The 115343-nt window shown below is 64.2% G+C and carries 95 protein-coding genes, 10 pseudogenes and 1 other annotated feature (2 of these 106 only partly in view); of the genes and pseudogenes, 48 read left to right on the forward strand and 57 right to left on the reverse strand.

The annotated features are described in order from the left end of the window. From LIN44_RS09370 to LIN44_RS09400, 7 genes are all read left to right on the forward strand, one after another. A protein-coding gene (locus LIN44_RS09370) for an autotransporter domain-containing protein (RefSeq protein ID WP_227311929.1) crosses the window boundary here: on the forward strand, positions 1-1846 show its 3' end. It extends 1940 nt beyond the left edge of the window; only the last 1846 of its 3786 coding nucleotides appear in the window; the start codon falls outside the window, past its left edge; the stop codon is at positions 1844-1846. A gap of 1 nt (position 1847) precedes the next feature. Then, positions 1848-2495, forward strand: a complete 648-nt coding sequence (locus LIN44_RS09375) for a GNAT family N-acetyltransferase (RefSeq protein ID WP_227311930.1) — start codon at positions 1848-1850, stop codon at positions 2493-2495. A 9-nt stretch (positions 2496-2504) separates the two neighbouring features. Then, positions 2505-4214 (forward strand): AMP-binding protein, encoded by a 1710-nt coding sequence (locus LIN44_RS09380; protein WP_227311931.1) that lies wholly within the window; start codon positions 2505-2507, stop codon positions 4212-4214. A gap of 18 nt (positions 4215-4232) precedes the next feature. Continuing rightward, positions 4233-4463 carry an acyl carrier protein gene (locus tag LIN44_RS09385; RefSeq protein WP_227311932.1) on the forward strand — a complete coding sequence of 77 codons (231 nt, stop codon included), beginning with the start codon at positions 4233-4235 and terminating at the stop codon, positions 4461-4463. Next, complete coding sequence (locus tag LIN44_RS09390) at positions 4460-5764, forward strand: cytochrome P450 (RefSeq protein WP_227311933.1); 1305 nt, start codon at positions 4460-4462, stop codon at positions 5762-5764. Before LIN44_RS09385 ends, LIN44_RS09390 begins: the two co-directional genes overlap by 4 nt. Continuing rightward, entirely contained in the window at positions 5761-6654 is an 894-nt protein-coding gene (locus tag LIN44_RS09395) for an SDR family oxidoreductase (RefSeq protein WP_227311934.1), read from the forward strand. Before LIN44_RS09390 ends, LIN44_RS09395 begins: the two co-directional genes overlap by 4 nt. A gap of 88 nt (positions 6655-6742) precedes the next feature. Further along, positions 6743-8071, forward strand: coding sequence for a mechanosensitive ion channel family protein (locus LIN44_RS09400; RefSeq protein WP_227311935.1), 1329 nt, complete (start codon positions 6743-6745; stop codon positions 8069-8071). Between the two features lie 32 nt (positions 8072-8103). Here LIN44_RS09400 and purT read toward each other — a convergent pair whose 3' ends face one another. The 7 genes from purT to LIN44_RS09435 form a co-directional block, all read right to left on the reverse strand. Then, the gene (gene purT / locus LIN44_RS09405; RefSeq protein ID WP_227311936.1) at positions 8104-9309 is read right to left on the reverse strand and encodes a formate-dependent phosphoribosylglycinamide formyltransferase; all 1206 of its coding nucleotides are present in this window, start codon (positions 9307-9309) and stop codon (positions 8104-8106) included. A 72-nt stretch (positions 9310-9381) separates the two neighbouring features. Further along, positions 9382-9861 carry a hypothetical protein gene (locus tag LIN44_RS09410; protein WP_227311937.1) on the reverse strand — a complete coding sequence of 160 codons (480 nt, stop codon included), beginning with the start codon at positions 9859-9861 and terminating at the stop codon, positions 9382-9384. Between the two features lie 144 nt (positions 9862-10005). After that, on the reverse strand, positions 10006-11175 hold the full coding sequence (locus LIN44_RS09415; protein WP_227314371.1) for an MFS transporter: 1170 nt from the start codon (positions 11173-11175) through the stop codon (positions 10006-10008). Positions 11176-11462: 287 nt separating this feature from the next. After that, complete coding sequence (locus LIN44_RS09420) at positions 11463-12452, reverse strand: tripartite tricarboxylate transporter substrate binding protein (RefSeq protein WP_227311938.1); 990 nt, start codon at positions 12450-12452, stop codon at positions 11463-11465. 114 nt (positions 12453-12566) lie between these two features. Then, positions 12567-13331: a crotonase/enoyl-CoA hydratase family protein gene (locus LIN44_RS09425; RefSeq protein WP_227311939.1), complete on the reverse strand. Its 765-nt coding sequence runs from the start codon at positions 13329-13331 to the stop codon at positions 12567-12569. 27 nt (positions 13332-13358) lie between these two features. Continuing rightward, positions 13359-14123, reverse strand: coding sequence for an SDR family NAD(P)-dependent oxidoreductase (locus LIN44_RS09430; RefSeq protein WP_227311940.1), 765 nt, complete (start codon positions 14121-14123; stop codon positions 13359-13361). A 44-nt stretch (positions 14124-14167) separates the two neighbouring features. Next, the gene (locus LIN44_RS09435) at positions 14168-15346 is read right to left on the reverse strand and encodes a thiolase family protein (RefSeq protein WP_227311941.1); all 1179 of its coding nucleotides are present in this window, start codon (positions 15344-15346) and stop codon (positions 14168-14170) included. A 216-nt stretch (positions 15347-15562) separates the two neighbouring features. Between LIN44_RS09435 and LIN44_RS09440 the strand changes: the two genes are divergently transcribed. Beyond that, complete coding sequence (locus tag LIN44_RS09440; protein WP_227311942.1) at positions 15563-16378, forward strand: IclR family transcriptional regulator; 816 nt, start codon at positions 15563-15565, stop codon at positions 16376-16378. 56 nt (positions 16379-16434) lie between these two features. On the opposite strand, the gene LIN44_RS09445 is transcribed toward LIN44_RS09440, so the two are convergent. Further along, a complete protein-coding gene (locus LIN44_RS09445) occupies positions 16435-17232 on the reverse strand; it encodes a crotonase/enoyl-CoA hydratase family protein (RefSeq protein WP_227311943.1) in 798 nt (265 codons plus the stop codon). 402 nt (positions 17233-17634) lie between these two features. On the opposite strand from LIN44_RS09445, the gene LIN44_RS09450 reads away from it, so the two are divergent. The 6 genes from LIN44_RS09450 to LIN44_RS09475 are packed head-to-tail and all read left to right on the forward strand — an operon-like array spanning position 17635 to position 23483. Further along, complete coding sequence (locus LIN44_RS09450; protein WP_227311944.1) at positions 17635-20439, forward strand: monovalent cation/H+ antiporter subunit A; 2805 nt, start codon at positions 17635-17637, stop codon at positions 20437-20439. Next, a complete protein-coding gene (locus LIN44_RS09455) occupies positions 20439-20825 on the forward strand; it encodes a Na+/H+ antiporter subunit C (protein WP_227311945.1) in 387 nt (128 codons plus the stop codon). Before LIN44_RS09450 ends, LIN44_RS09455 begins: the two co-directional genes overlap by 1 nt. Then, positions 20822-22363 carry a monovalent cation/H+ antiporter subunit D gene (locus tag LIN44_RS09460; protein WP_227311946.1) on the forward strand — a complete coding sequence of 514 codons (1542 nt, stop codon included), beginning with the start codon at positions 20822-20824 and terminating at the stop codon, positions 22361-22363. The genes LIN44_RS09455 and LIN44_RS09460 overlap by 4 nt, the downstream gene beginning before the upstream one ends. A 3-nt stretch (positions 22364-22366) precedes the next feature. Next, positions 22367-22870: a Na+/H+ antiporter subunit E gene (locus LIN44_RS09465; RefSeq protein ID WP_227311947.1), complete on the forward strand. Its 504-nt coding sequence runs from the start codon at positions 22367-22369 to the stop codon at positions 22868-22870. Next, positions 22855-23127 carry a K+/H+ antiporter subunit F gene (locus LIN44_RS09470; RefSeq protein WP_227311948.1) on the forward strand — a complete coding sequence of 91 codons (273 nt, stop codon included), beginning with the start codon at positions 22855-22857 and terminating at the stop codon, positions 23125-23127. The genes LIN44_RS09465 and LIN44_RS09470 overlap by 16 nt, the downstream gene beginning before the upstream one ends. Before the next feature lie 11 nt (positions 23128-23138). After that, positions 23139-23483, forward strand: coding sequence for a Na+/H+ antiporter subunit G (locus LIN44_RS09475; RefSeq protein ID WP_062799472.1), 345 nt, complete (start codon positions 23139-23141; stop codon positions 23481-23483). A 158-nt stretch (positions 23484-23641) separates the two neighbouring features. On the opposite strand, the gene LIN44_RS09480 is transcribed toward LIN44_RS09475, so the two are convergent. Continuing rightward, the gene (locus LIN44_RS09480; RefSeq protein ID WP_227311949.1) at positions 23642-24511 is read right to left on the reverse strand and encodes a DUF72 domain-containing protein; all 870 of its coding nucleotides are present in this window, start codon (positions 24509-24511) and stop codon (positions 23642-23644) included. 89 nt (positions 24512-24600) lie between these two features. On the opposite strand from LIN44_RS09480, the gene LIN44_RS09485 reads away from it, so the two are divergent. The 5 genes from LIN44_RS09485 to LIN44_RS09505 all read left to right on the forward strand — a co-directional run bounded on the left by LIN44_RS09485 (position 24601) and on the right by LIN44_RS09505 (position 28606). Then, positions 24601-24843 (forward strand): hypothetical protein, encoded by a 243-nt coding sequence (locus LIN44_RS09485; protein WP_227311950.1) that lies wholly within the window; start codon positions 24601-24603, stop codon positions 24841-24843. Positions 24844-24960: 117 nt separating this feature from the next. Then, positions 24961-25755, forward strand: coding sequence for a TorF family putative porin (locus LIN44_RS09490; protein ID WP_227311951.1), 795 nt, complete (start codon positions 24961-24963; stop codon positions 25753-25755). A gap of 91 nt (positions 25756-25846) precedes the next feature. Beyond that, a complete protein-coding gene (locus LIN44_RS09495) occupies positions 25847-26668 on the forward strand; it encodes a class I SAM-dependent methyltransferase (RefSeq protein WP_227311952.1) in 822 nt (273 codons plus the stop codon). 117 nt (positions 26669-26785) lie between these two features. Continuing rightward, positions 26786-28033, forward strand: a complete 1248-nt coding sequence (locus tag LIN44_RS09500; protein WP_227311953.1) for a DUF4010 domain-containing protein — start codon at positions 26786-26788, stop codon at positions 28031-28033. 357 nt (positions 28034-28390) lie between these two features. Then, positions 28391-28606: a hypothetical protein gene (locus LIN44_RS09505; protein WP_227311954.1), complete on the forward strand. Its 216-nt coding sequence runs from the start codon at positions 28391-28393 to the stop codon at positions 28604-28606. Here the strand turns inward: LIN44_RS09505 and LIN44_RS09510 are convergent. Further along, positions 28603-29655, reverse strand: coding sequence for a glycosyltransferase family 4 protein (locus LIN44_RS09510; protein WP_227311955.1), 1053 nt, complete (start codon positions 29653-29655; stop codon positions 28603-28605). The genes LIN44_RS09505 and LIN44_RS09510 overlap by 4 nt on opposite strands. A 664-nt stretch (positions 29656-30319) precedes the next feature. Then, entirely contained in the window at positions 30320-31846 is a 1527-nt protein-coding gene (locus LIN44_RS09515; protein WP_227311956.1) for an ISNCY family transposase, read from the reverse strand. Between the two features lie 552 nt (positions 31847-32398). On the opposite strand from LIN44_RS09515, the gene LIN44_RS09520 reads away from it, so the two are divergent. Beyond that, positions 32399-32887: a hypothetical protein gene (locus LIN44_RS09520; RefSeq protein ID WP_012435765.1), complete on the forward strand. Its 489-nt coding sequence runs from the start codon at positions 32399-32401 to the stop codon at positions 32885-32887. Positions 32888-32973: 86 nt separating this feature from the next. Here LIN44_RS09520 and LIN44_RS09525 read toward each other — a convergent pair whose 3' ends face one another. From LIN44_RS09525 to LIN44_RS09535, 3 genes are all read right to left on the reverse strand, one after another. Then, on the reverse strand, positions 32974-34704 hold the full coding sequence (locus LIN44_RS09525; RefSeq protein WP_041672593.1) for a phage integrase family protein: 1731 nt from the start codon (positions 34702-34704) through the stop codon (positions 32974-32976). Between the two features lie 157 nt (positions 34705-34861). After that, a complete protein-coding gene (locus LIN44_RS09530) occupies positions 34862-36247 on the reverse strand; it encodes a heavy metal sensor histidine kinase (RefSeq protein ID WP_012435767.1) in 1386 nt (461 codons plus the stop codon). Next, positions 36244-36930 (reverse strand): heavy metal response regulator transcription factor, encoded by a 687-nt coding sequence (locus tag LIN44_RS09535; RefSeq protein ID WP_012435768.1) that lies wholly within the window; start codon positions 36928-36930, stop codon positions 36244-36246. Before LIN44_RS09535 ends, LIN44_RS09530 begins: the two co-directional genes overlap by 4 nt. 189 nt (positions 36931-37119) lie before the next feature. Between LIN44_RS09535 and LIN44_RS09540 the strand changes: the two are divergent. Further along, a pseudogene (locus tag LIN44_RS09540) lies at positions 37120-37245 on the forward strand (twin-arginine translocation signal domain-containing protein); the annotation flags it as partial. A gap of 426 nt (positions 37246-37671) precedes the next feature. Here LIN44_RS09540 and LIN44_RS09545 read toward each other — a convergent pair. After that, positions 37672-37962: a hypothetical protein gene (locus tag LIN44_RS09545; protein ID WP_162491053.1), complete on the reverse strand. Its 291-nt coding sequence runs from the start codon at positions 37960-37962 to the stop codon at positions 37672-37674. Continuing rightward, positions 37889-38215, reverse strand: a complete 327-nt coding sequence (locus LIN44_RS09550) for a four-helix bundle copper-binding protein (protein WP_012435770.1) — start codon at positions 38213-38215, stop codon at positions 37889-37891. Before LIN44_RS09550 ends, LIN44_RS09545 begins: the two co-directional genes overlap by 74 nt. A 625-nt stretch (positions 38216-38840) precedes the next feature. Between LIN44_RS09550 and LIN44_RS09555 the strand changes: the two genes are divergently transcribed. Further along, on the forward strand, positions 38841-40010 hold the full coding sequence (locus LIN44_RS09555; RefSeq protein WP_103519529.1) for an FAD-binding oxidoreductase: 1170 nt from the start codon (positions 38841-38843) through the stop codon (positions 40008-40010). Between the two features lie 21 nt (positions 40011-40031). Here the strand turns inward: LIN44_RS09555 and LIN44_RS09560 are convergent. Continuing rightward, positions 40032-40757 (reverse strand): annotated as a pseudogene (locus tag LIN44_RS09560) (tyrosine-type recombinase/integrase); the annotation flags it as partial. Between the two features lie 1063 nt (positions 40758-41820). Beyond that, positions 41821-42243 carry a flagellar basal body rod protein FlgB gene (flgB, locus tag LIN44_RS09565; RefSeq protein WP_008650726.1) on the reverse strand — a complete coding sequence of 141 codons (423 nt, stop codon included), beginning with the start codon at positions 42241-42243 and terminating at the stop codon, positions 41821-41823. Positions 42244-42539: 296 nt separating this feature from the next. Between flgB and LIN44_RS09570 the strand changes: the two genes are divergently transcribed. Both LIN44_RS09570 and LIN44_RS09575 read left to right on the forward strand, forming a co-directional pair. Beyond that, complete coding sequence (locus LIN44_RS09570; protein ID WP_011229350.1) at positions 42540-43607, forward strand: porin; 1068 nt, start codon at positions 42540-42542, stop codon at positions 43605-43607. Between the two features lie 182 nt (positions 43608-43789). Then, entirely contained in the window at positions 43790-44068 is a 279-nt protein-coding gene (locus LIN44_RS09575; protein ID WP_008646716.1) for a hypothetical protein, read from the forward strand. A 298-nt stretch (positions 44069-44366) separates the two neighbouring features. Here the strand turns inward: LIN44_RS09575 and czcE are convergent, their stop codons facing one another. The 8 genes from czcE to czcI all read right to left on the reverse strand — a co-directional run bounded on the left by czcE (position 44367) and on the right by czcI (position 54459). Continuing rightward, positions 44367-44768, reverse strand: a complete 402-nt coding sequence (gene czcE / locus LIN44_RS09580) for a copper-binding periplasmic protein CzcE (protein WP_011514820.1) — start codon at positions 44766-44768, stop codon at positions 44367-44369. A gap of 108 nt (positions 44769-44876) precedes the next feature. After that, positions 44877-46307 (reverse strand): sensor histidine kinase CzcS, encoded by a 1431-nt coding sequence (czcS, locus tag LIN44_RS09585; protein WP_011229349.1) that lies wholly within the window; start codon positions 46305-46307, stop codon positions 44877-44879. A 4-nt stretch (positions 46308-46311) separates the two neighbouring features. Further along, complete coding sequence (gene czcR, locus LIN44_RS09590) at positions 46312-46989, reverse strand: heavy metal homeostasis two-component system response regulator CzcR (protein ID WP_008646724.1); 678 nt, start codon at positions 46987-46989, stop codon at positions 46312-46314. Between the two features lies 1 nt (position 46990). Continuing rightward, positions 46991-47941 carry a cation diffusion facilitator family transporter gene (locus LIN44_RS09595; protein WP_004635344.1) on the reverse strand — a complete coding sequence of 317 codons (951 nt, stop codon included), beginning with the start codon at positions 47939-47941 and terminating at the stop codon, positions 46991-46993. Between the two features lie 50 nt (positions 47942-47991). Next, complete coding sequence (czcA, locus tag LIN44_RS09600) at positions 47992-51183, reverse strand: heavy metal efflux RND transporter CzcA (RefSeq protein WP_004635342.1); 3192 nt, start codon at positions 51181-51183, stop codon at positions 47992-47994. Between the two features lie 16 nt (positions 51184-51199). After that, positions 51200-52762 (reverse strand): heavy metal efflux RND transporter CzcB, encoded by a 1563-nt coding sequence (gene czcB, locus LIN44_RS09605; RefSeq protein WP_004635340.1) that lies wholly within the window; start codon positions 52760-52762, stop codon positions 51200-51202. A 17-nt stretch (positions 52763-52779) separates the two neighbouring features. After that, positions 52780-54036, reverse strand: a complete 1257-nt coding sequence (gene czcC, locus LIN44_RS09610; protein WP_004635338.1) for a heavy metal efflux RND transporter CzcC — start codon at positions 54034-54036, stop codon at positions 52780-52782. 75 nt (positions 54037-54111) lie between these two features. Beyond that, positions 54112-54459 (reverse strand): CDF family cobalt-zinc-cadmium transporter CzcI, encoded by a 348-nt coding sequence (gene czcI, locus LIN44_RS09615; RefSeq protein WP_137924345.1) that lies wholly within the window; start codon positions 54457-54459, stop codon positions 54112-54114. 230 nt (positions 54460-54689) lie between these two features. Here czcI and LIN44_RS09620 point away from each other — a divergent pair. Next, a protein-coding gene (locus tag LIN44_RS09620) for an IS3-like element ISButh1 family transposase (protein ID WP_163013128.1) occupies positions 54690-55888 on the forward strand; the annotation gives its coding sequence in 2 pieces (ribosomal slippage) (positions 54690-55005 and positions 55005-55888; 1200 coding nt in all). A gap of 220 nt (positions 55889-56108) precedes the next feature. Here LIN44_RS09620 and czcN read toward each other — a convergent pair. Continuing rightward, the gene (gene czcN / locus LIN44_RS09625; RefSeq protein WP_020206397.1) at positions 56109-56759 is read right to left on the reverse strand and encodes a heavy metal efflux RND transporter CzcN; all 651 of its coding nucleotides are present in this window, start codon (positions 56757-56759) and stop codon (positions 56109-56111) included. Positions 56760-57008: 249 nt separating this feature from the next. Here czcN and LIN44_RS09630 point away from each other — a divergent pair, with 249 nt between their 5' ends. Both LIN44_RS09630 and LIN44_RS09635 read left to right on the forward strand, forming a co-directional pair. Then, positions 57009-57467 carry an MgtC/SapB family protein gene (locus LIN44_RS09630; RefSeq protein ID WP_004635330.1) on the forward strand — a complete coding sequence of 153 codons (459 nt, stop codon included), beginning with the start codon at positions 57009-57011 and terminating at the stop codon, positions 57465-57467. 107 nt (positions 57468-57574) lie between these two features. Then, a complete protein-coding gene (locus tag LIN44_RS09635) occupies positions 57575-57982 on the forward strand; it encodes a hypothetical protein (protein ID WP_004635327.1) in 408 nt (135 codons plus the stop codon). 87 nt (positions 57983-58069) lie between these two features. Here LIN44_RS09635 and LIN44_RS09640 read toward each other — a convergent pair whose 3' ends face one another. Further along, a complete protein-coding gene (locus tag LIN44_RS09640; RefSeq protein ID WP_004635326.1) occupies positions 58070-58246 on the reverse strand; it encodes a hypothetical protein in 177 nt (58 codons plus the stop codon). A 598-nt stretch (positions 58247-58844) separates the two neighbouring features. Here LIN44_RS09640 and LIN44_RS09645 point away from each other — a divergent pair. Further along, positions 58845-59783 (forward strand): DNA-binding protein, encoded by a 939-nt coding sequence (locus LIN44_RS09645; RefSeq protein WP_004635320.1) that lies wholly within the window; start codon positions 58845-58847, stop codon positions 59781-59783. Further along, on the forward strand, positions 59780-61285 hold the full coding sequence (locus LIN44_RS09650; protein ID WP_004635319.1) for a tyrosine-type recombinase/integrase: 1506 nt from the start codon (positions 59780-59782) through the stop codon (positions 61283-61285). The genes LIN44_RS09645 and LIN44_RS09650 overlap by 4 nt, the downstream gene beginning before the upstream one ends. Positions 61286-61308: 23 nt before the next feature. On the opposite strand, the pseudogene LIN44_RS09655 reads toward LIN44_RS09650, so the two are convergent. Together LIN44_RS09655 and LIN44_RS09660 are read right to left on the reverse strand one after the other, a co-directional pair. Then, positions 61309-61485 (reverse strand): annotated as a pseudogene (locus LIN44_RS09655) (DoxX family membrane protein); the annotation flags it as partial. A 182-nt stretch (positions 61486-61667) separates the two neighbouring features. Beyond that, positions 61668-63593: a cytochrome c/FTR1 family iron permease gene (locus tag LIN44_RS09660; protein WP_053823089.1), complete on the reverse strand. Its 1926-nt coding sequence runs from the start codon at positions 63591-63593 to the stop codon at positions 61668-61670. Between the two features lie 564 nt (positions 63594-64157). Here LIN44_RS09660 and LIN44_RS09665 point away from each other — a divergent pair. Together LIN44_RS09665 and LIN44_RS09670 are read left to right on the forward strand one after the other, a co-directional pair. Further along, positions 64158-64583 (forward strand): phosphatase PAP2 family protein, encoded by a 426-nt coding sequence (locus LIN44_RS09665; protein WP_370641645.1) that lies wholly within the window; start codon positions 64158-64160, stop codon positions 64581-64583. Between the two features lie 46 nt (positions 64584-64629). Next, entirely contained in the window at positions 64630-65109 is a 480-nt protein-coding gene (locus LIN44_RS09670; RefSeq protein WP_115737192.1) for an MAPEG family protein, read from the forward strand. Between the two features lie 44 nt (positions 65110-65153). On the opposite strand, the gene LIN44_RS27635 is transcribed toward LIN44_RS09670, so the two are convergent. The 9 genes and pseudogenes from LIN44_RS27635 to LIN44_RS09710 all read right to left on the reverse strand — a co-directional run bounded on the left by LIN44_RS27635 (position 65154) and on the right by LIN44_RS09710 (position 73607). Beyond that, a complete protein-coding gene (locus LIN44_RS27635; protein WP_115737193.1) occupies positions 65154-65366 on the reverse strand; it encodes a heavy metal-associated domain-containing protein in 213 nt (70 codons plus the stop codon). Between the two features lie 235 nt (positions 65367-65601). After that, a complete protein-coding gene (locus LIN44_RS09675) occupies positions 65602-65742 on the reverse strand; it encodes an OmpH family outer membrane protein (RefSeq protein ID WP_370641555.1) in 141 nt (46 codons plus the stop codon). A 44-nt stretch (positions 65743-65786) separates the two neighbouring features. Next, positions 65787-67036, reverse strand: a protein-coding gene (locus tag LIN44_RS09680) for an IS3-like element ISRme15 family transposase (RefSeq protein ID WP_085960508.1) whose coding sequence is annotated in 2 segments (ribosomal slippage) — positions 65787-66742 and positions 66742-67036 — 1251 coding nt in all. Because the reading frame shifts where the segments join, the coding sequence is not laid out codon by codon here. After that, positions 66627-66743: a sequence feature (AL1L pseudoknot), on the reverse strand. Its footprint overlaps the gene before it by 117 nt. 40 nt (positions 67037-67076) lie before the next feature. Continuing rightward, positions 67077-67454: pseudogene (locus LIN44_RS09685) on the reverse strand (OmpH family outer membrane protein); the annotation flags it as partial. A 680-nt stretch (positions 67455-68134) separates the two neighbouring features. Beyond that, complete coding sequence (gene cadR / locus LIN44_RS09690) at positions 68135-68560, reverse strand: Cd(II)/Pb(II)-responsive transcriptional regulator (RefSeq protein WP_053821795.1); 426 nt, start codon at positions 68558-68560, stop codon at positions 68135-68137. Then, positions 68557-69420 (reverse strand): AraC family transcriptional regulator, encoded by an 864-nt coding sequence (locus tag LIN44_RS09695; protein ID WP_082371465.1) that lies wholly within the window; start codon positions 69418-69420, stop codon positions 68557-68559. Before LIN44_RS09695 ends, cadR begins: the two co-directional genes overlap by 4 nt. Continuing rightward, positions 69377-69871, reverse strand: coding sequence for a signal peptidase II (lspA, locus tag LIN44_RS09700; protein WP_053821794.1), 495 nt, complete (start codon positions 69869-69871; stop codon positions 69377-69379). Before lspA ends, LIN44_RS09695 begins: the two co-directional genes overlap by 44 nt. Beyond that, a complete protein-coding gene (locus LIN44_RS09705) occupies positions 69861-72788 on the reverse strand; it encodes a heavy metal translocating P-type ATPase (RefSeq protein WP_053821793.1) in 2928 nt (975 codons plus the stop codon). Before LIN44_RS09705 ends, lspA begins: the two co-directional genes overlap by 11 nt. Positions 72789-72974: 186 nt before the next feature. Beyond that, a complete protein-coding gene (locus tag LIN44_RS09710; RefSeq protein WP_053821792.1) occupies positions 72975-73607 on the reverse strand; it encodes a cation transporter in 633 nt (210 codons plus the stop codon). 160 nt (positions 73608-73767) lie between these two features. Between LIN44_RS09710 and LIN44_RS09715 the strand changes: the two genes are divergently transcribed. Continuing rightward, positions 73768-74664: a sterol desaturase family protein gene (locus tag LIN44_RS09715; protein WP_082371464.1), complete on the forward strand. Its 897-nt coding sequence runs from the start codon at positions 73768-73770 to the stop codon at positions 74662-74664. 399 nt (positions 74665-75063) lie between these two features. Here the strand turns inward: LIN44_RS09715 and LIN44_RS09720 are convergent, their stop codons facing one another. From LIN44_RS09720 to LIN44_RS09740, 5 genes are all read right to left on the reverse strand, one after another. After that, a complete protein-coding gene (locus LIN44_RS09720) occupies positions 75064-75417 on the reverse strand; it encodes a copper-binding protein (RefSeq protein ID WP_053821791.1) in 354 nt (117 codons plus the stop codon). Then, a complete protein-coding gene (locus tag LIN44_RS09725; protein WP_062799358.1) occupies positions 75414-78584 on the reverse strand; it encodes an efflux RND transporter permease subunit in 3171 nt (1056 codons plus the stop codon). Before LIN44_RS09725 ends, LIN44_RS09720 begins: the two co-directional genes overlap by 4 nt. Further along, positions 78581-80122 (reverse strand): efflux RND transporter periplasmic adaptor subunit, encoded by a 1542-nt coding sequence (locus tag LIN44_RS09730; protein ID WP_062799361.1) that lies wholly within the window; start codon positions 80120-80122, stop codon positions 78581-78583. Before LIN44_RS09730 ends, LIN44_RS09725 begins: the two co-directional genes overlap by 4 nt. After that, complete coding sequence (locus LIN44_RS09735) at positions 80119-81420, reverse strand: TolC family protein (protein ID WP_062799363.1); 1302 nt, start codon at positions 81418-81420, stop codon at positions 80119-80121. Before LIN44_RS09735 ends, LIN44_RS09730 begins: the two co-directional genes overlap by 4 nt. A gap of 70 nt (positions 81421-81490) precedes the next feature. Then, entirely contained in the window at positions 81491-81892 is a 402-nt protein-coding gene (locus LIN44_RS09740; RefSeq protein ID WP_062799365.1) for a hypothetical protein, read from the reverse strand. 238 nt (positions 81893-82130) lie between these two features. On the opposite strand from LIN44_RS09740, the gene cueR reads away from it, so the two are divergent. The 5 genes from cueR to LIN44_RS09765 all read left to right on the forward strand — a co-directional run bounded on the left by cueR (position 82131) and on the right by LIN44_RS09765 (position 86175). Beyond that, positions 82131-82559, forward strand: coding sequence for a Cu(I)-responsive transcriptional regulator (gene cueR / locus LIN44_RS09745; RefSeq protein WP_062799367.1), 429 nt, complete (start codon positions 82131-82133; stop codon positions 82557-82559). Between the two features lie 188 nt (positions 82560-82747). Then, positions 82748-85000 carry a heavy metal translocating P-type ATPase gene (locus LIN44_RS09750; RefSeq protein WP_062799369.1) on the forward strand — a complete coding sequence of 751 codons (2253 nt, stop codon included), beginning with the start codon at positions 82748-82750 and terminating at the stop codon, positions 84998-85000. 96 nt (positions 85001-85096) lie between these two features. Then, complete coding sequence (locus tag LIN44_RS09755; protein WP_062799371.1) at positions 85097-85354, forward strand: hypothetical protein; 258 nt, start codon at positions 85097-85099, stop codon at positions 85352-85354. Between the two features lie 120 nt (positions 85355-85474). Then, positions 85475-85717: a hypothetical protein gene (locus LIN44_RS09760; RefSeq protein ID WP_116359830.1), complete on the forward strand. Its 243-nt coding sequence runs from the start codon at positions 85475-85477 to the stop codon at positions 85715-85717. A gap of 155 nt (positions 85718-85872) precedes the next feature. Then, the gene (locus LIN44_RS09765) at positions 85873-86175 is read left to right on the forward strand and encodes a hypothetical protein (protein ID WP_062799373.1); all 303 of its coding nucleotides are present in this window, start codon (positions 85873-85875) and stop codon (positions 86173-86175) included. Between the two features lie 49 nt (positions 86176-86224). Here LIN44_RS09765 and LIN44_RS09770 read toward each other — a convergent pair. Continuing rightward, positions 86225-87423, reverse strand: a protein-coding gene (locus LIN44_RS09770) for an IS3-like element ISButh1 family transposase (protein WP_163013128.1) whose coding sequence is annotated in 2 segments (ribosomal slippage) — positions 86225-87108 and positions 87108-87423 — 1200 coding nt in all. Because the reading frame shifts where the segments join, the coding sequence is not laid out codon by codon here. Between the two features lie 93 nt (positions 87424-87516). Between LIN44_RS09770 and LIN44_RS09775 the strand changes: the two are divergent. The 3 genes and pseudogenes from LIN44_RS09775 to dsbD form a co-directional block, all read left to right on the forward strand. After that, a pseudogene (locus tag LIN44_RS09775) lies at positions 87517-87720 on the forward strand (ubiquinol-cytochrome c reductase iron-sulfur subunit); the annotation flags it as partial. Positions 87721-87933: 213 nt separating this feature from the next. Then, positions 87934-88110 carry a hypothetical protein gene (locus LIN44_RS09780; protein ID WP_227311957.1) on the forward strand — a complete coding sequence of 59 codons (177 nt, stop codon included), beginning with the start codon at positions 87934-87936 and terminating at the stop codon, positions 88108-88110. 190 nt (positions 88111-88300) lie between these two features. Then, a pseudogene (gene dsbD / locus LIN44_RS09785) lies at positions 88301-90237 on the forward strand (protein-disulfide reductase DsbD). 58 nt (positions 90238-90295) lie between these two features. Here dsbD and LIN44_RS09790 read toward each other — a convergent pair. The 6 genes and pseudogenes from LIN44_RS09790 to merT all read right to left on the reverse strand — a co-directional run bounded on the left by LIN44_RS09790 (position 90296) and on the right by merT (position 96485). Continuing rightward, positions 90296-93233: pseudogene (locus LIN44_RS09790) on the reverse strand (Tn3 family transposase). Positions 93234-93451: 218 nt separating this feature from the next. Then, positions 93452-93715, reverse strand: a pseudogene (locus LIN44_RS09795) (DoxX family membrane protein); the annotation flags it as partial. Then, positions 93675-95360: a mercury(II) reductase gene (gene merA, locus LIN44_RS09800; RefSeq protein WP_062799379.1), complete on the reverse strand. Its 1686-nt coding sequence runs from the start codon at positions 95358-95360 to the stop codon at positions 93675-93677. The gene merA and the pseudogene LIN44_RS09795, both read right to left, overlap by 41 nt. A gap of 40 nt (positions 95361-95400) precedes the next feature. Then, positions 95401-95820: an organomercurial transporter MerC gene (gene merC, locus LIN44_RS09805; protein ID WP_062799381.1), complete on the reverse strand. Its 420-nt coding sequence runs from the start codon at positions 95818-95820 to the stop codon at positions 95401-95403. A 28-nt stretch (positions 95821-95848) separates the two neighbouring features. Beyond that, positions 95849-96121: a mercury resistance system periplasmic binding protein MerP gene (gene merP / locus LIN44_RS09810; protein WP_062799383.1), complete on the reverse strand. Its 273-nt coding sequence runs from the start codon at positions 96119-96121 to the stop codon at positions 95849-95851. Between the two features lie 13 nt (positions 96122-96134). Beyond that, positions 96135-96485, reverse strand: a complete 351-nt coding sequence (gene merT / locus LIN44_RS09815; RefSeq protein ID WP_062799386.1) for a mercuric ion transporter MerT — start codon at positions 96483-96485, stop codon at positions 96135-96137. Positions 96486-96556: 71 nt separating this feature from the next. On the opposite strand from merT, the gene merR reads away from it, so the two are divergent. Further along, positions 96557-96964, forward strand: a complete 408-nt coding sequence (gene merR, locus LIN44_RS09820) for an Hg(II)-responsive transcriptional regulator (protein ID WP_062799388.1) — start codon at positions 96557-96559, stop codon at positions 96962-96964. 346 nt (positions 96965-97310) lie between these two features. On the opposite strand, the pseudogene LIN44_RS09825 reads toward merR, so the two are convergent. From LIN44_RS09825 to LIN44_RS09845, 5 genes and pseudogenes are all read right to left on the reverse strand, one after another. After that, a pseudogene (locus tag LIN44_RS09825) lies at positions 97311-99062 on the reverse strand (Tn3 family transposase); the annotation flags it as partial. A gap of 249 nt (positions 99063-99311) precedes the next feature. Beyond that, entirely contained in the window at positions 99312-102002 is a 2691-nt protein-coding gene (locus tag LIN44_RS27595; protein WP_116359820.1) for a vitamin K epoxide reductase family protein, read from the reverse strand. A 21-nt stretch (positions 102003-102023) separates the two neighbouring features. Continuing rightward, positions 102024-103019 carry an SDR family oxidoreductase gene (locus LIN44_RS09835; protein ID WP_053821783.1) on the reverse strand — a complete coding sequence of 332 codons (996 nt, stop codon included), beginning with the start codon at positions 103017-103019 and terminating at the stop codon, positions 102024-102026. Continuing rightward, a complete protein-coding gene (locus tag LIN44_RS09840; protein WP_053821782.1) occupies positions 103020-104834 on the reverse strand; it encodes a glycoside hydrolase family 15 protein in 1815 nt (604 codons plus the stop codon). Between the two features lie 197 nt (positions 104835-105031). Beyond that, the gene (locus tag LIN44_RS09845) at positions 105032-105358 is read right to left on the reverse strand and encodes a four-helix bundle copper-binding protein (protein ID WP_062799392.1); all 327 of its coding nucleotides are present in this window, start codon (positions 105356-105358) and stop codon (positions 105032-105034) included. Positions 105359-105489: 131 nt separating this feature from the next. Between LIN44_RS09845 and LIN44_RS09850 the strand changes: the two genes are divergently transcribed. The 7 genes and pseudogenes from LIN44_RS09850 (at position 105490) to LIN44_RS09880 (ending at position 113983) form a co-directional block, all read left to right on the forward strand. After that, positions 105490-106688 (forward strand): IS3-like element ISButh1 family transposase gene (locus tag LIN44_RS09850; protein WP_163013128.1). Its coding sequence is split into 2 segments (ribosomal slippage): positions 105490-105805 and positions 105805-106688, totalling 1200 coding nucleotides; the frame shifts between segments, so codons are not numbered across the junction. 270 nt (positions 106689-106958) lie between these two features. Next, entirely contained in the window at positions 106959-108896 is a 1938-nt protein-coding gene (locus LIN44_RS09855) for a copper resistance system multicopper oxidase (protein ID WP_053821781.1), read from the forward strand. Then, complete coding sequence (locus tag LIN44_RS09860) at positions 108893-109885, forward strand: copper resistance protein B (RefSeq protein WP_223819835.1); 993 nt, start codon at positions 108893-108895, stop codon at positions 109883-109885. Before LIN44_RS09855 ends, LIN44_RS09860 begins: the two co-directional genes overlap by 4 nt. 238 nt (positions 109886-110123) lie before the next feature. Further along, positions 110124-110510, forward strand: coding sequence for a hypothetical protein (locus LIN44_RS09865; RefSeq protein ID WP_144200242.1), 387 nt, complete (start codon positions 110124-110126; stop codon positions 110508-110510). A gap of 89 nt (positions 110511-110599) precedes the next feature. Continuing rightward, positions 110600-110884 carry a periplasmic Cu(I)/Cu(II)-binding protein CopK gene (gene copK / locus LIN44_RS09870; protein WP_053821780.1) on the forward strand — a complete coding sequence of 95 codons (285 nt, stop codon included), beginning with the start codon at positions 110600-110602 and terminating at the stop codon, positions 110882-110884. Between the two features lie 918 nt (positions 110885-111802). After that, entirely contained in the window at positions 111803-112876 is a 1074-nt protein-coding gene (locus LIN44_RS09875) for a porin (protein ID WP_053821779.1), read from the forward strand. 70 nt (positions 112877-112946) lie between these two features. Further along, a pseudogene (locus LIN44_RS09880) lies at positions 112947-113983 on the forward strand (IS630 family transposase). A gap of 118 nt (positions 113984-114101) precedes the next feature. Here LIN44_RS09880 and LIN44_RS09885 read toward each other — a convergent pair. Continuing rightward, positions 114102-115343 carry the 3' portion of a heavy metal sensor histidine kinase gene (locus tag LIN44_RS09885; RefSeq protein ID WP_053821778.1) on the reverse strand. 153 nt of this gene lie beyond the right edge of the window, so only the last 1242 of its 1395 coding nucleotides appear in the window; its start codon lies beyond the right edge, outside the window; it ends in the stop codon at positions 114102-114104.

The following is a 115343-nucleotide window of genomic DNA, read 5'->3' on the forward strand; positions in this document are numbered from 1 at the left end:
CATCCGCAGCCTGGCCGGCCGCGGCATGGTCAATATCGGCGCCGGCAGCCTCAACCTGACCAGCGCCGGCGATATCTATTCCGGCGTGCTCGCCGGCACCGGCGCATTCTCGCTGCTGGCCGGCACCGAATGGCTGAGCGGCGACAGCGGCGGATTCGCCGGCCGCACCGCGGTCAATGGCGGCACGCTTTACGTCACCGGCACGCTGGGCGGCCCGATCGACGTGGCCGCCGGCGGCACGCTGCGCGGCACCGGCACGGTGGGCCCGACCACCATTCGCGCGGGCGGCGCGATTGCCGCCGGCACCCCGGACCAGCGCATCGCCACCCTGGCTTCCCGCGGCAACCTGAACTTCGAGCCGGGCGCCGGCTATGTCGACGTCGACCTGGCCGCGACCTCGGTGGGCGGCCTGCTGCAGGCGCATCGTGGCCGCGGCCGGCGCGTCGCGACACCGGTCACGCAGTTGCTGCCGAGCGACCTGCTCAGTGCCACGGGCAGTGCCACGCTGAACGGCGCCACCGTCAGGCTGGCCGGCATCAACGGCGGCGTGTTCGTGCCGGGCAGCGAGTGGCGCATCCTCGCCGCCAGCGGCGGCGTGACGGGGACCTTCGGCGAGCTGGTGCAGAACCTGCCGTTCGTCACGCTTGCATATCGCTACGACGCCAACGACGCCTACCTCACCGTGGTGCGCAAGCCCGACGTCTCGTTCTGCCAGCCAGGCATGACCAGCAACCAGTGCAACACCGCGGGCGGCGTGGAAAGCCTCGGGATGGGCTCGATCCTGGCGGTGGAGCTGGCATCGCAACTCAGCCGCGGCGACGCCGCGCATGCGCTGGACCTGCTGTCCGGCGAGCAATATGCCTCCGCGCGCAGCGTAATGCTGGAAGACAGCCGCTTCCTGCGCGAGGCGATCAACCATCGCCTGCGCCAGGCGCGGCAGGCGCATCGCGACGGCGTGGAAGCGGAAAGCGGCGACGATGGCGAGCGCGGCGAAAGTGGCGAGGGCGGCGTCCAGGCCAGCGACCGCGGCGCCTGGATCCAGGTGTTCGGCTCCTGGGGCGGCATCAGCGGCAACGGCAATGCCGCGTCGGTCGACCGCAATCTGGGCGGCTTCTTCATCGGTGCCGACCAGCCGCTGGCCTCGGACTGGCGTGTGGGCGCGATGGCCGGCTACAGCCGGTCGGATTTCAAGGTCAAGGACCGCAACTCGTCCGGCAACAGCGACAACTATCACCTGGGCCTGTATGCGGGCAAGCAGTGGCATGAGGTCTCGCTGCGCACGGGTGCCGGCTATACCTGGCATGAGCTTTCGTCGTACCGCACCGTGGCCTTTCCGGGCCTGTATGACCAGACCACGGCTGACTACAGCGGCAGCACCGCCCAGGTGTTCGGCGAAATCAGCTACCAGGCCAAGGCCGGCCCGGTGGCGCTGGAGCCGTTCCTGAACCTGGCCTACGTGCACCTGCATACCGGCAGCTTCAGCGAGCGCGGCACCATCGCAGAACTGGCCGGAGCCAGCAGCAATGCCGACGTCGGCTTCTCCACTTTGGGCCTGCGCGCCTCGCATGGCTTCGTGCTGCGCAACGGCACCCGGCTGAGCGCGACCGGCATGCTGGGCTGGCGCTATGCCATGGGCGACGTCGGCCAGGCCGCCACGCTGTCGTTCCTTGGCGGCGATCCCTTCACCGTCTATGGCGTGCCGATTGCCCGCAATGCCGCGGTCATCGAGGCCGGACTGAAGAGCGCGCTGTCGCCGAACCTGGATGTCGGCCTGACCTATTCCGGCCAGTATGGCGGCGGGGTTCGTGACAGCGGCGTCAAGGCGTTTGTGCACTGGAGGTTCTGAATTGAGTCCAAGCCCGTCCCCCCTGCGCAGCGCGATGGCCCCCGGCGGGCAGGCAGCGGTGCCGCCGGCGCGGCGCCCGGCCACGCCCATCCCCGTCCCGCAATATGGCACGCCGGCCGGCGCCCCGCTGCTGGTCGAAACAGGCGATTTCCTGCTGCGCAGCCTGGTTCCGGCCGATGCCAACGAACGCTTCCTCGCCTGGCTCGGCAACGAAGAGATGCTGCGCGGGTTGAACCTGCCGCTGCTGAACTTCACCCTGCCGGAACTGGCGGATTTCATCGCGGGCTTCGACAACCAGCGCAACTACCTGGTCGGCATCTTTGACAAGCGCACCCGGCTGCTGATCGGCTTCTACACCGTCGACGTCAACCTTGCGCACAAGGTCGGCCATCTCACCACGGGCATCGGCGAGAACGCCTACTGGGGCAAGGGCGTGCTGTGGGCGACCATCGATGCGCTGCTCGATCATTTCTACCTGTACCGCGACGTCGACAAGATGGTGGCGCGGATCCTCGGCAATAACCGCCGCATGCTGTTCAACTTTATCGACAACACCCGCTTCGTCTTTGAAGCCAGGCTCCGCGGCGAGTGCCTGTCGCTGGACGGCAAGCGGCTGGATGTCCTGGTCTTTGCCTCGTTCCGCACCTGAGCGCCGTCGATGCCGTGTCCCCTCGAGCCCACACCCACCGGCAACCCGCTGCTGGCGCATGTTCCCGGACGCTTCGGCTCGATAGCCGAGGCGCTTGACTATGCCGGCCGCGGCGAGACCGGCGTCAACTTCTATGGCGCCTCGGGCGAGCTTCAGCAGGTCCTGAGCTACCGCACGCTGCGCGAGCGCGCGCGCGCGGCCGCCGCGTGCCTGGCCGGCATGGCCTTGCCGCCGGGCAGCGTGATGGCGATGATCGCCGACACCGGTCCCGACTTCCTGGTGTGCTTCTACGCGTGCCAGTACGCCGGGCTGGTGCCATGCCCGCTGCCTTACACGGTGTATGCCGGTGGCAAGGATGCCTACGTGGCGCAGTTGCGCGCGATGCTGGCAGGCAGCGGCGCAGCCGTGTTGCTGGCGCCCCGGGCCATTCTGCCGTGCGCCGTTGCCGCGGCACAGGCGCTGCCGCGCGTGCGCGTGCTGGCCTTCGAGGCGGTCGACGAACTTCCCATAGGCCCGTTGCCGCCGGCCTCCGGTCCGGCCGCATGCGCTTATATCCAGCACTCGTCCGGCACCACCTCGCATCCGCGCGCGATTGAAGTCAGCCAGCGCGCCCTGTGCGCCAACATCGAGGCGATGCTGGTGCATGGCCTGCGCCTGGGCCCGCGGGACCGGGCCTGCTCATGGCTGCCCCTGTTCCATGACATGGGCCTGGTGGGCTTCGCCATCGGCGCCATGTTCGGGCAATGCAGCGTCGATTTCCTGAGTCCCGCCGCATTCGCGCGCCGGCCGCTGGCGTGGCCCAGGCTGATGTCCGACAACCGCGCGACCATTACCTACGCGCCGGCGTTCGGCTATCGGCTTGCCGCGAGACGCATGCACGCAGCACCGACGCTGGACCTGTCGTCGCTGCGCGTGGCCGGCGTGGGCGCTGACATGGTGCCGCCTGAGGTGCTCGATGAATTCGCCGCCGCCTTCGGCCCGGCGGGTTTTCGCCGCCAGGCCTTCCTGCCCAGCTATGGCCTGGCCGAGGCAACGCTGGCGGTGTCGATCGCCGCCCCGGGCAGCGGCGCCCGCGTCGTGGCCTGCCCCGGCGATGCCAGCGCCGGCGGCAAGCCGCTGGTTTCCTGCGGCCAGCCATTGCCCGGGGTCGAGGTCATGGTGGCCGATGCCGCAGGCATGCCGGTGCCGGGCGGTCGGGTCGGCCATGTATGGGTGCGCGGCGACAGCATTGCCGCCGGCTATCGCAATGATGCCGCGGCGGCGGCCGCCATGCGGCGCCGCGACGGCTATATCGATACCGGTGACCTCGGCTTCCTGGCCGGCGCCGAACTGGTCATCACCGGCCGCGCCAAGGATGTGCTGGTGCTGCGCGGCAGGTCGCTGTCGGCGCAGGGCGTGGAGGCCGTCGTCGAAGCCGTGCCGCCGCTGCATGCGGGCGATGCCGCGGCATTCTGCGTGGCGCAGCAGGACGATGAAGACTGCCTGGTGGTGCTGGTCCAGTGTGGCATTGCCGAGGCGGCCGCGCGCGCGCGGCTGCGCCAGGACGTGCAGGCGGCGCTTGGCGAGGCCTTCGGGCTGGCGGGGCGTGTGGTGCTGGTCGCGCCGCGCGCGTTGCCGCGTACCTCGTCGGGCAAGCTGTCGCGCGCGCAGGCCAGGCGCGACTACCTGGCCGGCGCGCTGGTCGAGACGGCTGAGCCGGCTTGTCAGGAAACCGCTTGAATCGCGAAAGGTGGGGCTATGGACTATTTGCAGGAAGCCAGGGAGCTGCTGTCGGGCTGCCTGTTCGTGCCGGTGGAGAAGATCGATGCCGATGCCAGCATCCATACGCTGCACGACATGGACAGCCTGACCTTCGAAATGATCGTGATGGAAATCGAAAAGCGCACCATGAAGGAGGTCGATCCGGTGGCGCTGCTGGAGCTGCGCACGGTCAGTGACCTGGCGGGCCTGCTGGAGAGCGGGCGATGAGCCAGTCGTCGGAGTTCTGCAACGCGCTGTACCAGCTCAGCCGGAGCCACAATGCCGCCAACGTGGAGCTGGAACTGAACGGCGTGCCGGTACTGGTGATCCAGCGCCATGAGGACGCGGACCGCGTGCTGCGCGCCAACGCCTCCAACTATCGCAAGAACATGGCGTGGTTCCGGCAAGCGCTGGGCGCGTCGCGGTTTTCGGAGGACGGCGCGGCGTGGGAGATCCGGCGCGCGCTGACCCAGCATTACTTCACCAGGTTCGATCGCCAGCAGACCTTTGCGCTGGCCACGCAGTATGCGCACGCGGCCGTGGCGCGGCTGGCCGCGGCCAGCGCGGCCGGGGCCGCCACCATCGACGACGCGGTGCTGCGCGAGATGTCGGTGTCGGTGCTGGTCAGGAGTTTCCTGGGCGTGGAATTCGCGCAGACCGGGATAGACCTCGGCAACCTCGCCCAGTTGATGGAGTGCGGTTCCGAGTATTCGTTCGTGCCGCCCGGCCGGACCAGCGCCCTGTATCGCGAGACGCTGGCGCGCCTGCCGGACCTGCGCCGCCGCGTGCTGCAGGATTTCAAGCGGTTCCGCGCGCCGGGCGCGGCGGACAGCGCCTTGCTGGCGGACATGCTCGCCATCGACCGCGACCCCGCCAACGACGTCGTGCTTGAGCACGAATTGCTGACGTTCTTTGCCGCGGGCGCCGAAACCACCGCCGCCACCATGGGCTGGGCCTGCTACCTGCTGGCACGCTATCCGGCCGTGCAGCAGCAGCTGCGCGAGTCCTTGCTGGCCGCGACCCAGCGCGACGCCGACTGGGAGACGCTGCAGCGGCTGCAGCCGCTGCAGCGCTTTATTTCGGAAACGTTGCGCCTCTATCCCCCCACGCCCATCATCGCGCGCTTTGCCAACGGCCCGGACGTGATTGGCGGACGCAGTATTCCGGCCGGGCAGAACATCCTCGTTTCCTTCATCGGCATCCAGCATGATGCGCGGCAACGGCCGGACCCCTGGCAGCTCGACCTGGGCCAAGGCGGTGCTGGCCCAGGCGGCGGCACCGCGTTCAGCTTCGGGCCGCGCGTCTGTGGCGGCAAGCATTTCGCCCTGGTCGAGCTTGCCGCTTTCCTCGCGGTATTCCTGACGCAGGCGCGCTTCACGCTGACCTCCGAGGCGCCGCCGCGCTATCACTGGAAGGCGCAGATGCTGCGTGAAGGCGGCCAGCCCGTGCATGTCGGCCGGGCGGCAGCGCGGCCAGCGGTGGACGCGGCATCCCGCGTAGCCGGTACCGCGCAAGCCCCGGCACCATGAGCGCCCGCACCTGGTTCGTCACCGGGGCCAGCAGCGGCATCGGCCTGGCACTCATCCAGCAATTGCTGGCGCGCGGCGACCGTGTGGCAGCCACCGTGCGCGGTGCGTCGTGCACGCCGGAACTGGAGCGGCTGCGCGAACGGTTCGGCCATGCGCTATGCATCTTCGGGCTCGACCTCACCGATGGCGAACGGATTGCGCCGTGTGTGGATCAAGTCTTTGGCAGCATGGGGCGCATCGACGTCCTGGCGAGCAACGCGGGCGCCATGCTGGTGGGGGCCGCCGAGGAAGTCGAACCGGCGCAGATCCGGCGCCAGCTCGACACCAACCTGCTGGGCCCGATCCTGCTGATCCGCGCCGCGTTGCCGCATTTGCGCAGGCAGGGCGGCGGGCACATCGTGCAACTCAGCAGCGAGGCCGGGCAGACCGCCTTGCCTGGCACCAGCCTCTACAGTGCCTCGAAATGGGGGATTGAAGGCTTCTGCGAGTCGCTCGCGCTGGAGGTGGCCGGGTTCGGCATTGCCGTCACGCTGGTCGAGCCCGGGCGCGCGCCGACCCGCCTGGACGCAAACGCCGATACCGCGCGTCAATGGATCGACGCCTATCAGCGCGGCGCGGTGGGCAACCTGCGCCGGCTGGTTGCGATGGGCAGGTTCAGCGGCCGGGGCGACCCGCAGCGCTTCGCGCAAGCGATCATTGCCGCCGCCGGCAGCGCCGCGCCGCCGCGCCGGCTGGTCATCGGCAGCGACGCCTGGCGCAATATCACGCGTGCCCTGCGCGCGCGCCTGCGCGAAGTGGAAGCCCAACAAGCTAGTGCCGCGGCGGGGGACCGCGACCAGGCGGCGCAACCCGCACCCGAGCCGCCGCGACGCGTCGCGGGCCCGGCCTAGCCGGCACTGCGCCGCGGCGCGTTTTCGCCGCGGGACGGTCGCGTTGGGTACACTATCCGGCCACGTGACTGGCGCAACATTGCCCCCTATGAGTTTCGATGCCCTGCTGGATCTGTTCGAGCAACGTGTTCCGGCCCATCCGTCCGCGCAGATTGCCTTGTACCTGCTGGCGCTGGTGCTGATCGCGGTGCTGGCGCAATGGCTGTGCGGCCGTGTGTCGTCACGCCTTGCGCATCGCCTGCTGACGGTATGGGGCAAGGGGCAGTGGAGCAGGGCGCTGACGCGCCATCGTGCCTACCGCCGCTTCGGCTACGCGGTGGGCTTTGCCGTGATCACCATCGGCATCGGCGAAGTCCCGCACATGGGCCGCTATGCGCTGGCGATCGAGCGCCTGGCGCATGCCGGCCTGTGGATCTGCTTCTTCCTGATGCTGGGCGGCGTGCTGAGCGCCTGGCAGGACGTGTACGCCAGCAGCCGCCGGGCGCAGACGCGTTCGATCAAGGGCTATATCCAGGTCGGGCGGCTGGGCCTCGGACTGGTGTGCGCGGTGCTGGTGCTGTCGATCCTGATCAACCGCTCGCCGCTGTGGATGCTGTCCGGCCTGGGCGCGCTGTCGGCGGTGCTGCTGCTGGTGTTCAAGGACACGCTGCTGTCGCTGGTCGCGAGCACGCAACTGACTTCCAACGACATGCTGCGCATCGGCGACTGGATCGAGATGCCCCAGTGCAACGCCGACGGCTACGTCAAGGACATCGCGCTGCATACGGTCAAGGTGCAGAACTGGGACAACACCGTGACCACGGTGCCGACCTACAAGCTGTTCTCGGAGAGCTATCGCAACTACCGCCAGATGTTCGAGTCCGGCGCACGCCGGATCAAGCGCACGCTGCGGCTGGATGCGGGCAGCGTGCGTTTCCTCGAGGACCGCGAGGTCCACGCGCTGATGCGTTTCCGCCTGCTGCACGACTACCTGGAAGAGAAGCAGCGCGAGGTCGACGAGGCCAACCGGCTGCTGATCGCCGCCGGCAACGACCCGGTCAACCGGCGCCGGCTGACCAACATCGGCACTTTCCGCGCCTATGGCATTGCCTATCTGAGGGCCCACCCCGAGATCCACCACGACCTGCTGCTGAACGTGCGCATGATGGAGCCCGATTCGCAGGGCATCCCGGTCGAGATCTACTGCTTCACCGCGCTCACCGCTTGGATGGACTACGAGCGCATCCAGGGCGATGTGTTCGACCACCTGCTGGCGATCCTGCCGGAACTGGGGCTGCGGCTGTACCAGGCACCGTCGGGCGCCGACCTGAACGGCGTACGCATCGCGCCGGTGCTGGCCGCGGCGCAGGTGGCGGCCGCGCAGGCGGTCCAGCATGCCCCGGCCAACGGCGCCGCCGCCGGCAGCCATCCGATGTAGCGGGGATGTAGCGGCATGCAGGGAGGCGCGGCTCAGCCCACCGCGCGCGGGCGCACGCGGCTGGCGGCTTCCTTGGCGCGCGTGCGCGCGGTGTCGATATCGCCGGCATAGGCCAGCGCCACGCCCATGCGGCGCCGGGCGAAGCTCTCCGGCTTGCCGAACAGCCGCACCTCGGTCTGCGGCACGCGCAAGGCCTGGTCGACGCCGTCGAAGACCACCCCTTGGGCTTCCACGCCGCCGTAGATCACGGCGCTGGCGCCGGGGCTGCGCAGCGTGGTGTCGACCGGCAGGCCGAGGATGGCGCGGGCATGCAGCTCGAACTCGTTCTGCCATTGCGTGGCCATGGTGACCATGCCGGTGTCGTGCGGGCGCGGGCTGACTTCGCTGAACCAGACCTGCTCGCCCTTGACGAACAGCTCGACGCCGAACAGGCCCATGCCGCCGAGGTCGGCGGTGACCGCCTGCGCGATGCGCTGCGCGCTGGCCAGCGCGGCGGGGTGCATCGGCTGCGGCTGCCAGCTCTCGACATAGTCGCCGCTGACCTGCAGGTGGCCGATCGGCGCGCAGAACTGTGTTTCGACCTGGCCGCTGGCGCCGATCGCACGAACGGTCAGCAGCGTGATTTCGTAGTCGAAATCGATAAAGCCTTCGACGATCACGCGGCCGTGGCTGACGCGGCCGCCGGCCATGGCGTAGTCCCACGCCGCCTTCACGCCCTCGGGACCGTCGATCTTGCTCTGGCCCTTGCCGGAGCTGCTCATCACCGGCTTGACCACGCACGGGTAACCGATGCCGCCGTCGATGGCGGCCTGCAGTTCCTCGAGCGAGTCGCAGAACTGGTAGGGGCTGGTCGGCAGGCCGAGCGACTCGGCGGCGAGCCGGCGGATGCCTTCGCGGTCCATGGTCAGGCGCGCGGCGCGGGCGGTGGGGATCACGCGCACGGTGCCGGCGGCTTCCAGCGTTTCCAGCATCGCCGTGGCGATGGCCTCGATCTCGGGCACCACCAGGTGCGGCTTTTCGGCTTCGATCAGGGCCTTGAGCTGGTCCGGGTCGCTCATGGCGATGGTGCGCGCGTGATGCGCGACCTGCTGGCCGGGCGCATTGTCATAGCGGTCGACGGCGATGGTCTCCACGCCCAGGCGCTGCAATGCGATCAGCACCTCCTTGCCGAGCTCGCCGGAGCCGAGCAGCATCACTTTGGTGGCGGAGGGGGAAAGGGGCGTTCCGAGGGTGGTCATGGCGGCAGGTCCGGCGAGGCGAAAGGAAAACCCGGATTGTACGTGCTGCCGCGCGCCCTGGTGCCGCCTGGACTAGTCTTCGGCGTCGCGCGAGCCGGTGGGGCGACGCGCCGCCTGGTCCCTGCGGTCGGCGGCCTCGGCCTCGGCCGGGCTCGACGCGACGCCGTACATGCCATGACGCGGCGTGCCCGGGGGCAGATTGCCGAGATCGGTGGGCTGGTAGGGGTGCGGGCCGGGCGGGGGCTGCGAGGTATCGCTGGACGGATGCGCGCGGCCGGTCAGCTTCTCGTCCCGGGTCACGCTGTGGCCGCCGTAATGGTAGTCGGTCAGTGATCCCTCATGCGCGGGGGCCGATGGTGCCGGCGCGCCGGAGATGTCGGTCACGCGTACCGGAATCGACGGATAGACCTGCTGGGCGCCGGCGATCGCCATGTCGGGCGAGTCGAACTCGCCGTCGAGCCGTTCCGGGGCGCCCTTGCCGGTGCGTATTTCCAGATGCCAGCGGCCGTCTTCCGGGCCGCACACCAGGATTTCCTGTTCGGTCGAGGTCATGGGGGCCTCCTTGGGTCTGAGCGTTGCGTCTCTGCGCAGACAGGCACGAACCGTTCCAGCGCCGCCCCCGCGTCGTACCGGCCTGTGCGCAAGTCGCGTGACGCCAGATTTACAATGCGCGCCCGTTCTTACCGCCGCCCCCGCTCAGGACGTCGCCATCAACGGCGGCCGCGGCCGGGTCGCGACCGCGAAAGCGATCTGCGCGAGCCCCGCCGCCAGCCCCAGCGCCACCCCGGCCTGCCAGGCCACGGTATAGGAGCCCAGCGCGTCATAGACCAGCCCGCCGCCGAAGGCGCCGACAAAGCTGCCGATCTGGTGGCTGAAGAAGGCCACGCCGCCCAGCATCGCCTGCCAGCGCAGGCCGAAGGTCTCGGCGATCCAGCCCGACACCAGCGGCGCCACGCCGAGCCACAGGAAGCCCATCACCGCGGCGAACACCAGCGTGCTCTGCGGTGTCGGCGCCGACGAGAAATACCAGGTCAGCGCCAGCGAACGCAGCGTATAGATGCCGCCCAGCAGCATCAGCTTGTTGAAGCGGCCGCCGGCCCAGCCGAAAAAGATGCTGCCCAGCACGTTGAAGCCGCCGATCACGCCCAGCGCCTCGGCGCTGAGCATCGGGTCCATGCCGCACACGTCGAGATACGACGGCAGGTGCGTGGTCAGGAAGACCAGCTGCATGCCGCAGACGAAATAGGCCAGCGCCATCACCACAAAGGGGGCGTGGCGCAGCGCGGTGCCGAGCGCCTGGCGCGCGTTGTCCTGGCCGATTCCCGCCGGCGTGGCCAGCGGCAGCCGGTCAACGCGCCCGGCCGCCCACGCCGCCGGCAGCATCACCAGCGCCAGCAGCACGAAGGCGGCGAGGCCTGTGCGCCAGCCATAGGCCTGCGTCACCATCTGCCCGATCGGCGCCGCCAGCAGCGCGCCCAGCGAGCCCGCGCCCGACACCAGCCCCAGCACCGTGCTGCGCAGCGCCGCCGGCACCGGCCGCGCCGCCACCGCCATCGCCAGCGCGCTGCCGGTGCAGGCCATCGACGCGCCGATGGCCACGCCCGCGCCCAGGGTGACGCCGACCAGGCTGTGCGCGGTCGCCAGCAGCACCAGCCCGATCACATACAGCAGCGACCCCGCCATCATCAGCGGCCGGAAGCCGATGCGCGTGGCCCAGGCGCCGGCGAGCGGCTGCAGCAGGCCCCACGCCAGGTTCTGCACGGCGATGGCGACGGTGAAATCCGACACCGAGATGCCGATGTCGCGGGTCAGCGGCGGCATGAAGATGCCCAGGCTCTGGCGCAGGCCCATGGCCAGGCTGAGCATCACGGAAGCGCCGAGCAGGATCGGCAAGGCCGGGCGCAGGCCGGCATAGCGGGAAGGAGCGGGGACGGGGGAGAGGGAGGGAGGCACGCTGGAGTCTCGGTCGCTGGGTTTTCGTTGTCGTTGTGGCCCCGGGCGCCTGCCATGTCTGCAATGTCTTGGAATTTAAGCGGGCACTGAATATACCGCAGGGTAAGGCGAGGGTATGCCGCGGCGCGCGGCCGTGTCAATTTGGCTTTGGGCCGGGCCACCTTCCGATTTGGCAAAGGCGGCCCGGCAGGGCGGCGCACTCAGTCCAGGCTGACCTTCGATGCGCGGATGGTCTCGCCCCAGCGCTGGATCTCGCCGCGGACCAGCGCGGCAAACTTCGGCTGCGCCTCGCCGCCGGGGGTGCCGCCCATGTCGCGGAAGCGGGTCACCACCTCGGGATCGCGCAGCGCCTTGCCCAGCGCGTCCTGCAGCGCCGCGGCGACCGCCGGCGGGGTCTTGGCCGGGGCGAAGAACCCCAGCCAGCCCATCACCACGAAGTCTTTCACGCCGGCCTGCGCCATGGTGGGCACGTCAGGCAGCGCGGGCAGGCGCTCGGCGCTGGTCACCGCCAGCGCGCGCAGCTTGCCGGCGCGGATCTGCGGCAACGCCTGGGTCAGGTTGTCGAACATGAAGGTGGTTTCACCCGCCAGCACGGAGGTGGTGGCCGGCGTCGATCCCTTGTAGGGGACGTGGATCACCTCGGTGCCGGTGCGCAGGCGGAACAGTTCCGCGGTCAGGTGCGTGGTCTGGCCGATGCCGGCCGAGGCATAGGAATACTTGCCCGGCGACTGCTTGAGCTGCGCCACCAGCTCGGCCACGCTGCGCACCGGCGCCTGCGCGCCGACCACCAGCACATTGGCGAACGAGATCAAATCGGTCAGCGGCAGGAAATCCTGCGGCTGGTAGGACAACTGCTTGTAGGCGCTGTAGTTGATCGCGTGCGAACCGGTATTGCCGACCAGCAGCGTGTAGCCGTCCGGCGCCGCGCGCATGAAGGCCTGCGTGCCGATGATGCCGCCGCTGCCGGGCTTGTTGTCGACCACCACCGGCTGGCCGAGGATGGCCGACAGCTTCTGCGCCACCAGCCGGGTCGGGATATCGGTGGTGCCGCCGGGCGCGCCGGGCACGATGATGGTGATGGGCCGCTCGGGCCAGGCCGCGGCATGGGCGCCGCAGGGCAGCGCCGCGGCGGCGGCCAGCAGCAGGGCTGCGCTAGTATGGGACAGCGATGCGGGCAGCTTGGGTGTCATGGGTCTCCTCCATGTTGTAGTGGGTGTGCTGCTTGGTAACGCGAGAAAAAATGCGAGAAAAATGCGAGAACGGCCGGCTTGCGGCCGGCCGTCCTCAGGTCGGGGCGGAAGCTCTCACTTGCCCGTCCACACCGGCTTGCGCTTCTCGGCGAACGCGGCCGCGCCTTCGCGCGCGTCGGCGGAAGTGAAAACCGGATCGATCAGCGGCTTCTGCCGCGCGAACATTTCCTCGCGGGTCCAGTCGCCCGACTGCGCCACCACCTGCTTGCTGGCGGCGATGGCGAGCGGCCCGTTGGCGCCGACCGCATCGGCCAGTTGCAGCGCGGCGTCGAGCGCGCCGCCGGCATCGGTCAGGCGGTTGACCAGGCCCAGCTCGTAGGCGCGCTCGGCCGGCAGCATGTCGCCGGTCAACGCGTATTCCATCGCCACGTGGTACGGCACGCGGCGCGGCAGGCGGATCAGGCCGCCGGCGGCGGCGGCCAGGCCGCGCTTGACTTCAGGCAGGCCGAACTTCGCCGCGCGCGAGGCCACCACCAGGTCGCAGGCCAGCACCAGCTCGAAGCCGCCGGCCAGCGCATAGCCCTCGACCGCGGCAATCAGCACCTTGCGCGGCGGCCGTTCGGTCAGGCCGCCGAAGCCGCGGCCGGGAATGCTCGGGCGCTTGCCGGCCAGGAAGCCCTTCAGGTCCATGCCGGAGCAGAAGGTGCCGCCGGCGCCGGTCAGCACCGCCAGGCTCAGGTCATCGCGCGCATCGAGTTCATCCAGCGCGGCGGCAATTGCCGTGGCGGTCTCGAAGTCCATTGCATTGCGGGCCTCGGGACGGTTGATGGTCAGCACCATCACGTTGCCGCGGATTTCCTTCAGCAGGGTATCGCTCATGGGTCTCTCCTGTCTGGGTCGTCCGGCTCAGCGCGGCGCCATGCGGATGGCGCCGTCGAGGCGGATGGTCTCGCCGTTGAGCATCGGGTTCTCGAGGATGTGCAGCGCGGTCGAGGCGTATTCGTCGGGCGCGCCCAGGCGCGCCGGGTGCGGCACCATGGCGCCGAGCGAGGCGCGCACGTTCTCGGGCAGCTTGGCCAGCAGCGGGGTGTCGAACAGCCCCGGGGCGATGGTGCAGACGCGGATCGCGCGCTGCGCCAGGTCGCGTGCGGCGACCAGCGTCATGCCGACGATGCCGGCCTTGGCCGAGGCATAGGGAATCTGGCCGATCTGGCCTTCGTAGGCCGCCACCGAGGCCGTCAGCACGCAGGCGCCGCGTTCGCCGTCGACCAGCTCGTTCTTCGCCATGCGCGCGGCGCCCAAGCGCAGCGCGTTGAAGGTGCCGATCAGGTTGATGCGCACGATCGACTCGTACTTTCCCAGCGAGCCCGGCGAGCCGTCCTTCTCGACCACGCGCACCGGGCCGCCCAGGCCGGCGCAATGGATCAGCGCGCGCAGCGGGGCCACGGCCTCGGCGGCGTCGTAGACCGCGTTCATCTGCCCGGTGTCGGTCACGTCGGCCTTGACGAAGCGGACCTTGCCGCCGAACTCGTCGACCACGGCGTTGCCGCGCTCTTCCGACAGGTCGGCGATGACCACGTCGACGCCGCGTTCCACCAGGCGCCGCACGCAGGCCAGGCCCAGGCCGGAAGCGCCGCCGGTGACGACGGCGGACATATTGGTCAGTTTCATGGTGTGTCTCCTTGATGGGAAATCGGGATGGGGCAGGGCGTTGCTTACAGGCGCTCGATGATGGTGGCGTTGGCCATGCCGCCGGCTTCGCACATCGACTGCAGGCCATAGCGCTGGCCGCTGTCTTCCAGCGCATGCAGCATGGTGGTCATCAGCCGCACGCCCGAGGCGCCCAGCGGATGGCCCAGCGCAATCGCGCCGCCGCGCGGGTTCAGCCGCGCCGGGTCGGCGCCGAGCGCCTTTTGCCAGGCCAGCGGCACGCAGGCAAAGGCTTCGTTGATTTCGTAATGGTCGATCTGCTCCAGCGTCAGCCCGCTCTTCTTGATTGCGCGCTGGCTGGCGGGGATGGGCGCGGTCAGCATCGCGATCGGATCGTCGCCGCAGACGTCGAACGCGACAAAGCGCGCGCGCGGCTTCAAACCCAGGCGCTGCGCCATCGACTCGCTCATCAGCAGCATCGCGGCGGCGCCGTCGCTGATCTGCGAGGCATTGCCGGCGGTCACGTTCCAGCCGATCTGCGGGAAGCGCGCGCTGAGCTCGTCGTTGCGAAACGACGCCTGCAGCGTGCCCAGCTTCTCCACCGAGGTGCCGGGGCGGATGGTCTCGTCTTGCGCGACCACGCCGTTGGGCGTGCTGATGCCCAGGATCTCGCGGCGGAACGCACCGCTCGCGCGCGCGCCGGCGGCCAGTTCGTGCGAGCGGGCCGAGTAGGTGTCCATCTGCTCGCGCGACAGCTCGTATCTGGCCGCGACCAGCTCGGCCGCGACGCCTTGCGACACCAGGCCGGGCGCGTAGCGCGCTTCCATCGACGGGCCATACGGGTTCTGGCCGATGCGCGCCGAGCCCATCGGCACCCGGCTCATCGACTCGATGCCGCAGGCGATGACGATGTCATAGGCCCCGGCCATGATGCCCTGCGCGGCAAAGTGCACCGCCTGCTGGCTGGACCCGCACTTGCGGTCGATGGTGGTGGCCGGCACGTGCTCGGGGAAGCCTGCCGCCAGCCACGCGACCCGGCCGGGACCGGCGGATTGCTCGCCCGCCTGCGTCACGCAGCCGGTGATGACGTCGTCGACCAGGCCCGGGTCCAGCCGGTTGCGTTCGACCAGGCCCTTGAGCACCTGCGCCAGCAGTTCGGTGGCATGGAGTTCGGTAAAGGCCGAGCCCGGCTTGGAGCGGCCCATCGGGCTGCGGATGGCGTCGACGATGACGGCTTGTTGCATGCGGAGTCTCCTGAAAAAGCTGAGCGTTGCGAGTCGTGATGGGGATATTGAGACGTCTGTATCGAAAAGTGATCGTCGGATACGATGAATTGGGATTCTGGCGTCGGAATATCGCCATGTAAACGCAAAAGACCTGGTTTGACTTTCGAAAAGGCGAAGGGCAACATCCGGGTTTTGAGACACGCGTATCAAAAAACTTCAGATTCAGGCCCTGCGATGACTAATGCTCCACATGCCTCCGTGGCCCCGCCATCCGCCGACGCCGACGGCGAGGCCCGCCTTGTCAGCGCACTGGCGCGCGGCGTCTCGATCCTCAACTGCTTCTCGCCGACGGTGCAGGAACTCAGCAGCCGGGAACTGATGGAGCGCACCGGCCTGGCCAAGCCGACCCTGTTCCGGCTGCTCGACACGCTGTGCGGGCTGGGCCTGCTGCATTACTCGGAACGGCTGTCGCGCTATGTTCCCGGCGTCGGCCTGATCAACCTGGCCGCGCCGGCGCTGGCGCGCATGACGATCCGCCAGCTGGCGCGCCCGGCGATGCAGGAACTGGCCGACCATAGCGCCGGGCAGGTCGAGCTGATCGTCGGCAGCGGCCATGCGCTGACTTACGTCGAGATCGCGCAGGGCGTCGGCAGCCATGTGTTCCGGCCGGAGGTCGGCACGCGCGTATCGGTCTCGCGCACCGGCTCGGGCCGCGCATATCTGCTGCGGCTGGACCAGGCCGAGCGCGAGGCGTATCTGGCCCAGCTGCGCGCCGCCGATCCGCCGCGCGCCGACTGGCTGCAGGCACGCCTGGCCGATGCCGCGCGCGACCTGCAGGAGCACGGCTTCTGCCGCGGCCATCGCGACCTGCACCGCGAGGTGGAGTCGGTGGCCGTGCCGATGCGCGCGCGCCGCGACGGCGAGGCGTGGATCTTCGCCGCGTCGGTGCCGGTGTTCAGCCCGCAGAGCCAGTTGCTGGAGCAGGATATCGGCCCGCGCCTGGTCAGCCTGGTGCGCAATGTCGAAGGGGCGCTGGGCGTGGCAGGCTAGGGCCGCGCCAGCGAGATTGCGCCGGCCGCTTCAGTTGCCGGCTTCAGTTGCCGGCTTCAGTTGCCGGTAAAGACCGGCGTGCGTTTGTCGAGGAAGGCCTGCACCGCTTCGCGGTGGTCGGCGGTCTGGTGCGACAGCGCCTGGAAGCCGGCCGACAGTTCCAGCAGCGTATCCAGCCGGGTATGCATGGCTTCGCGCATCAGGCGCTTGGCCAGCCGCACCGCGTGCGGCGGATTGGCGGCGATGCGGCCGGCCAGCTCATACGCGGTGGGCAGCAGCGCGTCGGGCGCGACCACGCGCGACACCAGGTTCCATTCGAGCGCCAGCCTGGCATCGATCGGCTGGCCGGTAAAGGTCATCTCGGCGGCCCGCGACAGCCCGATCACGCGCGGCAGCAGCCACGCGCCGCCGTCGCCGGGAATGATGCCGAGCTTGACGAAGGACTCGGCGAACTGCGCGCGTTCCGAGGCAATGCGGATGTCGCACATGCAGGCCAGGTCCAGCCCCGCGCCCATGGCCGCGCCATTGACCGCGGCGATCACCGGCACCTCCAGGTTGAACAGCGCCAGCGGCAGCCGCTGGATGCCGCAGCGGTAGTCCTGGCGGATCTCCATGCCCGGCACCGCGCCCGAGGCCTGGCGCTCCATGTCCTTGATATTGCCGCCAGACGAGAACGCCGTGCCGGCGCCGGTGATCACCACCGCGCGCACGCTGCGGTCGCCGTGGATACGGTCGATCGCGGCCAGGAACTCCGCCACCGCGGTATTGCCGGTCAGCGGATTGCGCCGCTCGGGCTCGTTCATGGTCAGCGTGACGATGTGGTCCTGCTGTTCGTAGAGAAGGAACTGGCTCATGGTGATGGCTCCGGATGCGGGGGTGGGAGGGCATGTCCTGGCGCCAAGGCTAAGCCACGCGTGCGCCGGCGTCTAATATTCATTTCTTCATCACCGATATTCATTGGATATCATCCGCGCGAGCCGTCTGTCCCTGTGCCGCTGCGCTGGCGGTCGGCGGGCAGTCTTCAGTTTCTTGTGCAAGCCGATGATTTTTTTGCGAATCGTGGTGATTGGCTGGCACGGCTGGCGCAATGACGGCAGAATCCGGAAGGTAGCGGCCGGGACCGCCGGCCCAGAGAATCCAGACCATGACCACCGCCCCGACTATCCGACTCGCATCCATTTCCCGATCTGCCGCCCGGCACGTCGCCGGCGCGCGCACGCCGGCCGCAACCCCGGGCAATGGCTGAGGGCGCGCCCATGGCGCTGCCCCTGCTGATTGCGCTGCCGCTGCTGGCCGCGGCGCTGACGTGGTTGATCGGCACGCGTGCCCCGCGGCTGGTGGCGCCGGTCATCATCGGCTTGCCGCTGGCCGCGCTGATGCTGCTGATGAGCCTGCGCGGCGAGGTTTTTGCGCAGCCGGGGCACGCACTGGGCTGGCGCGCGGCATGGCTGCCCGCGCTCGGGCTGGACCTGTCGCTGCGCCTCGACGGGCTGGCCTTCCTGTTCGCGCTGCTGGTGCTGGGGGTGGGGCTGCTGGTGATCCTGTATGCGCGCTACTACCTGGCGCGCAATGAATCGGCGCTGCGCTTCTTCTGCCTGCTGCTGCTGTTCATGGCGGCGATGCTCGGCGTGGTGCTGGCCGGCAACCTGCTGTTGCTGGTGGTGTTCTGGGAGCTGACCAGCATCCTGTCGTTCCTGCTGATCGGCTTCTGGTCGTGGCGTGCCGATGCGCGCCAGGGCGCGCGCATGGCGCTGGCGGTCACCGGCGGCGGCGGGCTGGCGCTGCTGGCGGGGGTGCTGCTGCTGGGCCATATCTGCGGCAGCTTCGAGCTGTCGGTGGTGCTGGCGCAGGCCGGCAAGGTCCAGCACCACCCGCTGTACCTGCCGATGCTGGTGCTGGTGCTGCTGGCGGTGTTCACCAAGTCGGCGCAGTTTCCGTTCAGCTTCTGGCTGCCCCACGCCATGGCCGCGCCCACGCCGGTCTCGGCCTACCTGCACTCGGCCACCATGGTCAAGGCCGGCGTGTTCCTGCTGGCGCGGCTGTATCCGGTGCTGGACGGCACCAACAGCTGGTTCTACCTGGTCAGCATGACGGGGCTGGCCACGCTCATCGTCGGCGCCGGCCTGGCGCTGCTGCAGCGCGACCTGAAAGGCCTGCTGGCGTATTCCACCATCAGCCACCTGGGGCTGATCACGCTGCTGTTCGGGCTCGACACCCAGCTCAGCACGGTGGCGGCGATCTTCCACATCATCAACCACGCGGTGTTCAAGGCGTCGCTGTTCATGGCCGCCGGCATCATCGACCACGAAACCGGCACGCGCGACCTGGACCGCCTGCGCGGCCTGGCCCGCTATATGCCGCACACCGCGGTGCTGGCCATCGTGGCGTCGCTGTCGATGGCGGGCGTGCCGCTGTTCAACGGCTTCCTGAGCAAGGAAATGTTCTTCGGCGAGACCCTCGCGCAGGGGCTGCTGGGCGAGTTCAACTGGGTGATCCCGGCCGCGGCGATCATGGCCGGCGCGCTGACCATGGCCTATTCGCTGCGCTTCATCTACGGCGTGTTCTTCGGCAGGGGCCGGCCCGACCTGCCCAACTACCCGCCGCACGAGCCGCCGCGCTTCATGAAGGTGCCGGTGGAGTTCCTGGTGGTGATCTGCCTGGTGGTCGGGCTGGTGCCGGCCTACACCGTCGGCGACCTGCTCGCGGCCGCGTCGCTGGCGACGCTGCGCGCGCCGCTGCCCGCCTACAGCCTGAACCTGTGGCACGGGGTCAACCTGCCGCTGCTGATGAGCCTGGTGTCGATGGCGGGCGGCGCGACCCTGTTCTTCCTGCGCCGCGACGCACTGCGGCGCTGGCAGCAGGCTATCGAACACCTGAGCGCGCGGCGCTCGTTCGAGCATGGCATGCAGGCGCTGGAACGCTTTGCCGGGGCCGTCACGCGCTGGCTCGAGAGCGGCTCGCTGCCCACCTATATCGCCTGGATGCTGCTGGCGCTGCTGGCCGTGCCGGCGTACTACCTGGCTGACCTGGCCGCGCTCGCCGGCAGCCTGCCCGCCGGCGCCATCGATCCGGTCGGCGCCGCCACGCTGGCGCTGCTGGCGCTGTGCGCCATCGCCGTGGTGGCGGCGCACCGGCAGCGGCTGCTGGCGCTGGTGCTGCTGAGCGGCTGCGGGCTGATGGTGTCGCTGGCGTTCCTGCGCTTTTCGGCGCCAGACCTGGCGCTGACCCAGATCTCGGTCGAGGTGGTGACCATCCTGGTGCTGGTGCTGGCGCTGTTCTACCTGCCGCGCGAAGCGCACGACCGCCCCGGCGCCGGCCGCCGCGTGCGCGATGCGGTGCTGGCGCTGGGCGGCGGCACGCTGCTGGCGGTGGCGGCCTACGCGGTGATGACGCGTCCGTATGACCCGGTGTCGGCGTTCTATATCGAGCAGGCGGTGCCGGGCGGCGGCGGGCACAACGTGGTCAACGTGCTGCTGGTGGATTTCCGCGGCTTCGACACGCTGGGCGAGATCTGCGTGCTGCTGGTCGCCGGCCTGGCGGTGCAGGCCCTGCTCAAGGGCATGCGCCTGCCGACGCCGTCGGCCGCGCCGGACGGCCTGCCGTGGACCAGCCAGGCGCACCCGCTGCTGCTGGCGATGCTGGCGCGGCTGATGCTGCCGCTGACGCTGCTGGTGGCGGCCTTCATCCTGCTGCGCGGGCACAACCAGCCGGGCGGGGGCTTTATTGCTGCGCTGATCACGTCGGTGGCGCTGCTGCTGCAATACGTCGCCAACGGCGTGCGCTGGACCGAGGCGCGCATCGCGCCGGATTACCGCGTCATCGCCGGCGCCGGCATCCTGATCGCGGGGCTGACCGGGCTGGGCAGCCTGGCCTTCGGCTATCCGTTCCTGACCACCGCCTTCGGCCACTTCCACTTGCCCGGCATCGGCGAAGTGGAGCTGGCCACGGCGATGATTTTCGACCTGGGAGTGTTCTGTACCGTGACCGGAACCACGCTGGTGATCGTGTCTCACCTGGGCGTGCGCAACCTGCCGCCGGCACAAGCCGCGGAGGAGGACTGATGGCCGCGCTCTACGCCATTGCCATCGGCATCCTGACCGCCGCCGGCATCTACCTGCTGCTGCGCGAGCGCGTGTTCACGGTGGTGCTGGGGCTGACCCTGCTGTCGTATGCGGTCAGCCTGTTCCTGCTGGGCATGGGGCGGTTGTCGATCGGCCGGCCGCCGGTGATCGCGCCGGGGGCCAGCTATGCCGACCCGCTGCCGCAGGCGCTGGTGCTGACCGCCATCGTCATCGCCTTCGGCATGACCGCGTTCGCGGTGGTGCTGGCGCTGCGCTCGCTGGGCCTCACCGGCAGCGACCATGTCGACGCCGCCGGCCGGCCGCCGGCGCATGACGGCGATGCCGCCGCAGGCGGCAACGCTGGCGACAAGGAGCCGCGGCCATGATCCATGCCGTGCTGCTGCCCATCCTGATCCCGATGTTCGCGGGCGCGCTGCTGACGGCGATGCCGGCCCAGCGGCTGCACGCACAGCGCCTGGCCAGTGCGGTGGCGACGCTGCTGCTGGTGCCGGTGGCCGTGCTGCTGCTGCGCCATGCGGCCGGCGGCGAGATCGCGGTCTATGCCATGGGCAACTGGAGCGCGCCGTTCGGCATCGTGCTGCAGCTGGACCGCACCGGCGCGATGATGCTGGCCCTGACCGCGCTGCTTGCGGTGGCCGCGCTGGCCGCGGCGGGCGAGGGCACGGCGCGCCAGGGGCGGCACTTCCACGCGCTGTTCCAGTTCCAGCTGATGGGCCTGAACGGCGCGTTCCTGGCGGGCGACCTGTTCAACCTCTTCGTTTTTTTCGAGGTCCTGCTGATCGCGTCCTATGCGCTGCTGGTGCATGGGGCGGGGCGCGCGCGCGTCGGCGCCGGCCTGCATTACGTGATCCTGAACCTGGTGGCGTCGTCGTTCTTCCTGGTCGCGATCGGCGTGCTGTACGGGCTCTCCGGCACGCTCAACATGGCGCACCTGGGGCTGCGGCTGGCCGGGCTGCCGGAGCAGGACCTGCCGCTGGCGGTGGCCGCGGGCGCGATGCTGATGCTGGTGTTCGCACTCAAGGCGGCGCTGTTCCCGCTCTACTTCTGGCTGCCGCGCGCCTATGCCAGCGCGGCCGGGCCGGTGGCGGCGCTGTTCGCCATCATGACCAAGGTCGGCATCTACGCGATGCTGCGCTGCGATGCGCTGATCTTCGGCGGCGCGCAAGGGCTGCTGGGGCCGTTCCTGCATGACTGGGTGTTCGCGCTGGCGCTGGCCACGCTGGCGGTCGGGGCGCTGGGCGCGCTCGCCGCGACGGCGCTGCGTGCCATGACCAGCTACCTGGTGGTGGCGTCGGTCGGGCTGCTGGCAGCGTGCGTGTCGATGCAAAGCCAGGCCGGCTGGGCCGCGGCGCTGTACTACCTGCTCAGCACCACGCTGTGCACTGCAGCGCTGTTCCTGCTGGCCGATGCGCTCGAGCCCGAAGCCGCACGCACCGACGGCGTGCCGGTCAGCGCCTCGCGCCTGGCGGGGCTGCTATACCTGGTGGGCGTGGTTGCGGCGGTGGGCCTGCCGCCGCTGTCGGGCTTCCTGGGCAAGGCCATGATCCTGCGCGCCACGCCGGCGCCATGGATGCCGGTGCTGTGGCCGGCGGTGCTGGGCTCCAGCCTGCTGCTGCTGATCGCGGTCTCGCGCACCGGCACGCGGCTGCTGTGGCGCCTGCCGCATGAAGCGCAGCGCGTGGCCGAAGGCACGGAATACCTGGATGAGGACCATCCCGGCGCGGCGCGCCTGCGGGTGCGGCCGGATGCGCGCAAGCTGGCCTGCTGCATGCTGCTGCTGGCGGGCAACCTGGCACTGACCGTGGGCGCGCGTCCGGTCAGCGATTACGTCGCGGATGCCGCCGCGCAACTGCTGGACCGCGCCGCCTACCTGCGGGCGGTGCTGCCCGGCGAGCGGGGGTAGGCCATGTTGCGTCGTCTGCTGCCCCATCCCTGGCTCAGCCTGATCCTGATGCTGATGTGGCTGATGCTGGTCCAGAGCATCGCGCCCGGACACTGGCTGCTGGGCGCGGCCCTCGGCTGGGCCATCGGCCGGCTGGCCGACCGCTGGCTGGTGCTGGGCGCCTTCCGCCTGTCGCGCCCGGACCTGATCCTGCGCCTCAGCTTCCATGTGCTGATCGATATCATCAAAGCCAACCTGGAAGTGGCCGTGATGGTGCTGGGACGCACCGCGCGACTGCGTCCGGCGTTTATCGTGGTGCCGCTCGACGTCGAGCATGAACTTGCCACCACCGCGCTGATCAGCATCGTTTCGCTCAGTCCGGGCACGCTGTGTGCCGAACTGAGCGACGACCGCCGCGCCTTGCTGGTCCATGTGCTGGACCTGGAGGAAGAGGCCGCGCTGGTCGCGCTGATCAAGTCGCGCTATGAAACCCCGCTCAAGGAGATTTTCCAATGCTTGCCATCGTGATACCGGTCTGCCTGGTGATCCTTGGCCTGGCCTTCCTGCTGACGCTGGGCCGGCTGCTGCGCGGGCCCAGCCTGCCGGATCGCATCGTCGCGCTCGATACGCTCAACATCAACGCCATCGCGCTGATCGTGGTGCTGGGCATCAGCCTGGACTCGGCGGTGTTTTTCGAAGCCGCGCTGCTGATTGCGGTGATGGGCTTTGTCGCCACCGTGGCGCTCTCCAAGTACCTGCAGCGCGGCGATATCATCGAATACTAGGAGCCCGGCCCATGCTGCATCCCGTTGCCGAATTCATCGTCTGCGCGCTGCTGCTGGTGGGCAGCGTGTTCATGCTGGTCGGGGCCATCGGCCTGTTCCGGCTGCCGGATTTCTTCATGCGCCTGCATGGGCCGACCAAGTCGACCACGCTGGGCGTGGGCGGCGTGGTGCTGGCCTCGGTGGCGTACTTCAGCTTCCGCGGCGACGCCACCCTGCATGAACTGCTGGTGACCGCCTTCCTGTTCCTGACCGCGCCGATCAGCGCCCACATGCTGGCCAAGGCCGCGCTGCAGCGGCAGCTGCCGGTGGACCCGCGCACGCGGGGGAGCGGGTGGATGCCGCGCATCCGCGATTGAGCGGGAGCCGGGGCAATCCACGGCATGCGCTTGCTGAACGGTTTTCTCCCCTCTCCCGCTTGCGGGAGAGGGGCGGGGGAGAGGGCCGGCGCATCCACGAAGTCAACCCCGTCAAGCCGCGCGCACCGGCATCCTCCCCCGAAATCCGGCGCTGAACCTTATTTCTCCTCGATGCGCGCGCGCAGGCGCTGCGCATCGAACGGGGCCTTTACCTTCTTGTCGTTATCGAAATAGCAGTAGATGTCCCGATGCGCGGCGGCCCGTGCGCGTTTCGGCGAGATCCGCTGCGCATCCGCCGGCTCCTTGCCATTGGCCCACTCGACCAGCCGCGCGGCCCAGCGATCCAGCGCGGCATCGGAATAGGCGCCGCCATAGAGCGTCTGCGAGCCGTGCAGGCGCAGGTACAGGAAATTGCTGGTCACGTCCTCGGCATAGGGCCAGTCGGCGACGGCGTCGGAGATCACCAGCGCCACCCGGTGCCGGCGCAGCAGGGCAGGGAATTCGGGCGTGCAGAAGCTGTCGTGGCGGATTTCGACCGCATGCCGGATCGGGCGCCGGCGCCCCGTCCCATACCACGGGTCACTGACGTTGCGGTTGTGCTGCCGCGCCAGTTCGCGGGCACGGTGCGTGTCGTGCGGAATCAGCGACAGGAAACGGTCCATGCGCTCGGGATCGAAGGCAAAGTTGGGAGGAAACTGCCACAGCACCGGCCCCAGCTTTTCTTCCAGCGCCAGCACGCCGGAAGCAAAGAAGTTGGCCATCGCCGGCCGCGCCGAATCGTCGCGAAAGCGCAGCATGTGGGTCAGGTAGCGCGGGCCCTTGACGCTGAACACAAAGCCCGGCGGCGTGGCCTGATGCCAGGCGCGATAGCTTTTCGGCGTCTGCAGTGCGTAGTGCGAGCCGTTGATCTCGATGGTTTCGACCGCGCGCGACGCGAATTCCAGCTCGCGCCGCTGCGCCAGCCCCTCGGGATAAAACACGCCGCGCCAGCCGGCATAGCGCCAGCCTGAAATGCCGATGCGGATCATCGCCAAGCCTTGGTCTGTACTTTTTGCAATCGACGGCGTCATACTTGCCTGCGCGCCGCGCCCGGGCGCCCGTCACAGGAGACCCATCCATGCCAGTCCCGCAAGATCCGCGCCTTGGCGCATGCTGCTACCTGCTGCATCTGCTGCTGCAGCGCACCGAGCTGGCCCAACCGGGCTTTCTCGACCAGTTGATCGCCGGCGTGACTGTTGACCGCGACGGCATGGCGCAGGACGCCGCCGGCCGTGAGGCCGCGCTGCCGGTGTTCGACGAGGCGCTGCGGATGCTGTCCGTGGCCAGCGAACAGCTGAAGCAGGCGCCTGCGCGGACATAAGGCGTTTACCGCATTTCAATACGGTCGAGGCGTCTCTTGACGCCGTTTTTATGTCGAAGTCCTTATCGTGGCGGGGCGTCCTGATGCGGACGCGCCCTCAATCCGCCACCTTCGACCATGACCTTGCTTCGCACTTCCGGCAGCCGGCACGCCGCACCCGCAGCGATTGCCGCTGCCCTGTGGCTCGCCAGCGCCACGCCCGCACTGGCGCAAGCCGCCGCCGACACGGCCGATGCCGCCGCAACCCACACGTTCAACGCCAACCTTGCGCTCGCCAGCGACTACCGCTACCGCGGCCTGACGCAAAGCAACGCCCGCCCGGCGCTCCAGGGCGGCTTCGACTACAGCCATGCCAGCGGCTTCTACCTCGGCAACTGGAACTCGAGCATCAGCTGGCTGGGCGACAGCCATCCGGACGTGTCCGCTCCCATCGAGATGGACTTCTACGGCGGTTACCGCCATGCATTTGGCGACAGCGGCTGGAGCACCGACGTGGGCGTGCTGCAGTACTACTATCCGGGCAGCTATCCCGACCGCTACACCAGCCCGGACACCACCGAGCTGTACGCCGGGGTCGGCTACGGCCCCGTGACGCTGAAGTATTCCTATGCGCCGACCAACCTGTTCGGGATGCCCGACAGCCGCCACAGCTGGTACGCCGACCTGTCGGCCAACCTTCCGCTCGGGGTGTGGGGCCTCACGCTCAACGCCGACGTGGGCTACCAGAAGGTGCAGGTGGCCGGGGCCTCGTACGCTGACTGGAAGCTTGGCCTGACCAAGGACCTGGGCCACGGCTTCGCGCTGGCGCTGGCGTATCTCGATACCAATGCCGACCGGGCGGTGTACACCAGCGCCAAAGGGCGTTACCTTGGCCGCGCCACCGTCTGGGGATCGCTGAGCAAGACGTTCTAGCGGCGCGGTTTACATTGCCCGCGATGTGTCCTACACCCACTCAGGCGACCCCGGCGACTTTACCGCCGGGTGGGCGAGGGGAGGGCGGGCCATGGGCATGCAACACCAGGACAAAGTCTTTGCGGGGGCGATTCCCGAGATCTATGAGGCGCTGATGGTGCCGATGATCTTTGCGCCCTATGCCGCCGACCTGGGCCGGCGCATCGCCGCGCTGCGCCCACGCCGGGTGCTGGAGCTGGCCGCCGGTACCGGGGCGCTGACGCGCGAGCTGGCCGAGCGGCTGGCGGCGGACACCCTGGTGGTGGCCACCGATCTCAATGCACCGATGCTGGCGCGCGCGCAAGCCGCGGGCACCGCGCGCCCGGTGCAATGGCGCGAGGCCGACGCCATGCGGCTGCCGTTCGACGATGCCAGCTTCGACCTGGTGGCCTGCCAGTTCGGCGCGATGTTTTTCCCCGACAAGGGCAGGGCGTTCGCCGAGGCGCGCCGCGTGCTGGTGCCGGGCGGCACGCTGGTGTTCAATGTCTGGGACCGGATCGCATTCAACGCCTTTGCCCGCGACATCACCGCCGCGCTCGCCGCGCTGTTCCCCGACGCGCCGCCCGATTTCATGGGCCGGATCCCGCACGGTTACCACAGCCAGGCGGCCATCGAGCAAGACCTGCGCGCGGGCGGGTTCACGGCGGGCGCGGTCTTCGAGACCGTCACTGAAACCAGCCACGCCGCAAACGCGCGCATGGCCGCCATGGCGTTCTGCCAGGGCACGCCGCTGCGCGCCGACCTTGAGGCGCGCGGGCCGGACGCCCTGGCGCGCGCGACCGATCACTGCGAGCAGGCGCTGATCGGGGCCTACGGTACCGGACCGCTGGCCGGCCCGATGCAGGCACACGTGGTCATGGTCGCCGCGCCCTGAAGCAAGTGGCCCGGCACAGGCCGCCGGCCAAGGGGGTGCGCAAATCGCCGCCTGCACCGATACTGTCGTCACTGGCATGCGCCAGGCGTTACGGCGACCAAACCTCGGGCAAATGGCATGGACCCTTCGATCATTTCCGCATCGGTGGCATTGGGCATCGGACTGGCGATCGGGCTGGAGCGCGAGCGCAGCCAGGCGGCTGACGGCGGCGGCGAAGCCCCGGCCGGGCTGCGCACCTTCGCGCTGGCCAGCCTGGCGGGGGTGGCCAGCGCGATGCTGCCATCGGCGCTGGTGCTGCCGGTCATGCTGTTGGGCGCGGCCCTGCTGACGGCGGTGGGCTATTACCGCTCGGCCGGCCACGACAGCGGCCTGACCACGGAATTCGCGCTGCTGCTGACCTTGCTGCTGGGCGCGCTGGCGGCAGGCCATCCGGCGCTGGCGGCGGCGCTGGCCACGGTGGTGGTGCTGCTGCTGCACGGCAAGTCCTTCCTGCATCATCTGGCGCGCCGCGTGGTCACGCGCGAGGAGATGAGCGAGGCGTTGATCCTTGCCACCGCCGCGCTGATCGTCTGGCCGCTGCTGCCGGACCGCTACCTGGGCCCGCTCGACGCGTGGAACCCGCACGCGATCTGGCTGGTAGTGCTGCTGGTGCTGCTGGCCGGCGCGGTCGGGCACGTCTGCGCGCGCCTGTTCGGCGAGCGCCTGGGGCTGCCGATCTCGGGCCTGTTCGGCGGTTTCGTCTCCAGCACCGCCACCATTGCCGCGATGGCGGTGCTGTCGCGCCAGAGCGAGGCGCGCATCCACGGGCCGGTGGCGGCGGCGCTGCTGTCGAGTGTCGCCACCTACGTGCAGATGCTGGTGCTGCTGGGCGCCACCAGTTTGTCCGCGCTGGCGGCGCTGGCGCTGCCGCTGGCGGCGGGGCTGGCAGTGATCGCGGCCTTTGGCGGCATCTGGCTCTGGCGCTCGTGGCACGAGGCCCGTGGCGGCACCGAGGGCGTCCCCGGCGGCGGTATCTTCGACTGGCGCGGCGCGGCGGTGTTCGCGCTGCTGTTTGCCGTGCTGCAACTGGTGGGCGCGGCCACGCAGGCGCGGGCCGGCAAAGAGGGCCTGCTGGCGCTGTCCGTGGGCGCCGGCTTTGCCGACGCCCATGCCGCGGCCACCTCGATCGGCGCCATGGTCGGCGCCGGCAAGCTGGAGCCGCCGGCGGCGGTATGGCCGGTGCTGGGCGCGTTGACCGCCAATACCATCAGCAAGATCGTCGCCTCGACAGCGGGCGGCGCGCGCTTTGCGGTGCCGGTGGCGTTCGGGCTGGTGCTGTCCACCGGCGCGGCCTGGGCGGCGGCATGGCTGCTGCGGCTGGCCTGAGGTTGGGGCGCCGGGTCCGCCACCATCTTCCTTCCGCCGTCGTCGGAATGTCCCGGTGCGCAGGGTCGGACGATGACGATCATGCCCCTTTGCACGCTGGCCCGCCCCCGAACCCTGGGGTCACGGCGCGACGGTGGCGCGCGGCGCCGACCTGCAAATTCTGCAACGCTGACGCGCGGATTGCCTCGTATGACCGCGGTCACGGCAGCCATGGGCGCCGGCGCGCGGCACTCCATCGTGGAACAAAAGTTGCGTCGTCTTCGTTTCCCGGTGCCGGCGCCGCTCTGGCAAAGCGGGTCGGACGACCCGGGGGACAAGTCCTCAGACCGACCGATGTGTCACGACAAGGAGTTGGAAATGAAACCAGGTTCAAGTGGAAAGACCTCGCGCAAGACCGAAGCCAGGACCGGCACCGACAAGAAGAACCCGGGCGCGCGCATGGACCGGGACGCCAGCGAGATCAAGAGCCGCAGCGCCGATCCCGGGCAAAGCAGCTATGGCGGCTTCCGCAACGAGGATCCGCGCAGGCAGCACCAGGCCGAAACCGGCAAGCCGAAAAAGCCCGCGCGCTAGTGCCGCATGAAGCCTGCGATCGCTTCAGCGTAGCGGCGCACAACGGTGTTGCGTTGGTGGTCGGCCAGGAACAGGCGCAGGCCTGGCTCGCTGCGGCGCGACTCGCCTGCGCAAACGGCCAGCATCGTTTCGCATAACGGGTCGACGCCGGGCTCCACCACCCAGCCGAAACCGTCGACGGCCTCTGGCAGCCCGCCGCGACGCGTCACGATGACCTCGCAGCCGGCCGCCAGGCCTTCCAGGGCGACGATGCCGAAGGGCTCGTAGCCGATCGACGGCACCACCAGGCAGGCATGCTGCGCCAGCATCGTGGCCACTACCGCGGGCCGCTGCGCGCCGGCAAAGGTCACGGCCTCGGCGCACTCCAGGGTCGCCGCCAAGGCGACCAGCAGCGCGTACTGCGGACCGTCGCCGATCACCGTCAGGCTGACCTCGGGCCGCAATGCGCGCAATTTGGCGAAGCTGCGCAGCAACAGGTCGACCCCTTTCTCCGTCACCAGCCGGCCGACAAAAGCAAAGCTGCCCGGCTTGCGCGGCGCGTCTGCCGACTGGAAAATGTCGTCGCGATAGCCGTTGTGGATCACCAGCGGCTGTCCCGGTATCCATCCGGCCAGGTACCGGCTGACGCAGATGTTGTGGTAGAAGCGCGCCATCCAGCGCTTGACGTTGCCCGCCGTGAAACGCCGGTTCTCGCCATAGTGACTGTACGGGCCATGATGCGTCAGCACGATGCGGCGGCGTAGCACAGTTGCCAGCAACACGTCGTAGAAGGTCAGTCCGACGAACACCACCAGCGGGTGCCGCAGCATGGCGCGCGCCAGCTCAAGCACGCCGGCCACGCGCGTGACCGGATAGGGAAACGCCGGCGCATCGCCCGGCGCCGCCGGCGTGCGCGTCGCCAGCTCGATCCGATAGCCCAGCTCGGTCAGCCCCAGCGCCTGGTCTTCGGCAAAGCGTTCCATCCCCCCCACGGAGGGATGGAACGGGACGCTGAATATCAGGAGATCGGGCAGCGGCGGCGCGATGTCCGGGGGCTTGGGCTGGCTCATCCTCGTTGCGCTCCATGGCTTGCACAGCACAGGCCCCGCTGAAGGGGACGGCGACGTTCAAGCATGCCGGCACGCGGTACAGCGCTCTGTTCGCTGGCGCACGGAGGGCGGTGCCAGGCGCTGGCGGATATCGCCAGCGCGGTATTCGCGGGCAGCGCGATGCGGAACTCTCGCATCGCGCTGCATCCGAAAACCGGACACGGGTCGAACCGAAAGCGAGTCGCCCGTGCTTTGATAAAGGGAACCGTCTAACAGGTCCCGCGCGCCGGCGAAGTGAGTGCGCAATAGGCTGGCTTGCTTGCCGCGTCGAAGGCGCGCGCACAGTATGCGGGCTCGGCGCCTGCGGCTTCGCGCGCGCAGTACGCGACGCCAAGCGTTTTCGCCTCGCGCGCAGCGTCTGGCGTGGACTCAAGCCCAGCCGAGCAGCAGCAATGCCGGTCTTCAGGTGACCGTCCGCCAAGGCCTGCAAGACCTTGAGCCGCTCCAATTGGCGCATCGTCATGGTGATCGTGTCCGGTCGCATGGCGGCTCCCTGGCTGGCTCAAGGCCGTACAGGTTACGCGGGTCAACTCGGACATTTGAAGCTGGCTATAAGCGGACATTACAACTTAGCTGCTACAACTGCTGTCCAGGCGGTTTTGAAAGGTCGCCCGTTCCGCTCAATTCAAATGTCGGCATGGGCGTGCTTTTTGTGCGAGGTTGGATGCTTTTGCGGGGTGGGCGTAGGGCGGTGGGGCTGGCCTGACGTGACCGAGTTCAGCTCAGGGTGGGGCGGTTGAATCGCGGTGGGCCAAGTTAGGATGTCCGCCTTCTGCTGGATCGGGGCCGCCGCCATCGCGCGCTCCAGATCGAGCCGGTTGATCTGACGTTGGCGCTTGGTGCTGGCTGACGGCTGGGCCGGGCGCGGCGGCGCGCCGGCCAGCGTGCGCGATGGGCCCGCCTGCTCGCGGCTGTCGCGCTGCGCCTGCATCTGCGCGGCAATGGCCAGCACGTGCCCCAGCCGCTTGTGCTCGACAATCGCGCCCCGGTCGATCTGAGACAGCCGGTCATAGGTGGTGTAGGGCAGCGACGTGCCATCGGCCCACAGCTCGATCCTGCCGTCCGGGTATTCGGCCACCTCGAGGTAGCGGTGGACCAGGCGCCGGTGCTCGGGCCGGTCCTCGAGCAGGTACAGCAGCTTGTCGTACTGCAGCGTGAGGCTCCGGGACACCTTGCGCCACTCGCGCCAGCTGAAGATTCGTTCCAGATCCTCGTCGCCGCGCAGCCGCCTGTGCGCATCGAAGTCGCGCCTGGGCACCTTGGCAAAGCGCGCATTGAAGTCGGCGATGAAATGCGGGGCAAACGCGTTGGCGGCGGCCAGGCTGCTGATGCCGCGCAAGCGCAGTTCCTTGATCAGCCGGTCCTGCAGCGTGCCGTTCATCCGCTCGACCCGGCCCTTGGCCGGGCTCGAATTGGCGCACAGGATGTCGATGTTCAGCTCGAACAGCGCGCGCCCGAACTGCGTGTAGCCGCGGCCTTCGGCATTGTCCTTGGCGTTGACGCGGAAGATGCCGGCCTTGTCCGAATAGAACGCCATCGGCTTGCCGTGGCGCTCGACATAGGCGCGCGTGGCGGTGAAATACGCTAGGGTCGATTCCGTTGGCGCAAACAGCAGCTGCATCAGCCGCCCGGTCGCGTCATCGACATAGACCAGCAGCGTGCACGCCGGCGCCCGGTCCTCGAACCAGGCGTGGTCGCTGCCATCGATCTGCACCAGCTCGCCCAGGCAGGCGCGGCGGTTGCGCGGCTGGTGCACCTTGGGTGGGCGCAGCTTCCTCGGGACCCAGAAACCGGCGTCGATCATGATCCGGCGTACGCACGCCGGTGAAATCTCGATGCCATGGCGCTCGCGCAGCTTCTCGGTAGCCAGGGTCGGGCCGAAGTCGGCATAGCTGTCACGGATCAGGCCGCGCTCGCGGGATTCCAGCCCTGGCGGCAATTGCCGGTTGCTGGGACGACCGCGCTTGCGCGAAACCAGTCCGCTCGGCCCATCCTCCAAGAGTCGCAAAACAAGCCGTCTAACGTGCCGGGCGCTGATGCCTAGACGCTCGGCGGCGCGCCAGCGCGCCAAGTGCCCATCGGCGACAGCCTGAATCACCTTCATGCGGTCAACTTCGCGCATGCTCATGGTCACCAATCCCTGTTCGTGCATGGCTGCCTCCCGTAGCGCCCGACGAACTTCGGAGCTTACGGAGGGACAGCCCTAGGTGACATCTCTAATGATCCCAAAGGTGACATTACTAATAACGGCTAACAATTCCATTCGCATAATGTATATTATGTTAAATGTTACGTGCGCCTGAATATGGCGCGTACCTCAGCTAACGTTAATTTGCATAAATTTGTTACCCGTTTTTGCATAAATTTGTTACCCGCCCCTAGGCGCTTACCTTTCGGAGGCTGGCAGTTTCGATGACGGCACAGCCGGCGACTATGCCGGGAGCGCCGTGTGCTCTCTCTACCGTTTGCACGTGCTCGCGCCCCCGCCTGCGAGATACCCCTGTCCGAGTTGTCGGCCTCTTTGCTAGCCGTGTAAAGTGACGCAAAGTTACTTTAGGACACTGCCGTGGCGTGGCAGACAATTCGGGGGGCGGACATGGAATCTTCGGCGGTGCCTTGGTCACAGGGCGTGCAAGTACTGTCTTGGCTGGCGCGCGAGCCATGTGTGCGAAATCCGGATGCTGTAGCGCGAGCGTGGGAGGTGATGGCCCCTGCCGCACCGACGCTGGCCGATTGCGGACGGATGTATGCAGCCTATGGCCGGAGCTTTTCAGTCGCCCAACTGCGCTACATCGCGCAGCATTCGGCAGCGCTGTCGCTCGCGCGCTGGGCGGCCTCCGGTTGGCCTTATCTGCGGTTCAATGAGGACCATGGCTTTACCGCCGGCCCCACCTACGTCGCGCTCCGACCAGGTCAGGTGACGCCCAGCTTCTGGGCATTTTGCTTCGGCACCGTGACCATGTTCGGCCTGGCCGTCGCGGCATTCACCTATGGCAAGACTTCCGGCGGCGTGGGCGGTTTGGTGCTGGCGGCCATCTGCTTGGCCTTTCTGATGCTCGAGTTCGTCGATTTGCGCAGCCGTCACCATGCACGGCGCGCGATCGCCCTGTGCGCGGCGGGGCCACACGCCGACAGCATGACGGTCGCCGTGATGCCAACAAGGGGATTCGGCTTGAAGGATTCCGTGTTTTGAGCCCGAACCGCTCGGCAACGAAGGGGCAAGATTGTAGTCCCTTATTCGTCCGTACAGCCCGCTATTGGCGCCCTTGCGGGTGTCATTTACGCCCCAAATGCCTCTCCGATCTGCCTTGCCCTTTTTACCTCGTCGCTGTGCAGGTAGATCGACGTCGTCGACACGGACGCATGCCGCAGGTTGTCTCGAACGATGGTCAGTTCCGCGCCGCTTCCTAGCGCGTGTGTGGCGTGCGTATGGCGCATCCAGTGGGGACTGGCGCGGCGCAGCTTGTCCGCCGCCGCCGGATGGTCCGCACCAATGACATCCGCAGCCAGCTTGAAGAACCGCTTCACCACATGCCATAGCCGCGTGCTGGAGATGCCGATCTCGGGCTCGCTGCCCAGATCACCGACCAGGCGGACCTCGGGACGCCACAAACGCCGACTGATGGGCAGTCCGCGTTCCGTCAGGTAGCGCTCCACCGCCCGCCGCGCCAACGGGGGCATTGCCACGTTGCCGCTGCGGCCGCCCTTGCCGGTCAGCTCGAGCCATTCGTCGCCTTGCGCGTCGGTCCAGATATCCCCGAGCGTGGCTCCTACCAGCTCGCTGGGACGTAGCCCCGTTGCATAGGCAAAATCCAGCACGAAGCGCAGGCGCTGCGCCGCGGCGGCCTCCCAACCGTAGGACCACTCGAGCCCGTCGGCAATGGTCCGCACCAACTTCCATTCACCGTCGGTAAAGGCGCGCGAATTGTCCAGCGCCGCGGTGCGGCCGCCGCCGCGCACCTTGATGCCGGCGAAGGGATTGGCCAGCACGTAGCGTTGCTCGACCAGCCACCGGAACATCGCCCCAAGGATGGACAGCGCATGGGCGACCGAGCGTGCGGCCAGCGCACCGGTGAACGGCCGCCAGTCCGGCGACGAGCGCGGGCGTGGCGGCCCGACCCACCGCTCTCGTGGCATGGGACGCCGCAGGAAGGCGCGGTAGGCCACGGCGTCTTCGGTGGTCAACGACGACAGCGGCCGCTGACGCTCGACGATGGCCCACAGGATCAGCCGTTCCGCTTCCTTGCGGTAGGTGCGGTGAGTAGCCGGTGACTCGTGCAGCGCCAGCCAGGCCTGCACCGCCTCGTAGTCGTTGTCCGCGGTCAAGGTGCACGTCGCGCGCGGGGCGCGAAAGCGCCCTTCGGAGCCGTCGACCTGATGGGGCAAGCGTAGCTGCTCCCACGGCACGACGCTGCTGCGCCGCTCCTGCACGATCAGCGCGCGGGCCCGCTCGGTCAGCTCGGGATGCGCGGCGAAGAACGCCTCGATCTGTCTGGCACCGGTCGCGCCCAGCCTCGGGATGGCTGCCCACCAGCGTCGGCGCCTGGGCACGCGCACCGTCAGCGCCGCCAGCGTCTCGATGCCGTGGGCGCGCAGGGCGGCGACGGCGCGGGCCGGTAGCCAGCGGCCGATGTCGTCGGTGATCGCTGGCTGTGGCGTCGGCAGCGTGCGCAGGACCTCGATAGCACGGTCGGCCACCCTGCCCTGCGCCACCCGCGCCGACGCCGGCATCTCGAACAACGCGGCCAGATCGTCGCGGCCGCGCTCGCGTGCCAGCAAGGCAAGCCGGCGGCGAATGCGGCCCAGCACGGCGCGCGAGGATTGGCCGCGCGCCCTCTCCTCCCCCAGGTATTGCGCCACGGCTTGCCGGGAGCTCAGGCCGGCATGCCAGGCACGCAGCGCGGCCAGGGACGCGGCATCGGGGAGTGCCGTGGAGGCATCGGTCGGGGCCGTATCCATACCCGTGCTGGCGGATGATGTGGAGTTAGGTAGGGTCAGGCGTGATTTCATGGGGGCCAGTTTAGCGCAGCGAACTGGCTATTACGATAAGAATACTTATCTCAATAGCGTCGCTATTGGCAGCGGGATCCGGCACATGGCCTAACAGTATGCCGATCTTGCTGGCATCAGCACGTGCCTCGCAGCTCGCCATGGGGGACCGGCCTCCCTAAGCTCGTGGCTGGCGCCGCGGGAAGGTCAGAATAAAGCGGGTGAGACCGCCTGACGACTCAGCCGAGATTCCACCGCGGTGCGCCACCATGATGGCTTGCGTGATCGACAAGCCAAGCCCCACGCTGTCCGAATCAGCGCGCGCCCTGGACTTGTCGGCCCGAAAGAACCGGTCGAACAACGACGGCAACAGCTCGGGATCGATCCCCTCGCCCTGGTTCTCGACCACGATGGTGGCGCCGCCGTCTTGCTCGCATGCCTTGATCACAATCGCTTTGCCGCTGGGCGTATACCGCAGTGCGTTCGACAGCAGATTGCTCAGTGCGCGGCGCAACATCAGGCGATCGCCCACGATGCTGGCGTCGCCCTGCAGGCGCAGCTGCACACCCTTGTCCTCGGCCAAGGCGTCGTAGAAATCAAACAGCGCGCGGGCCTCGTCGCCGACATGGATCGACTCCTCGTTGGGCAGCGTGATGCCGTGCTCCATCTTGGCCAAGTAAAGCATATCGGACACCATGCGGCCAAGGCGCAGCAGCTCCTCGGCGTTGGAGGCCAACACGTCGCGGTACTTGGCGGCCTCGCGCGGCTGCGACAACACGACATGGGTCTGGGTCATCAGGTTGGTGATCGGCGTGCGCAATTCGTGAGCCAGGTCGGACGAGAATTCGGACAATCGCCGGAAATCGTCCTGCAAGCGCTCGAGCATGGCATTCAGCGTCGCCGCCAGATCGGCCATCTCCACCGGCACGGTCTCCACGGGCATGCGGGCGTCAAGGTGATTCGACGTGACACCCTTGGCGCGAGAGGCCATCGTTCGCAACGGCGCCAGACCGCGCCTGGCTGCCCACCAGCCGAACAAGCCGCTGGCGAGCACCGCCAACGTGGTATAGAAGGCCAGCGAGCGACGAAACGCGTGCATAAAGTGGGCATGGATTTCGGTGTCCATGCCGACCATCACCGCCAAGGGCACCGACTCGCCGGGCACTGTCGCGTGCGCGCGCATACCTCGGTATTCCTTGTCTCCCTGCTGCCAGCTCAAGGTCGTCTCATCCGGTCCAAGCCGGCCAATAACGTTGAGCATGGCGCCAAAATCGAACCCATTGGTGCGGTAAATGACGTCACCTTTCGCGGTGCTCACATGGGCGACAAAACCGGGGTGATGTTCCACCATTTCCGCAAGACGGCTCGGCAGGTGCGTGCTGGATTGCTCCTGAGCGATCTTTTGAATCAGACGAACGTTGTCCCCAAGCACCACATAATCTTCGTCGGCAAAATGCCGGTCCATGGAAAGCCAGATCAGTATTCCGAGGCCAAGTAGCACCAATGCCGACGTCAGAGAAAACAACAACGTCAGCCGCATGGTCAGCGACATACGGCGCTTCATTCTTGCCCCTCGGGCGCTTCCAGCACGTACCCCATGCCTCGCACCGTCTGAATCAGCTTGGCGTCGAAGTCGTCGTCGATCTTGGCTCGCAAGCGGCGAATCGCAACGTCGATCACATTGCTGTCGCTGTCGAAGTTCATATCCCACACCTGGGACGCAATCAACGAGCGGGGCAGAACTTCTCCCCGCCTGCGGGCGAGCAGTTCGAGCAGCGCAAACTCCTTGCTGGTCAGCGCTATCCGGCGACCTCCGCGCGAAGCGCGACGTCGACTAAGATCAAGCACCAGGTCGCCCACCTGAATGCGGTCCAGCCCCATCTGCACAGTGCCGCGGCGCAGCAGCGTCCGGACGCGAGCCAACAGTTCGGAGAATGCAAATGGCTTTACCAGGTAATCGTCCGCGCCGAGCTCCAGTCCCTTGACCCGATCAGCGACGCTGTCGCGGGCAGTAAGGAACAAGACCGGAACCGCGCTCTCGGCCGCGCGCAGGCTCAGCAGAATTCTCCAGCCATCGAGGTCCGGCAGCATGACGTCGAGAATAATCAGATCGTAAGACTCGTTGAGCGCCAGGTGTTGTCCATCAAGCCCGTTGCCAACCAGGTCGACAACGAATCCGGCCTCGGTCAATCCCTGGCGCAGGTACTGGCCTGTCTTGGATTCGTCCTCTACGACGAGCAGTTTCATGTTCGAGCTTCCTTTTTCCGATTGTATGGCTGCGCTTGGGTCAGCCCATGGCGAGTCTACGCAGCCCTGCTCCGAGTGGCCCGGACATTACCGGAATGTAATGTTCAGGTAAGTTGTCGGTAGCCTCGTCCTCGTTACTCTCTCTTTGCCGCTGTCCGATGCGGCCATTCAAGCAAAAAGGACTATTTCATGGGACGTGATCGACAGTCTGGCATTGTGCTGGCCAACCTACCGCGCCGCCGCTTCGTGCAGGGTCTGGCTGCGGGGGGTGTGATGGCAGGATTGTCCGGTCTTGGGGGCATCGCGTGGGCCCAAGCATCAGACAAGCCGCGCTCGTACCGCCAAACGGGCTGAAGCGCAGCAACACAAGCCACAGAAGCCGGACGACTCCAAGGCGATGTTGCGCCACCATGACGCCATGATGCAAAAGTGTCGCGAAATGATGGATCAGACCAAGTAACCCAGCCGCTCTCCGGTGCGCTGCGTGCGCGCGGTCGCCGGAGCGATCTCCGGGCGGGCATCAACTAGGCGGCCACCGCCCTTATCCGGCGCACTACGCGGCCGCCGGTCCAGCAACAACTTAGCCCGCCCATCATGCGCTTATGCATCAACAGCATGCCTACCACAGCCAGGATGGCAATCACGCAGATGATTGTGCACACAACTCGCACGGAGGCGGCTCTTCCGATGGACCCGCGATGGGTGGCACGCCGCAGCCGCCGGCACGAATGAGCGACTTCGTCAACGGTGACGGCGCAACGAATCGACGCTAGGGATGTCTTCGCCATGCTCGACCGGACGCTGAGACGGCATCCCGTCGCCGCTGGTGGCGGCCGGAAGAACCGACGCGTTTAATGACAGCGACGTTGCAGTCCTGTAGTCCGCGCGGGCTTTCGCGTGACCGTAGAGAGCCAAAAAGTTAGCGTCATGGCCGTTCTGCCGTTGGCAGCCGATCGTGCTACGCCATGGCGCGGCATGCCTGCGCACAACGCCGGCACGCTTGAGCGCATTCCTGGCAATGCTGAGCCGCATGTCGCTCGCACTCGGCACCGCATGCTTCGCAAGCGGTCGCGCAAAGGTTGCACAGATCCTTGGCGAAGCGACTTCCCCGCGCCATATAGGCGCTGGCCATCCGGCACATTGCGGCGCAATCGAGATCCAGGCGAATGCACTCGGCCATCTCGTGTACGTTCGGCTCACTTAGACACGAGGCGGCGCAGTGCTCGCATGCCACTGCGCAAGCATTGCACTCGTCGATACAGTGTTGAAAATTCTGATGCGGCATGGTCGGCTCCTTGAAGTGATGACGCCACGTCGGCGCCGCTATCGTCACAGCAATATTTGGACCGGCCGCACCGCGAGGCCGCAGCGCTCGCACGTTTTGCCCTCCCTTTGCTCGCGACGGTGCTATGACCGCGCTCATTTCCGCTTAAAGATTGAGGCCAAATTACAAGGCGAGGAATATCTTTCAGGAATAAGCTTGCGCGTTGATTACAGCCCGGTAATGTCGTGGCCTGCCGGCACTTCGAGTTTATGGCGACTTAGTATTTCGCTGGTCATGCGCGGATGACTCCGTTTGATTCGCTTCCTTGGGAGGGGCGATGCCAACATTGCTCGGGCTGACCAGTTCGTCCCGCACACGCGCCTCTTCTCGCGTTGCCTTCGCCGACGAGCGTTCTCCCGCGCGATGCCCGGCGCTCAATTTGAGACCAGCATTCACGCGCGGGCTATCCAATCACGGCACGCGCTTTGCTATCTGCTTTGCTATCTGTTGGGCTGCCAGTGCCGCCGCGCCACCAAGGGACGGCGCCCGGCGCACGCAAGCACCATGGCGTTGACCCGCGATGTCGGGAAGTCCTGGACGCCTGCGCCGATAACCTGTGCCGCCATGAAACTCGGTACAAGGAGGCATGATGGGCTCGATCTCCATCTGGGCGGCCACGCGCCCGCGTCGGCCTCGACCGGCCCTTGAGGGCGACCTGCGCGTCGACGTGGTGATCGTCGGTGCCGGCATCACGGGCCTGACCGCCGCCCTGCTGCTCGCAAAGACCGCCCGGTCGGTGGCGGCGATCGAAGCCCGTGCCGTAGGCGCGGGTGATAGCGGCGGCTCCACCGGTAACCTGTATCAGACCGTCACCGGTGGCCTCGAAACGCTGGCGGCTAAGTGCGAAGCGGACACCGCCCGCGCCGTCGTAGCGTCTCGCGGGGAAGCGATCGCCTGGATCGAGCAGCAAGCGCAGGCGATGGGGCCGAGCAGCGGCTTCCGCCGCTGCCCGATGTACCAGTATCCGCTAAGCCCGGATGCCGAGCCGACCATACTGGGGGAGCTGAAGGCATTGCGCGCAGCAGGTCTGGACGCGCAGTTGGCCTCTGAGATGCCCCCCGGCTTGCCCGCCGCAAAGGGCGCGGTGCTTCTGCTTTCGGCACAAGCGCAGTTCCATCCGATCGGCTATCTGCACGCCTTGGCCCTGCAAGCCGAACACGCCGGCGCCCGCCTCTTCGAAAACTCCCCTGCCCTCGAGCTGGACCTGGAAGTCGGCGTCGTTCGCACACGGACCGGTACCGCCTTCGGCCACCATATTGTGCTGGCCACCCATTCCCCGCTGGGTTTTCACTTGGTGCAAGCCGGCATGGCTGTGCGCCGCGAATATGGTTTGGCCTTCCACGAACAAGCCGTTCCGGCTGGCATCTTCTGGGCGCAGGCCCATCCCAGGCTATCGGTCCGCGGATTGGAGGCAAACGGCAAGCATTACTTGCTTTGCATCGGTGAACACCACGAAACGGGAAGGCATGATGCAGCCGCGGCACTCGCTCAACTTGAACGGGCCGCGCAGGAATACCTGGCTGTCGGTTCACCCGTTCAGCGCTGGTCGGCACAACACTTTCATTCTCCGGACGGCCTTCCCTACATCGGCCGGGACGAGTCAGGGGCTTTCATCGCCACTGGTTTCTCCACCGACGGGCTGGTGTACGGCACAGTCGCGGCCCACATCATTACTGATCAGATCATCGGCGCGCAGAGCCGTTGGAGTTCGCTGTACCTGGGGTCGCTTCAGAAAACGGAAAATATTGCACGCTAAGCCAGTCGGCACGGACGTCGGCTACCGAGCGGCAAAGGCCTGACCTATTTGGTGTGCCCGCTTGACTTCGTCGCTTTGCAAGTAAATCGAGGTGGTGGCCACCGACGCGTGGCGTAGGTTATCGCGCACGGTGGTCAGTTCCGCGCCGCGAGCGAGGGCGTGTGTAGCGTGGGTATGCCGCGTCCAGTGGGGACTGGCTCGGCGCAGCTTTTCGGCGAGTGTCGGGTGGTCGCCGGCGATGATGTCCGCGGCCTGGCCAAAGAAGCGCCGCATTACCATCCACAGCCGGGTGCCGGTGATGTTAGTGACGCTGTCCTGCTCCAGGCTGGCGATCAAGGGTGTCCTGGGGTCCCAACGGGCTGGTGTCACCGGCAGTCCGCGCTGTACAAGATGCTGATCGAGTGCGGTTCGCGCAAGTGGCGGTAGCGCCACCTTTCCCGGGCGCCCACCTTTGCCGACCAGGTGCAGCCAGCGGTCGTTGCGCTCGTCAGTGCGGATATCGCCCAGCGTCGCGCCAACCAGTTCGCTGGCCCGCAGGCCGGTCGCGTAGGCAAAATCGAGAATGAAGCGCAAGCGCTGCGCTGCGGGCACGTCCCACCCGTACGACCATTCCAGGCCATCGGCAATGGTGCGCACCAGCAGCCATTCGCCCTCAGTAAAGCCACGTGTGGTATCGAGTGGCGCGACCCGCGTGCGGCCGCGGACTTTGATGCCGGCAAACGGGTTGGCCAATACATAGCGCTGCTCGCTTACCAACGGCAAATCCGAGACCAAGCAATCATGCCCCTCGCCTTCCCCATGTGCATGATCCTTGACGCCTTCGCGGTGTTCATGGTCTGCATGACCGCTCTTCCGGGCACCGATCTCAACCGGCGCGAGCCCGCGTTTTGACAGGGCCTGCTCGATCCCTGCCGCGGAGATCCGATCGTTGTCGAATTCGACGCGCGCTATGCCGGAGGCGCTGACTTCGGCCTCGATGACGCCGGGCAAGGCCCGCAGTTGGCTAGCTACGGTTCGCGCTCGTCGTTCGTGCCAGACGCCCTTCAATTGCCAAAGCACATGACCAAACCGCGACGAAATCACCGCACCCGTGCTTGTCACCAGCTCCCGGATGCGGGCAAGGGAAATCGCTGCGGGATCGTAGTGGACACATATCTGTGAATCGCTATCAACATTTGCAGTTTTTATATGCGCCGCCTCGACGCCCTCTTTCCCTCTCAGTTCGGACAGCAACCGTTCTACACAGGGATCAGAGGAATCGGGAAGGCCAGGAAGCAAGACAGGAATGTCCAGGCGCAGCTTTTCGGTCATTGTCGCGGGCTCCAGTCAGTCTGAATCGGCATTCACGCCGTTGCACACTATTAGCAACTAGTGTGCCCCGCATTGCAACAACAAAGCTCAACGAGTCAGCGCCCCAATGCCCCGCCGTAATGCGTTGGTAATGTGCCCGCAATCTGAGCGTACTATCTTGCGGATGACAGGATCCTCATGTCATCCGTCCAGGAACCATACAGATGATTAGCGCCGTCGCATGCTCTGCCTTGCTGGCCTACGCTTTGCCGGCTCCTGCGACCGGTGATCGACTCAGCGAGAAGCCGACCCAGTGGCACACCCTCGCCATTGGACATTCAGACACGGGATACGCCTCCCGCGACCAACGGGTTGCCTGGGCGGCCAACCCGCGACATCGCACAGCCAAACATCCGTCGAAGCAGGAATCCGCAGCGAGCACACCGGAGCCGTCTTCCAGAGACGCGTCCAGCGCTGTCGCCGCACCCAAGCCGCCCTGCCAGTAGTCGCGGTTTCCCCGCTAGGGCCGCATGTCCTGGTAGAGCTTGAGCATGTCCTTGTACTCGTCGGCAGTCTTTTGAATGGAGAACCGCATCCGCAGCGCGTTCTCTGCAAACGCCACACGCTCGACGTCCATCTCCACGGTGTTGCCGTCCATACTCGACTGCAGGGGGACGCGATACATCAGATCCTCTTCCAGCGCGGGCTTGCTTGCCTCGATGTGTCGCGGCGAAGTCATGGTCATGCCCGCAAAATTCTGGCCACTGCCCATCACCCTATCCAACTCGGCGCTGAAGTCGATATCGCGCGCCTTGTAGTTCGGCGTATCCGCATTTGCAATATTTGCAGACAGCAGCTCGAACCTCCGTGTGCGAAGTCGCAGCGCTTGCTCATGAACGCTGTCTTCGCTACGCGCCCATTTTGCGACGTATGGCGTGTCCATCCTTACTCTCCAACTAGATCGGAACCCGCAGCGTATTGCAAAGGCAGTCGATCTTGCTTCGAGAGAAGCGACCTCTTTTCGTGAGTTTCCCATTACCGGCCCGCAATGTTCGCGCGCACACAGGTTGACGCGTCCGCGCGAAAGCCATGTCAATCCACATAACCCCGGTACGTTCCACCTTGTCGTCATCACGCGACGAAGTGACCCCACGTAATTACTTCGCAATCTGACCGTCATCTGCAGATTTCTATACTCGCCCCCACCAAATTAATTTCGGGTCTTAATGAGGAGAATCCATGAAGATTAGTCGCATTGCCGTCGCATCCCTCGGTCTGTTCGCTACAACCGCATTCGCTCAATCGAGCGTCACGCTGTATGGTGTGGCCGACGCGGGTATCGAGTATCTGAGCAACGTCCCATCGGCTTCGCCCGGTGGCTCGAACCAGGTTCGCATGACCTCCGGCAACATGTCGACGTCGCGTTGGGGCCTGCGTGGCGTCGAAGACCTTGGCGGCGGTCTGAAAGCCATCTTCGAATTGGAAAGCGGCATTTCGTTCGACACCGGCGCACAGAACAACAGCACCCGTCTTTTTGATCGTAGTGCCTTCGTAGGATTGGGTAGCAAATATGGTCAACTGACGTTGGGTCGTCAAACGACACCAATGTATGACACCACGCTGCAACTCGACCCGATGGGCTTCGCGCCGCGCTACTCGCTCTTCAAGATGGATGACGTCTTGGCGGGTCGCGCTGACAATGCTATCAAGTACCGTGGCATCTTCAGTGGCCTGACGGTCACCGGCCTCTACAGCTTTAGCCGCACCGGCGGCGGCGAAGTGCCGGGGAACTACAAGGTCGATCGAAACATGGGCGTATCGCTCATGTATGAAACCGGCGCCCTCGCTGTCGGCGCGGTGTACGACGAGATCCAGGGCAGCACCGTCGCCACGGCCGACCGCAAGGACCGCCGCGCTCTAATTGGCGCGAGCTACGCTTTCGGACCGGCTAAGGCATTTATTGGTTATCGCTGGTACAACGGCAATGTCGGTGCGCTGCCGACGAACGGTTCTAACATTTACTGGGCCGGCCTGCGCTATGGCCTGACGCCCGCACTGACGCTGACCGGCGCCGCCTACTACACGGACAGCCGCAATTCTGGCGCAGACCCGTTCCTGTTCGTTGCCTCGGCAGATTACGCTTTCTCGAAGCGTACCGATGTGTATATGAACGTCGGTTATGCACTGAACCGCGGCAACTCGCAGCTGGGCATGAACGGCTACAACTCGACGACCGGCAGCCCGACCAACGTTGTCCCTGGCAAGGATCAGACCGGCGTCGTCGTAGGCGTACGCCACAAGTTCTGAGCGAGCTCAAAAGAATCGACACTTTCTTGTTAATTCAAGAGAGTTTGTGCCTCCCAACCGGGAGGCATTTTTTTATGACAGGATCGTAATACGCGGGTAATTCAGTGGAGCAGGTCCGGTAGCTAGACTGTGAACACGGTGAGCGATTAGAGACTCACAAACATTGACTCCGGAGAGATTCCATGAAGACGATTCACACTGCCCTGATTGCTGCTGCCCTCACGATTGCTGCCGCCGGCTCCGCCATCGCTGCTACCCCTGATGGCCAGATCCACCGTCCCCGCGACCCCTACACCGACGGCGGACGCGCCGCAGTAAACGACATTTACGCCGGCGGTGCACGCATCGACAAGCGCGACGTGTTCACCGACGGCGCACGCCTCGGCCAGCGTGACGTATTTACCGACGGCTCGCGTATTGGGCCGCGTGATGTGTTCACCGATGGCGCACGCGGAATTTGACGCAAGCCGTCCCTGAAACTCAGACCGACCTCTGTGGGGGAGCCAGGCACCCGTCAGTTGCTTGGCTCTTGGTGCTCTTTCGCTTTATCCCGATGGCGAAAGCTTCCGAAGCTTGCCCTCCCCGGAGGGCAAGCTTTTTTTCCCTCCATCGGCGTCAATCCGGTGCCGTTCATGATGCGGTGGCGCGTGCTACAACTTCCCATCGCCTCGTGTATTGCTAAGCGGCAGAACCGACGCCAATGACGATGAAAAAGGCCCCGCATTGTGCGGGGCCTGTAGTTCACCGGTTCAGCAACGTTCAGCCACCTGTGAAGAGGTCGCTTCTATCAATATAGACGCGCACGCCAGCGCTACCCGGCAGATCCGGCATCAACAAGCCAAGGTCCACACTCGTATCCCTGACCATCTGGGCGAAGGTCCATGCGACGATCTTCTCGCCGGCCCGAAACGCCACCGTCTCGCCAGAGTCCACGTTGACATACCGCATCCCTGGCTTCACGTCGATAATGCGACTGGCCTGAGATTGGCCGGCTGGATCGCCATACAAGGTCGCGTGACGCTTCGCCATCGCCTGCGCCGTCGCCGTCGACGCAGGCACGCCCGGTTTCAACCCGGTCATTTCCAAAGCATACGAAGCCGACATCCCACCCAACAGCAACGCCGCAAACAGCAAGGCGTGTTTCTTCGTTTTCATAGTCATCTCCTTTCTAGAGACTTCGTTGATCTATGAAAACGAGTGTATAAATTGTACGCATGCTGCAGCCTTGCCCGGCGATTACAAATAGGCAATCGGGCTCATTGCACCACTCTACCCAACGACTGGTCGGTCCTGACTCGGCCTACCCACCGAAACCCGCGCTGAGGCTTCAGCACCGTTGAGCGGGAAGCGCAATGTAAAGCGTGTCTTCCCATCCAAGCCGCTCACGGCTGACGCGTCGCCGCCATGGAGCTCCATGATCGACAGGACGATGGCCAGGCCCAGCCCCGTGGACTGTGACGAGTTGGATCTCGCCCTATCCCCACGGAAGAACCGATCAAAGATGAGGGAAAGTTCCCGCTCCGGGATTGGGTCTCCAACGTTCGTGATGTCGATGCAACAATGTGCCGCTTCGCGGCGCACCACCAGATCTATCATCGAATTCGGCCACGCATGACGGACCGCATTTGACAGAACATTGTTGATCGCACGCTGGAACAGAATGGCATCAGCGACCAGGGTGGCATCCCCGCTTACCCTGATTACGACGCTTCGCTCCTCTGCAAGCACCGAAAAGTAGGCGGACAACTTGCGAAGTTCTGCATTCAACTGGAGTTCCGTCAACTCGAGCGCCACATTGGCACTGTCAGCTCGCGCGAGGAACAACATCGCATCGATCATCCTCGCAAGTCGCTGGTATTCGACCAGGCTTTCCTCCACCAAGGCGACATACTCGGGCCCGGTGCGGTCTCGTGACAAGGCGACCTCGGCATGTCCAATGAGGTTGTTAAGCGGCGTGCGCAAATCATGGGCAAGATCGGCGGAGAACCGCGACAGCTTCTGATAACCATCCTCGAGGCGTTGCAGCATCGCATTGAACGCAGAGGCGATATCACGCACTTCGGTGGGCTTGGGTGGCATGTCCACCCGGTAGCTCAGCCGTTCCACACTGATCCGGTTGATCTGCTTGATAAGTACGTGCGCCGGCTCCAGCTCACGGCGCGTAATGGCCGCCCCCACCAGGGCCGTCAATATCACACCGACGGTGGTACCAAGCACGAGCGTCGTCCGGAATCGCGCAGTCACCTGCTTCCTGTCCTCGCCAGACTTCGCCACGAACACCGTCGCCCGCGTACCGTCTCGCCCCAACACCGCATCGGCGGACTGGAACATGAGCGATGACTTTCCCGTGACCGCCGCTTGGTCAGTGCCTTCCAGCAATGCATCGTTGCCCGTGCGAAACAAAAGCCGGCCATCCAGCGCCGTGACGCGAACGATGAGGTCCGAGTAACCTCGCACCAGATCATCGAAGCGATGCTGCGCCGCCGGGACGCCCTGCACCCCGTCCACCTCGCGCAAGAAATGCTCGACCTGTTCGAGTTTTCCCTTTACAACCTCATCGTCTCTGGCCTCGAGTTGCGCGGCGAGCGAGTAGTAAGCAAAGGCGCCCATGCTGGCCAGCGCGATAGACAGTACCAATGCAAAGAAGAGCCCAAGCCGCCTCGTCAGTGACAGCGGGGTTATCGAAGTCCCGGGCCTCATTCCGTCACCGGCCGCGCTCTGGGTCGAGGACATAGCCCATTCCCCGTACGGTATGGATCAGCTTTTGATCGAAGGGATCATCCACCTTGGATCTCAGGCGCCGGATCGCGACGTCAACGACATTGGTATCCGTGTCGAAGTTGACGTCCCAGACCTGGGACGCGATCGTGGTTCGCGACAGCACCTCCCCTCTCCGGCGCATGAGCAGGTGCAACAGCGAGAACTCCTGATTCGTCAATTCAATGCGGGTAGTTCCCCGGAATACCCGCCTTCCAAGCACGTCGATGTCCAGATCGGCAATGCGCAATCGCTCGGACTCCTTCGAGGTGCTTTGGCGCAAGCAACGCCGGATACGGGCAAGGAGCTCGGCAAAGGCGAAGGGCTTGACCAGGTAATCGTCTGCCCCCAACTCGAAGCCTCTGACACGATCCGCCACATCATCCAGCGCCGTCAGAAACAGTACGGGTGTCTCGGACTTGGATCGAATGGACTTGATGACCGTCCACCCGTCCATACCTGGCAGCATGACGTCCAGGATGATGACGTCGTAGTCGGTCTCTTCCGCCATGTGGAGCCCATCGCCACCATTGTTCGCGATGTCGACCACGAAACCCGACTCCGACAATCCCTTCTGCAAATACTCCGCAGTACGCGGTTCGTCTTCTACAACAAGTACCCGCACCTTAGTTTCCTCCTGCAGCAAGCGACTTCGATCCGACCAGTGCTGGCGATGCATTGAAATGCTGAGCTGCATCCGCTTGTTCGCATGGTGCCAGTTCGAACTGAATGGTCACGTGCGTGATATCGAATTTGTCAGCCAGCATCTGCTTCAATTCCGGTAGCACTTCCATTTCCGGGTTGACGGCCGTGTCATTCACGACATGAACCGTCAAGCTCGCCTTGCCGCTGGTAAGTGCCCAGATGTGGAGGTCATGGAAGCTTTTTACCCCGGGCGTCGCCAGAATTTGCTTCTCAACCTCTGCCAGATCCACGTCATCGGGTACGCCTTCGAGCAGCACATTCAGGCTCGACTTCAGCAGGATCCACGTGCGAGGCAGTACCCAGAGGCCGATCAGCACCGCAATGGCGGAGTCGACCCACGCCCAGCCCGTGAAGCGGATGATGATCGCACCGGCGATGACGCCAACCGACCCGAGCAGATCGCTCCAGACTTCCAGATAAGCACCCTTCACGTTCAGGCTGCTGCTTTGCCCGGAGGACAGCATGCGCATGCTGATGAGATTGATGATCAGGCCCAGCACAGCCACGACGAACATGCCGGTTGACTCAATCTGAGGTGGCGATTTCAGCCGCAGGTAGGCTTCGTACAGGATGTAGATAGCCACACCGAACAGCAGCAATGCGTTAAAGGCCGCGGCAAGAATCTCAAAACGGTAGTAGCCAAATGTCCGCTTCTTGTCCGCGGGTCGCTTGGCGATCGCAATAGCAGCCAGTGCGATGGCCAGTGCGACGGTGTCCGTGAGCATGTGCGCGGCGTCGGAGATCAACGCCAGGCTCTTCGTCATGACACCACCGACCACTTCGGCAATCAGGAACGTACCGGTCAGCGCAAGGGCGATCTTGAGCGATCGCTCGTTGCCACCGGGATGGTCGTGTGAGTGACCTGCGCCCATAGAAACTCCTATAAAAATTGGGCGGTACGATGACCGCCCAAGGATTTACGTCATGCAGGCTGGCGGCCTTGATCCGGTTGATGCGTCTGAGTGACTGGCTCGCGAGTATCTTCCGCGTCCTCATCCTTGCGGTGAGCAAGTCGATAGAGCACCGGCAACACCAGTAGGGTCAGCGCCGTGGACGACAAGATGCCACCGATTACCACCGTTGCGAGGGGACGTTGCACCTCAGCGCCCGTACCGGTGGCGATGGCCATCGGCACGAAACCCAGGGATGCCACCAGGGCCGTCATCAGCACCGGACGCAGTCGCGTCAGGGCGCCAACTCGGACCGCGCTGTCGAGGGAATGCCCTTCTTCGCGCAGCGATCGGATAAACGACAGCATCACCAGACCATTGAGCACCGCCACCCCGCACAGCGCGATGAAGCCCACCGCTGCAGTAATGGACATCGGAATGCCGCGTATCCACAGGGCAAGAATCCCGCCAGTCAGCGCAAAGGGAATGCCCGTGAAGACTAGCAAGCCATCCTTGATGTTGTTGAACATCGCAAACAACAGTACGAAGACCAGCAACAGCGCCACCGGCACTACCACCTGCAGGCGGGTGGTGGCGGACTGCAGTTGCTCAAAGGTGCCACCCCATGTCATCCAGTAGCCAGCCGGGATCTTGACCTGGCTTTGGATAGCCGCTTCCGCCTCGGGCACGAATGAACCAATATCACGTCCACGAACGTTGGCACTGATCACGATGCGGCGCTTGCCGTTCTCGCGCGAGATCTGGTTCGGGCCGGGCGCCATTTCCAGCGTCGCCACCTCGCTCAATGGGATAAACGTCGTTCTCGCGTCCACTCCTTTTGGCAACGGAATCGGCAATCGGCGCAGAGCCTCGACCTCGCCGCGCACAGCTTCGGGCAGGCGGACCACGATATCGAAACGACGATCGCCCTGGAAGAAGGTTCCGGAATCACGGCCTCCGACGCCCGTTGCCACCGCGTCTTGCACGTCGCTCATGTTAAGCCCGTATCGCGCCGCCTTCTCCCGATCGATCTTGACCGTCAGCATCGGCAAGCCGGTGGTCTGTTCTACCTTCACCTCCTGCGCGCCGGGGATGCCCTGCAGCACGGCCGATACCTTCTTCGCCGTCTCGCTGAGCACGTTGTTGTCATCGCCGAAGATCTTGACTGCGACGTCCGAGCGGACCCCGGAGATCAGCTCGTTGAACCGCAGCTGGATCGGTTGGGAGAACTCGTAGTTGTTCCCGGGGATCTTGCCGGCTTCCTCCTGGATGGCGGACAGCAGTTCGGCATGTGTTTTCTTCGGCTCTGGCCAATCCTTCTCAGGCTTGAGCATGATGTAGCCATCCGAAATATTCGGCGGCATCGGATCGGATGCAATCTCCGCCGTACCTGTCCGCGCAAACACGCGCTCGATTTCGGGGAATTTTGCCTTGAGGGTCGTCTCGATCGTCTTCTGCATCTCCACGGACTGCGACAGGCTCGTGCCAGGAATGCGCAGCGCCTGGATGGCAATGTCGCCTTCGTTCAGATTGGGGATGAACTCGCTGCCCAGGCGGGCCGCAATGGCCACGCACAGAACAATTGACACCGCGGCAAACGTCAATACAACGGCCGTGTTCGCGAGCGACTTTTCCAGCAGCGGCTCGTAGCGACGCTTCGCCCAGAGCATGAGACGATTTTCTTTCTCGGCCACCCGTTCGCCGATGAACAAGGCGACCGCAGCCGGAACGAACGTCACGGACAGAATCATCGCGCCCAGCAGCGCCAGGACGACCGTGAACGCCATCGGGTGGAACATCTTGCCTTCCACCCCCGTCAGCGCAAAGATCGGCAGGTAGACGATCATAATGATGAGCTGACCGAAGATCAGTGGGCGACGCGCCTCCTTCGCTGCGGCAAACACCTCATGGAACCGCTCGGAGCGCGTCAATGGCCGGCCATGGTGTTCCTGCGCATGCGCCAGTCGCCTCACACAGTTTTCGACAATCACCACCGCGCCATCGATGATGATGCCGAAGTCGAGCGCGCCCAAGCTCATCAGGTTCGCACTGATCTTGTAGTTCACCATCCCCGTGAAGGTGAACAACATCGCCAGCGGAATGATCGTCGCGGTAATCAGCGCCGCGCGGATGTTACCCAGGAAAAGGAACAGAATTACGATGACGAGCACCGCGCCTTCAAGAAGGTTCTTCTTGACGGTCGCAATGGCCTTGTCGACCAGACGTGTCCGGTCGTATACCGTTACGATCTTCACACCTTCCGGCATCGTACGGTTAATGGAAGCGACCTTTTCATCGACCGCTTTTGACACAGCCCGGCTGTTTTCGCCGATGAGCATGAATACCGTGCCCAGCACAACTTCCTTGCCATTCTCGGTTGCCGCACCGGTACGCAGTTCCTTGCCAATCTCCACATCCCCGATGTCGCGAATGCGGATCGGCTGCCCCTGCGCTGTACCGACAATAATGTTGCGGATGTCGTCTTCGGACGCAACCTGACCCGGCGCACGAACCAGATACTGCTCGCCCCTACGCTCGATGTAGCCCGCACCCACGTTGTCGTTGTTCTTGTTCAGCGCATTGACGACGTCGGTCAGCGTCAGCCCGTACGACGCTAGCCGTTCAAGACTCGGCGCGACCAGGTACTGCTTGTTGAAACCACCGATAGTATTGATCTCGGTGACACCGGGCACGTTACGCAGTTGCGGCCGTACCACCCAATCCTGGATTTCGCGCAAATCTGTCGGCGTATAGGCAGTCCCGTCAGCTTTGCGAGCACCCTCTTCGGCTTCAACGGTCCATAGATAGATCTCCCCGAGGCCGGTCGAAATAGGCCCCATCGCCGGCACAACGCCTTCAGGCAGATTGTCCTTGGCTTCCTGGATGCGCTGGTTGACGAGTTGGCGCGCGAAATAGACGTCCGTGCCATCCTTGAAGATGACCGTCACCTGCGACAAGCCATAGCGGGACAGGGAACGCGTCTGTTCGAGTCCCGGCAGGCCGGCCATCACGACCTCGATCGGATACGTAACACGCTGTTCGGTTTCGAGCGGTGAATAGCCTGGTGCCGAGGTATTGACCTGAACCTGAACGTTGGTAATGTCAGGGACCGCGTCGATCGGTAGTCGGTTGTAGCTGAAAATCCCTAACCCGGCCATTCCAAACACGGCGAGCAGGACCAGCCATCGCTGCTGGATGGCGAAACTAATGATACGTTCAAACATTGCTGTTTCCCCCGTATCAATGGCCGTGTTCGGCGCTGGATTTGCCAAGTTCGGCCTTCAGAACAAAACTGTTGGCGGCGGCGTAACGTGCGCCCGGCTTCAGGCCCTCGACAATCTCGATGACCTTGCCGTTTGTCCGGCCGACCTTCACCGGCTGCGGCACGAATCCACCTTGAACCGCGACAAAGACTACGCTCTCGCCATTGACGTCCTGGACGGCCTCGGTCTTCACCGCAACGGGCACCTCGACATCAGCACCGAATACGTCGACCGTGACGAAGAGACCCGGTCGCCAAGCCATCTGTGGATTGGTCAATGTTACGCGGGCCTTCGCCGTCCGCGTCTGCTCGCCCAGCAGCGAACCCACGTATGAAACGGTGCCATCTGCCTTCACATCGGACGATGCCGAATTGATCGACGCCTTTTCGCCGATGCGCACCCGCTCGACATCCTTGGCAGACACCACGAACTCGGCCCAGACGGACGACAGATCCGACAGCGTGAACACGTTGGCGTTGTCCGCCACCGCTTCCCCAAGCGAGATATGCTTTTCAACGATCATGCCGTCGAACGGTGCGCGCAGCTCGTAGCGATTGAGTGCCGTCGAGCTGTTGCTGGCGCCAATGGCGGTCAGCTTCTGCTGCGCGTTCTGGACACTGATCTGCGCTTCCTGCAGCGCGTTGCGGGCGCTCAGATAATCTTGCTCCGCAGAGATCTTCTGTTCCCAGAGCTTCTTCTCGCGGTCATAAGTGACACGCGCCAGATCCAGACGTTTCTGTGCTGCGAGCAGTTCGCTGCGCTGGTCAGAAAGTCCGGTGCTCGCGATGACCGCGAGAACCTGTCCCTTCTTAACCTGTTGCCCAATATTGGCCGGAACGCTCTCTACGACGCCAGCCAGTCGCGGCACCACGTGGGCTGTCTTGTCTTCGTTGAAACGGATTTCGCCGGGGAACTGGACGCCAGCCTGGACCTTTGCCGAGCCCGCGGTTTGAACCACTACCCCTGTCTTGGCCAGCTGGTCCGCTGTCAACTCAATCTTGCCTTCCTCTTTCGAGAGCCGCACGGCGAGTGGCGAAGACGAACCGGGCAAGGTCACATTTGCGGTCACGTCAAAGACATGGGGCTCGGCAACTGGCTGTTGGCTTTCCAGCGCGTCGCCAGACACCACGAACTTGAGCGCTTGAGACTCGCCCGTAGCCCGCACGAGCTGGCCTGTCGCTGCCACGCCATTTGCCACCGCCTTCCCAGACTTGCTAACCCAGAGCCGAATACGGGCCTCGCCCTTGGATTCGGCCGTGCCAATTTCGACGTCATAGCCATCACGCGAAAAGAGCGCGCCACCATTGGGGCCCTTCTTGACCTCGTGATGCTCGCCGTCGCCGTGTGACTTGTCATCCTTGTGGTCGGCTTCCGCCGCCTGCTTGCCATGGTGCTCGGTGTCGCCATGCCCCTTGGATTCCGAGTGCCCACCCTGCTCTTCCGGCGCAGAGCGCCCGCTCAGCAGAACGCCACCAGTCGCGACGCCGCCCACCAGTACGATGGCCGCAATGGCAGCCTTTTGTTTGTTCGAAATAGCCATGTTTTATGAATCCCGTCTTAACGTCCCAGAATGCGATCGATCGTGGTCGCCGCCTGATAGGTTTGTCCAAGCACGCCGAGATAGCGGATGCGTGCCTGGAACAGCGTGCGCTGGGCATCCAGGACGTCCAGATAATTGAACTTGCCGGCCTCGAAGCCAATGGTCGCCGCGTTGAAGGCTTGCTCGGCGCCTGGCAAGACGGTCTGCTTCAGCGTTTGTGCCGAGGCGCGCGATACCGACAGCTGGTTCGATGCCATCAGGAGATTTCGGGTCAGGCTGATGCGATTGGCCAGATATTCATCCTGGGCCTTGTCCGCCTGGCGAATGGCCGAATACAAGTTGCCCTGATTCCGGTCAAAAATCGGCAACGGGATCGCCACACCGATCACCGCCATGTTGCGGTTGGCTTCTGTATCTCGCTTGGCACCCAGACTGACTGTCAGATCCGGATACTGGCGGCTGCGCTCAACGCCCACCAATGCCTGGCGGCGGTCAAGTTCAGCGCGGCTTGCGGCCACCAGCGGTGAGTTTTCCAGCTCCTTCAGAAGGAGTTCAGGCGCCGGCCTGGATGGCAGCGCGTCCAGATTGCCCTGTGCTTCGGTAAACTGCGGCGATGCATTGCCCCACAACGCCGTCAACGCCTGACGGGCGGACTGCAGGCTCGCCGTTGCTTCGGCCAATTCAAGTTCGGCGTTGGCCTGTTCGACACGTGCCTTAGTTTCGTCAACCGGGGAGATCTTGCCGGCCGCGACGCGGCGTGAAGCGGCTTGCGCGCCCCTCGCAGCGATATCCGCGGAGCCAGTTGCCAGCTTGACGCGTTCCTGTGCGATCAAGACGGAAAAAAAGCTCTCGATTACCTGCGCCCGAATGTCACCGCGAACGCCAGCCAGCGTTGCCTGCGCCAGTTCGCGCGTCCTTTCCGCGGCATTGATACGAGCCGAGCGCTTGCCGCCCAGTTCGATGGGGATATTCATCTGGGCGGTGGATGTACGGGTGGATTTCCGCGTGTCCTCGACCAGCGTCTGGAGTTCCGGGTTCGGAATAACCCGGGCCTGCATGATCCCACCTTCTGTGGAATCGAGTTCCTTGGCGGCGGCGGACAGGTTGAAATTGCTTCCTGCCGCCAGCGACAACGCGGCCTCGAGGGTCAACGGTCCCGCCGCTTCCCTTGGGAAGACGGGCACCATGGACGTGCCGGTGTCAGATTGCGCTACGGCAAAGTTTGGGCTGAGAAATGCTACCGCCAGCCCGAGCGGCAGAAATAGTCTTCGCATCGAATTGCACCAAGGTATGTGACCAGGAGAATTCGGCGAGAGACGAAAGGAGAAAAAGAGTCGTCGTCTCGCCGATCAAGCGAGACGCTGCCACTGAGGACGGTCGGGAGCCCTGGCATTCAGAGACGAGAACTCGGACGCATGTTGAGTATCGGTCACTTCTACCCGATTCGCTATCAACACGTCCTGCGTCTGTCCATAGACGAACGGGAGGGAGACCAGATGGCATACCCCGCAGTCTGTATCCACGAATGGCTTTTTCTCGGCATCCGTTTTACCTTCCGGCTGCTGATGACGATGCTCGTGGTGCCCAAGGTGCCAAGTGGCCGTGGCTTTCTCGTGCTGACAATAGCGTGCCGCTGCCGCCCAGGAAAACTGGAACGGCAAAATGAGCAGCACGAAGATCAGAACGAAACGTCGCATTCCTTGGGAGACTGTGCGGGGGGCTTGGGGTTGAAGTACTAACGGCTGGGCCGTCGCCGAAGTTTACATGAATCCTCGATCACCAGCATTAAGAGCAGATTACGATTATCGCTTTCGCCTGCTCGTTTTGGGGTGCTGGAGCGGCCCCACGTATCTGAGGACACGAGGACTCTCTTAAAATAAGGGATAGTCTTGTGCCTATCAGTAAGCCTAGTCATTACGTGGAAAGCATCGAAATTCTGACCGAGCCGGAGCGCCGTCGGCGGCGCACGGCGCAAGAAAAAATCGCCATCGTGCAGGAAACATTGGAGCCGGGAGCATCGGTGTCGGCCGTTGCACGTCGGCACGGCGTCAACGCCAACCAAGTGTTTGGCTGGCGCAAGCAATACCAGGAAGGCAGTCTGGCGGCGGTGAAGGCAGGCGAAACCGTTGTGCCGGCATCTGAGCTGGCCGCCGCCATCAAGGAAATCAAGGAACTGCAACGGCTACTCGGGAAGAAGACGCTGGAGGTCGAAATCCTGAAAGAAGCCGTGGAATGGGGCCGTTCAAAAAACCTGATTGCGCGCTCGCCCTTGCTGCCGGGGGACGACCGATGAAGACGGTCTGCGAAGTTCTCGGCGTGGCGCGCTCTGCCGTGGCGGTGAAGCGAGCTCGCTCGTCCGACTGGCGCGATGGTCGCCGTGCCCGCGTGACCAACGATGCCGGGCTGGTCGAGGAGATTCAGGCCCATGTGGCGCACCTTCCCACCTACGGCTACCGCCGTGTCTGGGCGCTGCTGCGCCGCAGTCGGGAGCAGAGCGGTGCGCCGTGCATCAACGTCAAGCGCGTGTATCGGGTCATGCGGGAGCATCAGTTGCTGCTGCGCCGCCCTGGCGTGCGGCGAGATAAGCGGCGACATGACGGTCGCGTTGCGGTGGACCGCAGCAACACCCGCTGGTGCTCCGATGGCTTCGAGTTCCGGTGCGACGATGGTACGCCGCTGCGCGTGACGTTTGCGCTGGACTGCTGCGACCGCGAGGCGATTAGCTGGGCAGCAACGACCGGCGGGCATAGCGGTGATGTGGTGCGCGACGTGATGCTGGCCGCCGTCGAACAGCGCTTCGGCACCACGCAGGCCGCGCAGCCCATTGAATGGCTGACGGACAACGGCTCGGCCTACATCGACCACCGCACGCGCAGCTTCGCTCGCGAACTGGGTCTTGAGCCGCTGACCACACCGGTCCGTTCGCCGCAGAGCAATGGCATGGCGGAATCGTTCGTGAAGACCATGAAGCACAATTACGTCGCCTATATGGACAAGTCTGACGCACCAACAGCGCTCTCGCGTCTGGCAATCGCGTTTGAACACTACAATGAGCGCCACCCGCACAAAGCCCTGAAATACCGCTCGCCTCGCGAGTTCAGGCGTAATGCGGTGTCATCAACCTAACGGTGTCCGCGTGTCCTGAGTTACAGGGGCAACTCCAGGTGCCGCTTTCGCCCCTCATCAGTCTTACGCTTGGGGGCGGGCCCATGCTTCCACCGCAAATAGACAGCGAACCCCACATACAGGACGATCAGGCCGACCAGCATCACGAGCATGCTCTCGACAACAGAATCGGAGACGTGAGCGTAGTGCATGGCTGTACGTGTATGCGGAGTTGCCCGCATCAGGCAAGCGTCACGACCGCCCGGAGGACGCCGGCGTCATGGAACAAATCAAACGACTCCACGACCACCGACAGGCCGAGAAACCAGACCGAGTCCGCAATATTGCGTTGAAAGGAAGACACATGGACCGTCCATGTCGACTCCCCCCTATACAGCGACAGACGGGGAAAGAACGCTGGTGTACGGCGTGCGTATTCGGCGAATTCCGGGAAGGCGGAAGCCAGAAAGCGGTCTTCCGTCCGGATGACAGCCGGGTACATCAGCGCAAATGCGAGCGCCAGGACTGCGGTAACCGCCAGCGACTCGGTCATCGCCCCTAGTCCGATAATGCCTAGCAAGTTGCAGACATAGAGCGGATGGCGACACAGTGAATATGGACCCGAGGTCACCAAGGTATTGTTCTTGCGCCCGGAAATGTACAACGCGCACCAGAGCCGCCCGACCGTGGCCAGGCTCACCCCCAACATCCCCAGCGTCAGCAGCAGCGGCGACACCCAGGTACCGTCCCAGCGAGAATGGCCAAAGACCAGACTTGCCAGGACAAACGTTACGACAACACGCCAAACGCCGATGCGGTGGCGTGTCAGGAAATTGTCCAGCGCCCTCGAGAGACCAGCGGGTTGGGACGGGGAGATTGAAGAATCGGTCATGCGGTTCGGGGGCTGGAGGAGAATGTCGCGCACTTCGAGTGGACACACTGGCGCGAAAACGAGCACTAATGGCCGGCATTCTAAGGTTGCCCTTCCGTTGTCAGGCTTTATTGCCGAAATGTAATACGTTGTTAATCTTGCCCCCGGGCCAGCGAATCCGGTTGTGTCATAGCTCGGCAATCTGACAGTCATCTTCTGCGACATAGACTGTCTTGGCCATTTTCAGGACACACCCAGAGACGCTCCGCAATGAACGACATCATCCGCACATTGAGCTCGGAATTCTCCGATCTCGCTAATGCTGCCGAGGCAGTACGTGCCGTCGTTCGAATGACCGTCTCTATCGTTTTGGGGGGCTTGCTGGGGTACGAGCGGGAGAGCTCGGGAAAATCCGCAGGCGTGCGCACTCACATGCTCGTCGCGCTGGGGGCATGCGTTTTTGTCGTGGTTCCCCTCCAGGCGGGCGTGCAGCTTGCCGACATGAGCCGCGTGCTTCAGGGTCTCACGTCAGGCATCGGATTCCTTTGTGCAGGGGCGATCCTGAAGCCGGACAATGAGACACACGTCAGGGGGCTCACAACTGCCGCGAGCATCTGGATTGCTGCCGCGATCGGCGTGGCCGCCGGCATGGGCCATGCGGTGACGGCCATCGTCGCGACTGCCTTCGCACTCATCGTGCTCAGAATCCTTCAAATGTCGAAGAAGTAAGACTCCCACTGCTCCCAAGCCACGTGCAGCGCGAATGCGCCAACTTCAGGTTCGGCCAGCATTTCCCAAACGTATGAGCGCGCTTAACAATACGCAAACTCCATCGCATGAGAATTTACCTGGATTACAACCTGTTTGCGTACCTTCACGAGGGCACGAACCCGGCTCTGCAAGCCAAAGTGAGCGCACTGTCCGATCGACATGAGTTTCCTTGCAGCCCGGCGCACATGGAAGAAATTGCCTCGGCGCTCGCAAGACCTTCGGATACTCCCCCGCTCGATCGGTTAGCGGCCGCTTTCTGCAAAATAGACGATGTTTCTCGAATTAGCCGGAACGTGCAATTGTCTCCGACGACGTTAGGCCCGATGGTTACGAAAGAAGAACAGCCTCTCGAGTGCTTTCTTCGGGTCATGCGGCACTATCGCAAAGAGCCGGTTGTCGAGAAGAACGACTGGTATACGCGGGACTCCGTAAAGAAGGGGTCACTTCAGAAAACGGAAAATATTGCACGCTAAGGCATGGAAGAGGACCACTGCTGTCCCCAGGGGCATTGGCCAGCCGATGGCAAGCAGGTAGAAACCAAAGTCGGGGGACTCCCGTTCTCAGAGATCGGCTAGCAGCAGGTAGGCGCGGTCGAGTTGCCGATGAGCTTCCTGCCGGCGATCCATCGCTTCTAGGGCGAGCAGGAGGTCCTCGGCCAGCTCGAAATCGCTTTCCTGGCATGCCCTTTCGAACACCGCAAAGACCTCTTCATACAACGTGCGCCCCGGAACGCCCATTTGACTAACCTCCGGCGGAAAATCCGATGCTCTCTGCCGACTTGGTCCTGCCACGCCGCAGGGGCTTCTGTCCCCCATGGTTAATATGGACGTTCCCACGGCAGGGAAGGTCAAGCATTTTTCCGGCCGCGGGCCGACCTATGGTTCGCAAGCCGCCGCGCGAGACGGTTAGTGCTCGCCCCCTACAGTTCGTCCAGCGACTAGTTACCCGCACCCGGGCGCAGCCGCACCACCAGCATCGCCGCCCACTGGATATGCGGCCAGGCCAGCGAATAGACGAATGTCTGGATCAGGGGTCCCCTTGATTTCGCCGCAATTTACCGGGGTAGCCACCCGTAGCAGCCATGCGGGTTCCAGGGTGATGCCCACCCTAAAACCCTAGTCAAATCAGTCACTTGCTGACTGGTCCTTTTCCCCTTGGTTTTGGAACGTTGACCGCCCCCGCCGCGCGGCCAAGCGCGCCCTGTGGCTGGAAGCCATTGTTTCCGCAAGATAACTAGATTTATCCGTCTTTGGTTTTCCCAAGCAACACATAAATGGCTTTTCTAACGTTAGGTATGTGCGTAAGATAGGCTGAAATGCGCCTCCGGAAACTGCCATGCCCCGCCTCGCCGCCACCCCCGACCAGATCCGCGCCACCGTGCTGGCCATGCTCACCGAGGCCGGCGACGCGGCGCCGCCCACGGCCGCACGCTTTCGCCGCGTGGTGTCGGTGCGCAAGCTGCGTGACCGCCTGGGCGGCGGTGACCCTGCAACGCTGTCGCGTACGCTCAACGCGATCGAGGCCGAGGTGGTGCGCTCGGGCCTGGCCGACCTCGCCCTGCCCGAGATTCCGGTCGAGATCGCCGAAGCGATGCGCGCGCTGTGGCAGGCCGCGGTCGCGGTGCAGCTCGACGACGTGGTGCGCCTGAAGCGCGAGGCGCAAGCCACAGCCGACACCGCCGAGGCCGCCCGCGCCGAGGCCGAACTGCGGGTCGAGCTGCTGCGGGCCGAACTGAGCGAGGTGCGCGGCCAGCTCGCCGCGCGCGACACCGCGCTGGCCGTAGCGTGCGCCGCCCAGGCGGCGGCGTGCGCGCGCGCCGATGAGCAAGCCGCACGCCGGGGCGAGCTCGAGGCGGCGCTGGCGACCGCCCAGGAGCGCGCCACGGCGGGCGAGCGCACCCACACCGAGGCGATCGCCACCACCCAGGCGCGCTACGAGGCGCTGTCGAAGCAGCTCCTGCAGGAAACCGCGCACCAGCGCGACGCGGTGCGGGCCGAGCGCGCGCAACTGGCCTCCCAACTCAAATTCGCCGAGCGGCGCATCGCCGCGCTGGAAGACGAGCGCGCACGACTCGACGCCGACCTGGCCAGCGAGCGGGCCGCGCGCCAGACCGCCGCGGGCGAGGCGAGCGCACTCAAGGCCGTCACCGCCAGCCAGCGCGCCCAGCTCGACGAGCTGCTGCGTGCGACCCTGGCCGCGGCGCCACCAGCGGCCAAGACGCGCGTGCCCAGATCGACGGGCAAGGCGGCCGCCAAGCGGACCGCCCAGTCATGAAGCCGGCCGACTGGATCGATACGGGCGCGGTGCCGCCGCGCCCACTGCCGGCCACCGTCGCGGCGGCCCTCGCCTACCTGGCGGAGGCACTCGGGCACCCGGTCTACGCGCACTGGACGCTGGCGCGCGTCAAGCGCCGCTATGGCTCGCTGGCCGACGCCAAGGCCGCGCAGCCGACCGTGCTCAAGCTGCTGCTGGCGCACGATGGGGCAGTCGAATACTGGGAGCGCGGGCGCCTGCGCACGGTGACGGCGGATCTGGCGCCCCGCCCGGAGACGGTCCTCGCGCGGCTGCTGCACACGCACCGGCGCCGCATCCGGTCCACCGCCGCCTTAGCGAGCGAAGCAACGGTGCCGACCGCCGCGGAAGCGAGGGGAGCTGTCGCGGCGAACCCGTGGCTGGCCGCTTACGGCCCTGCTGACCACGCGTGGCTCACGCGCGCCGGCCGCTTCGCCCAGCCGCACGCGGCGGCCAACACGCTCGGCGCCGCCGACGATGCACAGGCGCTGGCGCTCTTCCTGCGCGACCGAACCGGGCGCTCGCCCCACACGTTGCGCGCCTATGGCGCCGAACTGCGCCGCCTGATGCGCTGGTGCGGCGCGCACGAGCTTGGGCCGCTCTCGGACCTCACGCGCCAGCGGTTGCTCGGCTACCGGCACGCGCTGCAGCACGGGGAGACCGGCAGGGAGGACGCCGCGCCGCCCTTGTCAGAAGCGACCCGCACGCGCGCGCTGGCGGTGGTGGCAAGCCTCTACGGCTACTGGTACGACACCGGCTACTTGCATGCCAATCCGGCCGCGGGCCTGTCCGCCGGCAGCCGCACCCGGGCCGGCTTCGCGCCGACGCGGCTGATCCCGCCAGCGCTGCTGGCCGCGTGCGATGCCTGGCTTGAGGCGCCGGAGTTTGCCGCCGCCAACACGACCAACACGCTGGCGGCGCAGCGGCGGCGCGCGATTTGGGCGCTGTATCGTTACGCCGGCGTGCGCCTGGCGGAACTGGCCTGGTCGACAGAGATCGCACTGCCCCGCCTGGAGGCCGAGGCGCCCGGGCGGTGGACGCTCTATGTCTGCGGCAAGGGGCGCAAGGCACGGGCCATTCCGCTGCCGGTGCCGTGCGTGACGGTATTGCGCGCCTACCGACAAGCACGCGGCCTGCCGTCCGAGCCGCCGGCGCACGAGGCGCTGCCTGTAATCCACGGCAACAAGGGCGAAGCGCTACAGTCGGCAGGCCTGTACCGGGAGGTCAAGGCGATCTTTGCGGCCGTGGCCGATGGTCTGCAGGCGCGCGAGCCGGCGCAGGCGCTCTTACTGCGCGCGGCCTCCCCGCACTGGCTGCGCCATGCCTATGCGCGCACACTGGTGGTCGACCACCAGGTGCCGCTGCCGGCCGCCCAGGCGCTGCTCGGCCACGCCTCGGTGCAGACCACGGCGGCCTATGCCAGGACCGACCTGACGCAGTTGCGGGCCTTTGTCGATGCCACGTTTGCGGATGATGGGCCGTAGCGACAGCGCGCGTTGCCTTGTCGCATCGCCACGGCGCGGGTCGCCAGTCCCAGCAACAGCAAAGCTGGGGCGGTCAGCTCGATTGACACCGCCAGGCAGGCCGCAGACTCCGAGGGCACCAGCGGCACCCGGTAGTCCTCGCGGAACAGGTCGAGGGCGGCATTCCAATTGGCCAGCTTGGCGATCGCCGAGTTCCAGAAGGTTGGCTTTTTCTCAGCCCGCACAGCACGACAGTTGCGTGACATCCTTGGCAGCCCTACATGTCCATGCCGTCCATCGATCCTGCCGCGAATGGAAGGTAGTCGCAAAAAGTCCGCCACATTTGGGCCAAATCGCTGACTTTGAAATGGTCGACGAACAAAGCTTCGCGCCTGACAGGGGCTCACACCCTCGCGGTACGTTGCGATCGCAAGTTATAGGTCACGCTGGCAACGATGATGAGGAGAATAGCCACTTGCGCGGCAATGGTTTGCACAGAGGGGTAAACGCCCAAGACATCGATACGCGGCATAGAGAGCGGCGTCACTTGCAACAGGCCAACTTTCTGCAGTGCCGCCACGCCCTTGCCAATCAGGACCACGGCAAGCACGCCAACCAAGGCGGAGCTGAACGCGAAAAATTGTCGAATCGGCAAACGCGCCGTCGATCGCAGGAGCAGAAACGCAATCACTGCCAGCACAGCAATACCGCAACCGAGTCCCGCGAGCATGTAGGCACCGTTGCCATCGGACCACAGGGCCGCGTAGAAGAGCACGGTCTCAAATACTTCCCGGTAGACCGTGACGAACGATAGCAGGAAGAGCATAAACGCCGATTTCCTGTTCAATGCCGACGACAGCTTTTCCTTCACGTACGATTGCCAGCGTCCCGCCAGACTCTTCTGGTGCATCCACATGCCGACGCCGAGTAGGACGACCGCCGCGAAGACCGCGGAGAAGCCTTCGGTCATTTCGCGACTAGCGCCGCTCAGATCAACGACGTAGGTAGCTACCGCCCACGTCAATCCACCGGCTCCCAGCGCAGTGACCCAACCCGCGTGAACGTAGGGAAGGACGTCAGTGCGATTGGCCTTCTTGAGGAACGCCAGCATGGCTACGACTACCAACAGCGCTTCAAGCCCTTCACGAAGCAGGATCGTAAAGGCGCCAAGGAAGGTCGAGAATGCGTCATTGGCGCCTGCGAGCGCTTCCTGCGCCTCGTCCAGCCTTGACTGCAGTTGCGCTGCGATGTCATGCGCGCGCTCTGCCTGGCCATTCGCGACGGCATTTCGATAGAGTCCCATCGTCTTCTCGATGTCCAGGAAGAGAGCCTGGTTCTTGGCAGCCAACGCAGGCTCAACTGGTTCGAACCCATCAAGATATGCGGACAAAGCCAGTTGCGATGCGGCCCGCGTGTCTCCCTTGTCAAGCGCAGTGACACTTTCCTTCAGCTTTTCCTTGGCGATTGAGAGACTATCGGTGGTCGATGCGGCCAGTACGTCCGGTGAGCTTCGCAGGTATGCAAGACCATCACGAGAGGTCTGTGCACCCACGAATTTAGCAAGTGCCGCCTCCGAGGTCTGGCTAAGCTTGTCGAGCGTGGGAACCGCCGCGCGCAGCCCCGGTTCAGCAGTCCAAAGCTTGGCGCCCGCCTGGCGGTCAGTATCTGAATAAGACAGCGTCGAAGCAAAATAGGCCAGAGCCCATCGGTCGTCTTCGGAGAGATGGGCAAAGCCCGGCATCGATGTTCCCTCCACGCCGCGCGTGATGATCTGTTGCAAGGCAAAGACGCTGCGTTCCTGCGCGCGCGCGTGGTCGGCCAGCGCAATCGGGGGCGGGTTGAGTTTCGCTGCGAGGGGGCCGTCCGCGTTACCGGATACGCCGTGGCAGGACGCACAATGGCTTTGATAGAGCTTCGCCCCGTTCTGCAAATCAGGCGCCTTGCTTGGTGCCATAGGAACCGGATAGGCTGTGAGGACGCCGCTGGCCAACTTCCGAGCCAGTTCGGCGACAGTTTCTGGCGAGGCCTTCGCTGCGATGGACAAACGCAATGCGCCAGCTTCCTTGCCTAGTTGTTCGGAGGCGGGTCCTGGCGGCAATTCGCCTAGCTGTCGCGCGACCGTCTGCGCGAACTCTTGCATCTCGGCATATTCAGCCTCATTGGTGATGCGGCCATCGTTGACTGAACCGCCATAGTCAACGGCAAGGTAGTCCAGCAATTGCCAGACTTGCTTGGCCTTGTCTTGCGTGGATAGAGGCTCGGCCAAAGCCGTCGAGACGGATAGCGCCAAGGAGACTAGAACGAGGGAGAGGATGCGCAGGGCTTGCATGAGGAACACGCCGGGCGGGCGGCAGTTTTCGCGGACAAATGCGAATGATTGTAATTCATATCGTTTGCGCGAGCGACCCATCTTGGTGATGGAAGTATGGGGAATCGCGCTTGACTCTATAGCCGCTAGAGGGCGTAGAAATAACAACGTTAGTCAATACTGGCGACCTACTTTGAGTCAGCGCAACACAAACCGATGGGGACTTCCGGCGGATTGCTCGTATGGGGTCGAGCCAAGTGCAGCCGCGTGCAAGATGCGGGAGGGTGCAATGCGCTTACGTGAGGTGCGCACAACTTCGGGCGACCCTCCGCCTCGGCTTTCAGGCGTTCGCACGATTGCGAACAATAGAACCCAACGCTCCCATATCGCGAGTCCTTACCGTATGGTGGGATGCGAGGGGCGGAGGATGGTGATCCGATGAGTTGGGCACTTGTTCTCTACGACTGGAGCGGCTGGAATCGAGAGATCTTCCTACTGGTCAATGAAGGCACGCCGGCAATGTTCTTGCCTTTGGCCAAGCTGTTTAGCTACCTATTGGGCAACTATTGGACCGCGCCTGTTGTCATGGGAGGCTTTTGGGTCTGGTCAAGAACAACCTCGGATGTAGATCGTTCGTTGGAGCTACAGGCTCACTTGGCACGATTTGTAGTCGCATTCGGTATGGCATTTGCTGTAGTTGGAGCATCAAAGTTTCTCTTCGATTTCCCGCGGCCGGCTGCCGTGTTCGGTCACCTGTGGCATTCAATCGGTTCAATTGAGACGCACTACAGTCTTCCGAGTGGACATTCCACGTACGCCGCTCTGGTTGCTGGTGGGTTATGGCCAATGGTCCGCGCCCACTGGCGACCGGCTCTACTTACCTATGTCGCGCTAGTCGGCTGGTCACGTTTGGCCACAGGGATGCACTTCCCGGCGGACGTCTTGGCGGGCTGGTTAGTAGCGCTCGGCAGTTTGGCTCTTTCGAGCCGGTTATTGAAGGGGGCTGCTTAACGTACCAAGGATCGTCGTGCCGGGGTAACAGGCGAGGAGTGCAACCATGCCATGGAGTCTGCAACAACGTCGCATCGTACGCGATTCGATGCTTGCCTGCTTAGTTTGCGCGGTAGTTCTTGGCGCGGGTTATATCTGGCTTCCCCCCGCTCTGTTCGGCCTCGATGGACAGCTTGGTATTGGCGACCGTGTCGCGTTTGCGCTCAAGGCCGATCTCCCTGTTTTCCTATGGTTAGCAGATTGCGTGAGAGCCGTAAGCAAGGGACGCTTTTTATCGCAAGCCGATATCCAGGGCTCGGCGTTTTCGCGTCCTAGTCCCGCTATTGAGCTGCGCGTGGCGGTGCTACAGAACTCGCTCGAACAGACCGTACTGGCGGTAGGCGCGCATTTGATTCTTGCGACAGTGCTGTATGGCGCCGAACTTAGGCTGATGCCGATTCTGGTGAGCTTGTATCTGCTCGGTCGTATCACGTTCGCGGTTGGCTATGCGCGGCATCCTACCGGTCGGCTTTTGGGATGGCGATGACTGGGATTTCGACCGTTGTGGTGCCTACACGCTTGCGGTGGCTCTCATTCTCTCGGGGCGCTGAAGGAGGGGGGCCGTTTCATCGGACAGATCAGGCCCCTGCCTCGCGTTCGACCGTGGCATGCATGCCGTAACGGATTTGGTAGACGGTATTGCACCTCCAGCCGGCGGTTCATCAGGTCAAAGTCGAGTCGTTCTATCCCCTCCACCTTGCCCAGGCGCTTGCGAATCAGGGCTTCCTCGGTGGGGCAGTCCATGTTGGTGATCAGGAACTGCGTGGTGTTGCCCGTGGCTGCAGGGACGAGCGAGATGGCAGTGCCGCAGGGACCTCAGCCGGCCTCGATGGAATGAACCCAGCATTGCACCATGTCAGACAAAGTGGATGATGCTTCTATGCCTTGAAGGGTCACATCGCGTGAGTGAACATGAATTACCTACAGAGCGGGGCCAAGCATCTCCGCGCAGCCTGCTGCGACCTCCCATGAAGGTTTCCTACTTGCTGCTGGCGTCCAGCGCTTTCATGACGTCTTCAGTGATGTCAATGCGCGGATTCACATAGACTGCCTGTATGACAAGGTCGTACCCGCGCTGCTCGGCAAGCTGGCGAATCGCCTGCTGGGCGCGCTCTTGCACCCGTGCCAGTTTGAATCGCCCCGGTTTTCGCGGAGGCTGTTTGGTTAAAGTAAAACGGCCTCGTCGGCGGTTTTGCCGAGTTGGTTGTAGTAGTTTGCCTCAGCCTCGGCGGGCGGGATATAGCCGATGGATGAGTGCAGGCGCTTATGGTTGAACCAAGCGACCCATTCCAGTGTTGCCAGTTCGACGGATTCCCTGGTTTTCCAAGGCGCGCGGCGATGGATCAGCTCGGCCTTGTACAAGCCATTGATCGTCTCGGCCAAGGCGTTGTCGTAACTGTCGCCACGGCTGCCGACCGACGGCTCGATGCCGGCTTCGGCCAGGCGTTCGCTATAGCGGATGCTGACGTACTGCGATCCCCTATCGGAGTGGTGGGTCAGAGAACCGTCGTTGCCAGGCTGGCGAGCGTATAGGGCCTGCTCCAGCGCATCGAGCACGAAGTCCGTCGTCATGGATTTGCTCACGCGCCAGCCGACGATGCGCCTGGCGTAGACGTCGACGACGAAGGCCACGTACAGCCAACCCTGCCATGTCGAGACGTAGGTGAAGTCCGAGACCCAGAGCTGATTGGGACGGTCGGCCCGGAACTGCCGGTTGACGCGATCCACCGGGCGACTGGCGGCGTCGTCAGCGATGGTCGTTCGCAGCCGCTTGCCGCGCCGCACACCTTGCAGTCCCTGGGCGCGCATCAATCGCTCGACCGTGCAGCGGGCAACCGTCACGCCCTCGCGGTTCAGTTGCCGCCAGACCTTGTCGGCGCCGTAGACGCGATGGTTCTCCTGCCACACTCGCTGGACTTGCGGCATGAGCCGTTCATCACGACGCGCACGGTCGCTGCGCCGTGACGGATCACGCAGCCGTGCGGCATGGCGCCGATAGGCCGACGAGGCAACCTGCAACACCTTGCAGATCGGCTCGACCCCGTAAACCTCCCGGTGCCGGTCGATGTAGGTGTTTACGACTTCAGCTTGCGGTCGAGCTCCGCCTGCGCGAAAAAAGCGCTGGCAGTGCGCAGGATGTCGTTGGCGCGGCGCAGCTCTCGGTTCTCCCGCTCCAACTCCTTGATGCGTTCTCGCTCGCTGGTGGTGACGCCTTCGCGCTGTCCGCTGTCGACTTCGTGGCGCTTGACCCAGGTCAGCAGCGTCTGCGCCGAGCAGCCGATCTTGGGCGCGATGGACTCGACCGCCACCCACAGCGACGGGTACTCGCCGCGCGACTCCTGCACCAGGCGCACGGCGCGCTCGCGCACTTCCGGGGAAAACTTGTTTGCGTTGTTCTTGCTCATGGCTCGCATTCTCTCAAGAGTGAGAGCCTCCGCAAAACCCGGGGCGATTCAGTTCCTCGTTGCGGCGCTGTTGCAAGTCCTCTCGGAATCCACGCTGCTTGCGCTGGAATTCGTGGGTCAGCTCGGCCACTTCGTGCTGGCGGCGCTGATGGTCAAGATCTGTGAGCACGGCCGCTTCCTTCTCGAGCTTGTCAGCCAAGGCCCTGGTCTTCCGGTCCATGTCCTGCAGTTCACGGTCGCGCGTGGAAAACTCCTGTGCAAGCCTGTTGTGGGCCTGCTTGGCTGGCAACGAGTCCGGCAGAATAAGTTCGGAATTGACTACGGCAATGCGCGCTGGCTGCGCTAGCACCGGTCCTACCGCGCACAGCATGGCGGCGGACAGCGCCGCCGCTATCAGAGTTTTCGGATGTGGGGTTGGCGTTTGCATGAGCGACGGAGCCGTACCTTTTGTGAGTGTATGGCGGTTACCGGTTACTTCTCGGAGTGGCGTTTGGCATGCAGAAATTCATGGGCTCGAGTGTAGTGAAATCGAAGATGTTGCAGCACATTGGATCGGTCGGCTTGGATCCCGCGCTCGGCAGGTTATAGAACAGTGCCGAGGCATGCCCCAATGATATGGCCGGTCGCCTTTAGCCCAGCGCCTCTCATTGGCAGCCTGTCAGCTGATATGTCGGTGCGATTTGACACCATGTAGTGGCTACAGGGTCAAGACAAGGCTGCACGCATATATGCCGCCTGCTACGAACAAAGCACCCGCGCCGCACTTCAGGAGAAAAGTTCGGCAAACGCGTAGCGTTTTCCTTGACCCTATGGCAGCTACACAGTGCTAGATGAAGCACTAGAAGGGGCTAGCCCAAACTGGCGTGGACCTTGTTGGCTGGTCGCGTCTGGTCGCAGGCATGCATTTCCCGGCAGACGTTTTGGCGGCTTGGGAGGCGCACTTGGGAGTCTGTGCCTTTCTGCGGGGCTATGGCAGAGGCTGCCTTGCGCGTCGGGAACGCTTCCGCCTGCGCTGTTTGGGGTGGCGCACATGCCGCTTAGCGCCGGCGACAGGAAAGCGTTCGCTGAAGGCGGATCTGCCTGTAGTCCTTCGTGGGATCCGCGTCCCTACTCTTCTCCCAACAGCTGTGGTGTCTGATGGGCTGTTTTCGTAAGGCCCTCCAGAATGCCGCAGTCCTTGGCCTCTCGCGACAGACCGCATTGACTGCGCAATTGCTTCAGGTCACGTTCCAATGCCATCAACTCTTGTATGCGGCGCGCCACGTGTCGAATGTGGCCTTCTAGCAGGACGTTGACCTCTCCACAGTCCTCGTGGGGCGCATCCTTGAGACGCAGCAAGGACCGAATCTCGTTCAGGGTCATGTCCAACGAGCGGCAATGGCGGATGAACGCCAACCGCTCAAGGTGCTGGGAAGCGTAGAGTCGGTAGTTTCCAGAGGAACGAGCCGGCGCCGGCAGTAAGCCTTCATGCTCGTAGAAGCGAATAGTCTCCACCGTGGTGCCGGCGGTTTGAGCAAGTTTGCCGATCTTCATGCTTTTCCCCTTTGTTGGGCTCCTGTCTGACGCCCTCCATGCCGGATGGTGTCGACAAATTCAAGTCCGTGCAGTGTGAATGGAGGTTTGGACTGTGCCGTACAGACAATCCGAGCGCCACGCAGCGGCGCTGGCCGGACTCCGAATGTGGACACGAAGGTGCGCGTCAGGTGCGCGCTGTCGGCGAAGCCGGCGAGATGAGCAGCCTCGGTGAGCGTACAACCATCGGAGAGGGTGCGCACCGCACGCTGCAGGCGCAACCAACGCACGTACGCCCGGAACGACAGTCCGCTCGCCTCCGCGAACCAATGCATGAAACGGGAGGACGACAGGCCTACGGCGTCGGCGGCATGTGCGACATGCACGGGTCCCTCCAGCGACGTTTCCAGCCACTGGAGGACCGCAGCCCAACGCGAAGCCTCCGTGGCAGGTTGTGACACATTCGCTGTTTCAGACGGCATTGCGCCTCGCAGCCAGCGGTCCAGCTCATGTTCCAGCATATCCGCCTGCACGGGGCTCGGCGCCATCGTGGCTGCGGGCCGACGGCCAGTAGGGCAAACGCTGTGCATGGTCGGGTCGAGAAACACCATGCGCACCGGGCCGGCCGCTACGAGACGATGCGGCACCCCGGCCGCAAGAAAATGTCCCGGGGCCTGCAATCCGCCCCAGGCCCCTTCGAGGAGCAACATCCCCTGTTTGCTCCATGCCAACTGAGCTGCTTGATGTCGGTGCAACCGACCGGCCTCTATCGGTCCGATGTAAATGGCCCAGCCGCGGCCGATGGTCAGCAGCGGCTGCCTGTCGGATGCTTCGTGTTCATCCGCGGGCTGGGCGTGCCTGCATTCTGCCGAAGAGCTCATGGAACACGATCAAGGCAGCACCGAGTGTGATGCCGATGTCAGCCACATTGAAGGCCGGCCAATGGTACGAACCCCAATGAAGATCGATCCAGTCGACCACCGCTCCGCGTGCGACCCGGTCGATCATATTGGCCAACGCGCCGCCCAAGATCAGTCCGTAGCTGATCCGCTCGGTATCGGTGGTACCAGTACGCCGAATCATGTACACAAGGAACGCGGAGGCCGCCAAGGCAATTCCAATGAAAAAATATCGCTGCCAGCCCCCCGCGCCGTGCAGAAAACTGAAGGCGGCACCTCGGTTCAGCACATGCACGACGTTGAGGACGGGCAGCCAGTCGAGGCTTGCACCGTAGTCGACCCAGGCCACGATGGCTACTTTCGTCCCGATATCCATCGCCACGATAAGGGCCGCCAATACGAAACCCAGGCCAATGCTGCGATCAGCCCGCATGGTGGTCACTCTCAGTGGAGGGGCTGGTCCCCAGCAGGCGCAGTCCGTTGAACACCACGGCCAGGCTTGCGCCCATGTCGGCAAGAATCGCGAGCCACAGGCTGGCATGGCCGGTGAAGGCCAGCACCATGAAGACCGCCTTGGTACCGATCGCGAAGGCGATGTTTGCCTTCAGCACGCCACCCACCCGGCGCGACAGCTTGATGAACTCAGGCAGCTTGCGCAGGTCGTCCTGCATCAGCGCCACGTCGGCGGTCTCGATCGCGGTGTCGGTGCCAGCAGCGCCCATCGCAAAGCCGATGTTCGATTTGGCCAGCGCGGGCGCATCGTTGACGCCATCCCCGACCATGCCTACCGGCGCCTTCGCGCCAAGCTCTGCGATCGCAGCCAACTTGTCGTGCGGCAGCAGGTCGCCGCGCGCGTCGGTGATGCCCACCTGGGCGGCCACCGCTTCCGCGGTCTTGCGGTTGTCGCCGGTAAGCATCACCGGCTCTACGCCCAACTGCTTGAGCGCCGCTACCGCACGCTTGCTGCTGTCCCGGACCGTGTCGGCAACTGCCAGGACACCCAGTGCCTGCTTATCGGTGGCAAGCACCACTGCTGTCTTGGCCTGCGCTTCCAGGCTCTCCAGCAGCTTGCGGACCTGCTCGCTGGCCACGCCAAGCTCATTTGCCAGGCGGTGGTTGCCGACGTAGTAGGTCTGGCCGTCGATGTCGCCCTTGACGCCACGGCCAGCCAGAGCCTCGAAGCGTTGCACTGAGGCGTGCGGCTTGTCGCCGTAGGCGTTGACGATAGCTGTGGCCACTGGATGTTCGGACAACGCATCCAGGCTGGCGGCAATGCGCAGCACTTCCGTCTCCGAGAGCGCGCCCGTCGGTACCGTATCGGTCAGCGCCGGGCGGCCGTGCGTAAGGGTGCCAGTCTTGTCCAGTGCCACCGCGCGCAGCAGACGCCCTTGCTCCAGGTACAGGCCACCCTTGACGAGGATGCCACGCCGCGCGGCCGCAGCCAGGCCGCTGACGACCGTCACCGGTGTCGAGATCACCAGGGCGCAGGGACAAGCAATCACCAGCATCACCAGCGCCTTGTAGACCCATTCGAACCAAGGCGCCCCAAAGAACAGCGGCGGGATCACGGCAATGGCGATCGCCAGCGCAAAGACAGAGGGGGTATAGACGCTCGCGAAACGATCAACGAAACGCTGCGTCGGCGCGCGCTGGCCTTGGGCTTCCTGGACCGAGCGCGCGATACGGTCGAGCGTGGTCTCTCCCTTGCGCGAGTGCACTTCGAATTCCAATGTGCCGCGCTCATTGATCGTGCCCGCGAACACCGTGTCGCCGGGGTTCTTTTCCACGGGCATGCTTTCGCCGGTGATGGGCGCCTGGTTGATGGCTGATGCGCCCGACACCACGACCCCATCCAAGGCGATACGTTCGCCGGGACGAACGCGCACGACGGCTCCAAGCGGCACTGTCTCGGCCTTGACCTCTTGCCAGCGACCGTCGTCCTGGCGGACGAGTGCGGTTTCCGGCGCCAGGTCCATCAGCTTGCGAATCGCGTTGCGCGCCCGGTCCAGGCTTAGCGCTTCGATCATCTCCGCGATGGCGAACAGCCAGATCACCACGGCGGCTTCCGGCCACTGGCCGATCAAAGCGGCACCGATGACGGCAATCGTCATCAGGAGGTTCATGTTCAGTGACAGCGTGCGCAGCGCGATCCAGCCTTTCTTCAGGGTCTCGATACCGCCCAACGCAATGGCCGCCAGCGACGCGGCCACCACCGGCCATGCCGATTCACCCATCCCGGCGAATGTGAGGACTTCCGCGCCAACCGCCAGCACGCCGGCGGCCCCCATGCGCAGCCACTCCGCCTTCGAAATGCCGGTGCCAAAGTCCCTCGTGACTGCGGGGGCAGGCCGACTATGGTCGCGCAGCACCGGCTGCATGCCAAGTCGCTCAATGGCCGCTGTGATTGGCACCTCGTCCTTCAGCGAATGGCTGACGGTCAGGGTCCGGCTCATCAGGTTGAACTGCAGGCTGCTGACACCCGGCATGCCTTCCAACGCCTTGCGCAGCAGCGCCTCTTCGGTCGGGCAGTCCATCTTTTCGATCAAGTAGGTGGCTCGTCCCTTGGAACTTGCCCCTGCCTCGCGCTCGACCGTGGCATGCATGCCGATCTCGCGCAGTGCGCCGAGGACCGGTGCCGGATCGGGCAGGCGGTGTTGCACCTCCAGTCGGCGATTCATCAGGTCGAAGTCGAGGCGTTCGATGCCCTCCACCTTGCCTAGGCGCTTGCGGATCAAAGCTTCCTCGGTGGGGCAGTCCATGTTTGTGATCAGGAACTGCGTGGTATTGCCCGTGGCTGCAGGGACGAAGGAGACGGGGGGCGTGCCGCAGGGACCGCAGGCAGTCTCCGTTGTCGCTGCGCAATTCGCGCCCGGAGGAGTTGTGTCTTCGCCCAGCCTTGCCTGCATGCCGATCGATTGCAACGCCGTCAGCAGGGGTTCCACCGAGGACAAGGTGTGGACGACAGACAGCTGGCGTGCGGGTAGGTCGAACTCGAGCGACCGGACGCCGGCCAACGGCTCCAGCCGCGCGCGGATCGCCGCCTCTTCGGAGCGGCAATCCATGTTTGGAATCGTGAATGTGTCTTTTGACTCTTCTAACGCAGCGCTCTGGCTGCCGGCGCAGGATCCAGCGCACGCGGATCCGCAAGCGGCGTTGCCCGCGGCTTCGCCGTCGTCCTCCATCGATGCTTGCATGCCGATCTCATGGAGGGCCTCCAGCAACGGCCCCGGGTTCGGTAGCCCATGCCGGACGGTGAGGCGGCGCTGGGGAAGGTCGAACGAAAGGGACTCTACCGCTGGCAATTTGGCAAGCCGTGCACGGATTGCCGCTTCTTCGTTGCGGCAATCCATGTTGGGAATGCGGAAGACGGATGTCGCGCCGTTCAGGTCCTCCGCCTTCTTCCTTTCTTGAGTTGATCTCGCATCACTTTCGGCATGGGCTTGGTCGAGTTTCATCATTCGCCTCTTTCTGTATATGTCAGAATTTCACACCCTAAAGTAGATACAGAGTCAAGGGCTCTGCCTCCTGGTCGGAGGTTAAGTTGCCTCGGAACGGGCCTTTTCCTCATGTTCTGTCGCGTCAACCAGGATTTCACGACCTCCGTTAGCGGCGATCGCAGATACCACCAGACCCAGAACCAGGTCTGGCAGGTTGGAGCCCGACCACATCACGAGCGCTCCGGACAACACAATGGCCAGATTCACAATCGAGTCGTTGCTGGTGAATATGGCGGAAGCCTTGAAGTTGACGTCTTCCCCGCGGTGGCGTTTCAGTAAGCGCAAGCAAATAATGTTCAGCGCCGCATTGATCGCTGCCATGACCATCATCGCCGGCCCCAATGGCGCCTCGCCGCCAAAGAACCGGCGCAGGACTTCCACGCATAGCATCAGGGCCAGCCCAATCAAAAGCCACCCCGATAGCCGCGCTGCCCGCACCTTGATGGCTCGCGATCGGCCGACGGCGTACAGGCTGACGCCATACACCAACGCGTCGGCAAGGTTGTCCAGAGCCGCACCAAGCACCGCCGTGGACGCCGCCCAAAGGCCCACGCCCATACCTGCCAGACATTGGCTGACATTAATCAGTAGTACCAGCCACAGAATCCGGCGGTCGGCCGCCTGACTCGCGTCGAGGTCAAGGCGTTCTTTGTCGGGGAAGTGGTCGTTCATGCAACTCCTTTGTTAACCCGCCTGTTTCCACAGAAGATCTGAGTAATTTCACACCCCGTACCTGCTATAGAGTCAAGACGTCGCCCGCACACAGCATGTTTATTCAAGCTAGCTGTCTGTCGCTTGGAGAAACTGGAGGAAATTGAACTCTGGAGTCGCAATGACAGCGCGTTCTGTGGTGCGGTACGGCGCCTATCCGACCATCATGGCCCTGGTAATCACAGGGGTTTCGGTCGCCCCATCCCACGGCACGCCGCTGGCTTGGCTGGCGTTGTGGGCCGCCGCCGGGCTATTTCTTGTTGCTTGGCTGGAGCGCATTGTCCCGTTCGATGCACGGTGGCAAAAGCGGGATCTCGACTTTCCGGCGGATGTCGCCCATGCCGTTGTGAATTTGGCCGTGATGCACGGTGCCGTGCTGGGGTTCGTGGTGCTGCGGGAAGGAACGGGTTGGCCCAAGCTATGGTGGCCTGCGGAATGGCCATACTTGTTGCAGGTATTACTCGCAGGGGCGCCACTGGACCTGTCGCTGTATGCCGTCCATCGGCTCAGCCACCACTACGGCTTTCTGTGGCGGCTGCACAGCATTCATCATTCGTCGCGGCGGCTCTACTGGCTAAACGGGGAACGCCGCCACCCGCTGCATGCAGCCCTGATGGCGGGTCCGGGCTTACTGGTCCTGGGCATACTAGGCGCGCCGGCCGAGGTAGTGGCCGGCTGGTTCGCAATCCTGGCGGTCCATCTGGCATTCCAGCATGCCAACCTGGACTATAGCCTGGGGCCGGTGCGGTATATGTTAGGCGTGGCAGAACTCCATCGCTGGCACCATCGGGAGCGCTTCGCGGACGCGCAGGTCAATTTCGGGGAGTTCTGGCTGGTATGGGACCACCTCTTCGGTACCTTCTATCAACCGCAGGCGCCACTGGGCGCAATCGGCATCGAAGGCGACCCGGTGCCGCACCGCTACGGCGAGCAACTGATTTATCCGTTTGAACGACCGGATCCGCAAGTTCGTCTGGCCACCGAAGACGTCTCGCAGGGCCGCGATGCTGATGTCTAAAGCCGCTCTCGTTGGTGAAACCGGCTCGCAAGCTGCATCCAGCATGAATGCTCAGGTGGGATCTGACAGGACTATTTGCGCCGTCTTGAAGTTATGCGACGTCGCGTGGACGAACCTGATCTGTCATTCTCGAGGCCGCGCTTGATGCGCATCTGGCGACGAAAATGCCAGGCAAGCGAACCTGTAGCACACACCGTGAACGCCACGGCAAACACGATGACAACGATGACTTCACGTGGCAGGTCGAAGGGTGGGCGGCTCACTGTGGCCGAACGTTCATGGAAAGCGGTTTCGATCCCGACGACGCCATTCGGAGGTCTACCGAAGCGGCGTGACGGAGGATTTTGGCCATGGCAGGCGGCACACTGCCCCGATGCGAGCGGTGGTGCCGCCTGAGTTTTACTTGCGCTGCATGTCCACGACTGTCGGCTTGCCGTCGACCGTGTCGAATACGGCGGTAACCGCATCACCTTCCTTGAAGTCCTTCAACGAAGCGCGATCCTTGACCGGGAACGCCATGGTCATGGCGGACATGCCGAGATTTTCGATCGGGCCGTGCTTGAGGGTAACTTTCCCTGCCTTCGCATCGATCTTCTTTACCTCTGCCGCAACCGGGTGGGGGGCCTGCTTCGTTTCGGCTGACGGCTTCATGTCCATGCCCTTCATATCCATGCCGTCCATCGACCCTGCCGCGAACGCAGCCGGTGTGGCAGCGAGAGCAGCCATGATGGCAAGAGTTTTGACGTATTTCATTGTGATTCCTCCGGGAGTGAGGGGTGGGTGGAAAGTGAGACAGATTCGGCCTGCCGTCTGCGTATCAGCAAGTACACCGCCGGCACAACAAACAGGGAAAGCAATGGCGCGGTGACCATGCCGCCAACCATCGGAGCCGCAATGCGCTGCATGACCTCCGAGCCGGTGCCATGCGACCACATGATGGGAATCAGGCCGGCAAGAATGACAGCGACGGTCATGGCCTTGGGGCGGACCCGCAGCACTGCCCCTTCCTGAATGGCGTCCAGCAATGCGGACACGCTGGTTTCGCCTCGGCCCTCGCGTTCGCTCCAGGCTTGCTTCAGGTAGAGCAGCATGATGACGCCGAACTCGGCTGCCACGCCGGCAAGGGCGATAAAGCCGACAACCCCCGCTACCGAAAGGTTGTAGCCCAGCAAGTAAAGCAGCCAGAATCCGCCGATGAGCGCCAGCGGCAGCGTGCCCATGATCAGTAGCGCTTCATCGAGACGGCCGAACACCAGGTACAGCAACACGAAGATGATCAGCAGCGTGAACGGCACCACCACCTTCAGCTTCGCGGTGGCCCGCTCCAGATACTCGAACTGACCCGACCAACTGAGGGAATAGCCCGCTGGCATCGGGACCGCCTTGGCCACGGCGGCCTGCATGTCCTGGACGGCCGAACGCAGGTCACGTCCGCGAATATCGACGTACACCCAGCCCGACAGGCGGGCGTTTTCGCTGCGCAGCATCGGCGGTCCTTGCACCACCTGGAGGCGCGCCACGTCGGACAGCGTGATATGCTGGCCACGGTCGGTGACAATGGGCAGGCTGCGCAGTTGTTCCACCGAGTCGCGGTAGTCCCGTGGATAACGCACATTGATCGGAAAGCGCGCCAGCCCGTCGACCACTTCCCCGACGTTGTCGCCACCGATGGCCGAGGACACGATGCTCTGGACATCCTCGATGTTGAGCCCATATCGCCCGGCGGCCATCCGGTCTATGTCGACATCGACGTAGCGCCCGCCGGACAGGCGTTCGGCGAGTGCAGAGGTGACGCCCGGCACCGCCTTGACAGCATCCTCGATCCTCGTGGCCAGTCGGTCAATTTCCTTCAGGTCGGTGCCCGCCACCTTAATGCCGACCGGGCTCTTGATGCCGGTGGCGAGCATGTCGATGCGGTTGCGGATCGGCGGCACCCAGATATTGGACAGGCCGGGCACCTTCACCACGCGGTCGAGCTCCTCCACCAGCTTGTCCGTCGTCATGCCGGAACGCCACTGGTCGCGCGGCTTGAACTGGATGGTGGTTTCGAACATCTCGATGGGCGCCGGGTCGGTCGCCGTGTCGGCGCGGCCGGCCTTGCCAAACACGGTGGCTACCTCGGGAACGGTCTTGATTAGGCGGTCGGTCTGCTGCAGCAACTGCGCTGCCTTGCCGGTGGACAGCCCCGGGAGCGCCGACGGCATGTAGAGTAGGTCACCCTCATCGAGAGGCGGCATGAACTCGCCGCCAATTCGCATGATCGGCCAGGCGGTCGCGACGAGCAGAATTGCCGCGATCGCTACAGTGGTCTTCGGGTAGGTGAGCACCTTGGCCAACACTGGCTGATAGGCGCGAATCAGCCACCGACTGAGGGGATTGGACTGCTCCGTGGGGATCCTGCCACGGATCATGTAGCCCATCAGGACCGGCACCAGGGTGACGGAGAGGCCCGCCGCCGCGGCCATGGAGTAGGTCTTGGTAAAGGCCAGCGGCGAAAACAGTCGGCCCTCCTGCGCCTCCAGCGTGAACACCGGAATGAATGACAGCGTGATGATCAGCAGCGAGAAGAACAGCGCCGGTCCAACCTCAGCCGCCGACTCGCCGATCACGCTCCAGCGTTCATGGCCGGTGAGATCCAGGCCGGGCTTATCCGCATGCCAATGCTCGAGATGCTTGTGCGCGTTCTCGATCATGACGACCGCGGCATCGACCATGGCGCCGATGGCAATGGCGATGCCGCCCAGCGACATGATGTTGGCATTGACACCCTGGTATCGCATGACCAGAAACGCGGCCAGCACACCCAGCGGCAATGAAACGATGGCAACCAGCGCGGAGCGCAGGTGGAACAGGAAAACCAGGCAGACCACCGCGACGACGATAAACTCTTCGATCAGCTTGTGGGTCAGGTTTTCCACCGCCCGGTTGATCAGGGCGGAGCGATCGTACGTGGTGACGATCTGGACGCCTGCCGGCAGGCTCTTCTGCAGCGTGGCGAGTTTGGCTTTGACCGCTTCGATGGTTTCCAGCGCGTTCTTGCCCGAGCGCATCACGATGACACCGCCGGCGACCTCTCCCTGGCCGTCGAGCTCGGCGATGCCGCGCCGCATCTCGGGACCAAGCTGGACGGTGGCGACATCGCCCAGCCGCACCGGGATGCCGGCGTCGCTGGTCACCAGCGGGATCTGCCGGAAATCATCGAGCGTCTTCAGGTAGCCGCTGGCCCGGACCATGTACTCCGCCTCGCCCAATTCCAGCACCGAGCCGCCGGTTTCCTGGTTGGCGCCCTTGAGCGCCGTAAGCACCTTGCCCTGCGACAGGTTGTAGGCGCGTAGCCGGTCCGGCATCAGGACGACCTGGAACTGCTTCACCATGCCGCCGAGGGACGCGACCTCGGCAACATTGGGCAGCGATTTCAGCTCGAAGCGCAAGAACCAGTCCTGGAGCGCACGCAGTTGACTGAGGTCGTGCTGGCCGGTCTTGTCCACCAGCGTGTACTCGTAGATCCAGCCGACGCCGGTGGCGTCCGGCCCCAGCGCCGGCTTGGCGGCGCCGGGCAGGCGGGATTGCACCTGGTTCAGATATTCCAGCACGCGGGAGCGCGCCCAATACAGGTCGGTGCCGTCCTCGAATAGCACATAGACAAACGAGTCACCGAAGAACGAGTAGCCGCGTACGGTCTTGGCGCCCGGGACCGACAGCATGGTCGTGGTCAGTGGATAGGTGACCTGGTTCTCGACAATCTGTGGCGCCTGGCCGGGAAACGGCGTGCGGATGATCACTTGCACATCGGACAAGTCCGGCAACGCGTCGAGCGGCGTGCTGCGCACGGCCCACAGTCCCCAGGCGGTCAGCATGACCGTGACCAGCAGGACCAGGAAACGGTTGCGGATGGAAGCAAGAATGAGCCGGGCGATCATGGCTTGGCCCCCTGGGTGGTGCCGGCCGGCTCGACTGCGGACAGGATCGCCAGGCCATCCTTGTCCAGGTGGAAGCGGAACCGGATGCGGTCGCCGGTCTTGAGCCCCTTCGGCAGGCCGGCAGGCGGCGCGGCGAAATCCATGGTCATCGCGCCCCACTGTGCCGAGGGAATCGGCCCGTGCGAGATGGTCAGGCCTTCGCGCGTCACGGCCTCGATGCGCCCGACGCCCTCGTGCTCGGGCGCAGCCGCAGCCGGCGCGGAAGCCGCTGTCGTGGCGCTCATGCGTTCGGCCGTGCCACGCAAGCTGGCTTCCGAATCGATGAGGAACTGCCCGGAGGTGACCACTTTCTGCCCCGCTTTCAGCCCGTCCAGCACCTCGACCATGCCGGCGGCCTCGCGCCCGGTCTTGACTTCGGTTGCCACAAAGCCGGCCTTGCCCGCATCGACCATGACGATGCTGCGCTGGCCGGTGCGGATGACGGACTCCAGCGGAATCATCAGCAATTCCTTCTGATCACCGCTGTCAAACCGGACCGTCACGAACATCCCCGGCAACAGGTGCCTGCCCTTGTTGGGCAGGACAATGCGCACCTTGATGGTTCGCGTGGCCGGATTGACATCGGGCAGGACGGTATCGACCTTGCCAACGATTGACTCGGTTGCGCCGGTCGGCGACACCTTGACCGCCCGGCCCGGAGCGATGGCGTGGGCTTGTCCCTCCGGTACCTCGGCAATCACCCAGACCTGGCTCAGGTCGGCCAGGCGAAACAGGGTCATGCCAGGAGACACAGTCATGCCCTCCCGGACCGCAACCTCTGTCACAAGGCCGTCGACGGGGCTCACAATGCCAAGAGTAGGCTGGAGCTTGCCGGATGATTCGACGGTGCTGACCTGGCCGGGGGTCATGCCAGCCTGCAGCATGCGGGCCTTGGCCGCGCTGCGCAGGTCGGATTGGCCACCCGCGGCCATGCGGGACACGGCAAGATATTCCTCTTGCGCGGCCACCCAATCGGGCGAGTACAGCGTCACCAGTGCTTGGCCGCGCCGGACCGGGTCGAGGGTCGCTTTGACCGCTACGTGCTGGACGAAGGCATTCGTCCGCGCCTGGATCACCTGGACACTGCGCTCGTCAATGGCGACATTGCCAGGTGCCTCGAGCACGGCGCTCATCCGGCTCGCCTTGACCTCAGTCGTGCGGATGCCCAAATTCTGCGCGACACGGCTGTCGACCGTGACGCCGCTGCCTCCGCTGCCTCCGGCATCCCCATCCGCATAAACGGGCACGAGCTGCATGTCCATGAAAGGGGACTTGCCTGGCTTGTCGAAACGCTGGCCGGGTACCATCGGATCGTGCCAGTACAGGATCTTCTTGCCAGTGTTCGGATCGGTGTCGCCTGCTTTGAGCGCAGACGCCGCGCCTGGCGCGGCCGTCTGCGCAGATTGTGTGCCGCGCATGACGCCGAGGTGGTAGGCGCCATAGAGGGCGGCACCGATGACAACGACGCCGGCGACCGCGGCAATGACTGGTTTCTTCATTTGCGTTCCTTGGTGGCTGGCTCGGTCTGCGCGGTAGGCAGCGGGATCAGGAAGGTCAAGTCGGCCCACAGCTTTGCCGTCCTGGCCTCCAGCGTCAGCCGCTCCACCGCTGTGTCGATGGCGCGATGGTTGGCCTCGGCGACGGCAAGCAGCGATCCGGTATTGGCCCGGTATGCCGTGAGCGCTGCCTCCGCCTGCTGATTGGCGAGCGGTAAGGTCTTCTCGTCGTAGCGTTGGAGCCGCTCAAGGTTGCGCTGCAGCTCGGCAAGTTTGGCGCCTACCATGGCCTGGGTATTGCGCCGGATGATTTCGGACTTGGCACGCGCTTCATTGGCCTGTGCCAGCCGGGCAGCGACGTCGCGGTCTTGGCGATTGCCCCGGTCCCAGGGCACCGGGAAGCTGACGTTGATCGACCCCATGTTGGAGAAGGCTGGGCCGCGCTGGCTGTACATCAGCTCGACCGTCACATCTGGTGTCCTGGCCTCCGTTGCCACCTGGATCTCCGACTCGGCCAGGGCCACGTCGCGCCGTGCCGCCGCGATCTCGGGAACCGCGTCGAATTCGTCTTTCGCCAGTTGCTGAATGCTCTGGGGTACGTCGAGCGGCGGGCGCTGCGACAGTGTGCGGTTAGCCGCAGGCCCGACCCAGCGCTGCAGATTAAGCATGGCGGTGGCTACGGCGGCCCGGTTTTCGTCGAGGCGGTCATGCAGCTTCTGGACTTCCAGCTCCATCGCCAAGACATCCGCACGCGTGCCACGCCCGCTGCGATAGGCGGCGGTCGCCGCCTGGAGCGCCAGGTCCAGGGGATGGCCGTGATGGCCTAGCAGGACACCGGTCTGCTCGGCATACCACCGATCGAGCCAGGCACCGACGGCATTCCGTTGCACGTTGGCCAGTCCGACCGCGCGCTGCGCCTCGGCGGCAGTCGCCTCGGCTTCAAAGCGCGCCGCCTTGGCGCGGCGCTTGTCCGAGCGCGTGAATTCCTGCATCACGCTGATGGACCGCATGGTCATGAAATCCCGCGTGAGCGAGAACTGGTCCGGCCCGGTCACGGGGACGTTGTTGAGTCCAAGTTTGAGCACCGGGTCCGGCAATTGGCCGGCGGAAACCGCCATTTGCACGGCTGCCTCGACGGCGCCTCGCGAGGATTCGGCATCGCCGGCGTGAGTGGTCGCGAGCGCGACGGTCTCCTCGAGGGAAAGAGAAGGGGCAGATTGCGCAGCCGCGGCATGCGACACCGCCATGCTGAAGGCAGGCGCGCAAAGCAGCGCCAGCGTCAGGCGACGAGGAAAAAGCATAAAGCCTCCGTGAACGACGACAGCTACCCGAGTCTAGCTGGGCAGCACCGAATGGGCGTCGATCTGGAGGCTACGTTTGAAAACTGCAGTGAAGGATGTTCAGGGGCGGCGGGCCGCGCGCCTCGACCTCGGCGCGCAGCGCGATGCGAACCTCGGCCGTGACCACGCGCGTGGGTTCCACGACGCTCTTCAGCACTGGCAGGAAGGCCGGAAGCTGCGGTGAAACATGGTCCGCGCTCTTGGAATCTGCCTGGCAGTGCGCCAGGCAGAGCGCACTCTGGTCAGTGCCTTGGTCGCTACCGCCAGCCGCCATATCGGCACAGGATTCGGTCATTGCCGCCGTCGTGCCGCTGCCTTCCACCTGATAGCGGCTACCGGTACAGGCGTACGCGGCCGCTGCCAGTTGGACTGTCAGAAACACAACGAGAAGGAGGCCGGCGAACCAGGGATGCCGGCGGACCGAGTGACGCAAGAGTTCTTTGCGGTGGGCGTGATAGTCGCAAGGATACTGTCTTTTGCGGGTAATGCAACCGGACCTTTCGCCCCGGGTCTTCTCGCAACGTGGCCCAAGTTTCCGAAGGATCGTGTCCTTGACCTTCCCACCGGGGCAAGGTCTATCGTTGAGTCATCGAACCCTGGATGCCATCCACCCCGCAGCTTGCTCAAGTTGCGTGTCCGAGACAACAGGGATTGAAGGTAAGGAGCACATCATGAATATTGGACAAGCCGCCGGCGCATCCGGCGTCTCGGCCAAGATGATCCGCTACTACGAAAGCGTTGGTCTTGTGACTTCAGCCGCACGCAGCGCGGGGAACTACCGGGTGTATGGTCAAGCTGACATTCATACCCTGCGCTTCATTGGGCGAGCGCGGGCGATGGGCTTCTCGATGGCCCAGATCCGCGAGTTGCTCGGGTTGTGGCAAAACAAACGGCGCGCGAGTGCAACGGTAAAGGCGATTGCGGAACAGCGAATCCAGGAGCTGGACGCCCGCATTGCCTCACTGTCCAGCATGCGTGACACGCTCCTGTACTTGTCGCGACATTGCGAAGGCGATGACCGCCCCGAATGCCCGATCCTGGATGAGTTCAGCGGCGAACCGCCGAAACATCGAGCGGCAGTACGTGCAACCAGGCAGTGAGCGCGATGACCACGAGCGATCGACAACGGCAATCTCTCGACCCTGCCTCACATCACGCGATGGCAGCAGCGCGAGACGATGAGCACGTAGGGCACGGCAGCGGAAATGCGCCGAATCGACGAGACCATGATTCCACCAGTCACGGCGCTGCCGTCTGTGGGGCCAGTGCACGCGATCCTGTGTGTGGAATGACGGTCATGCGGGATGTGCCATACCAGGCAAGCTATGCCGGGGCACAATACTTCTTCTGCAGTGCCGGCTGCCAGAAGCGGTTCGAGGCCGAGCCGACGCGCTATGTCGAGACACCAAGCGTTTCGGCGCCCGATGAAGGCGAGACGGCGCCGGGCACGACCTATACGTGCCCGATGCACCCCGAAATCCGCGAGGACCATCCCGGGACGTGCCCAAAGTGCGGCATGGCACTCGAGCCGCTCATGCCAAGCCTCGACGACGACCAGAATCCCGAACTCGCGGCGTTTCGCCATCGCTTCTGGTGGACCTTGCCGCTGACGATCGCCGTCGTGTCGCTGGTGATGCTTGGGGACCGCCTCGGGGTGCTGGAGCCCGCGACGCAAAGCTGGGTGGAACTCGTCTTGTCCGCACCGGTGGTCCTCTGGGCAGGCTGGCCCATCTACGTCCGCTGCCTCCAGTCGTTCCGAAACCGCAGCCCGAACATGTGGACGCTGATCGGTCTGGGTACGGGTACGGCGTTCGTCTACAGCGTCGCCGCCACCGTTGCCCCAGAGCTGTTTCCCCGCGCCTTTCTCATGCACGGCCGGATCGCGGTCTACTTCGAAGCCGCGGCCGTCATCATTTCGCTGACGTTGCTCGGCCAGATCTTCGAGTTGCGGGCGCGCTCGCAGACCTCGGCAGCCATCAAGTCGCTGCTCGGCCTGGCCCCCAAGACGGCACGCCGCCTCAATCCGGACGGCAGCGAGGCCGATATTCCGCTCACGCACGTGCATGTCGGCGATCTCCTGAGGGTCCGGCCCGACGAAAAGGTGCCCACGGATGGCGTCGTGAACGAAGGGGCCAGCGCCATCGACGAATCGATGATCACCGGTGAGCCTCTGCCCGTCTCCAAGCGCGTCGGCGACCACGTGATCGGCGCCACCATCAACACCTCGGGCAGCCTGGTGATGCGCTCAGAAAAGGTCGGCGCCCAGACGGTGCTGTCGCAGATCGTGCAGATGGTGGCCCAGGCACAGCGCTCCAAGGCGCCGATGCAGCGGATGGCGGACCGGGTCGCCGGCGTGTTCGTGGTGGTGGTCGTAACCATCGCCTTGCTCACGTTCTTCGCCTGGGGCGTCTTCGGCCCCGAGCCGAGCTGGGTCTTTGGCCTGGTCAATGCGGTGGCTGTACTGATCATTGCCTGTCCCTGCGCGCTGGGATTGGCCACCCCATCCATCATGGTGGCCAGCGGGAATGGCGCGACCAAGGGCATTCTGTTCCGGGACGCGGCGGCCATCGAGCAATTCCGCAAGGTCGACACCCTGATCGTGGACAAGACCGGCACGCTGACAGAAGGCCGTCCGAGTTTTGAACGGGCCTATCGTGTCGATCCGTTCACGGAAACCGAGGTGCTTCGTTTGGCCGCGAGCCTCGACCAGGGCAGCGAACATCCGCTAGCCGCGACCCTCGTCACCGCCGCGCGTGAGCGCGGCCTGGCCCTGGCGAAGGCGGAGGATTTCGCCTCGGACACGGGCATGGGGGTACGCGGCCGCGTCGGTGGCCACCAGCTCGTGCTGGGCAACACCGCCCTGATGCAGCAGGAACAGGTCGACGTTGCACCACTGGCGTCTCAGGCGGATACCCTGCGGCAGCAAGGCGCCAGTGTCATGTATCTGGCGGCAGATCGAACATTGGCCGGTCTGCTTGCCGTCTCCGACCCCGTCAAGGCCAGCACGCCCGAGGCTCTGATGACGCTCAGGCAAGCCGGGGTCCGCGTGGTGATGGCGACAGGTGACGGCGCTGTCACGGCGAAGGCGGTAGCCGGTCGCCTGGGCATCGACGAGTTTCATGGCGAAGTGAAGCCGGCCGACAAGCTGGCGCTCGTCGAGAAGCTGCAAGGGGAAGGCCGCGTGGTTGCGATGGCGGGCGACGGCATCAACGACGCGCCGGCATTGGCAAAGGCCGATGTGGGCGTTGCGATGGGAACCGGCACAGATGTGGCGATGCACAGCGCCCAGATGACCCTCGTCAAGGGCGATCTGCGCGGTATCGCCCGAGCACGCGAACTCTCCGAGGCCACTATCGCCAACATGCGGCAGAACCTGGGCTTCGCCTTTATCTATAACGCGCTGGGTATCCCGCTGGCGGCGGGGTTGCTGTACCCGTTCACCGGCTGGTTGCTGTCGCCGATGATCGCGGCATTGGCCATGAGCCTGAGTTCCGTTTCAGTGATCTCCAATGCGCTACGACTCAGACGCCGCGTGGCGTAGCTATTGTCATGTGTGAATTCGACTCTACCAACCCGTGTCTCCTTGCCTTGCTGCCCAGATCGGGGGGCTAGACTAGGACAAATGCTGGCGTGATTCATGAAGCATAGCCGCAGCCCCTTCACTCGCTTGCTTGCGCTGCTGTTGTTGGCCTTGTGCGCTGACCATCAACAGGACGGTCGGCACTGGGCCGACAGCAACGGTCACGGGCCCGATCTCGGTGTCTTGCCGACTATGGCTGGGCTTGAACACGTTCTGCCGCCCACGCCATACACCTTCCGCATCTTCCACACGGCTGACAGCGCGAACAACTCGCCTGGTCCGGTCTATCTCGCAACGGCCCGCTTGCGCATCTGATCTATCCCTACGCGTGGCCCACTTCGGCCACGTGCTTGACTTTGGTGGCTCTACCCGAGCGTGGGTGCTCTGACCCGTTGCGGTTGAGCCAGACAAAACCGAATACTGGGGAAGATCATCATGCATTCCACTCTCAAGACTCTCGTTCTCATTTCACTCGCCGTCGCGACCGCGCAGGCGCTCGCGGGTCCCGACTGGGACGTCATCAATCGCGCGCGCACTGCAGCGCAACACCCTGCGGCGACCTCCAGTACATCAGCCTCTCAGGCATCGATGTTGGCGCGCTGCAATGCAATGATGAAACAAATGGATTCCCAGTCGACCGGCGGCGGCAGCCCGATGGGGCCTTCCGAGTCCAAGTGACTGAGGGTGCTTCGGCCGACCAGGCAAAGCATGCATCCGTGCAATCCGGCCTCTGGCATCCGCCCTGAGGGAGCCGGACTGACTGTCTGCCCGCCCACTTGTCTGGTACTGGATTGGCGCGTGGTCATTGAATCGCGATCGATAAGGAGATCGCCATGAATACGAAATCACTAGTAGCCGCAACCCTAGCCGTGGTGATGCTTGGCGCCAGCGGCTGGTCCGCAGCGGCCGGTGCAACCCGTGGCGCCGAAAGCGCCAAGACGGGTGCACAGGACAAGGGGCACGACATGATGATGGACCACATGATGGGCGGCGGCATGATGGGAAGCTGCCCGATGATGGGCCTGCCACCTGGCAACGAGAAGCTTTCGATGCAGATGCATGCGGACATGATGCAGGCGATGGGCGAGATCATGCGCAAGTACGCGGACAAGATCCAGACGCCACCGACGAAGTAAGGACGCTGTCCATGGAGTTGCCCCTGTAACTCAGGACACGCGGACACCGTTAGGTTGATGACACCGCATTACGCCTGAACTCGCGAGGCGAGCGGTATTTCAGGGCTTTGTGCGGGTGGCGCTCATTGTAGTGTTCAAACGCGATTGCCAGACGCGAGAGCGCTGTTGGTGCGTCAGACTTGTCCATATAGGCGACGTAATTGTGCTTCATGGTCTTCACGAACGATTCCGCCATGCCATTGCTCTGCGGCGAACGGACCGGTGTGGTCAGCGGCTCAAGACCCAGTTCGCGAGCGAAGCTGCGCGTGCGGTGGTCGATGTAGGCCGAGCCGTTGTCCGTCAGCCATTCAATGGGCTGCGCGGCCTGCGTGGTGCCGAAGCGCTGTTCGACGGCGGCCAGCATCACGTCGCGCACCACATCACCGCTATGCCCGCCGGTCGTTGCTGCCCAGCTAATCGCCTCGCGGTCGCAGCAGTCCAGCGCAAACGTCACGCGCAGCGGCGTACCATCGTCGCACCGGAACTCGAAGCCATCGGAGCACCAGCGGGTGTTGCTGCGGTCCACCGCAACGCGACCGTCATGTCGCCGCTTATCTCGCCGCACGCCAGGGCGGCGCAGCAGCAACTGATGCTCCCGCATGACCCGATACACGCGCTTGACGTTGATGCACGGCGCACCGCTCTGCTCCCGACTGCGGCGCAGCAGCGCCCAGACACGGCGGTAGCCGTAGGTGGGAAGGTGCGCCACATGGGCCTGAATCTCCTCGACCAGCCCGGCATCGTTGGTCACGCGGGCACGGCGACCATCGCGCCAGTCGGACGAGCGAGCTCGCTTCACCGCCACGGCAGAGCGCGCCACGCCGAGAACTTCGCAGACCGTCTTCATCGGTCGTCCCCCGGCAGCAAGGGCGAGCGCGCAATCAGGTTTTTTGAACGGCCCCATTCCACGGCTTCTTTCAGGATTTCGACCTCCAGCGTCTTCTTCCCGAGTAGCCGTTGCAGTTCCTTGATTTCCTTGATGGCGGCGGCCAGCTCAGATGCCGGCACAACGGTTTCGCCTGCCTTCACCGCCGCCAGACTGCCTTCCTGGTATTGCTTGCGCCAGCCAAACACTTGGTTGGCGTTGACGCCGTGCCGACGTGCAACGGCCGACACCGATGCTCCCGGCTCCAATGTTTCCTGCACGATGGCGATTTTTTCTTGCGCCGTGCGCCGCCGACGGCGCTCCGGCTCGGTCAGAATTTCGATGCTTTCCACGTAATGACTAGGCTTACTGATAGGCACAAGACTATCCCTTATTTTAAGAGAGTCCTCGTGTCCTCAGATACGTGGGGCCGCTCCACCTATCGCCCGGACGTCGGCGCGGCGGACTTGGGGGATGACTGGCCTGGTGGCTTTTTTTGCCCTTGCCATGGTTCCAAGTTTGACCTGGCCGGCCGCGTGTTCCGCAACGTCCCAGCGCCGCTCAATCTGGAGATCCCACCGCACGCGTATCAAGGCGAAACCCGTCTGGTGATCGGCCAGGATCGCAATGGAACCGGATGATGACTTACCCCGACAGTGCACTGCTGATCGTCCAACCCTGCGTTGTCAAGGAGGCGCCCATGAGTACCATATGTGTTATTGCCATCGTGCCCTCTGAGCTTTTGGAGAAGCTGGAGAAGCGCCTCGCAACCGTCCACGCGCCCGGATTGACCGCAACGAAAGTCAAGGGGTACGGCGAGTATCGGAATTTCTTCTCGAGCGATCTGACCACCCGTGCACACCAAGATCGAGATCTTCGCGGAGGAAAGCGACGTCGAGGCCATCACCAAAGCGATCATCGAGGTAGGACAATCCACCGTGCCAGGCGCCGGGATTGTGGCGGTAATCGCCGTCGAGAGGTTCTTGCATCTACACGTTCCCCCGGGAGCGTCAGTGGATACAGCCGAATGACCCGAATCGGCTGGTGCGTTGGGTGCCGGCGGGGATGAGCGCCCATGAATGCGGCGAGGCACAGATCGGCCGCAGGGCCAGATAACGATGCCCGTTGAACGGAGTTGCGGCGGCACGTGGCACCGGTCGGAATGCAAGTGGCACGAGCCGCGGCATTGCGTGGCCGGTAATTCAGTTCCAGAGGTGGGCTATGCAAACTGGCATGGCAGTGGCGCGTACGGGCGACACCGGGCGAGTATGGCGCTTGGCTCCGGGGCAATTCCTCCTGGGGCTGCTCCTCGTCACGTGGCTCTGTATCGCGGGCGCCGCTGGCGTTTCCCGCGCCGTGGGCGAGGAAGATCTTCTGCCGCCTGAGCGGGCCTTGCGCTTTGCGGCCCGGCAACTCGACGAACACGCCATCGAGGTGCACTTCGACATCGCGGACGGCTATCACCTCTACCGTGAGCGATTCGCCTTTGCTGCCCGGCCGGCAGGGGTGAAGCTCGGTACACCTGTGCTTCCACCAGGGCAGGTTAAGTACGACGAGGCGTTTGGCAAGGAGATGGAGATCTACCATGGTGGCGTCAAGATTCGCGTGCCAGTGGAGGTCACTCCTGCGGATGGCGAATGGACGCTGGTCGTGACATCGCAAGGCTGCGCCGACAAGGGAATCTGTTATCCACCGATGGAGAGCGTATACAAGGTGGGCGGCAGCCCGCTCGGCGGGCCTATTTGATAAGCGCGAGGGTGGCACGCCAATGGCGATGCTTGTGCCACCGACTGCAGTAACCTCTCCCGGAGCGGGCGAATACCAGGGCGGGCATGCGATACCGGAGATCGTGCCACATGGCGATGACGGCGACCGCATCATTCGCGCGCTGACCAGCCACCAGCTTGGGGCAATCGCGCTGCTCTTCCTCGGCTTCGGCCTGCTGCTGACGGTCACGTCGAGCGTGCTGCCGATGGTGCCGATCCTTTGGTCCATCGTCGTGGGCGAGCACGTGACACGCAGCCGTGCGCTGATCATCTCGCTAGACTACGTGCTCGGCTCGGCGGTAGCCTATGCCGGCGTCGGCATGGCCACCGGGTGGCTCGGTGAGAGGGTCTTGACAGGGCTGCTGACGCCCTGGGCGCTCGGGGCCTTCGCCACGTTGCTCGTGGCCCTGGCGCTATCGATGTTCGGGCTCCGCGCGCTGCTGCGGCAGCCCCGATCGACGACATCCGCACAGCAGCTGGATCGTCGGGCTGCCGCAGCACTGGGGGCGATGTCCGCGTTGGCCGTCGCGCGCATCATGCCGGCGCCGCTATCGAGCACGCTCGCCTATCTCGCACGAACCGGTGATGCCATGACCGGAGGCGGTGCGTTATTCGCATTGGCGATCGGCATGGGGTTGTCGCTGGTGCTGGCCGGCGTCGCCGCCGGCAATCTCCCGCCGCGCGCCGGGCACTGGCTGGAGGTGACCAAGCGTTGCCTTGGCTTTCTGCTGCTGGGCGAGGCGAACTTGGGTGATCACCCCGCTATTGCCACCCTGGGCCGTGATGGCAACGTGGGCCGCTCTGCTGCTGATCGCCGCAGTTTTCCTGGGCGCCTTCGATTCGCTTGGCCCCAAACCGCATGGCGTGGCCCGGCTGGGCAAGGGCCTGGGCCTGATCGCCGCGCTGGCGGGAACCATCCTGTTGGTCGGGCTGGCGTCGGGCGGGCGGGATCTGCTGCAGCCTCTGTCGCACCTGCGCACTCGCCAGTCGTCGCCAGCCACCGCCGCCGACCACGCGGTGGTGCACTTCGCGCGGATCCGCTCGGTGGCCGAGCTCGACGCACGTCTGGCGCAGGCCGTTGCGGCCCGCAAGCCGGTACTGCTCGATTTCTATGCCGACTGGTGTGTCAGCTGTAAGGAGATGGAGACGACTTTCAGCGATCCCGGAGTTCAGACGCAGTTGGCCGGGGTTGTCGTACTTCGAGCTGATGTGACACAAAACAACGCCGACGACAAGGCGTTGCTAAAGCGCTTCGGCCTATTCGGGCCGCCCGGCATCATCTTGTTCGGCGCCGATGGGCGAGAGAGCCCGGTGCGGGTCATCGGCTATCAATCCGCATCGCGTTTCCTTGATAGCCTCGAGCGCGCCTTCGGTAAGGAAGGCAGGCCCTAAGGATGACATCACCGACTCCAACCCGCGAGGATAACGGCACAATCCGAAAAAAAATGGGCTATGCAGTGCGCCACTGCGATGGTGAGTCCGGCGTGCTCGTCGCACTCGGCAGCAGCCGATGGGCGTAACGTGCAATCGGAAAATCGAAAGTACCACGCAAATTGATGCCTTCCAGACGAGTCGGCGCAATCTGGCGCAAATCCTCGGCACGCATGGATTCGCCGCCGATGGCCTCAATCGCGTCCAGCGCGCGCTGCATGTGCAGCGTGTTCCAGGCCATCACGGCATTGGACAACAAGGTCAGAGCCGACGACACCGCCGCCAGCGACGCATCGTGCCGGGTCAATTCCAACGGAATCTTGCCATAGTGGATGGCCCGCTGCACCGTGTGGACCGCCTCGCCGCGGTTCAAGGCATGCTGCATCTCATGGCGGAACGCGGGATTGGTGAAATAGTCGATGAGGAAGATCGTGCGAAACAGCCGCCCGAGATGCACGCCAGCCTCATAGATGGGTTGACCTTTCGCCGCTGCACCGAAACGCATCAGGGCCTGCACTGCCGTACATTGCCCCGCTTTGCACCGATGCCGCGATCCGGACCAGTTCGTCCCAGGCACGTTCGATCAAGACCAGCCGGACATCCGCGTCCGCCACCGCAGCCAATTCCGCCGGTATCTCGTGATCCCTGGGCACATGCAGGCGGCGATCGCGCAGGTGGGCAAGCCGCGGGCAGAGATCGAAGCCAAGTAGCCGGGACAGGCTCATGGCGAAATCGGTGTAGCCATGGGTATCGACCGCTAGTTGTGCCACGTCTTCCGATCCGCTCTGGCGGATGACGCCCTCAATGGCGACACCGGCCTGCCGCTCGTTCAGTAGGATCGGCTGGTCATAGAAGATGCCCCAGCGGTCCCGGACATGCGTGTACATACCGATCGATGCCGTGCGCCGGCGCGGATCAGCCCGTGCCCGCCAGACTGTGCGCGTGGTCTCCAGCGACATCATGTCCGACGACGCCAGATCGGCGCGCCCCCAGTGCTGGGCGATCGGGTGCTGATGCATGAAGATCAGGACGGCATCGGCGGCCTGGCGCAGTTTGCGCTCGTCCGCGATGCGATGCATCATTTGCCGGATCGCGCTGGGCGACAACTCCGGCACCATCCGTGCGAGGTCCGCCGCCGACATTGAGGTGCCGTGCGCCAGCACTGCAGCGTAGATCATCAGCAGCTCGCTGCGCGAATGCGGTTCCCGACCCAGCAGGAGCCAGCTGAAGTGGGTGCTGCTGTCAATCTCCAGCAGGATTTCGGGCAATTGTCCACCGGGGTGCCGCTCGAACAGCGCGCGTCGCAGCGCCTCCACAGAGGCTTCCGGTTTCTTTGCCGTGAGCGGATCGATATGGATGGCGCTATCAATGTTCAGCTCCCCACGCTGGACTGCATCGCGCAACCTGGCGAGCCCCGCGTCCAGGTGCGCCACCACAGGATCGAGGAACGCCTTGGCGTCCTGCGGCAGCTTGAGATGACCGTAGAAATGGTTACGCCGGGCTTGCCAATCCTCTTTGGAGATGAGTAGGGCCGCCTGACTGCGGAAGGCGAAGCTGTGGTCCAGGAAGACCGAGCCATTGCGCAGCGCCACCCGCAGGGCAAACAGCGTCCCCCACTCGAAGGCGGCCAGGGCCCGCTTGCGATCCAAGCCCTCTAGTGCTGGCTGCCAGGCGCGTCCCAATCGAACCATCACCCGATCAGGGAGCCAGTCGGCCCTGCGCGCATAGAGCTTGCGCAGTACCTCCATTGCCTCGATCACCGGGTGGGCCGACTGTGCCGCAAATGGCAGATGAACCAGTCTGCCCAGCAAGGCACGGGATAGCCTGTGTCGCGACAGGAGTTGCGCGCGGATGAGGCTGGCACGGCTCGCTAGATGCTGACCAGCTGCCTCGTCAGCCAGATTGCTCAGTTGCTGACAGAGGGCATCCCTTGTCTGCGTCTCGTCTGCGACCAGCGCTTTGACGGCGGCAGCGAATTCCCCCAACTTGGTACCTGGGTCCGGTCGGCCCGCGTCAATTAGGCGTCCGGCATCGTTGACGCATTTGCGAATCCAGTGCCGCAGCATGGACGACAATTGATCCGTGGCCGCGCATAAGGCATAGCGTAAAAAGCAAGCCGATTCCAGGCGGCGGGACTGTTGCGCGACCCGCTTGCTGACCGACGCCGGGCGGTTGGCACAGCGCCGCGCATAGTGCCGCACCACCGCCTCATTGCAGGCTGCCGGCCAACCGCTGTGGATGCCCAGCTTGTACAGGCGGTCGATCTTGTCGAACAACTCGCCCATCTGATGGGTCGAATTGCGTAGCGGGACAGCCCACAGCCATTGTTGTAGGCTCGGCCGGTCGTTTTCTGGCCGCGGTAGCAGGGCACCCCACGCATCGAGGGAAACCTCGCCGTAGGCCTGCACCAGCGCGTCAGCCAGGGCCGACTCGAATGCCTCTCCGGCCTGGCTGATCAGCCGCTTCAGCGCTCGGTCATGCGGAATCAGGATGCGATGCTCGTAGAGCCAGCGCTTCAACTCGTGCAGCAGGTCACTGCGGCTCGGTTGCCCTGCCAGCCGCTCCTTGAGCCAGCGCGTCACGTAACGTCGCTGATGCTCTGCCATCGGGCTGAACCCCAGGGCTTGGTAGGCCAGCATCTGATGGTCCACCAAGGTATCGGTGCGCCCGTCATACAGCGCGCTCAGCGTGCCCATGTCCGGCGGCGTGATGCCGAGTTGCGCGCCCACAAAGGCCCAGAGGAATTTTGGCACCTGCTTGTAGGCATCGAGGGTGCGCCCCGTCATGCGGACAAAGCCAATGTGAACGGCACAGGCCAAGCGGTACAAATGGCTGCGCCGCGCATGGATCAGGGCCCGCTCTTTGGCGGAGAAGGTGAAGAACGTGGTAAGCTCAAACTCGCTGAGTTCGCGCGGAATCTGCCGCATGCCCAGATACGCCAGTTGCCAGTGATCCATCGCGCTCTCCCAAGCGTAAGACGGACCGCTGAGGTTATCGGCAATGAGACCGGGACGCAACGTTTCGACACAATAAGTGCGCTATGAGGCAATCGCGCCCAACTGGCGACAGTAGACAGCAACTTATTGATTTACTGGGGTATTTTCCCGGACGCCGCCCGGAAACCCGCGTGAATGCTAAGGGTGGCTACCCCGGTAAATTGCACCGAAATCAAGGGGACGCCGATCACCGCCGTCATGCCGAGCAGGACCATCCCCACGGCGCGGGTCGCTAGTCCCAGCAACAGCAGAGCTGGGGCGGTCAGCTCGATTGACACCGCCAGGTAGGCCGCAGACTTCGAGGGCACCAGCGGCACCCGGTAGTCCCCGCGGAACAGTTCGAGGGCGGTATTCCAGTTGGCCAGCTTGGCCATCGCCGAGTTCCAGACGGTTGGCTTTTTCTCAACCCGCACAGCAAGACAGTTGCGTGACGTCCTTGGCAAAGGTCTGCGCCGCGAGCTTCAGCCCCTCGACCATCGTCAGGTATGGGAACAAGTGGTCGGCCAGCTCTTGCACGGTCATCCGCGCCCGGATCGCCAGCGCCGCCGTCTGGATCAGCTCACCCGCTTCAGGCGCCACCGCCTGCACGCCGATCAGGCGGTCCGATCCTGCCTCGGCAACCAGCTTGATGAAGCCGCGCGTGTCGAAGTTGGCCAACGCGCGCGGCACATTGTCGAGCGTGAGCAGGCGGCTATCGGTCTCGATGCCGTCGTGGTGCGCTTCCGCCTCGCTGTAGCCCACGGTGGCGACCTGCGGGTCGGTGAACACGACCGCCGGCACGGCGCTCAGATCAAGCGCGGCATCGCCTCCGGTCATATTAATCGCCGCGCGGGTGCCGGCCGCCGCGGCCACGTAAACGAACTGCGGCTGGTCGGTGCAGTCGCCGGCGGCGTAGATGTGTTGCGCGGTGGTTCGCATGCCGTTGTCGATGACGATGGCGCCCTGCGCGTTGACCGTCACCCCCGCCGCCTCCAGTGCCAGCTCACGCGTGTTCGGCGCGCGGCCGGTGGCGATCAGCAACTGGTCGGCGCGGATTTCGCCGTGCCCGGTAGTGAGCACGAATTCGCCGTTCGCGTAGGCCACTTGGCTGGCCTGCGTGTGTTCCAGCACCGTGATGTCCTCGACACGGAAGGCGGCCGTGACGGCCTCGCCGATGGCCGGATCCTCGCGGAAGAACAGCGTGCTGCGGGCCAGGATCGTGACCTGACTGCCGAGCCGGGCGAAGGCCTGCGCCAGCTCCACGGCCACCACCGACGAGCCGATCACGGCCAGCCGCTTAGGAAGGATGTTGCTGGCCAGCGCCTCGTTCGAGGTCCAGTACGGGGTGTCCTTCAGACCGGGGATCGGCGGCACAGCCGGACTGGCACCAGTAGCGATCAGGCAGCGGTCAAACGCCACCTCGCGCTCGCCGCCTTCGGCCAGGCGCACGCTCAAGGTGTGTCCGTTCTGGAAGCAGGCCTCGCCGCGCAGCACCGTGATGGCCGGCGTGCTCGCGAGGATGCCCTCGTACTTGGCGTGGCGCAGCTCATCGACACGCCCCTGCTGCTGGGCGAGCAGGCGCTCGCGCAGGATCGCCGGTGGCGTGGCCTGGATGCCCCCGTCGAACGGGCTTGCGCGGCGTAGATGGGCAATGTGGGCCGCGCGGATCATGATCTTGGACGGCACACAGCCAACGTTGACGCAGGTGCCGCCGATGGTGCCGCGCTCGATCAGGGTCACCTCGGCGCCTTGCTCGACGGCCTTGAGGGCCGCCGCCATCGCGGCGCCGCCGCTGCCGATGACGGCGATGCGAAGCCCGCAGCCTTCGCCTGCGGATTTCTCACCGCGGCCCAGCCAGCCGAACGCCTTGTCGAGCAGGCTGCCGCGCTTTTCCGCCGGCGGGGCCTCGGCGAGCATGGCCCGGTAGCCGAGTCCGGCCACGGCGCCAGTCAGCGCATCTGGCGACGTGCCGGGTTCGGCGGCGATTTGCGCCGTCCCCTTCGGGTAGGACACGACCGCAGACCGCACGCCCGGCACCTTCTCCAAGGCATCCTTGACGTGGACGGCGCACGAGTCGCAGGTCATTCCAGTAATCTTCAAGTGGGTCATACCACAGTTCCAATGTTCACTTCGGCAGCGGCCAATGCGGTCAGCCGCGCTTGACCGGGGGTTCACAGGCGTTCGGTGCCCCGCAGCGCTTTGCCGGCGAGATGAAGTCCCAGATCGATACGCCGACCATGAAACTCAGGCCGACATAGAGCAGCGCCTCGCTGCGCCGGCCAACCGTCAAATACACCGCCGTCAGTACCAGGAGTGGGCCGATCACGCCGAGTGCGGTCCGTTGCCACTGCCGATGGCTAAACCAGGCAGTCGCATTGGCGAGTAGCGCGATACCAGCGAACACCCGCAGCAGAACGCTAATGAACAGCCCTTCGTACTGGCTCAGGAAGCCTAGGCCAATAGCCGCGCCCAAGCCGGCGATGGCGGGAAAGCAACTCGCGCAACCCATCGCCGAGACGATACCGCCGAGCGCCCCTGCCTTGTTGGTCACGCGCGTGATCCGTCCCATGCGGTCACTCCCATGTTCGATCCGGGGCTTACCGCTTGACGCTGGACGGATAGCCCGCGTCCTCGGTCGCCTTGGTCAGTTTCTGCACGCTGGTCTTGGCATCGTCGAAGGTGACGACGGCCTGGCGCTTCTCGAAGCTCACTTCGGTCTTGGTCACGCCGTCGACCTTGGAGAGCGCCTTTTTGACCGTGATCGGGCAGGTTTCGCAAGTCATGCCCGGCACGGACAGCGTGACGGCTTGCATGGCGGCCCACGCCGGAGCAACGGCGGCGAGAGCGAGGGCGGCAAACAGCTTCTTCATGGCGAACTCCTGATCAGTAGAACCATGGCATCACGTAGGGAAAGCCGAGCGCAACCAGAACCAGCAGGGCGACGACCCAGAAAATGAGCTTGTAGGTGGCGCGTACCCGCGGGATAGCGCAGGCCTCGCCCGGCTTGCAGACTTGCGCCGGGCGTAAAACGCGCCGCCAGGCGACGAACAGAGCCAGCACTGCGGTGCCGAGAAACAGCGGCCGATATGGCTCCAGCGCCGTTAAATTCCCGATCCAGGCCCCGCTGAAACCGAGCGCGATCAGGAGCAGCGGCCCCAAGCAGCAGGTGGAGGCGAGGATTGCGGCGATGCCACCGGCAAAGAGCGCACGGCGCCCGGCTTGCAGTCGTGACATGCGTTTTTCCTTTCTTAGTAGGTAGGGATAGCGTAACCTTACTTCCGTACTTATGTACGGAGTCAAGCGATATGCGGAGCGGATTGGAGAGCCTGACCATCGGCGCCTTCGCCAAGGCGGCTGGTGTCAACGTGGAAACGATCCGGTTCTACCAGCGCAAGGGGCTGCTGCCAGAGCCAGATAAGCCCGCCGGCGGGATTCGTCGCTATGGCGAAACGGATGTGGTCCGGGTGCGCTTCATGAAATCGGCGCAGCGGCTGGGATTCAGTCTGGAAGAAATCGGTGAACTGCTTCGCCTGGAGGACGGCACCCATTGCGAGGAAGCGAGCAGCCTAGCCGAGCGCAAGCTCAATGACGTGCGCGCAAAGCTGGCCGACCTGAGACGCATGGAGGCCGTGCTGTCCGAACTGGTGGGCGCCTGTCATGCCAGCCAGGGTAACGTATCCTGCCCGCTGATCGCAGCGCTGCAAGCGGGATAAGTGCGCCAAAGGACGTAGTGGACGCGGGCTACGCTGCCCCAGTTCGTTCCGGCTTCTTTTGTACGGCTTCGGCGCAGCCAGCCTCATATGCCCCGTATCGAGGGGCAAGCGACCTAGTCGAGTCAGACATCGTCGGGGGGACAAAGCGGCACCAGCGGGCGCAGCGCTTGCAAGGCGCGCTTGTGCTGTAAGATCCAGTCGTACATTCCTCTACGACGCCCTCGGCTTGGCCAACGAGGGGCGGCCCAGTGGTTGGATACGACAATGTGGCGCCGTGTAAGTGCCATGCCGGTGTTGGCCCTGCCCGAGAACGGTCGTGAAGTCGTAACGCCGGTGAATTGCGGGTTCAGGCAGCGCTAGGCCAACGCACCTCCGGAAGCGATCGCAGCGGGCGGAATTTTCCATCTTGGAGCTTTTGGCTCTGACGCCACACGTAGTCGCCGGTCAGGTTGATGTGTTCCCAGCCGAGCGGCGACAGGTACGAAAACAGGGACGGATCGATGGGCATGCCGCGCTCCACCAGCGCCTGCACGGCACGTTCAAGGTAGACCGTGTTCCACAGGACGATGGCCGCGGTGACCAGGTTCAGTCCGCTGGCACGGTAGCGCTGCTGTTCGAAGTTGCGATCGCGGATCTCGCCAAGCCGGTAGAAGAACACGGACCGTGCCAAGGCGTTGCGCGCTTCCCCCTTGTTGAGCCCCGCATGGGAGCGCCGACGCAGTTCCAGGTCCTGCAGCCAGTCCAAGGTGAATATCGTCCGCTCGATGCGGCCGAGCTCGCGGAGGGCGACCGCCAGTCCGTTCTGTCGCGGGTAGCTGCCGAGCTTGCGCAGCATCAGCGAGGCGGTGACCGTGCCCTGCCGGATCGACGTCGCGAGGCGCAGCACCTCGTCCCAGTGCGTGCGAATCAGTCTCTCTTTGTACGCGCCGCCGATCATAGGGGCCAATGCCGGATAGTCGTCAGGATTGCCGGGGATGTACAGCCTTGAGTCCGCGAGGTCGCGAATGCGCGGGGAGAACCGGAACCCGAGCAGATGCATCAGGGCGAAGACGTGGTCCGTGAAGCCGTTGGTGTCCGTGTAGTGCTCCTGGACCCGCAGGTCCGACTCGTGGTACAGCAGGCCGTCGAGCACATAGGTGGAGTCACGGACGCCGACGTTCACCAGCTTGGAGTGATACGGCGCGTACTGATCCGAGATGTGCGTGTAGATCATCCGGCCGGGCTCCGAGCCATACTTTGGGTTGACGTGGCCGGTGCTTTCGGCACGGCCGCCCGCCTTGAATCGCTGGCCATCCGACGATGAGGTGCTGCCATCGCCCCAATGGGCAGCGAACGCATGGGCGGACTGCGCGTTGACCAGATCCGCCAGGCCCTGAGCATAGGTCTCGTCCCGAATATGCCAGGCCTGCAGCCAGGAGAGCTTGGCGTAACTGGTGCCCGGGCAGGATTCCGCCATCTTCGTTAGCCCGAGGTTAATGGCGTCGGCAAGAATGGTCGTGAGCAGCAGCGTCTTGTCGGCGGCAGGCTCACTGGTCTTCAGGTGCGTGAAATGCCGGGTAAAGCCGGTCCAGCCGTCGACTTCCATCAGCAGTTCCGTAATCTTGACGCGCGGCAGCATGAGCGCGGTCTGATCGATCAGGGTCTGCGCTTCCATCGGGACGGCCGCATCGAGCGGCGAGATCTTCAGGCCCGACTGAGTGATGATCGCGTCCGGCAGCTTGTTGGCGGCGGCCAACCGGTTGGCGGTGGCCAGCTTCAGTTCAAGCAGCCCGCGCCGCTCGCTCAAGTAGCGCTCGCAATCGGTGGCGATGGGCAGGGGCAGCAAGCGGCTCTGTCTGAGTGCGACGAATTTCTCGGCGGGCAGCAGGTACTCATCGAAATCCTTGAACTGGCGCGAGCCCTGGACCCAGATGTCGCCGGAGCGCAGGCGGTTTCTGAGTTCGGACAGCGCGCACAGCTCATAGTAGCGACGATCGATGCCGTTCTTGGTGCGTACCAGTGGCTCCCAGCGCTTCTTGATGAAGGAGGTCGGCGCGTCGGCCGGGACTTTGCGCACATCGTTGACGTTCATCGTCCGGATCGTATCGATGGCAGCCAGACTGCCGCCGTGCGGCCTGATCAAATATTGCGGCGCCATCAACATTGCGTGGCGCTGGTGCCGACTCTACTAGATTAAAGCGTATCGCCCGTAGGGCGGTGAGCGCTGCGAGTTGTACTTCCAGCAAGTTTTGCGCCCGGCCGTCCTTCGCTGCTGCTGGCCGACTGCGCACAAGTCGGCGACGTTGCAAGGCGGCGTTTGCCTGAAGCGACGCAATCAGGATGTCAAGGCGGGAGAGGTTAATGATGGCTAGATGATTGTTAGGCATGATGCATGAAGGCGAGGTCCGATAACAAAGGCACGCTGGCCGACGGTCAAACTGGCGGCGACTCCGCCGCCAGTTCGCCGCATTCCGCTACCGAATGAGCCGACCCAGCTACCATAGTGCTCCCGGCTGCGCCAGCCGCGCGGCAGGCTCAATCCGATCAACGCAAGCCCTGCGACGGCCCCAAATGCCGCCGCCGCGGAATTTCCGCCGCTGAGCACCCACGGTGCGATGACCAACCAAGCGCCAAAGCCGACATTGATCCAGCGCAGTAACCTTGCTACCTCTGCGAGCGCGGCCACAGCGACAACAATTACGAGCGCACCGATCAAATGATCGCTGTCCGCTAACGGCGGAATGGTGCCAAACAACAGGCGCGTGAACATCAGCGCGATGCCAACTCCGACACACGCAACCAGTGTCCAGGGCCATTGCACACCACGCAACGCCGACGCCATCGCGTCGGACAATGCGCTATCGAAACCGGGACGCCGGTCGCGCTGGCTTCCTGGCGAGGCGCCGCCCACGAAGAAGAGGCGAAGTACCGGCTCGCCGCGCCGATGCGCTTGTCCCAGAAACTGACCCATTGCAACCAGTTCATCCAACGTATAAGGGATCATCAGCGTCATTGCGCCCGCAGCGATCAGGCACAACGTGCACCAGGTCCCGATCACGATTGGCTGGATAATGATGAAATAGATGCTCACCACGCCAAGGGGCACGACGACGATCCCAAATGCCGCCACCATCCAAGGCATGGTGCGCCAACGCTGGCGCCCACCCATCGCGCCCATCAACACCTCCAGCAGATAACTGACCGCGCCAAGGCCACCGTCCGGAATCGGCCAGGACCGGGACACGGCGGAGGTAATAATGGTTTCCGTCCCGTTTTTTTGCGCGTCAGGAGAAAAGAACGGCTCCCAAACCGCCGCCGCATGGCCGAGTTGATACGCCGTGAGCTGGCGTGCGATCAGGAACCCGAACAGGGCCAGCCCGATAATGGGCAGCCGCTGCAAATAGGTGGACGGCGAGTACGTCCACCCGACCGGCAGATCGGACTGGTCCTTCATCGACGCCATGCTCATGCCTGGCATCATGGGTACGAGGATGGCAAAGGCGATGAGGAAGCCGCCGACGATCACATCGTTGTTGTAGACGGCCGGGGACGGCGCCCAGAACACCAGTGGCGCGAACAGCAACCAGAGCCCGACACAGGCGTTGCCCCACTGCGCCCATGAAAAGCGACGCGAAAGAGACAATGTGGCGAAGCCCATGATCAGGCTGCCGCTGGCCATGTCGCTCCAGCCCAGCCACGTCATGCGCAACGCAGGGGGCGCAAGACCGCGTTCTGCGGTCACTTGCATTACCAGCGTGCCAAACTCCCGAGTATCAAAGGCGCCCAAGACAAAAGGGCTTGTGAGTAACCAGGCACCAAGCAAGATGTTGAGATAATGCGCCCATAACAGGCTGTAATGGGCGTCGCGCATATGCTGCGCGTGCTCGTGCTCGTGCTCGTGCTCGTGCTCGTGCTCGTGCTTAGCGGCGGAGCCGCTGATTTCCGGCGCGCCCTTGACGGTCACGCTGCCGTGTCGCACCACGGGGTGATGGTCGGCGATGATGGCCGTGTTTAGCCGGTTAGCGCGATACCAACTGACCGGGTCCTGCTTCAGCGCCGCGATGATGCGAGGCATCGTTTCTAGAATTCGGCGCTCAGGCCGCCAATTTAGCCTCTCGCGCGCGCTGGCGCTGTCCACTTCATAATGATCGCTTGCCAGGCATCGCAGTTCCGGGTCAGAGGCGTCACCGACATTTCGCGCATGCTGGCAGCGTGAGTAAAGGCGCGCCCCGACGCCGGCCTGCGGCCGCATCGCTTCGCCCGGGCCATCCAGTGCGTGCAAAATTGCTGCCCGCAGTTGCCTTGGTGTCACTGCCTCCTCCTCGGCAAGCACTAACGACAACTTGCAAGGCAACTGGCCGCGCGCTGCGACAGCGTGCGCGACCGCCGCTGCCGCGTCATCGACGTGCAGGAACACATGGGCGGTGTCCGGATGTGCGTCGGCCCGGGCGACAAGGCTGGACTCGTAGCTTGCCGCGATCTGCTGCACCAGGAAAGCGTTATGACCGAGATCGTCGTAGAGCGGCGCGAGCCGCAGCATCAACCGCGGTACGGCGCCGAGTTCGTGCTGGAGCAGGTGCTCCGCCCTGATCATCATCGCCCGCAATGGCGATTTGGGATCGATGGGCGAGGCTTCATTGATCGGATTGCCGGGTTGCGACGGGGCATGGACTAGCAAGGTGCCGGCCAGCACGAATTGACCCACCGCGCACCGCAGCAATTCAACAATGATGCGTTGCAGGTTGCCGACAAGGTCGAGTTCCGCCGCGATCCGCTGCACGCTGCCGTCCGCATTGGGCGCGTCTTCCATCTCGCTGACCACATAGACGACCGACGTTATAAGCTCGCCGTGACCGGCTATCACCGCATCGAATGCCTGCGCCATATCTTTTTCACGTGTCGCGTCGATGCGAAGCGCTAGCGCACTGGGGAACGCTGCGGCAAGGTCTTCGCCATCGAGCGCGACCACACGGTATTGCTGCAACAGGCGCGCCACTACGGCGCGGCCGAGCAGCGATCCTGCCCCCACTACCAAAATCGTGTCCGTGCTATGTGCCAACGCCGACTCCTTGCCGGGGTGTTATCTGACTATCATGAAGAGACCGAGCAGGCCAGCCACGGCGGCCACACCGATCGCTGCGGACACTTGCCAGCGATGCACGCAGATCCACCACTGCGCACTGGTTGACTTCGCTTGATTGTCAAAGCGGCCATGTGCTGCAAACAAGCCCACGACCGGTACAAACAGGTTATCGGCCCGATCGGGGTGGGCGGGTTCCTGGGTCTGCTGTGCCTCATAGGCCTGTCTGGCCGCCACACGATCACCCAGGCCTGGGAAAAATCGACTGGACAGAATGGTTTTGGCGGCTGGCCAGCCCACCCATACCTCGCGAGGGCCGTGCGTGGCTGCCCAGACAATGGCCTCGCCGGCGATTTCCGGCTGGAATATTGGCGGCACTGGTTGGGCACGGCGTGGCAACTTGCTGCGGCACCAATCGAATTGCGGCGTATTGAACGCCGATAAATGCACCATCGTCAGTCTCACCGACGAATGATCGTGAACGAGTTCCGAACGCAGGGAATCGGTAAAGCCACGGATCGCCGCCTTCGCCCCACAGTATGCTGACTGTAGCGGGATGGACCGATAGGCCAGCGCCGAGCCGGTCTGCACAATACAGCCATGATTGCGCGCCGACATGCGTTTCAGCGCGGCCAACGTGCCATGCACCGCGCCCAGATAGACCACTTCCGTGACGCGGCGATACTCGGCCGCCGTTGTTTCGGCGACCGGCGCAAACACGGTCGTCGAGACATTGTTCACCCAAATCGTGATCAGTCCCAGTTCGAGCTCAATGCGCGACGCTGCTGCCTCCACCTGCTGGGCATCGGCGACATCGACGGGGATGCCCAGCGCCAGGATCCCCAGGTCGCGCAATTCGCTACAGACCCGGGCCAGGCGATCCGGCTCTCTTGCCAGGATTGCGATCCAGTCCCCGCGCTGCGCAAAGGCCCGCACGGCAGCGAGCCCCACGCCTGCGGTGCCACCGGTGACGACAACAACGTTGGGCGGATGCATTCAGGCCTCCCCGCGTTGCTGCGCTTGCTGAATGTCCAGCGCAGCCTGGATCAGTGCCAGATGGGTATAGCCTTGCGGATAGTTGCCCAGCAGCGCCTTGCTATCCGGGTCGATCTCTTCCGCGAATAAGCCGAGATCGCTGGCAAACGAGCAGATGTGCCGAAAGAGTTTGATCGCCTCCTTGGCCCGGCCTTGTCGGGCCAGGACTTGTACCAGCCAGAAGCTGCAGATGGCGAGGGTCGCCTCTTCTCCTGGCACGCCATCGTGGATGCGGTACCGATAGACCAGCGAATCCTTGGTGAGATCCCGCTGAATGCGGGCCACGGTTGCTTTCACGCGCGCGTCAGTTGGGGGGAGAAAGCCGGTCAGCGGGATCAGTAGCGCGCTCGCATCCAAAGCTGGCGATCCGAAACTTTGCGTGAACGCGCCAGTCCCGTGGTGAAACCCCTGCCCCTCGATGACGCGACGCAGCGCGTCCCGTTCGAGCTTCCAGACAGCAACGTTTCCGTCGAGTTGCCCAGCCTGTGCCAGCGCAATGGCACGGTCCAACGCGACCCAGCACATCAGCTTGGATGATACGAAATGCTGGGGCACCCCGCGCGTTTCCCAGAATCCTTGGTCCGGCTCACGCCAGCGCGCCGCGGCGGCGTCGGCTAGCCGGGCGAGCACGCGCCGCATTGGGGCGGACAGTGTCATTGGCATGCCCTGTTGGCACACCCAGGCCGCGTCGAGGACATGCCCATAGACATCCAGTTGCACCTGTTCCGCCGCCGCATTGCCGATACGCACCGGACGGGACGCACGGTACCCGTCAAGATGGCGAAGCTCCTGCTCAGGCAGGTTCGGGCTGCCATCGATCCGGTACATGATCTGCAGTCGTTTGAGATCGCAAAATCGCTCGATCCAACGAAAGAAGTCCATTGCGGCCTCGTGATGGCCCAGCGCCATCAACGCGCGCAGCACCATGGCCGAGTCGCGCAGCCAACAAAACCGATAGTCCCAATTGCGGCTGCTACCGATCCACTCCGGCAGCGAGGTGGTTGGCGCCGCCACCAGTGCTCCGGTCGGGCCAAACGTCAGCAACTTGAGAACACAGGCGCTGGTGCGCACTTCTCGTTCGAAGGGACCGCGATAGGTGCATTGCTGCTGCCACTCGCCCCAATGTCGTAGGGTCTCATCAAGGACCGCCTGGGGGTCGTGCACAGGCCGGTCCGGCCCGTCTTGTTGGAAGGACGCAATCGCCCACAGCGGCGCGCCGGGCCGCACGATGGCCACGCCTTTGGCGCGGTGCGCTTCGGTCGCCAGCGGCAGCGGCGGCGAACATACCAGGCTGAGACGTTGGTGTTCGCATACAGCGGTCACGCCATGCGAACCGACTTCCCATTGGTGGGGCTTGCGCGCATAGTCAAAGCTCGGACTGAACACTAGTTCCACCCTCACCTCGCCAACGGTCGCCTCAATGCGCCGCAACAGCCGATGGCACTCGGGTGAGTCATGGTCCAGCCGACTGCGTGCGAGACGCTCGCTATGCATGAAGTCGGTCAGGCGAAGGATCCCGCCGCTGGCTTCAAACATGGTTTCCAGTACGCCCCCTGGGACCCGGTAATAGCGCGAACTGATCGCACGACCCGTCGGCCGGATTTGAAAGTAGCCTCCTCGGTTAGCATCGAGCAATCTGCAAAATACGGCGCCGGCGTCAAAGTGCGGCATACAGCACCAGTCGATGGATCCCGACGTGCTCACCAACGCCACGCTATGCGTGTTGCCAATGACGGCATAGTCGGCAATGGGCGGATACCTGGGGTTGGTGAACACTCCGTCTCCTTGACCCTCGCCACGCTGGCAACACGCGTTGCCGAGGTCGGGATCCTGGCTTACATCTGGCGCTAGCGCGGGAAAGAACTACAACGCGCTATGCCTGCCGTTACACGGCTCAAGTTCGCGGCGTGCCATGGCTTCACCACCCGAGCCGCGCGTTGCCGTCCAAGATCGAGTCGTTGGGCTACCTGGATCTACGCCATGGCGCGACAGACCTGCGCGCACTCCTGACAGGCACGTGCGCACTCTTGGCAATGCTGCGCTTCGTGCTTGGCGCACTCCGTCCCACACTCTTCACAGACCTTCGCGCACAGCGCGCATATCGCGCGCGCGTACTGGCTGTCGCGCGCCATCATCGCCGCGGCATAGGCACATGTTTCGGCACAGTCCAGGTCGAGTGCGATGCAGCGTTTCATGGCCTCAACCTCTGGCTCACGCAGACAAGACGCAGCACAGTGATGACAGGCGACTGTGCAGGCGTGACAGGCTTCAATACAAGATAGATAGTTTTCATGTGGCATGGCAAAGCTCCTAAAGAAATTCGACCAGCGTTGCGAGTGGAGCGGCCCCACGTATCTGAGGACACGAGGACTCTCTTAAAATAAGGGATAGTCTTGTGCCTATCAGTAAGCCTAGTCATTACGTGGAAAGCATCGAAATTCTGACCGAGCCGGAGCGCCGTCGGCGGCGCACGGCGCAAGAAAAAATCGCCATCGTGCAGGAAACATTGGAGCCGGGAGCATCGGTGTCGGCCGTTGCACGTCGGCACGGCGTCAACGCCAACCAAGTGTTTGGCTGGCGCAAGCAATACCAGGAAGGCAGTCTGGCGGCGGTGAAGGCAGGCGAAACCGTTGTGCCGGCATCTGAGCTGGCCGCCGCCATCAAGGAAATCAAGGAACTGCAACGGCTACTCGGGAAGAAGACGCTGGAGGTCGAAATCCTGAAAGAAGCCGTGGAATGGGGCCGTTCAAAAAACCTGATTGCGCGCTCGCCCTTGCTGCCGGGGGACGACCGATGAAGACGGTCTGCGAAGTTCTCGGCGTGGCGCGCTCTGCCGTGGCGGTGAAGCGAGCTCGCTCGTCCGACTGGCGCGATGGTCGCCGTGCCCGCGTGACCAACGATGCCGGGCTGGTCGAGGAGATTCAGGCCCATGTGGCGCACCTTCCCACCTACGGCTACCGCCGTGTCTGGGCGCTGCTGCGCCGCAGTCGGGAGCAGAGCGGTGCGCCGTGCATCAACGTCAAGCGCGTGTATCGGGTCATGCGGGAGCATCAGTTGCTGCTGCGCCGCCCTGGCGTGCGGCGAGATAAGCGGCGACATGACGGTCGCGTTGCGGTGGACCGCAGCAACACCCGCTGGTGCTCCGATGGCTTCGAGTTCCGGTGCGACGATGGTACGCCGCTGCGCGTGACGTTTGCGCTGGACTGCTGCGACCGCGAGGCGATTAGCTGGGCAGCAACGACCGGCGGGCATAGCGGTGATGTGGTGCGCGACGTGATGCTGGCCGCCGTCGAACAGCGCTTCGGCACCACGCAGGCCGCGCAGCCCATTGAATGGCTGACGGACAACGGCTCGGCCTACATCGACCACCGCACGCGCAGCTTCGCTCGCGAACTGGGTCTTGAGCCGCTGACCACACCGGTCCGTTCGCCGCAGAGCAATGGCATGGCGGAATCGTTCGTGAAGACCATGAAGCACAATTACGTCGCCTATATGGACAAGTCTGACGCACCAACAGCGCTCTCGCGTCTGGCAATCGCGTTTGAACACTACAATGAGCGCCACCCGCACAAAGCCCTGAAATACCGCTCGCCTCGCGAGTTCAGGCGTAATGCGGTGTCATCAACCTAACGGTGTCCGCGTGTCCTGAGTTACAGGGGCAACTCCAGCGAGACGCCGCCAAATTGAGAGCAATTCGCGCGCCACAGGAAGCAGACGACAGCATGGGAGCGACTGCCTTACAGGAGCATTACGCGACGATGACGAAACCGGTGACAGCACATGTTTTGGCCAGGCTGATGACGCTAAAGGAGCTTTTGCTTCGACGTGGCGCGCACTATGCTAAGTGGACGTTTCACCATTGCGCGAGGAGACAACGTGTTCGAACGCCCTAGCGATGCCATGCTTCGCCCCGTCTCACTGAGCCGCCGCCGACTGCTGGGAAGTCTGATCGCCGGAGGCGGCTTGGCGAGCCTGGGCGCGTATCCACGCGCCGTTTGGGCCTTGAAGAGCCAAGGCTATCCGGTCGTGCTGACAGGGACCACGTTTGACCTGGCCATTGGCGCGACGCCCATGTCGTTTACCGGCCGTATCCGGCCTACCACCAGTGTGAACGGCTCCATCCCCGCGCCGATTCTGCATTGGAAGCAAGGCACCGAGGTCACGCTGCGCGTGACCAACTTGCTCGATACCCAAACATCGATTCACTGGCACGGCATCTTGCTGCCGTTTCAGATGGACGGCGTGCCCGGTATCTCCTTTCCCGGCATCGGGCCGGGCGAGACGTTCGTGTATCGCTTTCAAGTGCGGCAAGCCGGCACCTATTGGTACCACGCGCATACCCGTTTTCAGGAGCAGACCGGCTTGTACGGACCGCTGGTCATCGAGCCAATGCATCCAGACCCGATCAAGGTCGATCGCGACTATGTCGTGATGCTCAGCGAATGGACGGATGAAAACCCGGAAATGGTGTTCGCGAAGCTCAAGAAGATGAGCGACGTCTATAACTTTCAGATGCCGACGGTGGGCGACTTTGCCCGAGATGTGTCCGAAATGGGGCTGTCCGAGGCCTTGGCTAAGCGCGCGATGTGGAACCAGATGCGAATGAATCCGACCGATTTGGCCGATGTTTCGGGAGCCACTTTTACCTACCTGATCAACGGCACGCCCGCAGATAAAAATTGGACAGCGATCGCTAAAGCCGGGGAGCGCGTGCGGTTGCGCTTTATCAACGGCTCGGCGACCAGCAACTTTGACGTCCGAATTCCCGGCGTGAAGATGACGGTGGTATCGGCTGATGGGCAGGATGTCGAACCGGTACCGGTGGATGAAATCCGCATTGCCGTCGCCGAGACTTACGACGTAGTGGTGCAGATGCCGGACGATAAGGCGCACACCATCTTTGCTCAGTCGATCGATCGCAGCGGCTACGCCAGGGCGACACTTGCACCGGAAGTCGGGATGGAAGCCGACGTGCCCAAGCTCGATCCGAAGACCTGGCTCACCATGGCCGATATGGGCATGGGCGACATGGCGGACATGGATATGGGCAGCATGGAAATGGGGGCCATGAAGATGGATCAGAAACCATCCATGGCCATGGATCGCATGGGGATGGAGTCCATGGGTGGCGCACCCACGATGCAACCAATGACGCCGGAGGCGGGCATGGGCGCCATGGGGGGCATGGGGGGGCATGACATGTCGACCATGTCCGGGCCAGCGAAGGACGCCCATGCCGGAATGGCCGGCATGGACCACGGCAAGTCCGACGCGAAGCCGGGGATGCAGAAAACCGGTGGCGAGATGGGGCATGACATGGGCAAGATGGGCAATATGCCTGGCATGGGGCCACAGGTCGACATGCGCTCGATGAACCCTTCCCGCTCGCTGTCGGATCCGGGGCCAAGACTGCGCAACAACGGCAGGCGAGTGTTGACCTACGCGGACCTTAAAACGCTCGGCCCGGTGATCGACAAGCGCCCGCCCAGCCGGGAGTTGGAACTGCACTTGACCGGCAATATGCGCCGTTTCATCTGGGGCCTCGACGGCAAGAAGTTTTCCCAAGCCGAACCGATCCGGCTCTACTACGGGGAGCGCCTGCGCATCACGCTGATCAACGACACCATGATGAACCACCCGATGCACCTGCACGGGATGTTCAGCGAGCTGGAAAATCACGAAGGCCAGGCGCTGGTCAGAAAGCACACGATCAACGTCCAGCCGTCCAAACAAGTCAGCTTCCTGGTGACGGCCGATGCGCCGGGACAATGGGCCTTTCATTGTCACTTGCTTTACCACATGGAAGCCGGCATGTTCCGCAAGGTCGTGGTCGCATGAGCGGGTTGAACCTCGCCAACGCCAGGGAGATTGACGTGCCCAACCACCGTCTCATCCTTCTCGCAAGCCTGGCTCTCTTGGCCAGCGTGCAGTGCCACAGCGTGGCGGCGCAGACGATGGCGCCGATGCCAAGTATGACACACGATACGCCGATGCCAGGCATGGCGCACGATGCCCCGATGCCACCAAAGACCGCAGCTCCAGCCGGGAAGCCAGCGCCAAGCCATCCCGCAGTCAGTCCGACAGAATCTGCCTCAGTGCCCGGCGGCGCGAATGCGATCATCCAGGTGAATGAGGCCCCGGTGCCGATGGCAGATCCGAACCGAGGCATTCCCATGCCTGGGGATACGATGGCCGATAACGATATCTACTATCAGGTGCTATTCGATCGCCTCGAGTACGTCAAGGCACCCGGCGGCTCTGGACTGGCCTGGGACATGCTCGCCTGGGTAGGACGGGATCTGAACCGGTTATGGGTCAAGTCGGAAGGCACGCGTCTGTATGGCAACACAGAGGATGCCAGAGCTGAGGCACTGTGGGGACACGCCTTTGCGCCGTTCTGGGATTGGCAACTGGGCGTGCGCCAGGATTTCGGCAATGGGCCGCCGCGGACCTGGGGCGCCTTTGGCGTGCAAGGCCTGGCGCCTTATTGGTTTGATATCGAAGCCACGGCTTATCTGGGGTCGTCGGGACGCGCTGCCGCCCGAGTGCGGGCTACCTACGATATTCGCTTCACCCAACGTCTGCTGTTGACGCCGGAGTTCGAGGCGAACGCCTATAGCAAGGCAGATGAGGCGCGAGGCATTGGCAGCGGCGTGTCCGAGTTCAAGCTTGGCTTGCGACTGCGATACGAGATCCGTCGCCAGTTCGCCCCCTACCTAGGCGTGGTGTGGGGCAAGAAGCTGGGCAATACCGCGGATTTTGCGCGTGCTGCCGGAGAGCGGACCACCGACAAGCAAATCGTTGCCGGCGTGCGAATCTGGTTCTGAACCCATTTGAGACGCCGGCCAGGTTCAAGCCCGCTGCTGGTTAACCGCCAACTTACTGTGCGATTACATTTCGTATCACGCCTGCGAAGGCCGCGCGCGGGAAAATAGAATGGTCATTATGACGCACGTGCAAGCAGCCATAGGGGGGCCCCGTTTGATGGGGCATTAGTCTGCGTCCTCTCCGCGTGCCATGCTGGCGCGCGTGGCACACGTCGCCGGCCAACTCAGGAAAGGACCCATGAAAGCCGGAAAGCTGCTGGTCCTGCTCGGTGGCGCGGCAATGGGCATCGCGCCCGGTGCGATTGGCGCCATTCAAATCGGCTGGGAGCCCAGGCAAGAGCTCAGCAGTAACTGGTGGCTGCAGTGCGGTGGCGTGCCGGCTCCTGCCGCGCCCGCGATGTGGCCTGCCGTGGACCATGAATGGGAAAGCAGGTCGCTGGACTGTACAGCGCAGCGGGACAAGGAAACCCCGCAGTATGCGCTTGCCGTGAACCCCCGGCACCGCTTATTCAAGCACGGCAACGGCGCCGCGGCGCCATCGAATACTGCCAAATCTAAGCCGTCGCGAGAGGCGAAGCGACAAAACCGTGACTGCGGCCAGCCCCGACCGGCGCCACCGCAATAGTCTAGACGTTCCCCCTTTTTCGGTACGCGCTTTCCGCGTGTGCCAACGCAGTCTCAACCTGTGCCACCGAGCCAAAGGAGATCTCGAAGATGAAAAGCAAACTTGTCGTTGCAAGCCTGATTGCCGCGGTATCGCTTACTGCCGCCGCGACCGATTTGAGCACGGTCGTGAAAACCTATGAGCTCAAAGACGGATCAAAAGTCCACGTTTTCAAAGACGGCAAGATGGGCATGGAGAACAAGTACGGCAAGTCCGTCAGCATGCCAGAAGGCAAGGTCATGGAGACCAAAGACGGTAGCAAGATCCTGATGAAGGGCAATGAGGTGTTCCGTCTGGACGACGCCCTCATCAAAGGTCACCGCGAAGGCGGCTAAGCGGGCGACCTGACACGGGCTCTGAGCAAGCGGGCGCCGTGCAGTGCCCTTGCTCGGAGCCCGTCCGGGCCGCTTGCCATGCTCAGCGTCACCCACGCGGCCCGAGCGATGAGCGAGCGCTGCATTATTTCTCAGCGTACACGGACACGCTAAGCGACCGAGAGGCCTGCAGTGTCAGGGCATGGCGACCATGAGCAGGGATGCGCAGCGATACCGGGCGCGTTCCGGGCATCGCGTGTCCGGCGTCATCCTGGGAAATCACTACGGTGACCTCGGCTGGCTCGTTGCGGGGATTGTCCAAAACCAGCACACACCCCTCCCCCGCACCAAGTGTTCGGCGCCAGGTCGCGTTGACCCGCGCCCCGACGTCGATCAGCCACTCCGTAGGGCGCGGCTCGGCCAGGCCACCGGGCACGAAAGCGGCAGGACCCCGATCAAGATCCAAAATGGGGGCGTGCGCCAACGCAGAAGCGCTAAGACTAACAAGCAACGCCGATAAGCCGGTTCGGATCAGATTCAATCGAAGTCTCCCTAAAAAAGAACTGGACGCAGGCTGTCTTCGTGGGATCTGACGGCCAGCATCATGACGCGGCATGCCACCTGGCACCTGGAAAGAACGGGGCGCTCCTGTTGACCCAAGGCGGCAACGCGATTGATTCTAGGGCGGCCGGTCTGTCACAGAGATTACGAGAACATGACAAGACATCATCCCGCCATCGCGCACTCTCCTGTCGTCTACTTCCCATTAGCCCAGCGCGAGCGCATGCCTGCTAACTCCGTGGGAATGGGCGACCGCTGCGCGCTGCACAAGTTGCATCCGCCCCAACAATGTAACCGGCTTGCAATGTCGCAGTAAGCTTGGTCTCACTAGACTTCAGTGCCTATCGAATACCAATAACGTGGCGAACTGGAGACGCTATGAAAAGAAGAAAGATGACCGCCGCTGGCATGCTGCTGGGGTCGCTGTCATTGGGGGCTTATGCGCAGACGAGTGTCACGCTATACGGCGTCGCCGATGTCGGCATCGAATATTTATCGAATGTGCCATCGTCGAGCGGCGGCACCAACCAGGTGCGCATGTCGGCCGGCAATATGTCGACCTCGCGTTGGGGCTTGCGGGGTACGGAAGATCTCGGCGGTGGCCTCAAAGCGGTGTTCGAACTGGAGAGCGGCTTCGCCCTTGATACCGCGCAGTCGAGTAGCGCCGGCCGGTTATTTGACCGGGGCGCACTGGTCGGGCTGTCCAGCCCATATGGTCAGCTGACCCTTGGTCGCCAGACCACGGTGCTATACGACACCGCCATTCAGTTTGATCCGATGGGTTTCGCGCCGCGATACTCGCTTTTCAAGAGCGACGATACCATTGCCGGTCGCGCGGACAATTCCGTCAAGTACAAGGGCACGTTTGGCGGCGTGACCGCCATGGCACTGTACAGCTTCGGCCGCACTGGCGGCGGCGAAGTCCCCGGCGAGCTGAAGGTGGACCGGGAGATGAGTGCGGGTCTGGTGTATTCGACTGGACCGCTTTCCCTGGGCGCCCTGTACGACGAGTACCAGGGGTCAACCGTTGCATCGCAGGGGCAAAAGGACCGGCGCGCGTTAGTGGGGATCAGCTATGGGATCGGACCAGCAAAGCTGTATGCCGGATATCGTTGGCTCAACGGAAATATCTCGAGCGCGGTAAGCGCAATGCGCTCCAACTTGTATTGGGCAGGCCTGCGTTATCAGCTGACCTCGGCGCTGTCGCTCACCGGCGCAGCGTACTATACCGATGTGCGGGGTTCCGGCGCCGATCCGCTGATGTTCGTGGCCTCGACCGATTACGCGTTTTCCAAACGCACCGACATGTACTTCAATGTCGGCTATGTCCGTAACAAAGGTGGCTCACAGTTGGGCTTGAACGGCTTTAACGCCAGCAGTGGCGCGCCGGTCAATGTCGTGCCGGGCGACAACCAGACCGGTGTCGTGCTGGGTCTACGCCATAAGTTTTAAGCAAAGCCGCCTGAATACCTGTTGATCCGGCACACAAATAGGGGACGTTCTCGAGAGGGTTAGTCAGATGATGCATGACAAAATCGACTCGAGGACGCTGTCGGTCGACGCGTTGAACGAGCGGCGACGGCGAGCGGTGAGAATGCGGCTTCAAGGCGTGAGCGTGAACGAGGCGGCGGCGCAGTGCGAGCTGACGCGCGCGACGGTGAGTGCGGCATTCAAGGCGTATGAAGCGGGCGGCTGGAAGGCGGTGGACACTACGCGGCCGGGACGACCCCGCGGCATTGGACGCACGCTGACGGCCGAGCAGGAGAGTGAAGTGCTGCGCCTGATTCGCGACCGTACGCCCGATCAGATGAAGATGGGGTACCCGCTGTGGCAGCGCCAGGCGGTGGCAAAACTGATCCGCGATCGCTACGGCATCGAACTCGCTGCACGCACCCTAGGTCTTTACCACGAACGCTGGGGCTTCACGCCGCAGAGGCCGATCCAGAAGGCCTACGAGCCGCCAGCGGCAGTGAAGAAGTGGCTCGATGAGGAGTATCCGGTCATTTTAGCGAGCGCCAAGGCAGAAGGCGCCGAGATCCATTGGGGCGATGAGACCGGCTTGCGCAGCAACGACGTACGCATGCGCGGCCATGCTGCGCAAGGCCAGGCGGCGGTGGTACGGGCGAACAACGAGTGCCATGGCTTGTCGGTCATCTCCAGCGTTACCAACCAGGGAACGATGCGCTGGAAGATATTCGACGGCGCGCTCAATTCCGACATCCTGATCAAGTTCGTGAAACGGCTGGTCAAGGGTATTAAGCGCAAGGTCTACCTGATCCTGGACAATCTGCGCGTGCATCACAGCAAGCCCGTAAAGGCGTGGTTGGCCGAGCACAAGCACGAAATCGAAGTCTTCTACCGGCCAAGCTACAGACCCGAACTCAACCCCGGACGAGAGGGCCTTCGCCGACCTCAAGCCGGCCGTCACAACGCTGGCGCCGGCGCGCACCAAGCTGCAACTGGTCAAGGCGACGTCCATGTACCTGTGAAGGTGTCAACGACAGCCCGAGCGGACCAAAAGCGAGTTTCGAGCCCAAACCGCTTCGTGATGCCGCATGAGATTCTAGATACAATGCCGGATCAATAGGTTGAACGGTCCTTTTACCGAAGGACCACTAGCCACGGCGCCGCAACGCCGTGGCTATTTTTATGCGGCGACGCGCTGGAGGCCAACCGTCTAGCTCCGGGCGGCGTTTCGCTGGCGGGGAAACGTCAAAATGAAGCGCGTAGTGCCTTCCGACGATTCCGCCGAAATCTGGCCCCCGTGCGCAAACATGATGGCTTGCGTGATGGAGAGACCCAGTCCCACGCTTTCGGACTCCGCACGGGTCCTTGATTTGTCGGCACGGAAAAAGCGGTCGAATAGCGATGGCAGCAACTCGGGACTGATTTCCTCGCCCTCATTCTCGACTACGATCGACGTGCTGCCGCCCTGCTCGCGCGTCTCGACCCGGATCTCTTTGCCGGACGGCGTATAGCGTAGAGCGTTCGAGAGCAGATTGCTGAGCGCTCGGCGTAACATCAGACGGTCGCCGGTAATTTTCGCCTGCCCATCAAGCCGTAGATTGACGCCCTTGTCCTCTGCCAGCGCGTCGTAGAATTCGAACAGCGCCTGTACTTCATCAGCCACGTTGATCGCTTCCTCATTCGGCAGTGTGATGCCGTGCTCCATCTTGGCCAAGTACAGCATATCGGACACCATGCGCCCAAGCCGCTGCAATTCCTCGGCATTCGAGGCCAGGACCTCTCGATATTTGGCGGCATCTCGCGGCTGCGATAGCACGACATGCGTCTGCGTCATCAGGTTGGTGATGGGCGTGCGCAGCTCATGCGCCAAATCGGAGGAGAATTCCGAGAGCCGCCGAAAATCATCCTGCAGTCGCTCCAGCATCGCGTTTAACGTGATCGCCAGATCTGCCATCTCGACCGGCACGGCTTCGACCGGCATGCGCGCATCCAGTTTGTTCGCGGTGACGCCCTTGGCGCGTGAGGCCATCATGCGCAGGGGTGCGAGCCCGCGTCGCGCCGCCCACCAACCAAAGAGACCGCTGGCGAGCACCGCCAATGTGGTATAGAAGGCCAGCGAACGACGAAATGCATGCATGAAGTGCGCGTGGATTTCCGTGTCCATGCCGACCACGACGCGCAAAGGTGCAATGCGCGGGTCAGCCGCACCAACCTGCGCGCGCATGCCGCGATACTCCTGCTCGCCTTGCTGCCAGACGAAGGTATTGTCACGCGCCAATTCGCGCGGAATCGCCTCGAAAGCAATCGCAAAATCGAAGTCCTTGGTCGCATACAGCTTGTGGCCTTGTGCGGTCTGCACCTGCGCGACGAAGCCAGGATGGTGATCGACCATTTCCCGAAGCCGCTGGGGCAAGCGCTCGGCCGGCGTTTCCTGCGCGATCTTTTCGATCAG

This window comes from Cupriavidus sp. MP-37, assembly GCF_020618415.1.
Taxonomy (GTDB): domain Bacteria; phylum Pseudomonadota; class Gammaproteobacteria; order Burkholderiales; family Burkholderiaceae; genus Cupriavidus.

Bases quoted from the DNA above. Each gene is read 5' to 3' on its own strand.
- LIN44_RS09670 (WP_115737192.1), top strand. From the start codon at position 64,630: ATGCCATGGAGTCTGCAACAACGTCGCATCGTACGCGATTCGATGCTT.
- LIN44_RS09710 (WP_053821792.1), bottom strand. From the start codon at position 73,607: ATGAACGACCACTTCCCCGACAAAGAACGCCTTGACCTCGACGCGAGT.
- LIN44_RS09660 (WP_053823089.1), bottom strand. From the start codon at position 63,593: ATGCAAGCCCTGCGCATCCTCTCCCTCGTTCTAGTCTCCTTGGCGCTA.
- LIN44_RS09425 (WP_227311939.1), bottom strand. From the start codon at position 13,331: ATGAGCGATACCCTGCTGAAGGAAATCCGCGGCAACGTGATGGTGCTG.
- LIN44_RS27635 (WP_115737193.1), bottom strand. From the start codon at position 65,366: ATGGACTGCCCCACCGAGGAAGCCCTGATTCGCAAGCGCCTGGGCAAG.
- czcA (WP_004635342.1), bottom strand. From the start codon at position 51,183: ATGTTTGAACGTATCATTAGTTTCGCCATCCAGCAGCGATGGCTGGTC.
- purT (WP_227311936.1), bottom strand. From the start codon at position 9,309: ATGACCACCCTCGGAACGCCCCTTTCCCCCTCCGCCACCAAAGTGATG.
- LIN44_RS09495 (WP_227311952.1), top strand. From the start codon at position 25,847: ATGGGCATGCAACACCAGGACAAAGTCTTTGCGGGGGCGATTCCCGAG.
- LIN44_RS09430 (WP_227311940.1), bottom strand. From the start codon at position 14,123: ATGAAACTGACCAATATGTCCGCCGTCGTCACCGGCGGCGCTTCCGGC.
- LIN44_RS09650 (WP_004635319.1), top strand. From the start codon at position 59,780: ATGAAGCCGGCCGACTGGATCGATACGGGCGCGGTGCCGCCGCGCCCA.
- LIN44_RS09390 (WP_227311933.1), top strand. From the start codon at position 4,460: ATGAGCCAGTCGTCGGAGTTCTGCAACGCGCTGTACCAGCTCAGCCGG.
- LIN44_RS09520 (WP_012435765.1), top strand. From the start codon at position 32,399: ATGGCCCCTGCCGCACCGACGCTGGCCGATTGCGGACGGATGTATGCA.
- LIN44_RS09465 (WP_227311947.1), top strand. From the start codon at position 22,367: ATGTTGCGTCGTCTGCTGCCCCATCCCTGGCTCAGCCTGATCCTGATG.
- LIN44_RS09555 (WP_103519529.1), top strand. From the start codon at position 38,841: ATGATGGGCTCGATCTCCATCTGGGCGGCCACGCGCCCGCGTCGGCCT.
- LIN44_RS09535 (WP_012435768.1), bottom strand. From the start codon at position 36,930: ATGAAACTGCTCGTCGTAGAGGACGAATCCAAGACAGGCCAGTACCTG.
- LIN44_RS09845 (WP_062799392.1), bottom strand. From the start codon at position 105,358: ATGCCACATGAAAACTATCTATCTTGTATTGAAGCCTGTCACGCCTGC.
- LIN44_RS09595 (WP_004635344.1), bottom strand. From the start codon at position 47,941: ATGGGCGCAGGTCACTCACACGACCATCCCGGTGGCAACGAGCGATCG.
- LIN44_RS09755 (WP_062799371.1), top strand. From the start codon at position 85,097: ATGAAGCATAGCCGCAGCCCCTTCACTCGCTTGCTTGCGCTGCTGTTG.
- LIN44_RS09665 (WP_370641645.1), top strand. From the start codon at position 64,158: ATGGGAGGCTTTTGGGTCTGGTCAAGAACAACCTCGGATGTAGATCGT.
- merA (WP_062799379.1), bottom strand. From the start codon at position 95,360: ATGACCCACTTGAAGATTACTGGAATGACCTGCGACTCGTGCGCCGTC.
- LIN44_RS09515 (WP_227311956.1), bottom strand. From the start codon at position 31,846: ATGCACGAACAGGGATTGGTGACCATGAGCATGCGCGAAGTTGACCGC.
- LIN44_RS09630 (WP_004635330.1), top strand. From the start codon at position 57,009: ATGAACGACATCATCCGCACATTGAGCTCGGAATTCTCCGATCTCGCT.
- LIN44_RS09875 (WP_053821779.1), top strand. From the start codon at position 111,803: ATGAAAAGAAGAAAGATGACCGCCGCTGGCATGCTGCTGGGGTCGCTG.
- LIN44_RS09855 (WP_053821781.1), top strand. From the start codon at position 106,959: ATGCTTCGCCCCGTCTCACTGAGCCGCCGCCGACTGCTGGGAAGTCTG.
- LIN44_RS09570 (WP_011229350.1), top strand. From the start codon at position 42,540: ATGAAGATTAGTCGCATTGCCGTCGCATCCCTCGGTCTGTTCGCTACA.
- LIN44_RS09575 (WP_008646716.1), top strand. From the start codon at position 43,790: ATGAAGACGATTCACACTGCCCTGATTGCTGCTGCCCTCACGATTGCT.
- LIN44_RS09460 (WP_227311946.1), top strand. From the start codon at position 20,822: ATGATCCATGCCGTGCTGCTGCCCATCCTGATCCCGATGTTCGCGGGC.
- LIN44_RS09865 (WP_144200242.1), top strand. From the start codon at position 110,124: ATGAAAGCCGGAAAGCTGCTGGTCCTGCTCGGTGGCGCGGCAATGGGC.
- LIN44_RS09490 (WP_227311951.1), top strand. From the start codon at position 24,961: ATGACCTTGCTTCGCACTTCCGGCAGCCGGCACGCCGCACCCGCAGCG.
- LIN44_RS09485 (WP_227311950.1), top strand. From the start codon at position 24,601: ATGCCAGTCCCGCAAGATCCGCGCCTTGGCGCATGCTGCTACCTGCTG.
- LIN44_RS09500 (WP_227311953.1), top strand. From the start codon at position 26,786: ATGGACCCTTCGATCATTTCCGCATCGGTGGCATTGGGCATCGGACTG.
- LIN44_RS09410 (WP_227311937.1), bottom strand. From the start codon at position 9,861: ATGACCTCGACCGAACAGGAAATCCTGGTGTGCGGCCCGGAAGACGGC.
- merC (WP_062799381.1), bottom strand. From the start codon at position 95,820: ATGGGACGGATCACGCGCGTGACCAACAAGGCAGGGGCGCTCGGCGGT.
- LIN44_RS09725 (WP_062799358.1), bottom strand. From the start codon at position 78,584: ATGATCGCCCGGCTCATTCTTGCTTCCATCCGCAACCGTTTCCTGGTC.
- LIN44_RS09395 (WP_227311934.1), top strand. From the start codon at position 5,761: ATGAGCGCCCGCACCTGGTTCGTCACCGGGGCCAGCAGCGGCATCGGC.
- LIN44_RS09420 (WP_227311938.1), bottom strand. From the start codon at position 12,452: ATGACACCCAAGCTGCCCGCATCGCTGTCCCATACTAGCGCAGCCCTG.
- czcI (WP_137924345.1), bottom strand. From the start codon at position 54,459: ATGCGACGTTTCGTTCTGATCTTCGTGCTGCTCATTTTGCCGTTCCAG.
- LIN44_RS09640 (WP_004635326.1), bottom strand. From the start codon at position 58,246: ATGGGCGTTCCGGGGCGCACGTTGTATGAAGAGGTCTTTGCGGTGTTC.
- LIN44_RS09635 (WP_004635327.1), top strand. From the start codon at position 57,575: ATGAGAATTTACCTGGATTACAACCTGTTTGCGTACCTTCACGAGGGC.
- LIN44_RS09470 (WP_227311948.1), top strand. From the start codon at position 22,855: ATGCTTGCCATCGTGATACCGGTCTGCCTGGTGATCCTTGGCCTGGCC.
- czcB (WP_004635340.1), bottom strand. From the start codon at position 52,762: ATGGCTATTTCGAACAAACAAAAGGCTGCCATTGCGGCCATCGTACTG.
- LIN44_RS09530 (WP_012435767.1), bottom strand. From the start codon at position 36,247: ATGAAGCGCCGTATGTCGCTGACCATGCGGCTGACGTTGTTGTTTTCT.
- czcC (WP_004635338.1), bottom strand. From the start codon at position 54,036: ATGCGAAGACTATTTCTGCCGCTCGGGCTGGCGGTAGCATTTCTCAGC.
- LIN44_RS09715 (WP_082371464.1), top strand. From the start codon at position 73,768: ATGACAGCGCGTTCTGTGGTGCGGTACGGCGCCTATCCGACCATCATG.
- LIN44_RS09860 (WP_223819835.1), top strand. From the start codon at position 108,893: ATGAGCGGGTTGAACCTCGCCAACGCCAGGGAGATTGACGTGCCCAAC.
- LIN44_RS09695 (WP_082371465.1), bottom strand. From the start codon at position 69,420: ATGAGCTCTTCGGCAGAATGCAGGCACGCCCAGCCCGCGGATGAACAC.
- cadR (WP_053821795.1), bottom strand. From the start codon at position 68,560: ATGAAGATCGGCAAACTTGCTCAAACCGCCGGCACCACGGTGGAGACT.
- LIN44_RS09760 (WP_116359830.1), top strand. From the start codon at position 85,475: ATGCATTCCACTCTCAAGACTCTCGTTCTCATTTCACTCGCCGTCGCG.
- LIN44_RS09645 (WP_004635320.1), top strand. From the start codon at position 58,845: ATGCCCCGCCTCGCCGCCACCCCCGACCAGATCCGCGCCACCGTGCTG.
- merP (WP_062799383.1), bottom strand. From the start codon at position 96,121: ATGAAGAAGCTGTTTGCCGCCCTCGCTCTCGCCGCCGTTGCTCCGGCG.
- LIN44_RS09455 (WP_227311945.1), top strand. From the start codon at position 20,439: ATGGCCGCGCTCTACGCCATTGCCATCGGCATCCTGACCGCCGCCGGC.
- LIN44_RS09545 (WP_162491053.1), bottom strand. From the start codon at position 37,962: ATGCGGCTCAGCATTGCCAGGAATGCGCTCAAGCGTGCCGGCGTTGTG.
- czcE (WP_011514820.1), bottom strand. From the start codon at position 44,768: ATGACTATGAAAACGAAGAAACACGCCTTGCTGTTTGCGGCGTTGCTG.
- copK (WP_053821780.1), top strand. From the start codon at position 110,600: ATGAAAAGCAAACTTGTCGTTGCAAGCCTGATTGCCGCGGTATCGCTT.
- LIN44_RS09505 (WP_227311954.1), top strand. From the start codon at position 28,391: ATGAAACCAGGTTCAAGTGGAAAGACCTCGCGCAAGACCGAAGCCAGG.
- LIN44_RS09705 (WP_053821793.1), bottom strand. From the start codon at position 72,788: ATGGATTGCCGCAACGAAGAAGCGGCAATCCGTGCACGGCTTGCCAAA.
- LIN44_RS09380 (WP_227311931.1), top strand. From the start codon at position 2,505: ATGCCGTGTCCCCTCGAGCCCACACCCACCGGCAACCCGCTGCTGGCG.
- czcN (WP_020206397.1), bottom strand. From the start codon at position 56,759: ATGACCGATTCTTCAATCTCCCCGTCCCAACCCGCTGGTCTCTCGAGG.
- LIN44_RS09550 (WP_012435770.1), bottom strand. From the start codon at position 38,215: ATGCCGCATCAGAATTTTCAACACTGTATCGACGAGTGCAATGCTTGC.
- LIN44_RS09735 (WP_062799363.1), bottom strand. From the start codon at position 81,420: ATGCTTTTTCCTCGTCGCCTGACGCTGGCGCTGCTTTGCGCGCCTGCC.
- LIN44_RS09835 (WP_053821783.1), bottom strand. From the start codon at position 103,019: ATGCATCCGCCCAACGTTGTTGTCGTCACCGGTGGCACCGCAGGCGTG.
- LIN44_RS09525 (WP_041672593.1), bottom strand. From the start codon at position 34,704: ATGAAATCACGCCTGACCCTACCTAACTCCACATCATCCGCCAGCACG.
- LIN44_RS09480 (WP_227311949.1), bottom strand. From the start codon at position 24,511: ATGATCCGCATCGGCATTTCAGGCTGGCGCTATGCCGGCTGGCGCGGC.
- merT (WP_062799386.1), bottom strand. From the start codon at position 96,485: ATGTCACGACTGCAAGCCGGGCGCCGTGCGCTCTTTGCCGGTGGCATC.
- flgB (WP_008650726.1), bottom strand. From the start codon at position 42,243: ATGGACACGCCATACGTCGCAAAATGGGCGCGTAGCGAAGACAGCGTT.
- LIN44_RS09400 (WP_227311935.1), top strand. From the start codon at position 6,743: ATGAGTTTCGATGCCCTGCTGGATCTGTTCGAGCAACGTGTTCCGGCC.
- lspA (WP_053821794.1), bottom strand. From the start codon at position 69,871: ATGCGGGCTGATCGCAGCATTGGCCTGGGTTTCGTATTGGCGGCCCTT.
- LIN44_RS09435 (WP_227311941.1), bottom strand. From the start codon at position 15,346: ATGCAACAAGCCGTCATCGTCGACGCCATCCGCAGCCCGATGGGCCGC.
- LIN44_RS09720 (WP_053821791.1), bottom strand. From the start codon at position 75,417: ATGAAATACGTCAAAACTCTTGCCATCATGGCTGCTCTCGCTGCCACA.
- LIN44_RS09750 (WP_062799369.1), top strand. From the start codon at position 82,748: ATGACGGTCATGCGGGATGTGCCATACCAGGCAAGCTATGCCGGGGCA.
- LIN44_RS09510 (WP_227311955.1), bottom strand. From the start codon at position 29,655: ATGAGCCAGCCCAAGCCCCCGGACATCGCGCCGCCGCTGCCCGATCTC.
- czcS (WP_011229349.1), bottom strand. From the start codon at position 46,307: ATGAGGCCCGGGACTTCGATAACCCCGCTGTCACTGACGAGGCGGCTT.
- LIN44_RS09445 (WP_227311943.1), bottom strand. From the start codon at position 17,232: ATGAGCCAGTTCCTTCTCTACGAACAGCAGGACCACATCGTCACGCTG.
- merR (WP_062799388.1), top strand. From the start codon at position 96,557: ATGCGGAGCGGATTGGAGAGCCTGACCATCGGCGCCTTCGCCAAGGCG.
- LIN44_RS09415 (WP_227314371.1), bottom strand. From the start codon at position 11,175: ATGCTCAGCCTGGCCATGGGCCTGCGCCAGAGCCTGGGCATCTTCATG.
- LIN44_RS09450 (WP_227311944.1), top strand. From the start codon at position 17,635: ATGGCGCTGCCCCTGCTGATTGCGCTGCCGCTGCTGGCCGCGGCGCTG.
- LIN44_RS09730 (WP_062799361.1), bottom strand. From the start codon at position 80,122: ATGAAGAAACCAGTCATTGCCGCGGTCGCCGGCGTCGTTGTCATCGGT.
- LIN44_RS09765 (WP_062799373.1), top strand. From the start codon at position 85,873: ATGAATACGAAATCACTAGTAGCCGCAACCCTAGCCGTGGTGATGCTT.
- LIN44_RS09475 (WP_062799472.1), top strand. From the start codon at position 23,139: ATGCTGCATCCCGTTGCCGAATTCATCGTCTGCGCGCTGCTGCTGGTG.
- LIN44_RS09385 (WP_227311932.1), top strand. From the start codon at position 4,233: ATGGACTATTTGCAGGAAGCCAGGGAGCTGCTGTCGGGCTGCCTGTTC.
- LIN44_RS09440 (WP_227311942.1), top strand. From the start codon at position 15,563: ATGACTAATGCTCCACATGCCTCCGTGGCCCCGCCATCCGCCGACGCC.
- cueR (WP_062799367.1), top strand. From the start codon at position 82,131: ATGAATATTGGACAAGCCGCCGGCGCATCCGGCGTCTCGGCCAAGATG.